The 112,979-nt window shown below is 66.8% G+C and carries 108 protein-coding genes and 2 pseudogenes (1 of these 110 running past the window's edge); 54 read left to right on the top strand and 56 right to left on the bottom strand.

The window, feature by feature from the left end; all coding sequences use genetic code 11:
• The 3 genes from fabI to ASF32_RS04040 all read right to left on the bottom strand — a co-directional run.
• On the bottom strand, positions 1-800 hold the 5' portion of the coding sequence (gene fabI, locus ASF32_RS04050; protein WP_056423911.1) for an enoyl-ACP reductase FabI. 46 nt of this gene lie to the left of the window's left edge; the window shows 800 of its 846 coding nt (coding positions 1-800); its start codon is at positions 798-800; its stop codon lies off the left edge, out of view.
• Between the two features lie 114 nt (positions 801-914).
• Positions 915-1,856 (bottom strand): DnaJ C-terminal domain-containing protein, encoded by a 942-nt coding sequence (locus ASF32_RS04045; protein ID WP_056423910.1) that lies wholly within the window; start codon positions 1,854-1,856, stop codon positions 915-917.
• A gap of 182 nt (positions 1,857-2,038) precedes the next feature.
• On the bottom strand, positions 2,039-2,482 hold the full coding sequence (locus tag ASF32_RS04040; protein ID WP_056423908.1) for an RT0821/Lpp0805 family surface protein: 444 nt from the start codon (positions 2,480-2,482) through the stop codon (positions 2,039-2,041).
• 261 nt (positions 2,483-2,743) lie between these two features.
• On the opposite strand from ASF32_RS04040, the gene pdxH reads away from it, so the two are divergent.
• The 6 genes from pdxH (at position 2,744) to ASF32_RS04010 (ending at position 6,880) form a co-directional block, all read left to right on the top strand.
• Positions 2,744-3,322, top strand: coding sequence for a pyridoxamine 5'-phosphate oxidase (pdxH, locus tag ASF32_RS04035; protein ID WP_280136537.1), 579 nt, complete (start codon positions 2,744-2,746; stop codon positions 3,320-3,322).
• 210 nt (positions 3,323-3,532) lie between these two features.
• The gene (locus tag ASF32_RS04030; protein WP_056423904.1) at positions 3,533-4,255 is read left to right on the top strand and encodes an SDR family oxidoreductase; all 723 of its coding nucleotides are present in this window, start codon (positions 3,533-3,535) and stop codon (positions 4,253-4,255) included.
• Entirely contained in the window at positions 4,248-5,411 is a 1,164-nt protein-coding gene (locus ASF32_RS04025) for a hypothetical protein (RefSeq protein ID WP_056423903.1), read from the top strand. The genes ASF32_RS04030 and ASF32_RS04025 overlap by 8 nt, the downstream gene beginning before the upstream one ends.
• A gap of 13 nt (positions 5,412-5,424) precedes the next feature.
• Positions 5,425-5,910 carry an NUDIX hydrolase gene (locus ASF32_RS04020; protein WP_056423901.1) on the top strand — a complete coding sequence of 162 codons (486 nt, stop codon included), beginning with the start codon at positions 5,425-5,427 and terminating at the stop codon, positions 5,908-5,910.
• A 143-nt stretch (positions 5,911-6,053) separates the two neighbouring features.
• Positions 6,054-6,458, top strand: coding sequence for a TIGR02301 family protein (locus ASF32_RS04015; RefSeq protein ID WP_244478123.1), 405 nt, complete (start codon positions 6,054-6,056; stop codon positions 6,456-6,458).
• A gap of 167 nt (positions 6,459-6,625) precedes the next feature.
• Positions 6,626-6,880 carry a hypothetical protein gene (locus ASF32_RS04010; RefSeq protein WP_056424475.1) on the top strand — a complete coding sequence of 85 codons (255 nt, stop codon included), beginning with the start codon at positions 6,626-6,628 and terminating at the stop codon, positions 6,878-6,880.
• A 121-nt stretch (positions 6,881-7,001) separates the two neighbouring features.
• Here ASF32_RS04010 and ASF32_RS04005 read toward each other — a convergent pair whose 3' ends face one another.
• The gene (locus ASF32_RS04005; protein ID WP_056423899.1) at positions 7,002-8,336 is read right to left on the bottom strand and encodes a dihydroorotase; all 1,335 of its coding nucleotides are present in this window, start codon (positions 8,334-8,336) and stop codon (positions 7,002-7,004) included.
• Between the two features lie 151 nt (positions 8,337-8,487).
• Here ASF32_RS04005 and ASF32_RS04000 point away from each other — a divergent pair, with 151 nt between their 5' ends.
• From ASF32_RS04000 to ASF32_RS03945, 14 genes and pseudogenes are all read left to right on the top strand, one after another.
• Entirely contained in the window at positions 8,488-9,339 is an 852-nt protein-coding gene (locus tag ASF32_RS04000; RefSeq protein ID WP_056423897.1) for a folate-binding protein YgfZ, read from the top strand.
• A gap of 317 nt (positions 9,340-9,656) precedes the next feature.
• Entirely contained in the window at positions 9,657-10,277 is a 621-nt protein-coding gene (locus tag ASF32_RS03995) for a DNA-3-methyladenine glycosylase I (protein ID WP_056423894.1), read from the top strand.
• Positions 10,278-10,303: 26 nt separating this feature from the next.
• Positions 10,304-10,867 (top strand): HD family hydrolase, encoded by a 564-nt coding sequence (locus ASF32_RS03990; RefSeq protein WP_056423892.1) that lies wholly within the window; start codon positions 10,304-10,306, stop codon positions 10,865-10,867.
• Entirely contained in the window at positions 10,867-11,379 is a 513-nt protein-coding gene (locus ASF32_RS03985; protein WP_056423891.1) for a hypothetical protein, read from the top strand. Before ASF32_RS03990 ends, ASF32_RS03985 begins: the two co-directional genes overlap by 1 nt.
• A gap of 160 nt (positions 11,380-11,539) precedes the next feature.
• Complete coding sequence (locus tag ASF32_RS03980; RefSeq protein WP_056423887.1) at positions 11,540-11,824, top strand: exodeoxyribonuclease VII small subunit; 285 nt, start codon at positions 11,540-11,542, stop codon at positions 11,822-11,824.
• Between the two features lie 205 nt (positions 11,825-12,029).
• A pseudogene (locus ASF32_RS26295) lies at positions 12,030-12,289 on the top strand (1-deoxy-D-xylulose-5-phosphate synthase N-terminal domain-containing protein); the annotation flags it as partial.
• 1 nt (position 12,290) lies between these two features.
• Positions 12,291-13,295: pseudogene (locus ASF32_RS26290) on the top strand (1-deoxy-D-xylulose-5-phosphate synthase N-terminal domain-containing protein); the annotation flags it as partial.
• Position 13,296: 1 nt separating this feature from the next.
• On the top strand, positions 13,297-14,112 hold an 816-nt coding region (locus ASF32_RS26285; RefSeq protein ID WP_280136535.1), incomplete at its 5' end, for a transketolase C-terminal domain-containing protein.
• A gap of 152 nt (positions 14,113-14,264) precedes the next feature.
• Positions 14,265-15,305 carry a hopanoid-associated sugar epimerase gene (hpnA, locus tag ASF32_RS03970; RefSeq protein WP_056423885.1) on the top strand — a complete coding sequence of 347 codons (1,041 nt, stop codon included), beginning with the start codon at positions 14,265-14,267 and terminating at the stop codon, positions 15,303-15,305.
• Complete coding sequence (gene hpnC, locus ASF32_RS03965; protein ID WP_056423884.1) at positions 15,302-16,216, top strand: squalene synthase HpnC; 915 nt, start codon at positions 15,302-15,304, stop codon at positions 16,214-16,216. The genes hpnA and hpnC overlap by 4 nt, the downstream gene beginning before the upstream one ends.
• Complete coding sequence (gene hpnD, locus ASF32_RS03960; protein ID WP_056423882.1) at positions 16,213-17,067, top strand: presqualene diphosphate synthase HpnD; 855 nt, start codon at positions 16,213-16,215, stop codon at positions 17,065-17,067. Before hpnC ends, hpnD begins: the two co-directional genes overlap by 4 nt.
• On the top strand, positions 17,067-18,383 hold the full coding sequence (gene hpnE, locus ASF32_RS03955; RefSeq protein WP_082490359.1) for a hydroxysqualene dehydroxylase HpnE: 1,317 nt from the start codon (positions 17,067-17,069) through the stop codon (positions 18,381-18,383). Before hpnD ends, hpnE begins: the two co-directional genes overlap by 1 nt.
• 37 nt (positions 18,384-18,420) lie before the next feature.
• Positions 18,421-20,418 (top strand): squalene--hopene cyclase, encoded by a 1,998-nt coding sequence (shc, locus tag ASF32_RS03950; protein WP_056424472.1) that lies wholly within the window; start codon positions 18,421-18,423, stop codon positions 20,416-20,418.
• A gap of 155 nt (positions 20,419-20,573) precedes the next feature.
• Positions 20,574-21,281: a phosphorylase gene (locus tag ASF32_RS03945; RefSeq protein WP_056423878.1), complete on the top strand. Its 708-nt coding sequence runs from the start codon at positions 20,574-20,576 to the stop codon at positions 21,279-21,281.
• Between the two features lie 98 nt (positions 21,282-21,379).
• Here the strand turns inward: ASF32_RS03945 and hpnH are convergent, their stop codons facing one another.
• On the bottom strand, positions 21,380-22,543 hold the full coding sequence (gene hpnH / locus ASF32_RS03940; RefSeq protein ID WP_018044393.1) for an adenosyl-hopene transferase HpnH: 1,164 nt from the start codon (positions 22,541-22,543) through the stop codon (positions 21,380-21,382).
• A 763-nt stretch (positions 22,544-23,306) separates the two neighbouring features.
• On the opposite strand from hpnH, the gene ASF32_RS03935 reads away from it, so the two are divergent.
• Positions 23,307-25,973: an MMPL family transporter gene (locus tag ASF32_RS03935; RefSeq protein WP_056423876.1), complete on the top strand. Its 2,667-nt coding sequence runs from the start codon at positions 23,307-23,309 to the stop codon at positions 25,971-25,973.
• Between the two features lie 104 nt (positions 25,974-26,077).
• Here ASF32_RS03935 and hpnK read toward each other — a convergent pair whose 3' ends face one another.
• The 5 genes from hpnK to ASF32_RS03910 form a co-directional block, all read right to left on the bottom strand.
• On the bottom strand, positions 26,078-26,932 hold the full coding sequence (hpnK, locus tag ASF32_RS03930; RefSeq protein ID WP_056423874.1) for a hopanoid biosynthesis-associated protein HpnK: 855 nt from the start codon (positions 26,930-26,932) through the stop codon (positions 26,078-26,080).
• 474 nt (positions 26,933-27,406) lie between these two features.
• A complete protein-coding gene (gene hpnJ / locus ASF32_RS03925) occupies positions 27,407-28,843 on the bottom strand; it encodes a hopanoid biosynthesis associated radical SAM protein HpnJ (RefSeq protein WP_056423872.1) in 1,437 nt (478 codons plus the stop codon).
• A 57-nt stretch (positions 28,844-28,900) separates the two neighbouring features.
• Positions 28,901-30,115, bottom strand: a complete 1,215-nt coding sequence (hpnI, locus tag ASF32_RS03920) for a bacteriohopanetetrol glucosamine biosynthesis glycosyltransferase HpnI (protein WP_056423871.1) — start codon at positions 30,113-30,115, stop codon at positions 28,901-28,903.
• A 106-nt stretch (positions 30,116-30,221) separates the two neighbouring features.
• Positions 30,222-30,845 carry an ABC transporter substrate-binding protein gene (locus tag ASF32_RS03915; RefSeq protein ID WP_056423869.1) on the bottom strand — a complete coding sequence of 208 codons (624 nt, stop codon included), beginning with the start codon at positions 30,843-30,845 and terminating at the stop codon, positions 30,222-30,224.
• On the bottom strand, positions 30,836-31,987 hold the full coding sequence (locus ASF32_RS03910; protein WP_056423867.1) for a TIGR00374 family protein: 1,152 nt from the start codon (positions 31,985-31,987) through the stop codon (positions 30,836-30,838). The genes ASF32_RS03915 and ASF32_RS03910 overlap by 10 nt, the downstream gene beginning before the upstream one ends.
• A 211-nt stretch (positions 31,988-32,198) precedes the next feature.
• Between ASF32_RS03910 and ASF32_RS03905 the strand changes: the two genes are divergently transcribed.
• Both ASF32_RS03905 and ASF32_RS03900 read left to right on the top strand, forming a co-directional pair.
• Positions 32,199-33,380, top strand: coding sequence for a hypothetical protein (locus tag ASF32_RS03905; protein ID WP_056424469.1), 1,182 nt, complete (start codon positions 32,199-32,201; stop codon positions 33,378-33,380).
• Positions 33,381-33,489: 109 nt separating this feature from the next.
• On the top strand, positions 33,490-34,389 hold the full coding sequence (locus ASF32_RS03900; protein ID WP_244478136.1) for a MipA/OmpV family protein: 900 nt from the start codon (positions 33,490-33,492) through the stop codon (positions 34,387-34,389).
• A 43-nt stretch (positions 34,390-34,432) separates the two neighbouring features.
• Here ASF32_RS03900 and ASF32_RS03895 read toward each other — a convergent pair whose 3' ends face one another.
• The 9 genes from ASF32_RS03895 to ASF32_RS03855 form a co-directional block, all read right to left on the bottom strand.
• Positions 34,433-34,666 carry a hypothetical protein gene (locus tag ASF32_RS03895; RefSeq protein WP_056423865.1) on the bottom strand — a complete coding sequence of 78 codons (234 nt, stop codon included), beginning with the start codon at positions 34,664-34,666 and terminating at the stop codon, positions 34,433-34,435.
• Between the two features lie 73 nt (positions 34,667-34,739).
• Entirely contained in the window at positions 34,740-35,351 is a 612-nt protein-coding gene (locus tag ASF32_RS03890) for a glutathione S-transferase family protein (protein ID WP_056423863.1), read from the bottom strand.
• Between the two features lie 124 nt (positions 35,352-35,475).
• Positions 35,476-36,660: a hypothetical protein gene (locus ASF32_RS03885; protein ID WP_056423861.1), complete on the bottom strand. Its 1,185-nt coding sequence runs from the start codon at positions 36,658-36,660 to the stop codon at positions 35,476-35,478.
• Between the two features lie 159 nt (positions 36,661-36,819).
• On the bottom strand, positions 36,820-37,029 hold the full coding sequence (locus ASF32_RS03880; protein ID WP_056423859.1) for a hypothetical protein: 210 nt from the start codon (positions 37,027-37,029) through the stop codon (positions 36,820-36,822).
• Positions 37,030-37,139: 110 nt separating this feature from the next.
• Positions 37,140-37,574 (bottom strand): response regulator, encoded by a 435-nt coding sequence (locus ASF32_RS03875; RefSeq protein WP_056423856.1) that lies wholly within the window; start codon positions 37,572-37,574, stop codon positions 37,140-37,142.
• Between the two features lie 238 nt (positions 37,575-37,812).
• Positions 37,813-38,712, bottom strand: a complete 900-nt coding sequence (locus ASF32_RS03870) for a dienelactone hydrolase family protein (RefSeq protein WP_056423855.1) — start codon at positions 38,710-38,712, stop codon at positions 37,813-37,815.
• Between the two features lie 69 nt (positions 38,713-38,781).
• A complete protein-coding gene (locus ASF32_RS03865) occupies positions 38,782-39,243 on the bottom strand; it encodes a hypothetical protein (RefSeq protein WP_056423853.1) in 462 nt (153 codons plus the stop codon).
• Between the two features lie 155 nt (positions 39,244-39,398).
• A complete protein-coding gene (locus tag ASF32_RS03860) occupies positions 39,399-39,833 on the bottom strand; it encodes a DUF192 domain-containing protein (protein WP_056424462.1) in 435 nt (144 codons plus the stop codon).
• A 63-nt stretch (positions 39,834-39,896) separates the two neighbouring features.
• On the bottom strand, positions 39,897-40,472 hold the full coding sequence (locus ASF32_RS03855; protein ID WP_244478141.1) for a cold-shock protein: 576 nt from the start codon (positions 40,470-40,472) through the stop codon (positions 39,897-39,899).
• Positions 40,473-40,955: 483 nt separating this feature from the next.
• Between ASF32_RS03855 and ASF32_RS03850 the strand changes: the two genes are divergently transcribed.
• Complete coding sequence (locus ASF32_RS03850) at positions 40,956-41,996, top strand: heparan-alpha-glucosaminide N-acetyltransferase (RefSeq protein ID WP_056423852.1); 1,041 nt, start codon at positions 40,956-40,958, stop codon at positions 41,994-41,996.
• A 78-nt stretch (positions 41,997-42,074) separates the two neighbouring features.
• Here ASF32_RS03850 and efp read toward each other — a convergent pair whose 3' ends face one another.
• Positions 42,075-42,641 carry an elongation factor P gene (efp, locus tag ASF32_RS03845; RefSeq protein WP_056423850.1) on the bottom strand — a complete coding sequence of 189 codons (567 nt, stop codon included), beginning with the start codon at positions 42,639-42,641 and terminating at the stop codon, positions 42,075-42,077.
• Between the two features lie 160 nt (positions 42,642-42,801).
• On the opposite strand from efp, the gene epmA reads away from it, so the two are divergent.
• Genes epmA through ASF32_RS03830 form a run of 3 tightly spaced genes read left to right on the top strand, consistent with a single transcriptional unit; the run spans position 42,802 to position 45,817 of the window.
• Positions 42,802-43,875, top strand: a complete 1,074-nt coding sequence (gene epmA, locus ASF32_RS03840; RefSeq protein WP_056423848.1) for an EF-P lysine aminoacylase EpmA — start codon at positions 42,802-42,804, stop codon at positions 43,873-43,875.
• Positions 43,876-43,895: 20 nt separating this feature from the next.
• A complete protein-coding gene (locus tag ASF32_RS03835) occupies positions 43,896-44,957 on the top strand; it encodes a lysine-2,3-aminomutase-like protein (RefSeq protein WP_056424457.1) in 1,062 nt (353 codons plus the stop codon).
• Between the two features lie 47 nt (positions 44,958-45,004).
• Positions 45,005-45,817, top strand: coding sequence for a YdcF family protein (locus ASF32_RS03830; protein ID WP_056423845.1), 813 nt, complete (start codon positions 45,005-45,007; stop codon positions 45,815-45,817).
• Positions 45,818-45,838: 21 nt separating this feature from the next.
• Here ASF32_RS03830 and ASF32_RS03825 read toward each other — a convergent pair whose 3' ends face one another.
• The 5 genes from ASF32_RS03825 to ASF32_RS03805 all read right to left on the bottom strand — a co-directional run bounded on the left by ASF32_RS03825 (position 45,839) and on the right by ASF32_RS03805 (position 49,939).
• A complete protein-coding gene (locus ASF32_RS03825) occupies positions 45,839-46,135 on the bottom strand; it encodes a DUF3253 domain-containing protein (protein WP_056423843.1) in 297 nt (98 codons plus the stop codon).
• Positions 46,132-46,869, bottom strand: coding sequence for a DUF599 domain-containing protein (locus tag ASF32_RS03820; RefSeq protein ID WP_056423841.1), 738 nt, complete (start codon positions 46,867-46,869; stop codon positions 46,132-46,134). The genes ASF32_RS03825 and ASF32_RS03820 overlap by 4 nt, the downstream gene beginning before the upstream one ends.
• A gap of 169 nt (positions 46,870-47,038) precedes the next feature.
• Positions 47,039-47,320, bottom strand: coding sequence for an acylphosphatase (locus tag ASF32_RS03815; protein ID WP_056423839.1), 282 nt, complete (start codon positions 47,318-47,320; stop codon positions 47,039-47,041).
• A 37-nt stretch (positions 47,321-47,357) separates the two neighbouring features.
• Positions 47,358-47,789 (bottom strand): gamma-glutamylcyclotransferase family protein, encoded by a 432-nt coding sequence (locus tag ASF32_RS03810; RefSeq protein WP_056423837.1) that lies wholly within the window; start codon positions 47,787-47,789, stop codon positions 47,358-47,360.
• 197 nt (positions 47,790-47,986) lie between these two features.
• A complete protein-coding gene (locus ASF32_RS03805) occupies positions 47,987-49,939 on the bottom strand; it encodes an acetyl/propionyl/methylcrotonyl-CoA carboxylase subunit alpha (RefSeq protein ID WP_244478140.1) in 1,953 nt (650 codons plus the stop codon).
• Here ASF32_RS03805 and ASF32_RS26280 point away from each other — a divergent pair.
• Entirely contained in the window at positions 49,868-50,365 is a 498-nt protein-coding gene (locus ASF32_RS26280) for a hypothetical protein (protein WP_244478142.1), read from the top strand. The two genes, ASF32_RS03805 and ASF32_RS26280, sit on opposite strands and share 72 nt — an antisense overlap.
• Before the next feature lie 427 nt (positions 50,366-50,792).
• Here ASF32_RS26280 and ASF32_RS03800 read toward each other — a convergent pair whose 3' ends face one another.
• A complete protein-coding gene (locus ASF32_RS03800) occupies positions 50,793-51,245 on the bottom strand; it encodes a hypothetical protein (RefSeq protein WP_056423833.1) in 453 nt (150 codons plus the stop codon).
• A gap of 204 nt (positions 51,246-51,449) precedes the next feature.
• Complete coding sequence (locus ASF32_RS03795; RefSeq protein WP_056423831.1) at positions 51,450-52,133, bottom strand: L,D-transpeptidase; 684 nt, start codon at positions 52,131-52,133, stop codon at positions 51,450-51,452.
• A gap of 184 nt (positions 52,134-52,317) precedes the next feature.
• On the opposite strand from ASF32_RS03795, the gene ASF32_RS03790 reads away from it, so the two are divergent.
• A complete protein-coding gene (locus ASF32_RS03790) occupies positions 52,318-53,253 on the top strand; it encodes a histone deacetylase family protein (protein WP_200919041.1) in 936 nt (311 codons plus the stop codon).
• 7 nt (positions 53,254-53,260) lie between these two features.
• Here the strand turns inward: ASF32_RS03790 and ribB are convergent, their stop codons facing one another.
• From ribB to ASF32_RS03775, 3 genes are all read right to left on the bottom strand, one after another.
• Complete coding sequence (gene ribB / locus ASF32_RS03785; protein WP_056423828.1) at positions 53,261-54,337, bottom strand: 3,4-dihydroxy-2-butanone-4-phosphate synthase; 1,077 nt, start codon at positions 54,335-54,337, stop codon at positions 53,261-53,263.
• Between the two features lie 48 nt (positions 54,338-54,385).
• Complete coding sequence (gene aroC, locus ASF32_RS03780) at positions 54,386-55,489, bottom strand: chorismate synthase (RefSeq protein WP_056423825.1); 1,104 nt, start codon at positions 55,487-55,489, stop codon at positions 54,386-54,388.
• A gap of 167 nt (positions 55,490-55,656) precedes the next feature.
• Entirely contained in the window at positions 55,657-56,796 is a 1,140-nt protein-coding gene (locus ASF32_RS03775; RefSeq protein ID WP_200919039.1) for an anhydro-N-acetylmuramic acid kinase, read from the bottom strand.
• 123 nt (positions 56,797-56,919) lie between these two features.
• Here ASF32_RS03775 and tyrS point away from each other — a divergent pair, with 123 nt between their 5' ends.
• On the top strand, positions 56,920-58,209 hold the full coding sequence (gene tyrS / locus ASF32_RS03770) for a tyrosine--tRNA ligase (protein ID WP_056423823.1): 1,290 nt from the start codon (positions 56,920-56,922) through the stop codon (positions 58,207-58,209).
• A gap of 392 nt (positions 58,210-58,601) precedes the next feature.
• Here the strand turns inward: tyrS and ASF32_RS03765 are convergent, their stop codons facing one another.
• Positions 58,602-62,057 (bottom strand): DUF3971 domain-containing protein, encoded by a 3,456-nt coding sequence (locus tag ASF32_RS03765; RefSeq protein ID WP_056423822.1) that lies wholly within the window; start codon positions 62,055-62,057, stop codon positions 58,602-58,604.
• Positions 62,058-62,226: 169 nt separating this feature from the next.
• Here ASF32_RS03765 and ASF32_RS03760 point away from each other — a divergent pair, with 169 nt between their 5' ends.
• Entirely contained in the window at positions 62,227-62,694 is a 468-nt protein-coding gene (locus ASF32_RS03760) for a peroxiredoxin (protein ID WP_056423820.1), read from the top strand.
• 104 nt (positions 62,695-62,798) lie between these two features.
• The gene (locus ASF32_RS03755) at positions 62,799-64,070 is read left to right on the top strand and encodes a M23 family metallopeptidase (RefSeq protein ID WP_056423818.1); all 1,272 of its coding nucleotides are present in this window, start codon (positions 62,799-62,801) and stop codon (positions 64,068-64,070) included.
• Positions 64,071-64,097: 27 nt separating this feature from the next.
• On the opposite strand, the gene prfB is transcribed toward ASF32_RS03755, so the two are convergent.
• Positions 64,098-65,226, bottom strand: a protein-coding gene (gene prfB, locus ASF32_RS03750) for a peptide chain release factor 2 (RefSeq protein ID WP_156467674.1) whose coding sequence is annotated in 2 segments (ribosomal slippage) — positions 64,098-65,156 and positions 65,158-65,226 — 1,128 coding nt in all. Because the reading frame shifts where the segments join, the coding sequence is not laid out codon by codon here.
• Between the two features lie 129 nt (positions 65,227-65,355).
• Between prfB and ASF32_RS03745 the strand changes: the two genes are divergently transcribed.
• Positions 65,356-65,781 (top strand): DUF2809 domain-containing protein, encoded by a 426-nt coding sequence (locus ASF32_RS03745; RefSeq protein WP_082470502.1) that lies wholly within the window; start codon positions 65,356-65,358, stop codon positions 65,779-65,781.
• 3 nt (positions 65,782-65,784) lie between these two features.
• Here ASF32_RS03745 and ASF32_RS03740 read toward each other — a convergent pair whose 3' ends face one another.
• Positions 65,785-66,105 (bottom strand): hypothetical protein, encoded by a 321-nt coding sequence (locus ASF32_RS03740; protein ID WP_244478135.1) that lies wholly within the window; start codon positions 66,103-66,105, stop codon positions 65,785-65,787.
• Positions 66,106-66,328: 223 nt separating this feature from the next.
• On the opposite strand from ASF32_RS03740, the gene ASF32_RS03735 reads away from it, so the two are divergent.
• Positions 66,329-66,622: a hypothetical protein gene (locus tag ASF32_RS03735; protein WP_056423812.1), complete on the top strand. Its 294-nt coding sequence runs from the start codon at positions 66,329-66,331 to the stop codon at positions 66,620-66,622.
• Between the two features lie 104 nt (positions 66,623-66,726).
• Here the strand turns inward: ASF32_RS03735 and ASF32_RS03730 are convergent, their stop codons facing one another.
• From ASF32_RS03730 to ASF32_RS03720, 3 genes are all read right to left on the bottom strand, one after another.
• Positions 66,727-66,939 carry a hypothetical protein gene (locus ASF32_RS03730; protein ID WP_056423810.1) on the bottom strand — a complete coding sequence of 71 codons (213 nt, stop codon included), beginning with the start codon at positions 66,937-66,939 and terminating at the stop codon, positions 66,727-66,729.
• Positions 66,940-67,066: 127 nt separating this feature from the next.
• A complete protein-coding gene (locus ASF32_RS03725; RefSeq protein ID WP_056423809.1) occupies positions 67,067-68,284 on the bottom strand; it encodes an LL-diaminopimelate aminotransferase in 1,218 nt (405 codons plus the stop codon).
• 107 nt (positions 68,285-68,391) lie between these two features.
• Positions 68,392-68,763: a hypothetical protein gene (locus tag ASF32_RS03720; protein ID WP_056423807.1), complete on the bottom strand. Its 372-nt coding sequence runs from the start codon at positions 68,761-68,763 to the stop codon at positions 68,392-68,394.
• 114 nt (positions 68,764-68,877) lie between these two features.
• Between ASF32_RS03720 and phaC the strand changes: the two genes are divergently transcribed.
• On the top strand, positions 68,878-70,680 hold the full coding sequence (phaC, locus tag ASF32_RS03715; RefSeq protein WP_056423804.1) for a class I poly(R)-hydroxyalkanoic acid synthase: 1,803 nt from the start codon (positions 68,878-68,880) through the stop codon (positions 70,678-70,680).
• A gap of 247 nt (positions 70,681-70,927) precedes the next feature.
• Here phaC and ASF32_RS03710 read toward each other — a convergent pair whose 3' ends face one another.
• Entirely contained in the window at positions 70,928-72,244 is a 1,317-nt protein-coding gene (locus tag ASF32_RS03710; RefSeq protein ID WP_156467673.1) for an outer membrane protein transport protein, read from the bottom strand.
• A 396-nt stretch (positions 72,245-72,640) separates the two neighbouring features.
• On the opposite strand from ASF32_RS03710, the gene ASF32_RS03705 reads away from it, so the two are divergent.
• The 3 genes from ASF32_RS03705 to bioB all read left to right on the top strand — a co-directional run bounded on the left by ASF32_RS03705 (position 72,641) and on the right by bioB (position 75,738).
• Positions 72,641-73,525: a fumarylacetoacetate hydrolase family protein gene (locus ASF32_RS03705; RefSeq protein WP_056423802.1), complete on the top strand. Its 885-nt coding sequence runs from the start codon at positions 72,641-72,643 to the stop codon at positions 73,523-73,525.
• Positions 73,526-73,634: 109 nt separating this feature from the next.
• A complete protein-coding gene (locus ASF32_RS03700) occupies positions 73,635-74,627 on the top strand; it encodes a DUF808 domain-containing protein (RefSeq protein ID WP_056423800.1) in 993 nt (330 codons plus the stop codon).
• A 91-nt stretch (positions 74,628-74,718) separates the two neighbouring features.
• Positions 74,719-75,738 (top strand): biotin synthase BioB, encoded by a 1,020-nt coding sequence (gene bioB / locus ASF32_RS03695; RefSeq protein ID WP_056423798.1) that lies wholly within the window; start codon positions 74,719-74,721, stop codon positions 75,736-75,738.
• Positions 75,739-75,740: 2 nt separating this feature from the next.
• On the opposite strand, the gene ASF32_RS03690 is transcribed toward bioB, so the two are convergent.
• The 4 genes from ASF32_RS03690 to mnmA form a co-directional block, all read right to left on the bottom strand.
• Positions 75,741-77,204 carry a HAMP domain-containing sensor histidine kinase gene (locus tag ASF32_RS03690; RefSeq protein ID WP_056424442.1) on the bottom strand — a complete coding sequence of 488 codons (1,464 nt, stop codon included), beginning with the start codon at positions 77,202-77,204 and terminating at the stop codon, positions 75,741-75,743.
• A gap of 217 nt (positions 77,205-77,421) precedes the next feature.
• A complete protein-coding gene (locus tag ASF32_RS03685) occupies positions 77,422-78,204 on the bottom strand; it encodes a VTT domain-containing protein (RefSeq protein ID WP_056423796.1) in 783 nt (260 codons plus the stop codon).
• A 22-nt stretch (positions 78,205-78,226) separates the two neighbouring features.
• The gene (locus ASF32_RS03680; protein ID WP_056423795.1) at positions 78,227-78,877 is read right to left on the bottom strand and encodes a class I SAM-dependent methyltransferase; all 651 of its coding nucleotides are present in this window, start codon (positions 78,875-78,877) and stop codon (positions 78,227-78,229) included.
• Positions 78,878-78,932: 55 nt separating this feature from the next.
• Entirely contained in the window at positions 78,933-80,090 is a 1,158-nt protein-coding gene (gene mnmA, locus ASF32_RS03675; protein WP_056423793.1) for a tRNA 2-thiouridine(34) synthase MnmA, read from the bottom strand.
• Positions 80,091-80,356: 266 nt separating this feature from the next.
• Between mnmA and ASF32_RS03665 the strand changes: the two genes are divergently transcribed.
• From ASF32_RS03665 to ASF32_RS03620, 10 genes are all read left to right on the top strand, one after another.
• Complete coding sequence (locus tag ASF32_RS03665) at positions 80,357-81,988, top strand: flagellar hook-length control protein FliK (protein ID WP_244483589.1); 1,632 nt, start codon at positions 80,357-80,359, stop codon at positions 81,986-81,988.
• A gap of 10 nt (positions 81,989-81,998) precedes the next feature.
• Positions 81,999-82,679: a flagellar hook capping FlgD N-terminal domain-containing protein gene (locus ASF32_RS03660; RefSeq protein ID WP_056423787.1), complete on the top strand. Its 681-nt coding sequence runs from the start codon at positions 81,999-82,001 to the stop codon at positions 82,677-82,679.
• A 104-nt stretch (positions 82,680-82,783) separates the two neighbouring features.
• Positions 82,784-83,059 (top strand): DUF1153 domain-containing protein, encoded by a 276-nt coding sequence (locus ASF32_RS03655; RefSeq protein ID WP_018044452.1) that lies wholly within the window; start codon positions 82,784-82,786, stop codon positions 83,057-83,059.
• 249 nt (positions 83,060-83,308) lie between these two features.
• Positions 83,309-84,922, top strand: coding sequence for a flagellar basal-body MS-ring/collar protein FliF (gene fliF / locus ASF32_RS03650; RefSeq protein WP_056424440.1), 1,614 nt, complete (start codon positions 83,309-83,311; stop codon positions 84,920-84,922).
• Positions 84,923-84,977: 55 nt separating this feature from the next.
• Positions 84,978-86,027 carry a flagellar motor switch protein FliG gene (fliG, locus tag ASF32_RS03645; RefSeq protein ID WP_056423785.1) on the top strand — a complete coding sequence of 350 codons (1,050 nt, stop codon included), beginning with the start codon at positions 84,978-84,980 and terminating at the stop codon, positions 86,025-86,027.
• Positions 86,024-86,617 carry a FliH/SctL family protein gene (locus ASF32_RS03640; RefSeq protein WP_056423783.1) on the top strand — a complete coding sequence of 198 codons (594 nt, stop codon included), beginning with the start codon at positions 86,024-86,026 and terminating at the stop codon, positions 86,615-86,617. Before fliG ends, ASF32_RS03640 begins: the two co-directional genes overlap by 4 nt.
• A gap of 45 nt (positions 86,618-86,662) precedes the next feature.
• Positions 86,663-87,007: a flagellar motor switch protein FliN gene (fliN, locus tag ASF32_RS03635; RefSeq protein WP_056423780.1), complete on the top strand. Its 345-nt coding sequence runs from the start codon at positions 86,663-86,665 to the stop codon at positions 87,005-87,007.
• Between the two features lie 52 nt (positions 87,008-87,059).
• The gene (locus tag ASF32_RS03630; RefSeq protein ID WP_056423778.1) at positions 87,060-88,424 is read left to right on the top strand and encodes a sigma-54 dependent transcriptional regulator; all 1,365 of its coding nucleotides are present in this window, start codon (positions 87,060-87,062) and stop codon (positions 88,422-88,424) included.
• Between the two features lie 145 nt (positions 88,425-88,569).
• A complete protein-coding gene (locus tag ASF32_RS03625) occupies positions 88,570-88,869 on the top strand; it encodes a (2Fe-2S) ferredoxin domain-containing protein (protein WP_244478134.1) in 300 nt (99 codons plus the stop codon).
• Positions 88,870-89,013: 144 nt separating this feature from the next.
• Positions 89,014-90,090 (top strand): lysylphosphatidylglycerol synthase domain-containing protein, encoded by a 1,077-nt coding sequence (locus tag ASF32_RS03620; RefSeq protein WP_082470517.1) that lies wholly within the window; start codon positions 89,014-89,016, stop codon positions 90,088-90,090.
• A gap of 7 nt (positions 90,091-90,097) precedes the next feature.
• On the opposite strand, the gene ASF32_RS03615 is transcribed toward ASF32_RS03620, so the two are convergent.
• The 10 genes from ASF32_RS03615 to ASF32_RS03570 all read right to left on the bottom strand — a co-directional run bounded on the left by ASF32_RS03615 (position 90,098) and on the right by ASF32_RS03570 (position 99,699).
• Positions 90,098-90,904, bottom strand: coding sequence for an SDR family oxidoreductase (locus tag ASF32_RS03615; protein ID WP_056423775.1), 807 nt, complete (start codon positions 90,902-90,904; stop codon positions 90,098-90,100).
• A 143-nt stretch (positions 90,905-91,047) separates the two neighbouring features.
• Positions 91,048-91,437, bottom strand: a complete 390-nt coding sequence (locus ASF32_RS03610; RefSeq protein WP_056423773.1) for a glyoxalase superfamily protein — start codon at positions 91,435-91,437, stop codon at positions 91,048-91,050.
• A gap of 13 nt (positions 91,438-91,450) precedes the next feature.
• Positions 91,451-92,104 (bottom strand): guanylate kinase, encoded by a 654-nt coding sequence (gene gmk, locus ASF32_RS03605; protein WP_056423771.1) that lies wholly within the window; start codon positions 92,102-92,104, stop codon positions 91,451-91,453.
• A gap of 11 nt (positions 92,105-92,115) precedes the next feature.
• A complete protein-coding gene (locus tag ASF32_RS03600) occupies positions 92,116-92,994 on the bottom strand; it encodes a YicC/YloC family endoribonuclease (protein WP_056423768.1) in 879 nt (292 codons plus the stop codon).
• A 158-nt stretch (positions 92,995-93,152) separates the two neighbouring features.
• Positions 93,153-94,529 carry an endolytic transglycosylase MltG gene (gene mltG, locus ASF32_RS03595; protein WP_056424433.1) on the bottom strand — a complete coding sequence of 459 codons (1,377 nt, stop codon included), beginning with the start codon at positions 94,527-94,529 and terminating at the stop codon, positions 93,153-93,155.
• Between the two features lie 627 nt (positions 94,530-95,156).
• Positions 95,157-96,416 (bottom strand): beta-ketoacyl-ACP synthase II, encoded by a 1,260-nt coding sequence (fabF, locus tag ASF32_RS03590; RefSeq protein WP_056424431.1) that lies wholly within the window; start codon positions 96,414-96,416, stop codon positions 95,157-95,159.
• A 93-nt stretch (positions 96,417-96,509) separates the two neighbouring features.
• Positions 96,510-96,746, bottom strand: coding sequence for an acyl carrier protein (locus ASF32_RS03585; RefSeq protein WP_018044468.1), 237 nt, complete (start codon positions 96,744-96,746; stop codon positions 96,510-96,512).
• Positions 96,747-97,038: 292 nt separating this feature from the next.
• Positions 97,039-97,779, bottom strand: coding sequence for a 3-oxoacyl-[acyl-carrier-protein] reductase (fabG, locus tag ASF32_RS03580; RefSeq protein ID WP_056423767.1), 741 nt, complete (start codon positions 97,777-97,779; stop codon positions 97,039-97,041).
• A 14-nt stretch (positions 97,780-97,793) separates the two neighbouring features.
• Entirely contained in the window at positions 97,794-98,735 is a 942-nt protein-coding gene (gene fabD, locus ASF32_RS03575) for an ACP S-malonyltransferase (RefSeq protein WP_056423765.1), read from the bottom strand.
• Between the two features lie 241 nt (positions 98,736-98,976).
• The gene (locus ASF32_RS03570; protein ID WP_056423763.1) at positions 98,977-99,699 is read right to left on the bottom strand and encodes a carbonic anhydrase; all 723 of its coding nucleotides are present in this window, start codon (positions 99,697-99,699) and stop codon (positions 98,977-98,979) included.
• A gap of 255 nt (positions 99,700-99,954) precedes the next feature.
• Between ASF32_RS03570 and rpoZ the strand changes: the two genes are divergently transcribed.
• The 4 genes from rpoZ (at position 99,955) to ASF32_RS03550 (ending at position 104,528) form a co-directional block, all read left to right on the top strand.
• On the top strand, positions 99,955-100,365 hold the full coding sequence (gene rpoZ / locus ASF32_RS03565; RefSeq protein WP_019904660.1) for a DNA-directed RNA polymerase subunit omega: 411 nt from the start codon (positions 99,955-99,957) through the stop codon (positions 100,363-100,365).
• A 179-nt stretch (positions 100,366-100,544) separates the two neighbouring features.
• Positions 100,545-102,782 (top strand): bifunctional (p)ppGpp synthetase/guanosine-3',5'-bis(diphosphate) 3'-pyrophosphohydrolase, encoded by a 2,238-nt coding sequence (locus ASF32_RS03560; protein ID WP_056423761.1) that lies wholly within the window; start codon positions 100,545-100,547, stop codon positions 102,780-102,782.
• A gap of 104 nt (positions 102,783-102,886) precedes the next feature.
• Complete coding sequence (gene pyrE / locus ASF32_RS03555; RefSeq protein WP_056423759.1) at positions 102,887-103,477, top strand: orotate phosphoribosyltransferase; 591 nt, start codon at positions 102,887-102,889, stop codon at positions 103,475-103,477.
• Positions 103,478-103,829: 352 nt separating this feature from the next.
• A complete protein-coding gene (locus ASF32_RS03550) occupies positions 103,830-104,528 on the top strand; it encodes an NYN domain-containing protein (protein ID WP_056423758.1) in 699 nt (232 codons plus the stop codon).
• Between the two features lie 79 nt (positions 104,529-104,607).
• Here ASF32_RS03550 and ASF32_RS03545 read toward each other — a convergent pair whose 3' ends face one another.
• Positions 104,608-105,231, bottom strand: coding sequence for a prephenate dehydrogenase/arogenate dehydrogenase family protein (locus ASF32_RS03545; protein ID WP_056423756.1), 624 nt, complete (start codon positions 105,229-105,231; stop codon positions 104,608-104,610).
• Between the two features lie 213 nt (positions 105,232-105,444).
• On the opposite strand from ASF32_RS03545, the gene ASF32_RS25090 reads away from it, so the two are divergent.
• Positions 105,445-105,618, top strand: coding sequence for a hypothetical protein (locus tag ASF32_RS25090; protein ID WP_156467672.1), 174 nt, complete (start codon positions 105,445-105,447; stop codon positions 105,616-105,618).
• Between the two features lie 223 nt (positions 105,619-105,841).
• On the opposite strand, the gene smpB is transcribed toward ASF32_RS25090, so the two are convergent.
• Together smpB and dapA are read right to left on the bottom strand one after the other, a co-directional pair.
• Positions 105,842-106,315 (bottom strand): SsrA-binding protein SmpB, encoded by a 474-nt coding sequence (gene smpB / locus ASF32_RS03540; protein ID WP_018044478.1) that lies wholly within the window; start codon positions 106,313-106,315, stop codon positions 105,842-105,844.
• Between the two features lie 136 nt (positions 106,316-106,451).
• Complete coding sequence (gene dapA, locus ASF32_RS03535; protein ID WP_056424428.1) at positions 106,452-107,351, bottom strand: 4-hydroxy-tetrahydrodipicolinate synthase; 900 nt, start codon at positions 107,349-107,351, stop codon at positions 106,452-106,454.
• A 185-nt stretch (positions 107,352-107,536) separates the two neighbouring features.
• Between dapA and ASF32_RS03530 the strand changes: the two genes are divergently transcribed.
• Positions 107,537-109,843 (top strand): lytic transglycosylase domain-containing protein, encoded by a 2,307-nt coding sequence (locus ASF32_RS03530; RefSeq protein WP_056423753.1) that lies wholly within the window; start codon positions 107,537-107,539, stop codon positions 109,841-109,843.
• Between the two features lie 28 nt (positions 109,844-109,871).
• Here the strand turns inward: ASF32_RS03530 and ASF32_RS03525 are convergent, their stop codons facing one another.
• Both ASF32_RS03525 and ASF32_RS03520 read right to left on the bottom strand, forming a co-directional pair.
• Positions 109,872-110,255 (bottom strand): hypothetical protein, encoded by a 384-nt coding sequence (locus ASF32_RS03525; protein ID WP_056423751.1) that lies wholly within the window; start codon positions 110,253-110,255, stop codon positions 109,872-109,874.
• A 12-nt stretch (positions 110,256-110,267) separates the two neighbouring features.
• A complete protein-coding gene (locus tag ASF32_RS03520) occupies positions 110,268-112,277 on the bottom strand; it encodes a BON domain-containing protein (protein WP_244483588.1) in 2,010 nt (669 codons plus the stop codon).
• Between the last annotated feature and the right edge of the window lie 702 nt (positions 112,278-112,979).

Raw genomic sequence — 112,979 nt, 5'->3', positions numbered from 1 at the left:
ATGCCGACGACGTGGTAGCCGGCATCCACATGGAGGATCTCGCCCGTCATGCCGCGCGACATGTCGGAGATGAGATAGGACGCGGTCTCGCCGACCTCCTCGATGGTCACCGTGCGCCGCAGGGGCGCGTTGTATTCGTTCCACTTGAGGATGTAGCGGAAGTCGCCGATGCCGGAGGCGGCGAGCGTCTTGATCGGCCCCGCCGAAATGGCGTTGACGCGGATCTTCGAGGGGCCGAGATCGGCCGCGAGATAGCGCACGGAGGCTTCCAGCGCCGCCTTGGCGACGCCCATGACGTTGTAATGCGGCATCCACTTCTCGGCGCCGTAATAGGTCAGGGTCAGGAGCGAGCCACCATTGGGCATCAGCTTCTCGGCCCGCTGAGCCACCGCCGTGAACGAGTAGCAGGAGATCATCAGCGACTTGGTGAAGTTCGCCTCCGAGGTCTCGACATAGCGGCCGGTCAGCTCATCCTTGTCGGAGAAGGCGATGCAATGGACGACGAAGTCGATCCCCTGCGGGAAGAGACGGCCGGCTTCAGCGAAGACGGCATCGATGGAGGCGCCGTCGGTGACGTCGCAATGCCCCACCACATGGGCATCGAGCTCGCGCGCCAGCGGCTCGACCCGCTTTTTCAGGGCATCTCCCTGGTAGCTGAAGGCGAGCTTGGCGCCATGCGCATGGGCGCTCTTGGCGATGCCCCAGGCGATGGACCGGTTGTTGGCGACACCGAGCACCAGACCGCATTTCCCGGCGAGCAGGCCGCCGACGTGATCGTGTACCGGGTTCGTATCCGCCATGGGTCACCTGAGCGAGAGGCCGTCGCGCGCCGGAGCGGACCCGTCCGGACCTGGGGGGAAGCGCTCGCGCCGAGGCATCCTTAGCGGAGGTGCGCCGGTGACGGAAGTCCGGGCCTACGCCTGTCCAGTGCCGGTGCGGGCCGCTCGACGCGCATTGGCATAGGCGATGAGGTTCTCGTCCTCGCTCGCGGGCAGCGAGATCGCCGTGGTGGCGAACAGATCGCCGCGGGTGCCATCCTTCTTCGGCAGGCCCTTGCCCTTCAGGCGGAAGGTCCGGCCCGAACTCGTCATGGCCGGAACACGCATCTCGACCGCGCCGGTGAGGGTGGGCACGCGGATCGGGCCGCCGAGGATCGCATCCTCGAGGGCGAGGTCGACGGAGGTGCGCAGATCCGCCCCCTCCACGGTGAAGCGCGGATGCGGCAGGATGCGGATGGTCAGGAGGGCGTCGCCTGGCGAGGAGCGTGGCCCGCCCGGGTTGCCGAGGCCACGCAGGCGGATGGTCTGCCCGTCCACGACGCCTTTGGGGATCACCACGTCCACGTCGCGTGAGCCGAGGGAGATGCGCAGCTTCTCCTCGCTCGCCACCTGTTCGAGGGTCACGGAGAGTTCGGCGGCGAGATCTTCGCCTTTCATCGGTCCCCTCGCGCCCGGACCGCCACCGGCACCGCCCCGGAACGTGTCGCCGAACAGGTGCGAGAAGATATCCTCGCCGATCCCGCCGCCACCGGCCCGGCTGCGCGCGGCGCTCTCGAAGTCGAAGCCCGCGGAGCGGGCGCCGCCCGGGCCACCACCGAAGCCGCCGAACCCATCGAAGCCGGATGGCGCACGAGGCCTGCCGTCGGAGTCGATCTCGCCACGATCGAACTGGGCGCGCTTGGTCGCGTCGCCGAGGATCTCGTAGGCGCTGTTAGCCTCCGAGAAACGGTCCTTGGCCTTGGCATCGTTCTTGTTGGTGTCGGGGTGGTAGGCCTTGGCGAGCTTGCGATAGGCCTTCTTGATGTCGGCCTCGCTGGCGCCCTTGGCCACACCCAGCACGTCGTAGGGATTGCGCATCGTCTGTTATCGGTCTCGGTGCCGCACGGGGCCGGGCTCATGCCCGCTCCCTGTCGAAATCTTCCGCTATGTGGAATGGCTGTTGCTTCTTTGCAACGGTCGTTCGACAGGATTCGACGGTTCGATCCAGGCGTCAACCCATGGGTCCGCCGGACGATCCCTGGCGGCGGACGATCTTGCCCCTACCCTTTCGCTTTCGCCATGCGGACGCGGGTCAATTCCCACTCTCCCCCTGAAGGCTTGCACCCGGTGCCGCGAACGAAGCGGCTGCGGACAGGGGCGATGACCGAGGCGAGGAAGTCGCGGCAGATCAGCTCGTTGGCCACATAGGGAAGTCCCGTTGGGCTGATCGATCCGCGCAGGGACGAATCCGGGTTGTCCCATTTGACCGGACGGCCGTTGCCCTGTGGATCGAGGGCCACCGCCAGAGCCGCATGGGCCCGGCGCCAATCCTCGTCGCTCATCTCGTTGCCGAAGCTCTTCGGGCGCTTGTCGATGCTTCCCGTGACCAGGGGCTCCGGGACAGTCACTTCCGGTTCCGCCTTGCTCTCACTTTGGAAAGTGAGGATCGGAATGCCGCAGCCGGCGAGCGACAAGGCCACCGCCACGCCCCCCGACATCAGCATGGCGGTGCATCGGACGCGGGCGAAGCAGGGTGCGGCGCCGTCACGGGTGACGGCGGGTAGGGCTTTACTCTCGCTCCGACGCATTACACCTGTTCTCACGACGTGACTTGAACGACGACAAATCGTGTCCCACGTCGGTGCCCCCGACCCGGATCTCACTCACAGGATTACGCCTTGGATCGGTTAAGGATCGATGAGCCGGCCCCGTCCGGCATTGTCTCACCCCCCTCGTCCCCCCTCGGGGCCGCTGGAGACTTCACACTGTCCACAGACCCCTGGGCATTGTTTGCCACTTGGATGGGCGAGGCCGAACGCGCGGAGCCCGAGGATCCCAACGCCATGGCCCTCGCCACGGCCGGCTCCGACGGGCTGCCGGACGTACGGATGGTGCTGCTGAAGGGCGTCGATGAGCGCGGCTTCGTCTTCTATACCAATGTCGACTCGGCCAAGGGCGAAGAGCTGGCGCAGAACCCGCAGGCCGCCCTGGTCCTGCATTGGAAGAGTCTGCGCCGCCAAGTGCGCGCGCGGGGCCCGGTGAGCCACGTGTCGCTCGAGGAGGCGGATGCCTATTTCGCGAGCCGCCGCCGCGAGAGCCGACTTGGCGCCCATGCCAGCCGCCAGTCACGCCCCCTCACGGACCGTGCTACTCTGGAAGCGGAGGTTGCCGCCCTGTCGGCCCGCTACGAGGACCAGCCGGTCCCGCGCCCGGAGAACTGGAGCGGGTTCCGCATCGCCCCGGTCTCGATCGAGTTCTGGCAGGACGGCCCCTACCGCCTCCATGACCGCGTCCGCTTCACCAGGGACGGCAGCGGCTGGAATGGGGCGAGACTCTATCCTTAAGGGCTGGAGTTCCGCCGCCAGACAGGTTCCCTCGCGGCAAGAGTTTCCTGGAGCGATTCCAGTCTTGCTGCGACGCGGGATCGACCCTGGATTTCCCGGCCGCCGCGGCTTAGACCTTGGCATGGCACGGCGGGATGATCTCGGCTGTCCACCGCCTCCGAATCCTGAGGAACGGCTTTGGCCATATCGAGCAATGAACGCCGCCGCGTCATGCTGCTGACGGGCGCAAGCCGCGGAATCGGCCACGCCACGGTCAAGCGGTTTTCCGCGGCCGGATGGCGGGTGATCACCTGTTCGCGTCACGCCTTCCCGGAGAATTGTCCGTGGGAGATGGGGCCGGAGGATCACCTCCAGGTCGATCTCTCCGACCCGGAGGATACGATGCGCGGCGTCGCCGAAGTGGCCGGACGCTTGGCGGATGAGGGCGGCCTGCTCCATGCCCTGGTCAACAATGCCGGCATCTCGCCCAAGGGCGCCAATGGCGAGCGCCTCGGCGCCATCGCCACGGAATTCGGCGACTGGCGCAAGGTCTTCCAAGTCAACGTCTTCGCCCCTCTGCTCCTGGCGCGCGGCCTCTGCCAGGAACTCACCCGCGCCAAGGGTTCCATCGTCAACGTCACCTCGATCGCGGGCTCGCGCGTCCATCCGTTCGCCGGTGCGGCCTACGGCACGTCGAAGGCGGCGCTCGCCGGCCTGACCCGCGAGATGGCCAGCGATTTCGGGCCCCTCGGTGTGCGGGTGAACGCGATCTCGCCCGGCGAGATCGACACGGCGATCCTGTCGCCCGGCACCGACAAGATCGTGGCCGGCATCCCGCAGCGGCGCCTCGGCACGCCCGACGAGGTGGCCAAGGCGATCTACTTCCTCTGCACGGAGGCCTCGTCCTACGTGAACGGCGCCGAGTTGCACATCAACGGCGGCCAGCATGTCTGAACGAGGTGCGCGCTCGGCGCTCCTCGCGGTTTCCCTTCTCGTCGCTTCGTCCCTGAGCCCGCAACCGGTCCGAGCCGACCCGGTGGTGACGATCCTCGACCTGCCGTTCAGGGCGCGTGCCATGCGCGGCCCCGGCAGCGAGGTGTCCCTTGCGGTGGCGACCTCCGGCCTCCTTCCGCTCGCCCGTCCCAAGGGATTGAAGGGCGAGGTGGTGGAGGATGTGCCGCTGGCCGTCCTGTGGGGCGACGAGGGCGGTGCGGCGCTGACCCTCGCCGACGGCAAGGTCGCCACAACCCTGCTCGGTGTCGAGGCCATCGACGGCCTCATCGCTTCCGAGACGCCGCGCGGCGCCATTCCCGGCACCCGGCGCGCGACCCTCGGTGCGGTCAGTGCCTACCTGTCCGATTCCGTCCGTCCCAATGCCAGCGAGCCCGAACGCGCGGCCACGCTCACCATCCGCGAGCGCCAGCCGGTGGGAATGAGCGCCGACCCGAAGCCCGTGCCCATCGTGACCACCGCCGTCGCCGCCGGGGCCGGGGCGGCCTTCGCCCTGCGCCGACCGATTGCCGCCCTCGTCGATGGTCGGCCGGTCGTCGTCGCGGTGACGGCGCAAAGCGGCGGATCGGCTTTGGCCGTCGTGGGCAAGACGACAACCGACGCGAACAAGCCCCCGGCGGAAGCCGACAAGGCCTGGACCGTCCTTGCCCGAAGTCCCGTCCAAGAGCCGGGAGCAGGCGGGCAGGCGCTGACCCTCGCGGCAATCGGCGACGTGTCGAAAGCCGGACAGCCCCGTATCGTCGCCGTGGCGGCTCCGGACGGGGCCGGTATCCTCCAGCTTTGGGCCTATGAGGGTGGAGTCCTTCGCCTGATCGGAGAGGCACCAGGCTACACCACCCTGGCCCCAGGCGAGGGCGGGGCCGATCTGTCGGCCCTTGTCGATGCCGATGGGGATGGCGTCCCGGAACTCGCTGTGCCGGTGGCGGATCGGAGCGGCCTGGCGATCCTGTCGTTGAAGGACGGCATCCGCGAGGTGAAGCGCGTTCCCCTGCCCGGCCTTGCCGCCTTTGGCGTTGCCGCCATCGGCCAAGGCACCCGCACGCGCCTGCTCGTCGGCCTTGCCGACGGCCGGGTCGCGCTCATCTCTCCGCAACCGTGAATCGGCGAGCCTCATGAGCGATACAGCGAGCGAGGACGGCTCAGAGGGGCGACTTTTCCCGACACGTCCCTTTGTCGGCGCGTCCATCGCCGTCATCCGCGACGGACGGGTCTTGCTGGCCGCCAGGGCCAACGAGCCCCTTCGCGGAGTCTGGACGCTTCCCGGCGGGCTGGTGGAGCCCGGTGAGACCCTGGCGCAGGCCGCTCTGCGCGAACTGAACGAGGAGGTCGGAGTCTCGGCCGTGGTCGTCCGCTCCCTGACCCCCACGGAAATCATCCTGAAGGGCGAGGACGGACGCGTGCGCCATCATTACGTCGTCCATCCCCATGCCGCCCTCTGGGCAGGCGGCGAGCCGGCTCCCGGCCCCGAAGCTCTCGGCGTGCGCTGGGCTCTTCCCGAGGAACTCGCGGATCTCGCCACCACGCCGGGATTGCGGGACACGGTGGACGAGGCCTTTGCGCAGGTCGCAGGCTTCGGTGGCCAACCGGAATCACGATGAGGCCGACGCGCGCCTCGTCCTGGCCGGGAAACGGTGTAAGCCTGACGGACGAGGTTCGGGGCGACGGAGGACGGGGCGTGGCTGTGTCGTGGGTGAGGCGATGCCTGTCGCCTGTGCTGCTGTTCGCCGCCCTCGCGGTGGGCATGCCCGATCTCGCTTCGGCTCAGCAGCGCGCCAACCCAGGGCGACCCGCGCAGAAGGCCCCCGAGAAGGACAAGGAGCCCCCTGCCCCCGCCGAGCCGCCGCCCGCTCCCTACGACCGGGACCTGATGCGGCTCTCCGAGATCATCGGCTCCCTCTCCTTCCTGCGCGGCCTCTGCGCGGCACCGGACGCCGCCGAATGGCCCACCCGGATGAAGGCGTTAATGGAGGCCGAGGGAGTGACGCCCGGCCGGCGGGACCGTCTCGCCGGGGCGTATAACCGAGGGTATCGCGGTTACTCCCTCACCTACCGGGCCTGCACGCCTTCGGCGACCGAGGCTGCGTCCCGCTATGTCGCTGAAGGGGAACGGCTTTCGCACGCCCTGGCCAGCCGTTTCGGAGGATGAGGCGGAGATGTTGCGCTTGGGATACAGCGCGCAAGGCTGAAGGAAATTCGTCGTATTCGACCGCCGGCGTTAACCGCTTCGCAATTCTTGGCTTCCCGACGCGCGAAGCTCAGCCTATGTTTCGGTCATCCGCCGAGCCATTCTTCGGCGCAACCGATGTTATCGCCATGCAGATCGACACCGCCCCCGCGCCCTTCGAGGCCGATCTCGACGACAAGCGCGTAGCCCTCGGCTACGTCTCGGAAGCGTTCGCGGAAGGCTGTCTCGACGGTCTCGACGGTGATTGCATGGCGCAGGCGGCCCTCTTCGCCGCGTTCCAGGAATTGGTCATGACCTATGGCGAGGATGCCACGGCGCGCTATGCCGAGGGTTTTCCCGAGCGCATCCGCGGCGGCGCCTTCACCACCGCTCCGCAGCATTGAGACACGCTACGGGGCCGCACCCGGCCCATTGACGATGAGCCTATGATCAAAAACGAGCCGCTCGGGCATGTCCGGGCGGCTCGATGCGTTTATGGGCCGGGTCGGCCTTGGAGCGTGGGCCTCACCTCGTCGGCAGGGCCTCGTCGAACACCACTGCTTCGCCGCTCGAAGGCCCGACGAGCTCGCCCTGCCACATCACCCGCTTTCCCCGCACGATCGTGCCCACCGGCCAGCCGGTGACGGTGACGCCGTCATAAGGGGTCCAGCCGCATTTGGACGCGATCCATGGGTTGCGGATGGTCTCGCGGCGCTTGAGGTCCACCACCGTCACGTCGGCATCGTAGCCCGCCGAGAGCCGGCCCTTGCGGCTGATGCCGAACAGGCGCTTCGGACCGGCGCTGGTCATGTCGACGAAGCGGGCGAGGGACAGCCGTCCGTTGGCGACATGGTCGAGCATGATCGGGACCAGCGTCTGGACGCCGGTCATGCCGGAGGGGGAATCCGGGTAGGGCTTGGCCTTCTCCTCCAGCAGGTGCGGCGCGTGGTCCGAGCCGAGGATGTCGGCGACGCCCTGCGCCAGCCCGCGCCAGATCCCGTCGCGGTGAGCAGCGTCACGCACCGGCGGGTTCATCTGCACCAGGGTGCCGAGACGGGCATAGGCCTCGGTCCCGTCGAGGGTGAGATGGTGCGGCGTCACCTCGACGCTGGCCACGTCCTTATGGTCGGCAAGATACACCATCTCCTCCGCCGTGGAGATGTGCAGGATGTGGATGCGGGCACCCGTCTCCCGCGCGATCCGCACCAGACGCTGCGTCGCCTTCAGCGCGGCCCCGGGCGAGCGCCAGACCGGGTGGGAGGACGGATCGCCCGGCACCCGCAGGCCCTTGCGCTCGCGCAGCATGGGCTCGTCCTCGGCGTGGAAGGCGGCCCGGCGCCGGGTGCGCTTCAGGATCTCCGCGACGCCGGCATCGTCCTCGACCAGGAGCGCGCCGGTGGAGGAGCCGACGAAGACCTTGATCCCCGCCGCGCCCGGCAGGCGCTCTAGGGTGGCGACCTCATGGGCGTTCTCGTGGGTGCCGCCGACCCAGAAGGCGAAGTCGCAATGCATGCGGTGGTGCCCGCGCGCCACCTTGTCGGCGAGGGTCTCGGCGCTGGTGGTCAGCGGGCTGGTATTGGGCATCTCGAACACGGCGGTCACGCCGCCCATCACCGCCGCGCGGGAGCCCGATTCGAGATCTTCCTTATGGTCGAGGCCGGGTTCGCGGAAATGGACCTGGGTGTCGATGACACCCGGCAGCAGGTGCAGGCCTGTGCAATCCTGGCGCTCGCCCTCGGCCCGGGACAGGTCGCCGATGGCGGCAACGCGCCCGTTCCTGATGCCGAGATCGGCAGCGTGCTCGCCGTCGTGATTGACGATCGTGCCGCCGGTGAGGAGGAGATCGAAGGGCTGGTCCATCGGGGTCGCTCCTGAACGGCGTTGAGACGCGGGTGGCGGCGGCTTATGTCAGCCTCGTGCGGCGCGCAACGTCGTACCTCGCGGATGGGCTCGCGGCGCAGCTTCACGTTGGCGCGCCGAGGACTTCGCGGGAGAATGTCGAGGAGTTGTCATGCCGATTGCCCTGCTGCCGGACCGCGCCGTCATCGTCATCGCGGGCGAGGAGGCCGCGAGTTTTCTCCAGGGCGTGGTGACCTGCAATATCGAGACCCTCGAACCGGGTGAGGCGCGGCTCGGCGGGCTGCTGACCCCGCAGGGCAAGATCCTGTTCGATTTCCTGATCTGGCGCTCCGGCGACGGCTTCCGCCTGGATTGCCCGGCCGATCAGGCCCCGGCGCTCGCCAAGCGCCTCACGCTCTACCGCCTGCGCGCCAAGGTGACGATCGCCGTCGACCCGACCCTGGGGCTCGCCGCCGCCTGGGGCGGGGCGGAGGCCGCCGCCGCCACCGAGCGCCTCCGCGAAGGGCGTCTACCGGCGTTGGGCGAGCGCCTCGTCTTCGCCGAGGGCGCGTTCTCGGCCGATGCCACCGAGGCGGATTACCACGCCCACCGCATCGCCCTCGGCATTCCCGAGGGCGGACGCGACTTCACCTATGGCGATGCCTTCCCGCACGAGGCGCTGATGGACCAACTCGGCGGTGTCGATTTCAAGAAGGGTTGCTATGTCGGCCAGGAAGTCGTGTCACGCATGCAGCATCGCGGCACGGCCCGCACCCGCATCGTTCCGGTGATCTCCCGCGACGGGGAGGCCGTGACCTCCGGCGCGGAGGTGACTGCGGGAGCGCGGGGGCTCGGCACGATCGGGAGCGTGTCGGGAGCGCGCGGCCTCGCCATGCTCCGTCTCGACCGCCTCGCCGATGCGGTCGCCGCCGGTGAGCCGGTGCGCGCCGGTGCGGCGATCCTCGGCGTCGAGAAACCCTCCTTCGCCACCTTCGCCTTCCCGGAGGTGGCGCCGGCCGGGTGATCGGTGGCGACAACGACACCCGGTGAGCGCACCTCTCCCCGCTTGCGGGGAGAGGACCGAAGGCACCCCGTCGTGCCTTCGGTGAGTGGAGGCGAAGCCGGAGCGACGGTGAGGGGGCGATTTCGGAAGAGGCTCCTTGGACCGAGCCCCCGCACCTTCGGCTGCCGCCTCGCCGCGCCGACGACGGGGTCGTCGCGGCCCTCTCCCGGCGTGCGGGGAGAGGGGATGCGCACTTGATCGGTCCTGACGACGACCCTGCCTCCCTGCGTTCTCAGCCCATCTGGCGTTCTTGATCCGTTCCGATTACGCTCGATCCCATGTCCGACGATTCCACAGGCCTGATCCATCATTCCGACGGCTGCCCGCGCTGCTGGTGGGCCGGGCTCGACCCGGTCTACGTCGCTTATCACGACACCGAATGGGGCGTGCCCGAGCGTGACGGCCGGGCCTTGTACGAGAAACTGATCCTCGACGGGTTCCAGGCCGGCCTGTCCTGGATCACCATCCTGCGACGGCGCGAGGGCTTCCGCCGGGCCTTCGCCGGGTTCGAGCCGGAGGCCATCGCACGGTTCACGCAGGCCGATGTCGAGCGGCTGATGCAGGATACCGGGATCATCCGGAACCGCGCCAAGATCGTCGGGACCATCGCGGGCGCCCGCGCCTTTCTCGCCATCGAGGAGCGCGGCCCCGGCTTCTCGCGCTTCCTGTGGGACTTCGTCGAGGGCAGGCCGATCCAGGGCCGGGCGACGGACCGGGCCGGCATCGCCACCGAGACAGAGGTCTCGCGTACCATCTCCCGCGCCCTTAAGACGGAAGGGTTCAGCTTCTGCGGCCCCACCATCGTGCATGCCTTCATGCAGGCGGTGGGCATGGTGAACGACCATCTGATGGGCTGCCATCGACAGGCTCCCTGCGCCGCCATGGGGGTGGATCGGTGAGCACCGCCCCCCGCGCCTGGCAGCGGATGTTGTCGGGCCGGCGCCTCGATCTCCTCGACCCCTCGCCGCAGGATATCGAGATCGCCGACATCGCCCACGGTCTCGCCCGCGTCGCCCGCTGGAACGGCCAGACCGCCGGACCGCACGCGTTTTCCGTGGCCCAGCACGCCTTGCTGGTCGAGGCTCTCGGGGCGGATCTGGCGCCCGGCCGGAGCCGGATGCAGCGTCTCGAATTCCTGCTGCACGACGCCCCGGAATACGTGATCGGTGACATCATCTCGCCGTTCAAGGCGGCGATCGGCCCGTCCTACAAGAGCGTGGAGTTGCGCCTGATGGCGGCGATCCGCCGGCGCTTCGGCTTGGCGGAACCCACGGAGGAAGAGGTTCGCCTCGTCAAGCGTGCCGATGCGGTCGCGGCCTATCTCGAGGCCACACGCCTTGCCGGCTTTTCCGAGGAGGAAGCCGGTACCATCTTCGGCCACCCCGACGAAACGGGGCCTGAGGCGCTGGCCTTGGTCGAGCCGTGGCCCATCGCCGAGGCGCAATCCCGGTTCCTCGCTCGTTTTCAGTCTCTTAGCCACGATTTCTGATGTCGGACATTCACGTCTGCCCTCTGTCGCAACTGCCCCAGACCCTCGAACGCATCGGGGCGAACCATCTGATGACGCTGATGAAGGTCGGTACCGCGATCGACCGGCCCGACAGTATTGCCGACGGGCGCCATTGCGTGGTCGAAGTCAGTGACATCGTCGCTCCCCTCGACGGGCATGTCCTTCCGGGCGAGGTTCATGTGCGTCGAATCCTCGATTTTGCCGCTTCATGGGATCGGGAGCGTCCGCTGCTGATCCACTGCTATGCCGGGATCAGCCGCTCCACGGCAGCGGCCTATATCGCCGCCTGCGCTCTGTCCCCGGAACGGGACGAGGCCGAGATCGCCCTTGCTCTGCGCGCCGCATCGCCGTCGGCGACGCCCAACGCCCTGTTCGTGGACATCGCCGACCGGCTACTGGCGCGCGAGGGACGGATGTCGGCCGCCATCGCTGGGATCGGGCGGGGCGCGGATGCGTTCGAGGGAACCCCGTTCGTTCTCACGTTGGGGTGAAGAACAGGCCTCGGCCCAGCTTAGAATTGTGCCGAATCGAGTGTGGCCGAAACGACGCCACCCTTGACGAACTGCACGCCGATAGAGCAGCTGACGCCCCCTTGGGCTTGTCGGGCGGGCGGGCGCAGGCTTAGACCGGCACGATGAGGGGTACCCTGGGATGACCACAGCCCGATCCGCCGTGGCGGCGACAACCGATTCGAATGCGTCCGGTGAGGGGCTCGATCTGCCGTTCGAGAAGGCGCTCGAACAGCTCGAGGAGATCGTACGTCGGCTCGAGAAGGGCGATGTGCCCCTGGACGAGTCGGTTACGATCTACGAGCGCGGCGAGGCCCTGAAGCGGCATTGCGAAGGCCTGCTGCGGAAGGCCGAGGCGCGGATCCAGACGATCACGCTGGGGCCCGATGGGCGCGCGGCGGGGGTCGCTCCCCTCGATGTCGGCTGAGCCCAGGAGGTCGTGATGATCTGTGGCTCTTTCGAAAATATTCATCTGCCGCAACAAGTTGCGCGCTTATCTTCCCTCCGGACGTGAGGTTGATTCGGTGTCACGGATAGAAACCTCGATCCTCGACGGGCTTGACGAGACGTCTGCTCTTCGCGCGCTTCCCGAGAGCCAGCTTCAGGCGGTGGCGGACGCTGTGNTGTCACGGATAGAAACCTCGATCCTCGACGGGCTTGACGAGACGTCTGCTCTTCGCGCGCTTCCCGAGAGCCAGCTTCAGGCGGTGGCGGACGCTGTGCGTCTGGAGATGATCGACGCGGTGTCGGTGACGGGCGGTCACCTCGGGTCGGGGCTCGGCGTGGTCGAGCTGACGGTGGCGCTGCATCACGTGTTCGACACGCCCGACGACCGGATCGTGTGGGATGTCGGGCACCAGGCCTACCCGCACAAGATCCTGACGGGGCGGCGNACGGTGGCGCTGCATCACGTGTTCGACACGCCCGACGACCGGATCGTGTGGGATGTCGGGCACCAGGCCTACCCGCACAAGATCCTGACGGGGCGGCGCGACCGGATCCGGACGCTGCGCCAGCCGGGCGGGCTGTCGGGCTTCACCAAGCGGTCGGAGAGYGTCTACGACCCGTTCGGGGCGGCGCATTCCTCGACCTCGATCTCGGCGGCGCTYGGCATGGCGGTGGGCCGCGATCTCGACGAGTCGACGGCCAAGGCCAAGGGCCAGCCCGCTCCGAAGCGCCGCAACATGGTGGCGGTGATCGGCGACGGTTCGATGTCGGCGGGCATGGCCTACGAGGCGATGAACAATGCCGGCGCGCTGCATTCGCGCCTCATCGTGATCCTGAACGACAACGACATGTCGATCGCCCCGCCGGTGGGGGCGATGTCGGCCTATTTCGCCAGGCTCGCTTCGGGCGGGACCTATCGCGGCCTGCGCGAGACGGCCAAGCAGCTCGGCAAGCTGCTGCCGAAGGCGATCTACCAGCGTGCGGCGGCGGCGGAGGAATACGCCCGTTCCCTGGTGGTGGGCGGCGGCACGATGTTCGAGGAGATGGGCTTCCACTATGTCGGCCCGGTCGACGGGCACAACCTCGACCATCTCCTGCCGATCCTGAAGAACGTGCGCGATTCGGACCAGGGCCCGATCCTGCTCCATGTCGTSACCCAGAAGGGCAAGGGCTACGCCCCGGCCGAGGCGTCGGCCGACCGCTACCACGGGGTGGTGAAGTTCGACGTSCTGTCGGGCGTCCAGGCCAAGGCCAAGCCGAACGCGCCGGCCTATACCCGCGTCTTCGGTGAGAGCCTGATCAAGGCGGCGGATGCCGACGACAAGGTGGTGGCGATCACCGCGGCGATGCCGGGCGGCACCGGGATCGACCTGTTCGGCAAGGCGCATCCGGACCGGACCTTCGATGTGGGCATCGCCGAGCAGCATGCGGTGACGTTCGCCGGCGGTCTGNGGCGGCACCGGGATCGACCTGTTCGGCAAGGCGCATCCGGACCGGACCTTCGATGTGGGCATCGCCGAGCAGCATGCGGTGACGTTCGCCGGCGGTCTGGCGACGGAGGGCTACAAGCCGTTCGTGGCGATCTACTCGACCTTCCTGCAGCGGGCCTACGATCAGGTCGTGCACGACGTGGCKYTGCAGAACCTGCCCGTGCGGTTCTGCCTCGACCGGGCGGGGCTGGTGGGTGCGGACGGGGCGACTCATGCGGGCGCGTTCGATCTCGCTTATCTCTGTTGCCTGCCGAACATGACGGTGATGGCGGCCTCCGACGAGGCCGAGCTGGTCCACATGGTGGCGACCCAGCATGCCCATGACAGCGGCCCSATCGCGCTGCGCTATCCGCGCGGCGAGGGGGTCGGTGTCGACCTGCCCGAGCGCGGCGTGCCGCTGCCGATCGGCAAGGGCCGGATCGTGCGGCGTCCCGAGGGCRCACGGGTGGCGCTGYTGAGCCTGGGCACGCGTCTGGGCGAAGCCTTGAAGGCGGCCGACCTKCTCGAGACGCTGGCGGCGAGCCACGAGGTTCTGATCACCCTGGAAGAGGGCTCGGTCGGCGGTTTCGGGGCTATGGTGCTGCATCTCCTGTCGGAGAAGGGCGCGCTGGACACGGGCCGGGTGCGGGTGCGGACGCTGACGCTGCCGGACACCTACCAGGACCACAACAGCCCCGACACCATGTATGCCGAGGCCGGCCTCGACGCCGACAGCATCGTCCGCACCGTTCAGGCCACCCTGCCCGAGCAGAAGGCCGGACGTCTGCGTCTCGCCTGACCTCCGGCCCCTGGCGTGTGGCCGCGCACGGAAGTCTCCGTGTGTGGCCGCGCTGCGCTTGTTCGCCTCGCCTATCGATGAGAAAAGACCGGGCATAATGCCGGTTCGCACCGGCGCGTCTTCCTGTGCAATCCCCTGACCCTACGAGAGAAATGACAGAGGCCACCTCCTCCGGCAGGTTCGACGAGAACCGTTACGAAGCCGGCCCGGTTCTCATCACCGGAGCGAGTGGGTTCCTCGGTGCCGCCCTCGTGGACGTGTTCCGCAAGGCCGGCTTCTCCGTGCGGATCATGGTGCGGGCCTCCTCCCCGCGCACCAACCTCGTCTGGAACGACGTCGAGATCGTCGAGGGCGACATGCGCGATCGCGCGTCGGTCGCCGCCGCTCTCGCTGGCCAGCGCTACCTCGTCCACGCCGCCGCCGATTACCGGCTCTGGGCGCCAGACCCGGAAGAGATCGTCCGCACCAACCGCGACGGCGCCATCATCCTCATGGAGGAGGCGCTGAGGGCGGGGATCGAGCGGATCGTCTACACATCCAGCGTCGCCACCATCAAGCCGCATGACGACGGCACGCCCGCCGACGAAACGCGTCCTCTCACCCCCGGCACGGCCATTGGCGCCTACAAGCGCAGCAAGGTCGTCTCCGAGCGCGTGGTCGAGGAGATGGCGGCGCGTAACGGCCTGCCCGTGGTCATCGTAAACCCGTCGACGCCCATCGGCCCCCGCGACGTCAAGCCGACCCCCACCGGGCGGATCATCGTCGAGGCGGCCCTCGGGCGGATGCCCGCCTTCGTCGATACCGGCCTCAACCTCGCCCATGTGGACGACGTCGCCCACGGCCATCTCCTGGCCCTGCGCCATGGCCGCACCGGCGAGCGCTACATTCTGGGCGGCGAGAACGTGCTTCTGTCGCAGATGCTCGCCGACATCGCCGGCATGGTCGGCCGCAAGGCGCCGACCATCAACCTGCCGCGCGCCGTGGTCTATCCTATTGCGTTCATCTCCGAACAGATGGCCCGGATCACCGGCAAGACGCCCTTCGCGACCATCGACGGCATCAAGATGTCCCGCTACCGCATGTTCTTCACCGATGCCAAGGCACGGGCCGAACTCGGCTATTCCGCGCGGCCCTACCGCGAGGGGCTGTCGGACGCCCTCGGCTGGTTCCGCCAATCGGGATATCTGAAGTGACCGCAACCCTCGACAGCGCGACGGACGCGCGTTCGGGCAAGGGGCACAAGGACGAGAACTTTCCCGTCGCCTCCCACCTGATCCACCCGAAGAATCGCGGCGCGATCCTGGCTTTCTACGATTTCGTGCGTGCGGGCGACGACGTCGCCGACCACGCCGAGCTGTCGCCCGAGCGCAAGGTCGAGCTTCTCGACAACCTCGCCGACGCGCTGACCGGCAAGGGGCCCTCCGACCGTGAGGCTGAGCCGCTGAAGCGGGAACTCGCCGCGCGCGGCCTTCCGGCGACGCACGCCCTCGAACTCCTCGACGCCTTCCGCCTCGACGCGCGGAAGAACCGGTATGAGGATTGGGACGACCTCATCGCCTATTGCCGTCTCTCGGCCATGCCCGTGGGCCGCTTCGTCCTCGACATTCATGGCGAGGACCCGGCCGTGGTCTGGGGACCGTCGGACGCGATCTGCGCCGCGCTCCAGATCATCAACCACCTGCAGGATTGCGCGAAGGATTATCGCCGCAACGACCGGGTCTACCTGCCGCGGGACGTGCTGGAGCGCCACGGCGTCTCCGTGGACGCGCTCGCCGCCGACGAGGCCTCCCCTGCCCTGCGCGCGGTCATCCGTGAACTCGCCGAGCGGACCATGCTCCTCCTCGACGAGGGCGCGGTACTGCCCGACCTGATCGACGACCTGCGCCTGAGCCTCGAGATCGCGGCGATCCACCGCCTCGCCGTGGTGCTCACGAAGGGGCTGCTCACGCGCGACCCGCTTTCCGAGAAGGTCCATCACGGCAAGGCGGGCTTTGCCCTGACGGCTCTGGGCGGAATCGCCTCGACCCTGGCGCGGCGTCCGTTCCGCTCGCGCATCCTGCGCCGACACTCCACGCGCGTCGCGAGTCAGGGAGCGCAGTCATGAGCGCCACCGCATCACCCGCCCAGGAACCCGCGATGGCGCAGGACGCCGCCCTGCCGGCCGCCGGGTCTTCGTTCTACACCGCCATGCGGCTGCTGCCGAAGGATCGCCGGGAGGCGATGTACGCGGTCTACGCCTTCTGCCGTTCGGTGGACGACGTCGCCGACGATGGTGGGCCGGCGCCCGTCCGCGCGGCCGAACTCGACCGCTGGCGCGCCGATATCGATGCCCTTTATGCCGGAAACCCGGCTCCGCGCGTGCGCGACCTCGTGGTACCCATCCGCCGCTACGGATTGCTCCGCGAGGATTTCCAGGCGGTCATCGACGGCATGGCGATGGATGCGTTCGAGGATATCGTCGCCCCCGACGAGGCCACCCTCGATCTCTATTGCGACCGGGTCGCCAGCGCGGTCGGGCGGCTGTCCGTGCGCATCTTCGGCCTGCCCGAGGCCGATGGCATCCGCCTCGCCCATCACGAGGGCCGCGCGCTGCAGCTCACCAACATCCTGCGCGACATCGACGAGGATGCGGAGCGCGGCCGTCTTTACCTGCCGCGCGAGAAGCTCGCCGCCATCGGCCTTACCGATCCGACGCCCGAGGCCGCCATCGCTCATCCGCGCATCGGCGAGGTCTGCATCGCCGTGGCGAGGGAGGCGGAAGCCCATTACCGCGACACCTGGACGATCATCGACCGTAATCCGCGCAAGGAGACGAAGGCCCCTCGCCTAATGGCGGCGGCCTACCGGCTCTATCTCGACGCGGTGCTGAAGCGCGGCTGGGTCAGGCCCCGCGTGCGCGTGAAGCCCTCGAAGCTGGCCCTGCTCGGCGTCGCGCTGCGCCACGGGATTGTATGATGACGCAAATGCAGACCGGAACGGTCCATGTCGTCGGTGCAGGGCTTGCGGGCCTGTCCGCGGCGGTGTCCCTCGCCGAGCACGGTCGGCGCGTGGTCGTCCATGAAGCGGCCAAGCAGGCGGGCGGGCGCTGCCGCTCCTACTATGACTCGACGCTCGGCCTGACCATCGACAACGGCAACCACCTGTTGCTGTCGGGCAACCGTTCGTCCCTCGACTTCCTGAAGCTGGTGGGCGCCCCCGCCGATGCCCTGACCGGGCCGGAGGAGGCCGAATTCCCCTTCGCCGATCTGAAGACAGGTGAGCGCTGGACCCTTCGGCCGAATGCCGGGCGGGTGCCGTGGTGGGTGCTCCAGGCGTCGCGGCGGGTGCCGGGCAGCCGGGCGATGGATTATCTCGCGCCTCTGAGCATCCTCCGGGCCGCCTCGGGCAAGGCGCCGGGCCGTGCGGGCACGATCGGCGAGCGCATGGAATGTTCCGGGCCGCTCTACGAGCGCCTCTGGCATCCGGTGCTGCTCGCCGCCCTGAACACCGATCCGCAGGAAAGCGATGTCGGGCTCGCCGCCACGATCCTGCGCGAAACCCTGGGCGCGGGCGGCGCCGCTTGTCGGCCCCTCATCGCCGTCGGCGGCCTTTCGGTCGCCTTCGTCGATCCCGCCTTGTCGTATCTGGCCAAGCACGGCGCCGAGATGCGCTTCGGTCGTCGCCTGCGCGGCCTCGGCGCCGATGCGGGTCGGGTCGATACCCTCTTGTTCAACGACGAATCGGTGACGCTCGGTCCCGATGATTCGGTGGTGCTGGCCCTGCCGCCCTGGGTCGCGACCGACCTGATCCCAGGACTTTCGGCTCCGCAATCCTACCGCTCCATCGTCAATGCTCATTTCGCGATCCTTCCTCCACAGGGCTCGCCGTTATTGCTCGGTGTGGTGAACGGTTTGACGGAATGGCTATTCGCCTATCCGGATCGACTGTCGGTCACCATCAGCGGTGCCGATCGCCTGCTGGATATGCCGCGGGAAGACTTGGCGAAGCAGATCTGGGCCGAGATCTCGACTTTGACCGGACTTGCACCGGAACTGCCAAGCTGGCAGATCGTCAAGGAGAAACGGGCGACCTTCGCGGCGACGCCCGAAGAGGCCGCGCGGCGCGCGAGTGCCGTGACGGCCCACGACAATCTCGTCCTGGCGGGCGACTGGACCGCGACCGGCCTGCCATCGACGATAGAGGGAGCGATCCGTTCGGGAACGACGGCCGCGCAAGCGCTCCTTAAAGGCGCGCCTGCGCGCCGTGAAGCTGTGACGCGCGGCGCGGCGTGAGGAAGGGGCCGCATCAGGCGGCACTGAGGCGAGGATGATGCGAGAGGCATTCAAGAAGGTCGAGACGCTCCAGCGTCCCAAGACCCAGGAGATTTCCCTGGACGACGTCGAGCATGGAGTCATGCGGGCGACGCAGGCCCTGACGAATCTCGTCCATGTGGACGGGCATCTCTGTTTCGAACTCGAAGCGGATGCGACGATCCCCTCCGAATACATCATGTTCCACCAGTTCCGGGCGACGACCATTCCGCCCGAACTGCTGGCCAAGATTGGCAATTACCTGCGCCGGACGCAAGGAAAGCATGGCGGGTGGTCGCTGGTCCATGACGGGCCGTTCGACATGAGCGCCAGTGTGAAAGCCTATTACGCACTGAAATTCGTCGGCGACTCGATCGAGGCGCCCCACATGCGTCGCGCCCGCGAGGCGATCCTGTCGCGTGGCGGTGCCGCCAATTCCAACGTGTTCACCCGGTTCCTGCTGGCTCTGTTCGGCGAGGTGCCCTGGCGCGCCGTGCCGGTGATGCCCGTCGAGATCATGCATCTGCCGAAGTGGTTTCCCTTCCACCTCGACAAGATCTCCTATTGGGCACGCTGCGTGATCGTGCCCCTGCTGGTGCTGCAGGCGAAGAAGCCCCTTGCCAAGAACCCGCTCGGCCTCGGCATTCCCGAACTGTTCGTGACGCCGCCGGAGCATGTACGCTCCTGGCCGGGCAGCCCGCATGCGACCTGGCCCTGGACGCCGATCTTCGGCGCCATCGACCGGCTGCTGCAGGTCACGCAGGATTACTTCCCGAAGAAGCGCCGCCAGCGCGGCATCGACAAGGCCGTGGCCTGGACGAGCGAGCGCCTCAACGGCGAGGACGGCCTCGGCGCCATCTTCCCGGCCATGGTCAACACCGTGCTCATGTACGAAGTGCTCGGCTATCCGGCCGATCACCCGCAGGTGCTGATCGCCTGCGAGGCGGTCGAGAAGCTGGTCGTCGTCAAGGAGCACGAGGCCTATGTCCAGCCCTGCCTCTCGCCGGTCTGGGATACGGCCTTGGCCGGTCACGCCCTGCTCGAAGCCGGCGGCTCCGATGCCGAGCACCAGGCCCGGCGCGGGCTCGATTGGCTGCGTCCGCTCCAAGTGCTCGACATCAAGGGCGACTGGGCGGCCGGCCGTCCCAATGTCCGCCCCGGCGGCTGGGCGTTCCAATACGCCAACCCGCATTTCCCCGATCTCGACGACACCGCCGTGGTAGTGATGGCGATGGACCGGGCGATGCGCCAGCACGGTCTCGTCGCCGACGTACCGGATTATGCCGTCTCCATCGCCCGTGCGCGGGAATGGGTCGAGGGCCTGCAATCGAGCGACGGCGGCTGGGCGGCGTTCGACGCCGACAACAACCATCATTACCTCAACAACATCCCGTTCTCGGATCACGGCGCCCTCCTCGACCCGCCGACCGCCGACGTCACGGCCCGCGTCGTCTCGATGCTGTCGCAGCTCGGCGAGACCCGGGAGACCTCGAAGGCGCTCGATCGCGGCGTGAAATACCTCCTCGACGATCAGGAGGAGGATGGCTCCTGGTACGGGCGCTGGGGGATGAACTTCATCTATGGCACCTGGTCGGTGCTCTGCGCGCTCAACGCCGCCGGCGTCGATTCGGCCTCGCCGGAGATCCGCAAGTCGGTGTCCTGGTTGATCCGCATCCAGAACCCCGATGGCGGCTGGGGCGAGGATGCCTCGTCGTACAAGATCGACCCGGCCTTCGAGCCCGGTTATTCCACCGCGTCCCAGACCGCCTGGGCTCTCCTCGCCCTGATGGCGGCGGGCGAGGCCGACGATCCGGCGGTGACGCGCGGCATCAACTACCTGACACGGACGCAGGGCGCGGACGGGTTCTGGTCGGAGGAGCGCTATACGGCGACCGGGTTCCCGCGGGTGTTCTACCTGCGCTACCATGGCTACCCGAAATTCTTCCCGCTCTGGGCCATGGCGCGCTACCGCAACCTCAAGCGTAGCAACACGCGGTCTGTCGCCTACGGGATGTAGGCTCTCCTCGCCCCTCTCCCCTCTGTGGGAGAGAGTGCCTGCGGAGCATGCGGGAGGGGGGCCTCTCCGGAAACGTCGCTCCCCTCTCCCGACCCTCGCTGACGCGAGGGCCACCCTCCCCCGCAGAGGGGGAGGGAGTGCTGGCTGGAAATCCCATGCTCCCCATCCTCGTCGTCACCGGACTCTCCAAGGAGGCTCGGCTTGCCGCCGGTCCCGGAATCGAGGCCGTGGGAGCGGGTGGATCTCCGGAGCGCCTTCGTGCGCTGCTCGCCCTTCGCCGGGAGCCCGGATGTCGTGCCGCGATCAGCTTCGGCATCGCAGGAGGGCTCGATCCGTCACTGGTCCCCGGCGACGTGGTGATCGCCACCGGCATCGCCGATGAAACGGGACGCCGCGAGACCGACGCCGCCCTGCGCGACGCGATTCACTCCGCCCTGTCGAGAGCCGACCTGACGACGCACTCGGCGGACCTCGCCGGGGTCGACGCAGCGGTCGTGAGCGTGACCGCGAAGGCCGAACTGCATGCCCGTACCGGAGCGGCGGCGGTCGATATGGAATCCCATGTGGCGGCGGATTTCGCGGCTCGCCACGGCATTCCGTTCGCCGCGATCCGCGTGGTCTGTGACCCGGCCGAGCGCGCTCTGCCCGCCTTCGTCACGACGGCACTGAAGCCGAACGGCGACCCTGACATCATCGCCGTTCTCACCGCCCTCGGTCGGAACCCGACCCATCTGCCGGCTCTGATCCGTCTGGCCAGGGATTCTGGAAGAGCCTTCGCCGCTCTGGCTCGCTGCCGTCCTGGCCTCGTGCCGGACTTCGATGACCCCGGCGCACGACGCTCTGCCGGTGATGCCGCACGGTAGCTGCCCGCCGTATTCAATCGATACGACTAACGAAAAGCCCCGCGATGCTGCTGCATCGCGGGGCTTTTTATTGACGCGTGAACGGCTTCCGCGTGGCGTCAGGCCGCCGTGCGGTTGCGGGCCTCACGCTTGGTGTCGACGCCCGAAGCTTTGATCTCGGACAGCTTCTGCGCCACGTTGCGCGAGAACACGAACTCGGCCGGGCGCTGGTTCTCGAGGCTGACCTCGGGAGCCATCTCGCCCTCGGTCTTGATCCCACGGATGGCGTGGATCAGTGGCTTCCAGGGCTTCTTCACGGAATCGACCACCGAGGAGGCCTCATATCCGGAATGGACCATGCAATCGGCGCACTTCTCGTAATTGCCGGTGCCGTAGGAATCCCAGTCCGTCTCCTCCATCAGCTCCTTGAAGGTGGCGGCGTAGCCCTCGCCGAGCAGGTAGCAGGGCTTCTGCCAGCCGAACACGGTGCGGGTCGGGTTGCCCCACGGGGTGCAATGGTAGGTCTGGTTACCGGCCAGGAAGTCGAGGAACAGGCCCGACTGCTGGAAGGTCCAGTTCTGGCGGCCCTTCTCCTTGCCGTGCCGGAACACGCCGCGGAACAGGTCCTTCGTGGCCTTGCGGTTCAGGAAGTGCTGCTGGTCGGGCGCACGCTCGTAGGCATAGCCGGGCGAGACGGTGATGCCGTCGATGCCGAGCTTCGTCACGGTGTCGAAGAAGTCGGCGATCTTGTCGGCCGAGGAATTGTTGAAGAAGGTGCAGTTGATGGTGACGCGGAAGCCCATCTCCTTCGCCTTGGCGATGGCGGAGACAGCCTTGTCGTAGACGCCACGCTGGCACACCGACTGGTCGTGCATCTCCTTGTCGCCATCGAGATGGATCGACCAGGTGAAGTACGGGCTGGGCTTGTAGTCCTTGATCTTCTTCTCGAGCAGCAGCGCGTTCGTGCAGACGATCGCGAATTTCTTCTGCGCGATGATGCCCTCGACGATCTGCGGCAGGTCCTTGTGGAGCAGCGGCTCGCCACCGGCGATCACGACCATGGGTGCGCCGCACTCGCGCACGGATTCCAGGGCGTCGGCCACGGGCAGGCGCTTGTTCAGGATCTCGTCCGGGTAATCGATTTTTCCACAGCCGGCGCAGGCGAGATTGCAGCGGAACAGCGGCTCCATCATCATCACGAGCGGGTAGCGCTTGCGACCGGTGAGGTGCTGCTTAAGAATGTAGCCGCCAATCTTCGCGACGTAACGGAGGGGAATACCCAAGACGCGGCTCCTTATTTTTGGCCCCGATATGATCGGGTGCATTACCGTGAAAAGCGGCGGAATTCCAGCGAACTAGGTTAGAACCACGGTCGATGGGGACGCCTTGGTGGGCGGACGGGACGTGTTTGAGCGATCCTGGGACAATCCAGCCACAGGTAGAGCGTGCCAGCCACAGGTAGAGCGTGGCACATTGGTCCAAGATGACGTCCGCCGCGCCATGATGACGGACCTTATCCCAAAGCACGGTGCTTTTTCCTAGTCGGTCAGGGTATGCCTGAACTGCGCCGGGCCGTGATCACGTCATCGGCATCACTCTGCCATGCGGCGCCCCGGGCATGTCCGAGCTGGGGTTTCGCCTTGCGCCGCAGCGAAGCTCATCCGCAGTGCGCGGACGCACCTCATCCCTTGAACCGCGCCCGATAACCCTGTCTCGTTGCATTTCTACCTGCGGATGACTACGGAAACGGTCGACCGCGAGGTGCTCCCACTGGTATGAGCGCGGTCGAGATTGGATATCTCGTCGGCACGACCCATCTGCGAGAAGCGGCGCGTCGCGGCGGTTCTCAAAGGAATTTCTGTCACGATCCTTGTCAGGAGCCTTTGGCAGGGACTCGTGGCCAGGGACTCGTGGATCGCGCCGACAGATGGTAACCGACATCCGGACCAAGACCGGTTCCACGTCGAACGTACCGGCCGTCCCACGCATCCGCGGGGACCGGCGGACTCATTCGGGCGACCGCGTCGCTAGGCAGGCAGGATACTTGTGATCGAACGTCTCGTCGCGTTTTCCGTCCACAGGCGTTGGCTCGTCATCACTCTCGTGGCGATTCTCACCATCGGAAGCGCAGCGCTCGGCGCGCATCTGTTCCGGATCAACACCGATGTCGAGCGTCTGATCGATAAGGACGTGCCCTGGCGGCAGGACGAGATCAATTACGAGAAGGCGTTCCCCCAACGGACCGGAACGCTCGTGGCGGTGATCGACGGCAAGACGCCCGAGGTTGCCGAGGAGGCGGCCGCCTCCCTCGCCAAGGCGCTGCTCGACCATCCCGAACAGATCGAGACGGTGTACCGCCCGGATGGCGGGCCCTTCTACGACAAGAACGGCTTCCTGCTGATGCCGCAGGAGGAGCTGACCAAGACCATGGAGCAACTCGTCCAGCAGCAGGGGCTCCTCGGTCCGCTCGCGGCCGACCCGACCCTGCGCGGCGTCATGCGGGTGCTCGGCCTCGGGGCCAAGGGCATCAAGAGCGGCGATGCCAAGCTCGAAGACCTGGACGGTCCGATGACGCGGATCGACGAGGTCCTGCGTAAGGTGCTGGCCGGCGAGCCCGCACGTCTGTCCTGGCAATTGCTCCTCTCCGGCGGCAAGGCCCAGAGTACCGAGCTGCGCAAGTTCATCATGATCCAGCCGAAGCTGGATTATGCCGCGCTCCAGCCCGGCGCGGATGCGACGAAGCTCATCCGTGGCCTTGCCACCGACCTGAAGATCAACACCCTCGGCGGCCTCGATGCGGCCGACAATCCGCGCATGCGCCTCACCGGCCCGGTGGCCGTGGCGGATGACGAGTTCGCCACGCTCTCGGACGACGCGCTCCTCAATAACGGCGTCACCGTCGCGGCGATCGTGCTGTTCCTGTGGCTGGCCCTGCGCTCGCCGTCCCTGGTCACGGCGGTGATCATCACCACCTTCGCGGGTCTCATCGTCACCACCGCCCTCGGCCTCCTCATGGTGGGCGAGCTGAACCCAATCTCGGTGGCGTTCACGGCCCTGTTCGTGGGGTTGGGGATCGATTTCGGCATCCAGTTCGCCGTACGCTACAGGGCCGACCGGTTCGAGCAGCCCGACCTGTCGAGCGCGATCCGCGCCGCAGCGCGCGGGGTCGGCTGGTCTCTGAGCCTCGCTGCCATCTCGCTCCTGGCGGGCTTCTTCGCCTTCCTGCCAACCGCCTTCCGTGGCGTGTCCGAGCTCGGTCTCATCGCCGGCGTCGGCATGATCGTGGCGTATCTGTTCTCGCTGACCCTGCTCCCCGCCCTCATCGCCGTCTTCAAGCCCAAGGGTGAAGCGCGGGCGGTGGAGACGACCTGGCTGTCGGGCGTCGATCCCTGGATCATCCGGAACCGCAAGCTGGTGCTCATCATCGTCGGCGTGATCACGGTGGCGGGCATCCCGCTCCTGTTCAAGCTGCCGTTCGACTCGAACCCGATGCACCTGCGCAGCACCAAGGTCGAATCGATCTCGACCTATCTCGACCTGATCAAGGATCCCGAGACGAGCCCGAACCTCATCGACGTGATCGCGCCTTCGGTCGCGGCAGTGCCCGAACTCGCCGCCAAGCTGAAGGCCCTCCCCTCCGTCGCGAAGGTCATCGATATCGATACCTTCGTGCCGCCGGACCAGGACCAGAAGCTCGCGACCATCGCGGAGACGGCCGAGCTCCTCGGACCGATCCTCAATCCCGTCCGCAAGCCGCCGCCGCCGACTGATGCAGATACGGTCAAGGCGTTGAAGGAGGCTGCCGCTGCCCTGAAGGGGATCGCGACGGGCAATGCCGGTGGCGCGAAGGCCGCGGGCTCCCTGTCCGGCACTCTCGACGCACTCTCGACCGCGACCCCGCAGATTCGGGAGGCGGCGAACGTCGCCGTCACCACCGACCTGAAGACCCTGCTGGTCCGCCTTCGGAGCCTGCTGGCTCCAGAGAAGGTCACCCTCGACAACATCCCGCCGAAGCTGAAGGCCGAGTGGATCGCCTCGGACGGTCGGGCGCGGATCGAGGTGCATCCGAGCGGGGATGCCAACGACAACGTGGTTCTGCGCCGCTTCGCCAAGGAGGTGCAGTCGGTCGCACCCCACGCCACCGGTGCTCCCGTCGCCACGACCTCGTCGAGCTACACCATCCTCGGCGCCTTCGTTCAGGCGGCGCTGACGGCCCTGGTGGCCATCTTCATCATTCTGTCGGTGGCGCTGCGTAAGCCCTGGGACGTGGCGATGACGCTCGGTCCGCTGGTGCTGGCGACCTTGTGGACGCTGATGGCGCTGCACGTGGTCGGCATGCCGCTGAACTTCGCCAACATCATCGCCCTGCCGCTTATGTTGGCGGTGGGTGTCGCCTTCCACATCTACTACGTCATCGCCTGGAGGGCGGGCGTCACCGACATGCTGGCCTCCAGCCTGACGCGTGCGATCTTCTTCTCGGCGCTCACCACCGGCACGGCCTTCGGTTCGCTCGTCCTGTCGAGCCATCCCGGCACGGCCAGCATGGGCAAGCTCCTGGCCCTGTCGCTGTTCTTCACCCTTGTCGCCGCCTTCTTCGTGGTTCCCGCCTTCCTCGGTCCCCCGCCGGAGCAGCCTGACCCGAACCGTCCCGAAGGCGACGAGGTCATGGCCGGCGTGAAAGCCCCGAGGCCGGAGCCGGTCTCGGCCAAATAGGCCGGGACTGCCGATCCTCGGATTTCTCCAGTTCGCCAATGAAAAGGCCGCCGTCGCGTCAAGCGACGGCGGCCTTTTTCGTGTCCGTTCCTGCGATCGGACGGCTACAGGAAATCCGAGAAGCCGCCTCTGTCCGCGCCGACCTGCCTGATCGCGTCGATTGCCTCCGGCGAGATCAGGGCGTCGCGCTCTGCCGCATAGGCGTAGCCCGGCGCCTCGCCGGGGAAGCCGCCGCGCGTGGCGGGATGGGTATAGAGCTCGGTCAACCCATCCGGCAGGTGCCCCAGGAGCCCCGCCACACGCTGCGGAGTCATCGCGCCGGACCATGCCAAGCCCAGGGTACGGTCGGGGATCAGCAGGCCGGCCTGGCGGGCGCGAACCGCGAGGAGCCCGGCCCAGGGGGCGATATCGAGGGCGGGCTTCGGGGTCGCGCTGGGCTCGGCGGCGCGTAGCACGGCGCGGGGCTCGCGCGGCACCCGGATCGCCCGCAAGCCGTATCCCCGGCCGATGGCCAGGACGCGCCCGGCGATGAGCGGATGCACATGGAAATGCTTGTGGGCGTTGACGTGGTCGAGGGGTAGGCCAGTGGCTCTGTAAGCTTCGAACTGCGCTGTGATTTCCGCTGAAAGCTGCCGCCGTGCCGAAGGTTTCACCGCGAGGTCGAGGCCGAGGCGACCCATGTCGCGTCGGATCAGCCCGTCCGCATCCACGAGGTCGGGCAGTTCGGCCGGGGGAAGCGTCGGCCAGGCCTCGACCATGACGAGGTGCAGTCCGACGCGAAGGGAGGGAAGGCGCCGGGCGCGGGCCACCGCGTCGGCCGCCGCCGGTGCCGAGACCATCAGGCTGGCAGCGGTGAGGATGCCCTCGCGATGGGCCTGCTCGACAGCCTCGTTCACTTCCCGGCTCAGGCCGAAATCGTCGGCGGTCACGATCAGGCGTTTCCTGGCGGCCTTGGTCATGCTCGATGGTCCTCGTCGTTCGGGTGGTCGGGCGATACGCCGGCGAAAGCATCGCGGCCGTGGTCCAGAGTCGCGCCGCCTTTCCCGCCCGAGAGGGCTTGAAGGAGGCGCAGGTTCACGAGCTCAGGGGTGCTCTTCGGCATCCGGTCGGAACAACGTATCCCTCCCGCCGCCGGCCAGCCTCCGTCGCAGTGGGAACGGGCGAACGCCTGTGGCCTGCAGAGCCCGATCCAGACTGCCCGAAGGTCGGAACCGGAGAACGTTCGAGGCTGCCCAAACAGCAGAAAGGCGAACCCTTTCGTCGTTGACCGCGCCCGTACGAGCGCCGCGCCAAGGATCTAGAGCAGGCGGAGTGGGGTCGGAACCGGCTTTCCGAGCCCTGACCACCACCCGGCGGGCGCCCGAACAAGAACGGCCGGGCGATGAGCCCGGCCGCTGGTAGTGACGTGCGATGAAGGTTGGGCGACCTGAGGATCAGGCGGCTTTTGACGTGCCGGTCTGACGCTCCTTGAGGAAGCGGTAGAATTCCACACCCTCGCGCAGGCGGCGCTTCATCATGTCGGGCGAGCGCACCATCTCGGAGACGATGGAGGCGATCTTCGGGGCGCGGAAGTAGAACTTCCGGTAGAATTCCTCGACCGCCGCGAAGATCTCGGAATGCGACAGGTGCGGGTAGTGCAGCGGGGCGATCTGCACGCCGTTCTCGTCGACGAGCTCGGCATTCTCCACGTCGAGCCAGCCGTTCTCTACGGCCTGCTTGTAGAGGAAGGTGCCCGGGTAAGGGGCGGCCAGCGACGCCTGGATCGTGTGCGGGTTGATGCGCTTGGCGAAGGCGATCGTCTCCTGGATCGTCTCGCGGGTTTCGCCCGGCAGGCCGACGATGAAGGTGCCGTGGATGGCGATGCCGAGGTCGTGGCAATCCTTGGTGAACTTCTCGGCCACCTCGACGCGCATGCCCTTCTTGATGTTGTTCAAGATCTTCTGGTTGCCGGACTCGTAGCCGACGAGGAGCAGGCGAAGGCCGTTCTCCTTGAGCACCTTCAGGGTCTCGCGCGGCACGTTCGCCTTGGCATTGCACGACCAGGTCACGCCGAGCTTGCCGAGTTCGCGGGCGATCTCCTCGGCGCGCGGGAGATTGTCGGTGAAGGTGTCGTCGTCGAAGAAGAACTCCTTCGTCTGCGGAAACTCCTTCAGGCAGTACTTGATCTCTTCGATCACATGCGCGACCGAACGGGTGCGGTAGGTGTGGCCACCCACGGTCTGCGGCCAGAGGCAGAAGGTGCAGCGGCTCTTGCAGCCACGGCCCGAATAGAACGAGATGTAGGGGTGCTTGAGGTACCCGATGAAGTACTTCTCCATCTGGAGGTCGCGCTTGTAGACCGAGGTGACGAAGGGCAGCTGGTCCATGTCCGTCATGATTTCGCGGTCCTCGTTATGGACCACGACTCCATTGGCGTCCCGGTAGGACAGGCCCTTGATCTCGGACATCGGCGTGCCGTCGGCGACTTCCTTGACGGTGAAGTCGAACTCGTTGCGGGCACAGAAATCGATACACGGGGCCTGGGCCATGGCGCCGGCCGCGTCGACCGCGACCTTGGCGCCGATGAGCCCGGCGATGAGCTTGGGGTTAGCGGCCTTGAGCGCCTCGACGGTCTTTACGTCGGACTTGAAGGACGGCACCGAGGTATGCAGCACCACGAGGTCGAAATCGTTGGCCTGGGCCACGATCTCGGCGAGCTTGATGTTGTGCGGGGGGGCGTCGATCAGCTTCGAGTTCGGCACGAGGGCGGCCGGCTGGGCGAGCCAGGTCGGGTACCAGAACGACTTGATCTCGCGCTTGGCTTGGTAGCGAGAGCCCGCTCCGCCATCGAAACCGTCGAAGGTGGGGGCCTGGAGGAAGAGCGTGCGCATGGGGTTCAAGGCCTCAGCGAGGGACGGGAATGGGGCGGGTTCAGAGCGAAGCGAGAGTCAGAGCGGGGACGCGCCGGCATCGTGGCCGAGGCTGCGCTCCGGGATCAGCGTACCGTCCGCAACCACCCGATAATCGTGACCTTTCCATGTCACCGCCCCCGACACGAAGCTCCAGGAGAAGTTCATGAAGGAGAGGATGTCGCGAATCGGCAACAGCCAGTAGGGGTGCGGAGCGAGACCGAAGGCGCGCTCCAGGCGGACGCAGAGGATGATGCGGCAGGCGAGCGCCAGGGCCGCCACCACGAGTCCGCTCGTGTCGGCTCCCGGAATCAGGGCGCCGATGAGCGCCAGCGGGAAGGCATGGGTGACGATGGAGCCGGCATACCCGGCCGGATCGACGTTGCGGATGGTCCGGTTCCAGCGCAACTCGTGCTTCCACAGGCCGGCGAGATCGGTGTCGACGCAGGTATGCCCGATCGTGAAGGTCGGGATCGCCACGAGACCGCCCTTGGCGCGCAGGGCTTCGCCCACCGCGTAATCGTCGGCGAGATCGTCGCGGAAGGCCTCGAAGCCCCCCATCTCGGCGAGCGCCTTGGTGGTGAAGGCGATGGTGGAGCCGAAGCAGGGCTTGGCCAGGCCGAGCGAGGTGCCCATCACGACATTGGGCAGGAACTGGACGTCGATGGCGAGCGCCGAGAGATGAGCCCAGACGCCGCGATTCGCCGGTACGCCATGGTAGAGGCAGGTGACGCCGTTGACGCCCGGTTGTCCGAGCTCGGCAACGATCCGCTGCAGATAATCGGGCTTGGCCACCATGTCGCTGTCGGCGAGCACGATCACCTCGTGGGCGATCAGCGCCGACATGTTGATGAGGTTGGAGACCTTGCGATTCGAGCCGTGCTGGCGCGCATCGATGACGAGGTCGAGCTTGAGGTCGGGATAGGTTTCGGCGAGGCGGCGCACGACAGCGATCGCCGGATCGGTGGCGTTCTGCACGCCGAAGACGACCTGCATCGGGCCGGCGTAGTCCTGGCGGCAGAAGGTCTCGAGGTTCTCGTAGAGATTGGGCTCCATGCCGCAGAGCGGCTTCAGGATGGTCACCGATGGGCGTGCGGCGTTCGCCGCCAGGACGGGAACGGGGCGGCGTGCGTAGCGGCTCGCCAGGAAGGCAGCCGTCAGCCCGTAGACACAGCCGGCCAGGGCCATGAACTGGAACAGGAGCGAGAGCCAGCTCAGGTTCGCCGAAGGCAGATCCGTCAAGGTGAGGTCCATGATGGGCGAAGCTCGGTCACGGTTTGGTTGAAGGTGCCGCAAGGTCTGGAAGGCGACACGGGCGGGTTCGTCCGGCCAGGCCCGACGAGGGGCGTCTGGCCTGCGTCTAAGGCTTTGGTTTGGCGGCGAGCATCGCCGTGGTCCGATCACGAAGGAATTTCAGCAGGCTTTCCGCCCCGCCCGCCTTCAGCGGATCGGCGAAGCTGCCGCGCATGGCGGCGATCTCGCTGACATTGCCGTTGAGATAGACGTCCTGGATGCGGTTGCTCGAACCCACGAGGTAGTCGACCTGCGAGGCGTCGCCCTCCGAATTGGCGACCTCGGTCTGGACCACGCGGTTCTGGCCGCGCGCTTCACTCTCGGGCTTGATGTCGAACTTGCCGCCGGCGGCCTGCGACAGGCGGGTGGCATAGGTCGCGGTGAAATACTGTTTGAAGGCTTCCGTCAGCGCGCCCTGCTGCTCGGGGGTGAAGCCTTTCCATTTCGCGCCCACGGCGACCCGCGCCATGGTGGCGAAATCCATGCTCTGGTCGAGCACCGGGCCGATGACCAGGGCCCTGCTCTTCACGTCGGCTTCGGGCGCCTTGAGGGCGCCCTCGAAGCTGGAATAGAGGCCGCGTACGGTCTGCACCGCCGCATCCTCCGCCGCACGGGAGGGCCCGACCGACAGGAGGGGCGCTGCGAGAAGGGTCGAGGCCACCAGCCCCGATGCGAATCTGCTCACGCGCATTTCCGCAGCGTCTCCATCTCGCTCTCCATCGAGCGCGACACGATGTGGTTTCCCGCGGAATTGGCGGGTACCCGCGACATGGGCATGGAATCCAGGCTCACCGCCCGGGCAATGTCGCCTCCGACTTTCGGCGCGTTCTGCTCCACCGACCTCTGGTCCCGAAACGTCCGGTCTTCCACGTCCGGTGCGACCGTCTTGCCTTCCATGATGTGCCACGCGACGAGGCCGGGCACACCGACCATGAGATCGGCCAGACGCTTCACCAGGGAGAGCGCGAGGGCGGCCTCGGCGGGGATGTCGAAGATCGCGCAGAGGGCGATGAGGCCGCCTTCCTGGGCACCGAGCGCCCCCGGCACGGCGAAGGCGGCACCGCGAACCGCCTGGGCCAGACTTTCGATGACGATGGCCTCGGCGACCGTCACCGGATAACCCATGAAATGCAGCGCCACATAAACTTCGGCGGCGCCGATGATCCAGCCGATCATGTGCACGCCCATGGCGCCCACGACCCGCTTGGGCGAGGAATAAAGTCGGCGCAGGCTATCGAACAGAACATCGACCGCGCCGAGCGCGCGCCATTCACGGGCGGCGGCAAAGCGGCTCAGCAGGGCCTGGATGATGCGGTGCCCGCTGCGGCGCTGGATCAGGAAGAAGGCGCCGAGAGCCGGGGCCGCGATGGCGAGGCCGCCGGCGACGGTGCGCACCACGGGGCCATCGCCATGCAGCCAGGCGAGCAGGGCGACGCCGCCGACCGTGAAGAGGAACTGGGTGACCGCCTGGGTCATCAGGTCCACGAACATGCTGGCGCCGGCGAGCCCTCCGGAGAGGCCGCGCTGCGTCAACAGCCGCGCTCCGACGAAGTCGCCGCCGACGGTGGCCACGGGGAGGAGCGTGTTGATGCCCTCCCGCACGAAACGCAGCGAAATGCAGTTCCACAGGCTCGGACGGTCGTCCCGCGGGAAAACCGTGAACCAGCCGAGACCGGCCCAGCCGACGGCGACGGCGCGGGCCAGCACGACGATGGCAGCGCCCCAACCGGCGCTCACCACTGCCGCGGCGACGTCATCGAGACCCGATGACAAGAACAGTCCTGCAACTGTGCAGAGGCCGACGATGAGGGCCAATGTCGTCAGACGCTTCATGATCCCCCTTCGACCGTCGGCGCGGACGATTTTTTAGAGAATTTCACCGACGACCCGGACGAAAAGCCTTCCGGAAAACGTTGGCCTCATCGGAAGTTGCAGCTTTGGATTTCGTTGTCTATCACCCGATAGACACAGTGCGAGCCAAAGCGGCGCTGAGGCTTCTGCCTCGAAGAAACAGCCGCGCAAAGGCACGACCAAGGGACGAATGATGGACCGCGAAGCTTTCACCACGGCTCAGGATGCCGTGCTCGCCGACGCGCAGATCGATACCTACGACGCCAATTCGGCAGCCTATCGCGGGACGCCAGCCCCGAAATCGCCGGTCATGGCATGGAACGAGTGGGACCCTCTGGAAGAGGTGATCGTCGGCAGCCTCGACGGTGCGACTATTCCGTCCCACCACCTCACGGTGATCTTCAACCTGCCGCGCGCAGCGCAGCCGTTCTACCGGTTCGCCGCTGGCTTCCGGTATCCGAAGTTCATGAAGAAGCTCGCCCAGGCCGAGCTCGATAACTTCATCTCGATTCTCGCCGGCGAGGGCGTGAAGGTGCGTCGGCCCGACACGGTGGATTTCTCGCGCAAGTACAACGCCCCGCGCTGGTCCTCCCGTGGCTTCTGCGTCGCCTGCCCGCGCGACCCCTACCTGGTCATCGGCGACGAGATCATCGAGAGCCCGATGTGCTGGCGGTCGCGCTATTTCGAGGGCGACGCTTACCGTTCGCTGTTCAAGGAATATTTTCGTAACGGTGCGCGCTGGACCTCGGCGCCTCGGCCGCAGCTGACGGACGAACTCTACAATTACGATTACCGCGTGCCGAACCTGAAGGCCGGCGAGCCGATGCAGTTCACCGTGAACGAGTTCGAGCCGGTCTTCGACGCGGCCGATTTCGTCCGCTGCGGCCGCGACCTCTTCGTCACCCGCTCCAACGTGACGAACCTGATGGGGATCGAGTGGCTGCGCCGCCACCTCGGCTCGGGCTTCCGCGTCCATGAGATCGAGAGCCGTTGCCCGCAGCCGATGCATATCGACTCGTCCTTCATGCCCCTGGCCCCGGGCAAGGTGCTGGTGAACCCGGACTATATCGACGTCGAGAAGCTGCCCGCCGTGCTCAAGAAGTGGGACGTGCTCATCGCGCCCCGCCCCGACCCGGTCGAGGGCTTCATGAGCAAGATTTCGATGTGCTCGCCCTGGACGTCGATCAATGTGCTGGCCATCGACGAAAAGAAGATCGTCGTCGATGCAAGCCAGCCGACCTTGATCAAGGCACTGAAGGATTGGGGCTTCGATCCGATCCCGGCGCCGTTCCTGTCCTATGGGCCCTTCGGTGGCTCGTTCCACTGCGCTACCCTCGACGTGCGTCGCCGCGGTGCGTTGAAGTCCTACTTCTAATCTGAGAATCGCTTCGGCGCGCTTGTCGCGCCGAAGCGATTTTTTGTCGGTGCCAACATAGGTCTATCGTCGCGTCGGCTTTGTCGTGATGCGTTAGGGAATTGTGTCTATGACCTCCGTCATGGACACGATGCTTCTCAACCCATCCTCGCGCCCTGCCCAAAGGACGAGCCTTGCCGCCATGCCGGCGCTGGCCCTCGCGGGCTCGCTCATCGCGGCGAGCGGCGCCGGAGCCGCGGACCTCATGGAGTTGCAGAGGCCGCCGACGTTCCTCGCCTTGGACCAGAATCTCTGGGTCGTGACAGTGACGGCGACGGTGCAGGCGACGCCGAGTTTTCCGGGGTCTAACGAGTATACCGCCATCGGCTACCCATCGATCAGCATCGCCAAGGCCGGTACGCCACGCCGGTTCTCGTCGCCGGATGACGGGATCAGCTTCTCGCTCTACGATTCGCCGCTCTTCAATGCCGGGCTGACGGCGGAGTACGTGCCCGGCCGCTATTACGGCGACAACCGACGGGACCTGTTCGGTCTTCGCGATGCCCAGTTCGCCATCGAGCCGGGTGTCTTCGTCGAGTATTACCCCACGCAATGGCTGCGCGCCCGGGCCGAACTGCGCCATGGGATCTTCGGGCATCACGGCTTCGTCGGCTCGCTCGGCGCCGACGTGATCCAGCCCTTCGACCGCTGGCAGGTCTCGGTGGGCCCGCGCTTCAACTTTGGCGATGCCAGCTTCGCCAGGCGCTATTTCGGCGTCAAACCGTTCGAGGCAGCGCTCAACGGGACGCTGACGCCGTTCCAGCCCGACAGCTACGTCACCGTTGGCGGATTGGGAGCTGTGACCTATACGTTCGACGAGCGGTGGGCCGCCACTGGGTACGTTGGCTATAACCGGATCGTCGGCTCATCCGCCGAGAGCCCGTTGGTGCGCCGCCAGTTCGGATCGCAGAACCAATACACCTTTGGCATGAAGGTGAATTACAGTTTCACCACGCAGCCCTGGTTCTAGAGACCAAGGCCTGAGGTAGCGGGCGCCTGTCCGAGCCGCCGTTTCACCCGACGATATGGGCTTGGCCACCCCCGTTCGGGACGGCCTGCGCGACGAGCGCCCGCCGCCACGTGAATCCGGCGAGGGCGAGAGCGAGCCCGTATTGCAGCATTCCGTTCTCGGCGAGATCCGCCGGCGCGATTTGTGTCTGGATCGCCCAGCGCGTCAGGGCATTGAGCAGGATCAGCCCCGCGCAGAAAACCGCGGCGGTGATCAAGGCAGCAACGAAATCGGGCATGGCGCGACCTCCGGAGAACCGGAGGCGAACTTTGCAAGGCGCGCGCCAGTCTGGCGGCTGAAGCGGTGCCGGTTCAGGCCGCCGGTGGTTTCGTCACCACCATCGCGGGATGTTCGGCAAAGCCCGCGAACCACGCCGCCAAATCCCTATGGTCCCGCGTCCAGCCGAGTTCGGCAAAGCGCAGGTCGAGATATCCGAGGGCGCAGCCCAGGCTGATCGTTCCGATATCGACCCGGCCGAGGAGGCGTTCCGCCCCTGCGTCGAGGGACGCGAGCGAGCTCCGGATCTTGGCCTCCTGACCGTCCACCCAGGTGCTGGAGCGTTCGGAGGCGTCGCGTGCCGTGAGTTCGTAGCGGATCAGCAGGGCCGCATCGAGAATGCCGTCGGCGATGGATTGGTCGTTGAGCGCCGTCCATCTTGCGGGACCGGCCGAGGGGAACAGTCCTCCCCCGGCTTGGGAGTCGAGATACTCGCAGATGACCCTGCTGTCGGCCAATGCGTGGCCCTCGTCGTCTAGCAGGGTCGGAACCTGTGCCAGCGGATGATGGGTCAGGATGGTGCCGTCGCGCTTCACCGGATGGGCCGCGCTCGGTAGCAGCTCGATACGGTCGACGATGCCCAGCACGTGGGCACAGGCCATGACCTTCCGCGCGAAGGGAGAGAAGTGCGAGTGGAACAGCTTCATCGTGACCTGTAGAGCTCGTTGCGCAAGCACAAGACCGTGCCGGCCTGCTGTTTGCGAAAAGCTACCGGGATGACAAGCCCCGGTGCCCCGCGCCTGAACCCTGACTCATCTCGGGTGTGATGGATCAGGGACGTCGCACCGGCTTGGGCTTGGGTTGCGTGGCCGCCGCAGGCGTCGGAGCCGGCGCATGCGCGGCCGCCGGAGCAGCACGGGGCGTCTCCACGACCAGACGCTTCACCGGCCAGCCGTCGCTCCAGCGTTCCATGTCGCTGAGCCGCGGATTGGCCTTGAGGGTGGTGGCGTCGCCGCCGAACGCCGCTGCGGCGGCCAGATCGAACGTCTTCCAATAGGCGAGGTAATCGAGGCTATCTGCCCGGGAATTATTCAGTTGCGCGAGCAGTGTCGTCTGTTCGCCGGTCAGCGACATGTCGGCCGACCATTTGAACGGTGTCGGCGGCTGCTTCGGATCCTTCGGCGGCTCCGGTGGAAGCTTGATGGCTCCGCCGTCATAGGCCGTGTCCACGGCACCCGGCGAGGTCAAGGTCGCCGTCAGCGAGGGAAAGCCGTGGTCGTCGGAGAGCGCGCGGATGAAGAGTTTGCGCTCGGGCGCGACACCGCTCGCCTCACGCAGGAGCCGCTTGGCGGCGAGATCCGCCGCGCGGGCATCGCGGTCGCCGATGACGGTGATGACGAGTGTCTCGGATGGGATCTTCGACAGGTCGCGCAGCACGACGCCCCTGGATTTGGCGTCGCTGGCGATCCCCCCCGGCATAATGGCGAAGACGAGGCGCGGTACGGGCAAGCCGGTGCTGTCGGCATCGGCGGCGAGGTTGGCGGCGATCGGAGCCCCCGCGAGGTGGCCGATCAGGGCGACTCGCTTCGGATCCGGTTTGGCGTCGGGATCGGATTCGAGTTCCGCGAGGGCGGCCTTCACGAGTTTCTCGGCATTGCCCGTGGCGTCAGCCGGCCGCGTCCGGTTGACCTCCTGGAAGCGCGGAAACAGCACGAGATATCCGGCGCGGGCGAGGTGATCGATCCAGGCCCCGTAGGGCTGCGGGTTCGGGGCCCCCCAGGCGTGGAGGAACACCACGACGGGCCGTCCCTCCGTAGGCGCGGCACCAGCTGAGTAGAAGACGAAGGTCGCGGCACTCGGCCGTCCCAGCGCCCGCTTCACGATCGAGAGGGAGCGGTTTCCCACACCGCCGGGGCCGTCGGCAGGCTGGTTGGGGGGCGTCGCGGCGAAGGCCGGTTCGCATAACGGCGCAGCGACCAGCAAAGCGCCGAGAACGAGGCAGGCTTTCAAACGCATGACGGGCTCGTCAGATCGATCCGGAAGGGTCCGTTCGACATATCAGGTTTTAGGACATCGATGGGGAGGCGATCCAAGTCTTGCGCCAAGTCTCAGCGGCCGTGCGTCATTCGGGCCGCACCGATCACGTCGTCCCGATCGCGGCAGGGGCGAACGATGCTAGCGCCCGGCCTCGGTTTCATTGCGCCTTTCATCGATCAGCGCCGCCAGACGAAGCAGTTCGTCGGGCGCGGAACGATCGATCATATCACCGTAAAGGAAGCGTAGATCCTCGCCGACTTTCTGCATCATCCGCGCCTCCGAGAAGACCGTATAGGAATGCCCGGGGCGGCTGATATTGGCCATATTGGTATTGGCGGCGCTGGTCATTGGAAACCCATGGCCCGTCACTGATCGACGGGGGACTGAACCAACCAACGGTTGGAGCCCGTCAAGTTTCCCTATGATCTATGATATTTTTAGAACGGCCCGGTGGCACGTCAGGGAGCGGTACCACCGATCACGTCTATGCCCGCGCCTTGCGCGGGAGCACGGCCCGCCGCTTCCTCGACCCAAGCGAGGATGTCGGATGCCCGCCACGGTTTCGGGATGAAAGTCGCGGAAATCCGCAGGTCACTGGGCTGGTCGCCCGCATCACCGGATGTGAGCAGCACGCGTACCCGCGGCCAGGTGACTCCGATGATCCGCGCGAGTTCGAAGCCGCCGATGGGGCCAGGGGTTCGCACATCGGAGAAGACGACGCTCACAGCGCCGTCCTTCTCGTTCAGGATGGCGAGGGCACGTTCGGCGGTTTCCGCCTCGATGACGCTGAACCCGGTCTCTTCGAGGAGTGCGGCCGCGAGGTAGCGCTCATCCGGCTCGTCCTCGACGACGAGGATGATGGGTCTCTCGCCTGATGGATTCGCAGCACTCATGGGTCCGGAACGCTCTTCAGGCTTGACAGCCGCTCTAGCCGTTATCCCAGCAACGCTATGTAGTCCTACCCGTCAATGTGTCGAACCGGCGCTCGGATCATAATTTCCGACATGCATCCATCCCTGAAATCATGATCAGAGCGGCGGTTTCTCCATTGTAACAGAGGGAACGCTCCTGTGGGAGGTGCCTCAACTCGCCGATTCGGCCTGTTTTCGCGCCGGTCGATGAGGGTACGATTTAGCCGGCCCCGTGGCTTTTAAGGAACGCCAGAGCGCGTGCCCAGCCCTGCTCCGCACTGTCCTTGCGATAGCTCGGCCGGTAATCGGCATGGAACCCGTGCGGTGCGTCGGGGAAGACGACGAGCTCGACACTCCGCCCCGCAGCGTTCGCCCGGTCGCGGGCCTCCTCGACGCTGGCGATGGGAATGCCGGTATCCGCGCCGCCATAGAGTGCCAGAAGCGGTGCGCGGATGTCCGCTGCGACGTCCCCTGCCGTTTTCGGCTGCAGGCTCGTACGGTCGCCGCCGAGTGGGCCGTACCAGGCCACCGCGGCTTTCAGATCGCGCCGATGCGCCGCGTAGAGCCATGCCCCGCGACCGCCCCGGCACCATCCCATCGTGCCGATCCGCTCGGGATCGGCCTTCGAATCAGCAACGGCCCAGGACGCTGCCGCATCGAGATCCGCGATCCACTCGGTATCGGGCGTCTTCAGGATGACGTCGCGAACGATCGCCTTCACATCCGTCATAGTCGAGAGATCGCCCTGCCTTGCGTAGAGCTCGGGCGCCACGGCGCAATAGCCGGCCTTGGCCAGGCGGCGGCACACGTCCTTGATATATTCGTGAACCCCGAAAATCTCTTCGATGACGAGGACGAGGGGAAACGGGCCTGCTCCCTCGGGCATCGCCCGATAACCCGGCATCGGCCCGTCGGTCGCGGGGATTTTCACCTCGCCGGCGACGAGACCATTGGAATCGGTCGTAACGGCCTGAGCCTGCGCATTCGCCTCGGCCAGACTGAACCCGGCGATCAGGCTCGTCATCACGAAGCCCCGGCGCGACAGGGGTGGAACGACGAGCCCATCGAGGCCGCCCAGTGCCTTGCTCCGATCGTCCTTGTCCGTCACGCCCTCGTCCATGGAATGATCTCCTGCACGGCGCCCTTCGGCGCCCTCAAGAAATCTAGGGCGCCGCGGTGGGAGGTCATGTCAAGACAGGGCGGCGCGCGCCGTATCTGTCTCTTCCTTCCGCCCCGTAACGTTGCGGTGGGGAACGGGCCGGCCCTCGGATGCGGTGGGTCTCCGCCGAGCGATGGATTTCGGACGCACCAGTTTCGCCAGTTTCGTGAAGCCTTCGGTGCCGCCCTGTCCGCCCTGCCCCATCCTGAGGCCAAAACCGGTGACGAAGGATTGCGACAACGCCTCGTCGCGCTCGACGTTGAAGAGATCGGCAGCCGCCTGAAACGCGTCGCGGAACGGACGCAGCGAACACCAGCTCTTCTCCGCCAGATGCAGAGGCCATTCCCACAGGCCGGACTCGGAGCGCCGGCCCAAGCTCTCGCGGGCGATGAAATAACCGGTCCCGCAATGTTCGAGACCGTCCGCGATCACGCGCCAATCGGCATTCTCGAACAGGATCGTTTCATCGCCGGAAGCTTGAACGTCGAGCATCGCGTTCCCCTGTCATCGTCGAGGAACCCGCTGTCTCAGGTTCGCTCGCCTTTGGAACAATATGGGAACATTGGTCAGAAACGAGGCGGCCGTCAAGATGCTCGTTCACGCTGTGTTCGTGGGGTGGTGCCGCGACGATCCTCGTTTCGCTCTGGTCAGCGCGATGGGAACATCGTGTGGTCGACTTGGTCGCCCGCCTTGATTCCGAGCTTAGCCGTGACACCGGCATTGAGTTCGAGAACGGCGACCACTGGCTCTCCCGACGGAATGACCTTGGTCGAAAGCGGCTCGGTATTGGTCGCGATCCGAGCAATGCTTCCATCCGGGCGGATGAACAGCATGTCGAGGGGCAGGTAGGTGTTCTTCATCCACATCGCGACGCGCTCGACTTTCTGGAAGTCGAAGAGCATCCCGTGCTCAGGCGCCATCGCGCGGCGGAACATCAGGCCGCGCGAGCGCGATTCGTCGTCGCGCATCACCTCGACGGAGAAGCTGTGCCTGCCGCTCTTGCCCGTGATCGCAAGGGGCTCCTGCGCGGCCGAATCCTGAGCATTGGCGAGGCCGAGACCAGCGAGAATCGTGATCAGGATCAGGAACGCGCGTAAGGGCGCGGACCAGCGAACGTCTTGGATTGGTGTCACGTGGTCATTCCGTCAATGGGAGGCGGGCAGCGCGCCGTCCAGAAGCCGGACCTCGGCTGCCATCTTGCCCTTCGAACCGTCGCCGTAGCGCACGAGAACGGTTTCGCCGGGCTTCAGTTCGGCGATGCCGTAGCGACGCAACGTCTCCATATGGACGAAGATGTCGGGGGAGCCGTCCCCCCGGCTCAGGAAGCCGAAACCGCGCAACCGGTTGAACCACTTCACCACGGCCGTCTCGAGCCCGCTCGTCGCCGTGACGCTCACATGGGTGCGGGGCATCGGGAGTTCGGATGGGTGGATCGCCGTCGACTGATCGAGGGATATCACCCGGAAGGCCTGCCATCCGCGTGGCCGCTCGGTGGCTTCCACCACGATGCGCGCGCCCTCGCTGGCGGCCGAGAATCCGTCGCGGCGCAGGCACGTGATGTGAACCAAGACGTCGGCCGAGCCGTCATCGGGAAGGATGAAGCCGAAGCCCTTCGACACATCGAACCATTTGATGCGCCCCGAAACCTCGATGAGGTCGAGGGGGCGCTGCACCTCTCCGTCGCCGAGGTCGGTGCCACGTCCACCGGTCGATTCACCCATCGCGCGCTGGCCGTGCGAGCCTGATTCGAAATCGTCGGACATGTAAGCAACCCACACCGAATCACGCGACGCGATCCGCACCATAGATTAACAAAGTCATGACTCGGCGGAAGCCCGTTTGGCGGACATCGACTGCGGCGATTGAGACATTCTTCATCATATTGGCATGAGAGCAACAAGGAACCGGGCAACCGGCGGCGCGGCGCCTTTCTCGCCCGCAACGGTGACACAGCGGCATCCGCCGAAAAGTCCGGATACGGCCTATCCGCCCGCGACCCGCCGCCTCTCGTTCGGGAGTTGAACGGTTTTCGACGCTTCACGCGGAGCGCCGGTCACACTGGGCGATGCTGGGCCCTTGCATCCGCCTCGCCACCGGCGATAGCCAACGCGCATGACTCAGATCGTATCGTCCGAGATCGGACGCTCGCCTCGCGCGGGCTCGTCGCGCCACTCCGAACGGTTCAAGCCGGCGAGGCCGTTCGCATGAGTGCCTCCACGGCGAGACCTGTCGCTGCGTCCTCCGCATCGCCGGCCTCGAAAGAACTCGGTGGAACGCCGCGGCGGTTCGATAGTCTCGATGTCGCGCGGGGCGGCGCCCTGCTGGCGATGGCCGCCTACCACACTACCTGGGACCTCGGGCACCTCGCGCTCACGCCCGAGAACTACGCTCTGGCCCCGTTGGGCAAGTTCGCGGCGCACCTCATCGCGGGTACGTTCCTCGTTTTGGTCGGGATCGGCCTCGTCCTGATGAACCGGGATGGCCTCCGGCCCCGCGCGTTCCTCCTGCGTCTCGCGCGGATCGGCATCGCCGCCCTCCTCATCACGGCCGCGACGGTCTACGCGTTTCCGGACAGCTTCATCTTCTTCGGCATCCTGCATTGCATCGCCGTGTCGAGCGTGCTCGCCGTGCCGTTCCTGCGGGTGTCGCCGGCCGTCGCACTGGTGGTGGGGATCGTCGTTCTGGCGACGCCGGCCGTGATGGCGAACCCGGATTATCACCTCCCGGTCTTCGACGACCCGATCCTGAGCTTCCTCGGCCTCGGCATGGTTCCGCCGCGGACCAACGATTACGTGCCGCTGTTTCCCTGGTTCGGCCTGGTTCTCCTGGGGCTGGCAGCAGCGCGGCTCGGTCTGCCGGCTTTCCTGCGCACGAAATGGGCGACGTGGCGGCCGGGATCGCTCGCCTCGCGCGGGCTGGCTTTGGCCGGGCGCCACAGCTTCGCCGTGTATCTCGTGCATCAGCCGGTGCTGCTCGCCCTGCTCACAGGCGTCGTGACGGTGACGGGCCCTCATCCGAAGGCCGGTCTCGCGGCGTTCCGTCAGGATTACCGGGTCCAGTGCGAGACGACCGGAGGTTCCGCGCAGACATGCCGGGTGGCGGCGCGCTGTGTCGCCGATGCCCTCCAGCGAGAGAATCTCTGGGCGATCACGGGGCGGGGATTCAGCGTCGAAGAGCGGGCGAAGGCCCAGGCTCTGTCTCAGTCCTGTTACGACGCTGCCGAAGGGCCGGCGCCGTCGCCCTGAGGCGGATCAGGCCGGCATCGGTCTCCCGCGGGAGATCGATGCCCGAGCCTCGAAGTCCGAGCCTCGAACCGGCGGGTCTCAATCCTTGGCGCGTTCCACGTAGGAACCGTCTTCCGTCAGGATGACCACACGGGTGCCGACCGCCACATGCGGCGGGACGGCGGTGCGCACTCCGTTCGACAGGATCGCCGGCTTGTAGGAAGACGAGGCCGTCTGCCCCTTCATCGCCGGTTCGGTCTCGGTGATCTCGAGGGTGACGCGCTGCGGCAGTTCGACCGTGAGCGGCACGTCGTTGTGCAGGGCCAGCATCACCTTCATGCCCTCCTGAAGGTAGGGCGCCGCGCTGCCGATCACGTCCTTGGGAACCGCGACCTGATCGTAGTTCTCAGGGTTCATGAAGTGGTAGCCCTCGCCATCCTCGTACAGGAAGGTGTGCTCGCGATCCTCCACGAAGGCACGCTCTACCGACTCTGTGGTGCGGTAGCGCTCGGACACCTTCACCCCATCGGTGATGCGGCGCATGTCGAGCTGCGTGACGGGGGTGCCCTTGCCGGGATGGATGTTCTCCACCGTCAAGATGACGTAGAGCTTGCCGTCCTTGTCGACGACGTTGCCCTTGCGGAGCGTAGAGGCGATCACCTTCACGGGGTCAGATCCTGTTCGAGACAATATATGCGACGCCCCGGCGTGGATTCGGCCCACGGGAGCGACATCTGTGCCCCGCCACTATCCTATCCTGCGTCGCGTTGCCAGCAGCCCGGCGCCTGTGCCCGCAATTGGTGCGCCGGCTAGGGGGAGAACCGGCGTGAGCGGCTCACCGTCTCCGTGGTGGGCGCCGCATCGGCATGCCGATCGCCGCCCGGCCCTGCTCGCGCGAAACCGTATCGTCGCGGCCCTGCGCGGGCATTTCGCGGCCCGCGACTTCGTCGAGGTCGAAGCCGCCGCCCTCCAGGTCTCGCCGGGCAACGAGGCGCATCTCTCGGCCTTCGCCACCTCCGCCATCGGCCATGACGGTGCCGCCTCCCCGCTCTATCTCCACACCTCGCCGGAATTCGCGTGCAAGAAGCTGTTGGCCGCGGGTGAGACACGGCTGTTCAGCGTGGCGCGGGTCTTCCGCAACCGTGAGCGCGGTTCCCTGCACCATCCGGAATTCACCATGCTGGAATGGTACCGGGCGGGGCAGGATTACGAGGTGCTGATGCGTGACTGCGCCGACATTCTGGCCTTGGCGGCCGACGAGGCTAAGACGCGCTCCCTCCGCTTTCGGGGAAGGGAATCCGATCCCTTCGCGGATTTCGAGCGTCTCACGCTCGCCGAGGCGTTCGAGCGGCATACCGGAATCGACCTCCTGGCGACGATCGAGCCCGGCGGGGGCACCGACAGGGACGGCCTCGCTGCCGGCGTGGTCGCATGCGGCCTGCGGGTGGCGGCCGACGATTCCTGGGCCGACTTGTTCAGCCGCGTCCTCGTCGCCCTGATCGAGCCGAAGCTCGGCGACGGACGGCCGACCCTGCTCTACGAGTATCCCGTGAGCGAGGCGGCCCTGGCCCGTCCCAGCGCCCGCGACCCCCGCGTAGCGGAGAGGTTCGAGCTCTACGCATGCGGCGTGGAACTCGCCAACGCCTTCGGCGAACTCACCGACCCGCACGAGCAGCGGCGGCGCTTCGAGATCGAGATGGTGGAGAAGGCGCGCATCTACGGCGAGACCTACCCGATCGACGAGGATTTCCTCTCGGCACTAGCCATCATGCCGGAGGCGAGCGGCATCGCGCTGGGCCTCGACAGGCTGGTCATGCTCGCGGTGGGCGCGCCCCGCATCGACGACGTGATCTGGACTCCGGTTGCGGAGACAGCGGTGGGAATGGGGGAGGGAGCGTGAACAGGCCACTTCCCCGTCCCCTGCCCCGCTCCCTTCGCAACCCCGCGCAGCTCGTCGAAGCCGGGCTCGTCGCTCCGTCCGATCTTTCCGCGCTCGAAGCGGTGGCGGCGCGATACGCGGTCTCGGTGACGCCCGACATGGCCGAACTGATCGACCCGACCGATCCCGCCGATCCCATCGCCCGCCAGTTCCTGCCCCGCGCGGAGGAACTGGAGACACGTCCGGAGGAAGATTCGGACCCGATCGGCGATGCGGCGCATTCGCCGCTTCCGGGCCTCGTCCACCGCTATCCCGACCGGGTGCTGCTGAAGCCCCTGCATATCTGCCCGGTCTATTGCCGCTTCTGCTTCCGCCGCGAGATGGTGGGGCCGGACGGGCTCGGCACCCTGAGCGAGGACGAACTCGCCGCCGCTTTCGCCTACATCGCCGACCGGCCCGACATCTGGGAGGTGATCCTCACCGGCGGCGACCCGTTCGCGCTCTCGGCCCGCCGGCTCGGGCAGATCGCCGAGGCCCTTGGCCTCATCCCGCACGTCAAGGTCCTGCGCATCCATACCCGTGTGCCGGTGGTCGAGCCCGCCCGCGTGGACGACGATCTCGTCGTTGCCCTGAAGCGCTTCGGCGGTGCGGTCTATGTCGCGCTCCACGCCAATCATCCGCGCGAATTCACGCCGGCCGCGAAAGGCGCCATCGCCCGTCTCGTCGATGCCGGCATCCCGATGGTGAGCCAGTCGGTGCTGCTCGCCGGGGTCAACGACGACCCGGAGACCCTCGCGAGCCTGATGCGAAGCTTCGTCGAGAACCGGGTGAAGCCCTACTATCTTCATCATGGCGATCTCGCGCCCGGCACCGGGCACCTGCGCACCGGATTGGCGGCGGGTCGCAACCTCATGGGACGCCTGCGCGGGCGCCTGTCCGGCCTCGCCCAACCGCTCTACGTGCTCGATATTCCCGGCGGCCACGGCAAGGTGCCGGTGGGACCGTCCTATCTCGCAAGCGACAGGTCCGGCTGGCGGGTCACCGACCCTCAGGGGCTGGAACATCCCTACCCGCCGGATGCGGACAGGCCGGACCGAGACTGACCCGCGCGCGGACGCGCCCGACTGAGACGAGGCTTCAGGGTCCAGACATGTTCTTTCCGCTCTCGAAACTGATCTATTTCGTCATCACGCCCTCGAACTTCTTCATCCTGATCGGGCTCCTCGGCTGCGTCCTGATGTTCGGCGGCTGGACGCCGCGCCTCGGGCGCGGTCTGGCCCTCCTCGGCTTCGCCGGGCTCTTCCTCGGCGGTCTCCTGCCCCTCTCTGCCTGGATCACCCTGCCCCTCGAAAACCGTTTCCCGCGCTTCGCGGATGACGGCGCACCGATCAAGGGCGTGATCGTGCTCGGTGGCGCCGTGGAAACCCAGACGACGCTGGCGCGCGGCCAGCTCTCGGTGAACGATGCCGGCGAGCGCCAGATCGCCTTTGCGGATCTCGCGCGCCGCTACCCGGAGGCACGGCTGCTTTTCTCCGGGGGCAGCGGCTTGCTCGGCACCGATGGAACGTCGGAGGCCGAGATCGTCAGCCGCTTCGCCGACACGCTCGGGCTGCCGCGCACGCGGCTGATCCTGGAAGACCGCTCGCGCAACACCCACGAGAACGCGCGTTTCTCGGCCGATCTCGTCAAGCCGGTGGCGGGTGAACGCTGGCTGCTCGTCACCTCCGCCTGGCACATGCCGCGCGCCATCGGCTGCTTTCGCCAGGCCGGTTTCGACGTGACGGCCTATCCGGTCGATTACCGCACGGTGGGATGGAGCGACGCGTGGAAGCTGAAGAGCTTCGCCTCCGACGGGCTGCTGGTCCTCGACCTCGTGGTCAAGGAATGGATCGGCTTGGTCGTCTACCGGCTCGCCGGCTATACCGACGCGATGCTGCCGGCGCCGCGGACGAAGGCCGACTGATCTTTTCGCGTCGACGAGGGTTCAGGCTTCGCCGGTAGCCGGGACGGGCATTCCGAGACGATAGATCCCGCGAAAATCGTCGGGGTCGGCGACGGGTTTCCCTTTGCGCATGATGGCGATGTGGCCCTCCTTGGTAAGGCGCACGGCCATGCGGCGAATCGGCTGCATCAGCGGGCTCCAGCCGTCCGGATGCGGCCCGCCGAGGTGGCGCGCCACCTCCGATGGGCAGACGGTCTTGCCTTCTCCCCGCTCTGAAACGAGGCGGAGGATCGATTCGCCGATCTCCTCCTCGCTCACGGATCTGCGCTCTGTGCTCATGACTCGGTGTCCTGCAGGGTGGCCTCGTCGTCCTCGTTGAGGAGGATGGCGCGGATATCGGAGGTGAATTGCCGTCGCCACATGACACAGATGACGCCCGTGGTGGCGAGGATGAGAAACCAGGCGTTCACGAACCAGCCGAGATAGGCCAGCGCGAACAGGAAGGCACGCTGTCCCTTTGCGAAATGGGTCCCGGCGGCGATGTTCATGGCGGCGGCCCGGCGGGCGGCGCGGTCCATGTCGCGTTGCGCGGCGCCAGCGCCCTTGGGCGGCACCGCGCCGATGAGGATCGCACCGTAATTGAACAGACGGTAGGCCCAGGCGAATTTGAAGAACGCATAGACGAAGACGACGGCGAGGCCCGCCACCTTGACCTCCCAGGTGACGCGCGTGGCGATGGCGCCGAAGGGCAGCGCGCCGAACAGGGTCAGCACATCGTCACCGGAGCGGGACAGGGTCAGCACCCCGCCGAGCGCGATGAGGGACGTGGAGGCGAAGAAAGCCGTCCCGTTCTGGAGGGAGGCGTTGATCGTGGTGTCGACCACCCGGTTGTCGCGGACGATGAGCTGCCGCGACCATTCTTCCCGCTGGCGGTTCATGATCTGGCTCAGGCTCGTACGCCGCCCGCGCATCCGCGCCACCGCTATCCCATAGCCAGCCCAGGCGGCGACGAAATAGAGAAGGCCAGCAATGTCGAGCGGCGAGAAATCCGCGAAGGTGAACGGCTGCTTCATGGGTTCTGATCGCTTCCCGGCCTATGGCCGACCGGAACCCGGTCTCACCGGTCCGGCGCCGTTCCGCCTGCGGCGCGGACCATAGGCCATCGGCCCGATCCGCGGGAAACGAATCTCTGACGGTGAAGGATAAGAGAAACCCGTTATCGTGCCCGTCGGCACGGAGAGATCACGTTCGCAGGATGCGAAATCCCGCATTGGGGGGATTGGCGGAGTCCACCGCCTCCACCGAGGACACGACGGCACCGGCGGGCCCCAGCTTGCACGCATCGAGCATGGCGGCGACCGCATCGGCGGGACCGCTGAAGGTCGCTTCCACACCGCCATCCGAACGGTTGCGAACATGGCCGTCGAGGCCGCGACGTTCCGCTTCACGCGAGGTCCAGTACCGGTAGCCGACACCTTGCACCCGGCCACGGATGACGACATCGACGGTTCTGATCGTAGCCAAGAATAAACCTCCTCGCATCCAACCCTGTCTGCGATCCTCAGCCGCGTCCTGCCCGCAGCCAGCGGCGCATCTCGGCGAGGTAAGGCGCCGGGAAAGCGGCGGCTTCGGCCGCGGCCAGCACCGGTTGCAGGTAGTCCGGTCGCGGAACCCCCGGAACAGCGCTGCAGCCGAGATAGATCAAGGCCCGTTTCACGCCGGTCGATGTGGTCACCGGCTGGTAGGCTTTGGTGTAGAGCCGCCCGGCGACGCCCTCGTAGCGGTCGAGGGCCGGCACGTCGGCCAAGGCCAGATCCCAGAGGACGCCCCAGACGGTGGATGTCGGGTCGCGCACCACTGAGGCATAGCCCTCTCGCATGATGATGAAGCGGTGCCGGTTCAGGCGGGCGGTGCCGAGGGAGGTCGAGCCGGGGCAGCGCATGGCCATCGCGGCGGCATCCATGTTGGCACCGTAGGAGAAATACAGGGGCATGGATCGGCTGGCCGGAAGGGGATGACGAGCGCCTGCCGGGCCCGATTCGACGGTCGGACCCGTCCAGGAGGGCCCATTCGCGGGGTCCCGGTGAACGAGGGGGCTGTCGATCCCCTCGCTTCGAGATTGCGTCTGGCGTTCAGCGAGGGTGCGGGGCGGCCGTGATCGGCTACCCCGCACCTTTAATCGCTATGCGATCAGGCGAATTCCATGATGACCGCGTCGACTGCGAGGCTGTCACCTTCCTTCGCTTCGATCTTGGAGATGGTGGCGTCGCGCTCGGCGCGGAGCACGTTCTCCATCTTCATCGCCTCGACGATGGCGAGGGGTTCACCGTTCTTCACTTCCTGGCCTTCCTTCACCAGGATCGCCTTCACCAGGCCGGGCATCGGGCAGAGCACCTGCTTGCCGGACCCGGCATTCTCCTTGATCGGCATCAAGGCGGCGAGTTCGGCTTCGCGCTGGGTGAAGACCCGCGCCTCGGCCGCCGCGCCCGCATGCTGGAGCGCGACGCCGTTGAGAAGGGCGCGCACCTGGATGGCCACGCGGGTGCCGTTGATCTCTCCCGACCAGACCGGCTCACCCGGACGCCAGTCGCTCTCCACCGTCCAGGTCCGGCCGTCTTCGGCGGTGACGACGAGATGCTCGCCGAGATCGTCCACCGTGACCGGGTAGGATTGGCCGGCCAGGATCACGATGCGGTCGCGCTCGAAATGGAGCAGGGCCGGGTCGCGCATCTGGCCCGAGATGCCGCGCTTGCGGGTGTTGAGCTTGTGGTCGATGGCGGCGGCAGCCGCCGCCATGCGTTGGGCGACCTCGCCCTCGGGCTCGGGGGCGACGAAGCCTTCTGGGAACTCCTCGGCGATGAAGCCGGTGGAAATGTTGCCCGAGCGCCAGCGCGGATGCGCCATGAGGGCCGACAGGAACGGGATGTTGTGGCGGATGCCGTCGATGGCGAAGGCGTCCAGTGCCTGGCCCTGCGATTCGATGGCCTCGGCGCGAGTCGGCGCCCAGGTCACCAGCTTGGCGATCATCGGATCGTAGTGGATCGCGATCTCGCCGCCCTCCTCCACGCCGGTATCGTTACGCACGATGGCATTGCCGAACGGGCCCTCCTCCGGCGGCTGGTAGGTGGTGAGGCGGCCAATGGAGGGCAGGAAGTTGCGGGTCGGGTCCTCGGCGTAGACGCGGCTCTCCACGGCCCAGCCGTTGAGCTTCACCTGGTCCTGGCTCAGTGGCAGCGCCTCGCCATAGGCCGAACGGATCATCAACTCGACGAGATCGAGGCCGGTGATCATCTCGGTGACGGGATGCTCGACCTGGAGACGGGTGTTCATCTCGAGGAAATAGAACGACTTGTCCTGGCCGGCGACGAACTCGACGGTACCGGCCGAATCGTAGGAGACGGCCTTGGCCAAGGCCACGGCCTGCTCGCCCATCTTCTTCCGGGTCGCCTCGTCGAGGAGCGGCGACGGCGCCTCCTCGATGACTTTCTGGTTGCGGCGCTGGATCGAGCATTCACGCTCGCCGAGATAGATGACGTTGCCGTGCTTGTCGCCGATCACCTGGATCTCGATGTGGCGCGGATCGGTGATGAACTTCTCCACGAACACACGGTCGTCGCCGAAGGACGAGGCGGCCTCGGACTTGGCGCGGGCGAAACCCTCCGCGACCTCGTCCGACGAATAGGCGATGCGCATGCCCTTGCCGCCACCGCCGGCGGAAGCCTTGATCATCACCGGATAGCCGATCTCGTCCGCGATGGTGACGGCGTGTTCGGGGCTTTCGATGACGCCGAGGAAGCCCGGCACGGTGGAGACGTTGGCAGCCGAGGCCGCCTTCTTCGATTCGATCTTGTCGCCCATGGCGGCGATGGCGCCGGGATTGGGGCCGATGAAGACGATGCCGGCCTCGGCCAGCGCGCGCGGGAATGCCTCACGCTCGGACAGGAAGCCATAACCGGGGTGGACCGCCTGGGCGCCCGTCTGTTTGCAGGCCTCGATGATCTTGTCGATGATCAGGTAGGACTGCGCGGCCGGAGCGGGGCCGATATGCACCGCCTCGTCCGCCATCGCCACATGAACCGCGTCCCGGTCGGCATCGGAATAGACGGCGACCGTCTTGATACCCATCCTGCGAGCGGTCTTGATGATGCGGCACGCAATCTCGCCGCGGTTCGCAATCAGGATTTTCTCGAACATCTGTCCAGGCACTCGGGTGAAGCGGGAAAGGTCACGAGCGCCGTCGCGCTCAAGCTCGTTCCCGTTAAAGCAGTTGTGCGGCTTCGCAAAGCTGGACCAATGAAGGATTGTTCATACGCTGCGCCAAACCGGCTGTGTATTCAAAATCATGGTCGCTGGTATCCACGGGGCGGTGTAGCGATTGCGCCCTTCTTCCTTGGCCCGGTAAAGCGCATCAGCGGCCTGCCGGACCAGGAAGAGGAAGCCCGCCTCGTCACAATTTCCGACGTCGAGGGACAGGCCGATGCTGACCGTGACGCATTGCCCGTCGCCGAGGCCCGGATGAGGAAGCGCGGGTTGCTCCCCTTTTCCGCATGCCCACCCCGATCCATCTGACAGAGGATCGGCCGACGTTGATGTCAGCTGTCGTATCGAGCCGATGACGTGGCAGGCAGTGAATCCGGTGTGACCGACACCAGGGTGTCTTCAGCCTTTTCGGTCAACGATTTATCGACGTTGTTCAATTACTGCAGAAAGTGTTCGGTGAACTACATCCGCATATAGTGAGTGGTGTAGTAAATAATTATTATAAAAATATCTGCGATTACTTGTTATTTTATTGGCATAATGGCGTGATACCAATGGTATTGCGCCGTAATTTCAATTTATGTGTGTTGATTGTCGTAGATCCGAATTTTTGCGATTGTTGGAAAATCTGAAGTTTTGAACCAAGACCGGTCGTGGTTGAGTGTGTCTCCAAGCCCCGTCTATTCGCCATTGTTCGCTGGCCAGTCCGGCGAACGCGATCCGAACTCGCTCGGATTCAGGCCGCGTCCAGCAGCTCGACCGGCGATACCGAGGTCGCTTCCTCGACATGCAGACGACGGTGGGCGGAGCCGATGGCGAAGGCGACGAGGATCTCGTGGCTCGTCTCGGCCTCGCGAACGATCTCGAAAGCGATGCGGGCGGCAAGTGGTGTAGGGCCGGCATCGCTGCGCAGGGAGCCGACGAGCCAGCGGGCGATCTCGACATCGACGTAGCCGGTGGGACGCTCGCCCCAGACGGCGAAATTCACCACCGCGGCGCTCACGAGATCGGCATACGACACGTCGCTCTGCGGCACGGCCCGGTCGAGGGCGATGAGCATGTCGGCCTCGTCCGCATGCGAGATGCCGTCCGGGAGGATATCGCGACCGAGGACCTGAACGTCGGCGGCGGTGATGCGGCCGGCGGCGACGACACGGTTACAGAAGAGCTGAAGCGAATGGTTGATCATTGGTTGGTGCCTCCCCGGCTTTATTTGCGCCGGTCTGTGTTTCTGCATGTCGATGACTATGCAGGAGGCACCCGTTCAAGAAGTTAACGGCCAAATCTGAATCAACGTTCAGGTTAAAGGCTGCTCACGAATGAGCCTTTCCGAATCGTATCTTTGGAGCCCGGCTCCGCCGCCTCGGCGACGGAGCCGGTTCCCATCTTCGCCTCAGCGCACCACCACCTTCGCGCCGATCGGAACGCGCTCGTAGAGATCGACCACGTCCGCGTTGAGCATGCGGATGCAGCCGGACGACACGGCCTGGCCGATCTTCTCCGGCTCGTTGGTGCCGTGGATGCGGAACAGCGTGTCCTTCTTGCCCTCAGCGAGGTAGAGCGCGCGGGCCCCGATGGGGCTGGTGGGGCCGCCCTCGAGGCGCTTGGGCAGTTCCGGGCGGCGGGCGATCATCTCGGGCGGCGGGTTCCAATCCGGCCATTCGCCCTTGCGGTCGACATTGGCGGTCCCGGCCCAGGCCATGCCGGCATGGCCCACGGCCACGGGATAGCGCACGGCCTTGCCGTCCGGCAGCACGTAATAGAGCCGGCGCTCCTTCGTCACGACGATGACGGTGCCCGCGGGCTCGTTCGTCTTGTAGTCGACGGTGGTGCGGGCGATCTTGGGATCGACATTGCCCTGCGGCGCCTGTTTCAGCCATTCCTTGTCACGGGCCTCACCGGTCAGCGCCGGGGGCTGGGCCAGGGCCGTATGCGCGGTGGGCGGGCTGAGCGGGGCTGTCGCCGTCTGCGTGTTGCAGGCGCCGAGAGCGAGGGCGGACAGGATCGTCGCGGCGCCGAGCGAGCGATGCAGGACGCCGTGACGGGATGGGATGGGCGACCGGGTCGTGGGCGACATGTGAGAGTGAGCCTGTCTCGAAGCCGGGGGGCTTCGAAGAATGTGGTTGATGGATTATGTCGCCATCTAACTCGCAGACTGATCGGCGCGTAATCTCGCTACCCTGAACCGTGGCGCATTTGCATCGTATGTTGTGCGTAAAGCACAGTCGGGTCGGGTGGAACGACGAGGATCGTTCGGAGGGATGAGCGTGACGACCCTGTACGTAAGCCACCCCTCCGCGCTGGATCACCAGATGCCAGAGGGGCACCCGGAACGATCGGACCGGATCCGCGCCGTGGAGGCGGCCCTGGAGAAGGAACGGTTCTCCGGTCTGCTGCGCGAATCGGCGCCCCGCGCGGAGACGGAGACGGTCGCCCTCGCCCATCCCGTTCCCTATGTGGAGGCGATCATCGCGGCCTCCCCGCGATCCGGCTATGTCCAGATCGATTCGGATACGCTGATGTCGCCCGGCACCCTCGACGCGGCCCTTCGCGGTGTCGGCGGCGCCGTCCATGCGGTGGATGCGGTGATGAGCGGGGCCTGTTCGAACGCCTTCGTCGCCATGCGGCCGCCGGGCCACCATGCCGAGCGCATGCAGGCGATGGGCTTCTGCCTGTTCAACTCCGCCGCCATTGCCGTCCGTCACGCCCGGGAACGGCACGGAGCCAGCCGGGTCGCCTTGGTGGATTGGGATGTCCACCACGGCAACGGCTCGCAGGACATCTTCTGGGACGATGCGGCGGTGATGTATGCCTCGACCCATGAGATGCCGCTGTTTCCCGGCACGGGCGCGGTGGGTGAGCGTGGCACCCACGACACCATCGTCAACGTGCCGTTACGGGCCGGCGACGACAGCGGGATTTTCCGCGAGAAGTTCGAGAAGGGGGTCCTCGCTCGCCTCTCTGCTTTCGCCCCCGACCTGATCGTGATCTCGGCAGGCTTCGACGCCCACCGCCTCGATCCGCTGGCCAGCGTCGAACTCGACGAGGCCGATTTCGGCTGGGCCACCCGGAAGCTCATGGAGATCGCCGACAAGCATGCCGGCGGCCGGATCGTCTCCGTGCTGGAGGGCGGCTATAGCCTGGACGGTCTCGCCCGCTCGGTCACCGCCCATATGGATGCGCTGATGGGACGGTGAGGATGCCTCACCCTTCCAGCGGCACCTCGCCCAACAGGTCGATGCCGAAGCCCGAGAGGCCGACATAGGAGCGCGACGAGGTCGAGAGGTTGCGGATCGAGACGATGCCGAGGTCACGGAGGATCTGGGCGCCAAGCCCGACCTCGCGCCATTGCCGCACTCGCTGGGCTTCCGCTCCTTCTTCCGCATAGGAGGAGAGCGGCACGCCGGCGGTGCCGTCGCGCAGATAGACGAGGACGCCGCGTCCCTCCTTGGCGAAACGGCGCAGGACGCAGTCGATCGACTTGCCGCCGCCGATCACGTCGGCCACCACGTTGGAGCGATGCAGGCGCACCAGCACATCCTGCCCGTCGCCGATATCGCCCTGAACGAAGGCGAATTGCTGCACCGTCTCGAACGGGGTCGTGTAGGCGAAGCCGGTGAGCTCGCCGAATTCCGATTTCACCGGGAAGGTCCCGACGCGCTCGACCAGCTTCTCGCGCGCCTGCCGGTAGGCGATGAGGTCGGCAACTGACACGCGCTTGAGGTTGTGCAGTTCCGAGAAGGCCGTGATCTGCGGCCCCTTCATCACCGTGCCGTCATCGTTTGCCAGTTCGCAGATGACGCCCACCGGCGGCAGCCCGGCGAGCTTGCAGAGGTCCACCGCCGCCTCCGTGTGACCGGAGCGCATGAGAACGCCGCCATCCTTGGCGATGAGCGGGAAGACGTGGCCGGGGCGGACGAAATCGGATTCGCCCATATTGCCGTTGGCGAGCGCCCGCACCGTGTTGCAGCGCTGCTCGGCGGAGATGCCGGTGGTGAGCCCGTGCTTCACATCCACCGTGACGGTGAAGGCGGTGCCCAGGGGCGCATCGTTGGAGGCCACCATCGGGTCGAGGCGCAGGCGCCGCGCTTCGGCGCGGGTGAGAGGCGCGCAGACGATGCCGCAGGTGTTGCGGACGATGAAGGCCATCTTCTCCGGCGTGCAGAGCGAGGCGGCGACGACGAGGTCGCCCTCGTTCTCGCGATCGTCGTCATCGGTGACGACGATGATCTCGCCGCGGGCATAGGCCTCGATGGCCTGCGTGACGTGGGTATGGGGCACGGGATATCTCTTGGAATTCGCTGGGCGGATGGGTTGCGGCGCGCCGGGTCACCCCCGCGTCCCGACCTGCCCCCGGTGACGCAGATAGTGATCCGCCAGTACGCACGCCATCATCGCCTCGGCGACGGGGACGGCGCGAATACCGACGCAGGGGTCGTGGCGCCCCTTGGTGACGAGATCGACGTCGCGGTTGTTGGTTGTCACGCTCATGCGCGGCGTCAGGATGGAGGAGGTCGGTTTGACCGCGAAGCGGCAGATCAGCGGCTGGCCGGTGGAGATGCCACCGAGCACGCCGCCGGCATGGTTGGCGAGGAAGGTCGGAGCGCCGGCATTGCCCGAGCGCATCTCGTCGGCATTCTCCTCACCGCGCAAAGCCGCCGAGGCGAAGCCGTCGCCGATCTCGACGCCCTTCACCGCGTTGATCGACATCATCGCGGCGGCGAGATCCGCGTCGAGCTTACCGTAGATCGGGGCGCCGAGGCCGGGCGGCACGCCTTCGGCGACGACTTCGATGACGGCGCCGATGGACGAGCCGTCCTTGCGGATGCCGTCGAGATACTCTTCGTAGAATTTGGCCGTCTCGGCATCGGGGCAGAAGAACGGGTTGCGTGCCACCTCGTCCCAATCCCACCGCAACCGGTCGATTGCATGCGGTCCCATCTGCACCAGGGCGGCCCGGATGACGATGTCGGCCGGCAGGACCCGCCGCGCGATGGCCCCGGCCGCCACGCGGGCGGCGGTCTCACGGGCCGAGGAGCGACCGCCCCCGCGATAATCGCGGATGCCGTATTTGGCGTCGTAGGCGTAGTCGGCATGACCCGGCCGATAGCTGTCGCGGATCTCGGAGTAATCCTTCGAGCGCTGGTCGGTGTTCTCGATCTCCAGGGCGATCGGCGTGCCGGTGGTCAGCTGCACGCCGCCGGTGCGGTCGTCAGCGAAGACGCCCGACAGGATGCGGACTTGGTCCGGCTCCCGGCGCTGGGTCGTGAAGCGCGACTGGCCGGGCTTGCGCCGGTCGAGCTCCGCCTGGATGTCCGCCGCCTCGATGGGAATCCCCGGCGGGCACCCGTCCACCACGCAGCCGAGCGCCACCCCGTGGCTCTCGCCGAAGGTGGTCACGCGGAAGAGATGGCCGAAAGTGTTGTGCGACATGGTGGGAGACGCTCTAGCGCGGTATGTGGCTGAGAGCAAAGCGCCGGGCTCATGCCAGAACTCGCTGAGCCTGACTCATCGAGCTCTGCCCGCGCGACGGCGCGGCGGCGGTCATCCGTCGGACCTCGCTGAACCCGACCTATGGGTCGGGTTCAGCGAGACTGGTATCATGCGTCCGGCCGCGCCAGCACCCCGCCGGTCATCGCCTCCCGCACGCCCGTCGTCGACGGGAAGGTGATCGGCAGGCCCTTCAGCGAGCGCACGGCGAGATGCGCGAAGGCCTGGGCTTCGAGATAGGCCGAAGACCAGCCGATGGCGTCCGCCGTCGTGATCTCGGCGCGCAGGTGGTAGTTCAGGAGCCGCACCAGTTCGCCGTTGCGGGCGCCGCCGCCGGCGACGATCCAGCGCGTGGGGATTTCCGGCGCGTGGTCGAGGGCACGGGCAACGGACCGCGCGGTGAAGGCTGTGAGCGTCGCCGCCCCGTCCTCGGTGGACAGCTGGCCGGCGAGCTTGTGCGAGAACCAGTTGCGGTCCAGTGATTTCGGAGGCCTGCGGAAGAAGAACGGGTGAGTCAGGAGCCAGGCGAGGAGCGGCTCGTCCGGCCGTCCCCGCGCCGCCGTGCGCCCGCCATCGTCCAGCGGCCGGCCGGTGCGCTCTCGCATCCAGTCGTCGATAAGCGCGTTGCCGGGCCCGGTATCGAAGGCGATGACGTCGCCGTTGGAGGCGATGAGCGTGGCATTGGCGACCCCGCCGATGTTGAGGATGCCGAGCGCGCCGTCATAGCCCGCCGCCTTGGCGAGCGCCTTGTGGAAGACCGGCACCAGCGGCGCCCCCTGCCCTCCCGCAGCGATATCGGCATGGCGCATGTCCGACACGACCGGGATGCCGAGACGGCGGCTGAGTGCGGCCCCGTCGCCGATCTGCACGCTCATGCGCTGGTCGGGGCGATGGACCACGGTCTGCCCATGGAAGCCGATGACGTCGATATCCGCAGCGCTGAGGCCGTTATCCGCAAGGAAGGCTTCCACCGCCTCCGCATGGGCCGCGGTGACGAACGTCTCCGCCTCCGCGAGGCAGCCGGGCCGGTCCTCGCGCGCGACCACGGCCTCGGAATCGGACAGCGCCCGGCGGAGCAGCTCACGATCCTCGTCGGTATAGCCGCGATAGCCGGTGGGGCCGAGCGGCTCGAGGTAACCGTTATGGCTGCGGACCACCTTCACGTCCTCGCCGTCGGTCTCGATCAGCGCCACATCGACGCCGTCGAGGGAGGTGCCGCTCATCAGGCCGATCGCCCGCATCATGGTCATGCCGTTTACGCCCCGTGCCTTCCGCGGTGAGCCCTGCTAAGAGCCGCGCATCACTTGACCTGCTGCTATCACGCCGGCGTTTCTTCTGTCCCGCGCCGCGACCCGTTGAATCCGGAACCCCGCATGTCCACCGCTACGCCGAACCAGCCTGAGACCTTCGCGCCGAAATCCGACTTCCTGCGGGTTCTGTCCGAGCGCGGCTACATCCACCAGGGATCGGACCTCGCCGGGATCGACGCGGCGGCCCTGGAAGGCCGCCTGACGACCTATGTCGGCTACGATTGCACGGCCGCCTCGCTGCATGTGGGGCATTTGCTGTCGATCATGATGCTGCACTGGCTGCAGAAGACCGGAGGCACGCCGATCACCCTGATGGGCGGCGGCACGACCCGCGTCGGCGACCCGTCCGGGCGGGACGAGTCGCGGAAAATCCTCACGCTGGAGCAGATCGAGGAGAACAAGGCCGGGATCCAGAAGACCTTTTCGCGGTTCCTGACCTTCGGGGGCGGCGGCAACGGCGCGACCATGGTCGACAACGCCGAGTGGCTGACCAAGCTCAACTACATCGAGATGCTGCGCGATATCGGACGCCACTTCTCGGTCAATCGCATGATGTCGATGGACAGCGTGCGGATGCGCCTAGAGCGCGACCAGGAGCTCTCGTTCCTCGAATTCAACTACATGATCTTGCAATCCTACGATTTCGTGGAGCTGAACCGCCGCTACGGCTGCATCCTGCAGATGGGCGGATCGGACCAGTGGGGGAACATCGTCAACGGCATCGATCTCGGCCGCCGCATGGGCACGCCGCAGCTCTACGGCCTGACCTGTCCGCTGCTTACCACGGCGTCCGGCGCGAAGATGGGTAAGACGGCGGCCGGAGCGGTCTGGCTCGATGCCGGGATGTTGAGCCCCTACGATTACTGGCAGTTCTGGCGCAACACCGAGGATGCCGACGTGGCTCGGTTCCTCAAGCTGTTCACCCTGCTGCCGATGGACGAGATCGCCCGGCTTCAGGCGCTTCAGGGCGCCGAGATCAACGAGGCCAAGAAGGTACTGGCCACCGAGGCGACGGCCCTGATGCACGGGCGCGAGGCGGCTGACGCTGCGACCGAGACCGCCCGCAAGACCTTCGTGGAAGGCGCCGTGGCGCAGGACCTGCCGAGCGTCACCGTCGCCCGCTCCGTTTTGGAAGCTGGTCTCGGCGTGCTCTCGGCCTTCGGTCCCGACCACGCCAAGCTCGTCCCCTCCACCAGCGAGGCGCGGCGCCAGATCAAGAGCGGCGGGCTGCGTGTCAACGATATCCAGATTACCGACGAGAAGGCGGTGCTCACGCTGGCCGATCTCGGTCAGGATGGCGTGGTGAAGCTCTCCTTCGGCCGCAAGAAGCACGTGCTTCTCCGGGTCGAGTGAGGCGACGGGGGTAGAACCTCGATCGGGGCTTTCGAAAGTGTGGCGCATCTCCTTCCCCCCTCTGCGGGGGAAGGTGGCCCGCGAAGCGGGTCGGATGAGGGGAGCACGTTGTTCGGAGAGATCGCCCCCTCTCCCGCCGGCTCGGCGGGCACCCTCCCAAGCCGGCGGCGCTACGGCATTCACAGATTTTGCGGGCTGCGCAGCCCTGCCCTCCTCCGCCTTGTGGGGAGGAGTTGGAGGTGGGGTGGTCGGGTGCCCCTCCCGCTGCTGCGGAGGCTGGCGGAGCCACCCCCACTCCTAACCTCTCCCCACAAGGGGGAGAGGGACACGGTCTGCCTAAAAGCAGTTGTATAAATCCCGTAGCCCGCAGAGGGCGGACGTGGCCGGCTACCTCAGCGTTCGGTCTCTCCGGCGGAGGTCGCGCCGGGAAAGCCGTCATTCCCTCCGGCGCTGAACAGACGGCGCAGGATGCCGGGAGCCAGGGCGGAAAGCGGGTTCACACTCACATCCGGCTTGGACAGGCGGCCCGAGACCCGGAAATTCAGGGCGAACAGGCCCTCGTTGTTCCCGCCGCCGAGAAGCTGTCCGAACAGCGGCAGGCGCGAGACGACGTTGTTCAGCCCGTAGAGCGGGACGAAGGTGCCGTTGATGTCGGCGCGTTCCTTGGCGGTGTCGAGATAGCCGCTCATGGTGAAGCCCATGGCGGCGTTGGAGATGGCGGCGTCGGTGAAGTCGACGCGGCTGCCGGTGCGGGTGAAGTTCGCCCGCAGACGGTCGAAGTTCACGTCGTTGCCGGCATTCTGGATGATCTGCTTGCGGCCCTTGGCATCGACGACTTCGCTCGTCGCCGGGCCCTGCGCCATGATGCTCGACAGGGCCGGCTCGTTGCGCAGCATGAAATCGCGGATCTGGACCACGCCGGTCTGCGGCCCGTCTCCGAGGGTGCTGCCGAGGACGAGGCGCCCGCCATACATGCGCTTGTAGATATCGACGAAACGCAGGGTCGCCCCGGCATCGGTGGTCTCGATGTTGATCGAGGGATCGCTGCGGCCCGAGCGGGACACCACGGCAGAGAAGCCGGCTCCGTTGAAGCGGCCCTGCAGGCGGCCCGAGCGGAAATCCTTGCCCTTCATCGAGAGCTTCGCGCTGGCGCCGGTAAGCGCCTCGCCGTTGAAACCGGTGATGATGCCTAAGCTGATATCGGCCTCGATCTCCTTGGACTGGTCCCGGCCGCTTTCTTTGCCGGCCTTGCCCTCCGGTCCTCCGAGCGACTTCATGAAGGGCCGCGCATCGGCCACGGCCCCTTTCACGCCCACCTTGTAGAGGTTGCCGCTGCGGTCGATCTGGATGCGCATGTCGTCGCCGGGCGAGAGCTTGAAGCTCGAAAGGTCGGCCCGGTCGAACTGTCCGTCGCCATTGATCGCCGCCGTGCCGCGCGCGCTGGCGCTGCCGGCATCGAGGACGATGTCGCGCAGGTCCATGGCCCCGCCCGGGCTGACCTCTGTCATGACGAAGCTGACGCGCCCCGGCTTGCCGGCCGGTTTGACGAAGCCCGGAATCAGGCCATCGATGGAGGCTCGGGACAGATCCGCTTCCATGCGGATTGGCGAGCGCGCCGGGCTCCCCTTTCCGATCGCGAGAGTGATCTTTAGCGGGATCGGCCCGGCGAGTTGCGGGGCCACCGGCAGGCCTCGCCTCGCCCGCAGAGCTTCGTCGAGGAGGAGCGTCGCGTTGACCTCGCCCGGTGCGCCCGCCTTCGGTTGGCGCAGGTCGAGGGTGAGCGGTGAGCCGAGGACCCGGCCGTCGCCCTTCAGGGTGAAACCGCCCCGTTCGTAGGTAACGGCGAAGCGGCCGTTCTCCAGCTTCTCCTTACCGAAGGCCTTCTCGACGGCGAGGTCGTTCAGGGTTCCGGTGAGGCTCACGGGAAGGTCCGGCAATTCGGGGATGCGCTTGAGGTTGAGCGGGAAGTCGATGCGCAGATCGGCATTGCCCTTGACCGAAGCCGGGTCGATCTCGACCCCGGTGAGGTTCTTGAACATCTTGGTCTGGAGCAGGGCGACGAGGGCGTCCGCGCCGCCGCCGAGCTTGAGGCCGATCTGGGCGGTGACGGTGTCCGGCGTGATCTTCGGGATCACGAACGAGCCGTCCGTGATGTAGAGCGTCCGGTCGTCCGGCATCTTGATGTCGGCGGTGACGCCGCGGATGTTCGTGGTCAGGCCGGTGATGGTCCCCGTCACACGGCCGCGGCTCAGGGGGGGAGCGCCCTCGCTCACCGCCAGCGTGGCGTTAGAGACGGCGAAATCGATATGGATGGCGCTGTCCGGCATCGGCTCGCCACGCGTCGCGGCGGCAAGCTCACTGCCGCTCATGTCCACGGTGATGTCGACCTTGTCCACGAGGCCGCCCTGGAGGTTGTCCACCAGATATTCGCGGGCGGGCGGAGCGATATGTTCCGGCCACAGGCGCAGGGCCATGCGCCCATCGGTGTGGGCCGCATTGATCTTCAGTGTGAGGCCGCCCTCGTCAGCGCTGGTGTCCACCGTACCGGTGACCCGGCCGGTGGCTCCACCAGCTCCCGCCACGGTGAACTCGTCGATGGACATGCCGCCATCCCGCCCCGTGACATGGGCCGAGAGGGCATCGAGCTTGACCGGCTTGTCGGTCCTGGCGGCGCCGCGCAGGATCGCATCCTTGCCCGCGAGGGCCAGGGTCCAGGCCGTGGGGCCCCCCACCGGGCTCGCGGTCCAGACGCCGGCGAGATGCACCGCGTTGCCGGCTCCGAGATAATCGATGCTGTCGAGGTTCAGGACCCGCTTGGCCTCGTCCCAACTGACCGAGGCGGTCAGGCTCTCGATGGTGACCGGGTTGAAGTCCTTTTCCTCGATGAGGAAATTGCCATCGCTGGTCTTCACCGTCGCTTTCAGGGTTTCGATCCGGCCCTGGTCGAGGCCTACTTCCGCTTTGGCCGAGACCTTCAGGTCGGTCTCGATCGGCAGTTTCGATTGCCCCGAGAGGAGGAGGAGATCGGTGACCGGCAGATCGTCCAGGGTGATGATGCCGTTGCGCTTTCCTTCGCCGCCCTCGTGCAGGTCACCGCCGAAGCGCCATTCCCCGTGAGGGCCGTCGATGCGCAGCTCGAACACGCGGGAGTCCCGCACCGCGTCGCGTCGGAACAGACCGTTCACATGCTCGAAGACACCACGCTGGCGGGCGTCGTCGTCGATCAGCGTCAGGCGCCCATTGGTGATCCGCGCCCGGTCGAGGGCTCCGACCACGCCGGCGGGATCGAGGACGATGCCGAAGATCGAAGCGATGGCGGCCGAGATCGGCGACGAGGTTCCCCGGGCACTATCCACGCTGGGCAGCGTATGAGGCTCCGCCGCGGCATGGGCCGGATCGGAACCGGCAAAGGCGATGGACCCGTCGCGGTGGACCAGGGCCGTCATCTGCAGATCGCGGAACTCGATGGCCCTCGGCTGGACGGCGAGGCGCAGCAGACCCCAGGTATCCAGGCTCACCACCGCCATGGGAGCGCGCAGCACAAGGGCGCCGTCCGGGTTGTGGATGTCGAGGCCGACGACCTGAAGCGCCAGGGAATTCTCGGAATCGAGCTCGACGGTGCTGTCGCGCAGGTCCACCCGCCAGCCGGGGCCGATGCTGCCCGCGATGGCCGAGGCCACGCGTTCGGACATGCCATCGATGCGCAGGGGACCGTTGGTCAGACGCCAGAACGCGCCGGTAACGGCGAGCGTCAGGGCGACCACGAGCACGACCGAGCACCATAGCAGCGGGCGCCGCCGGCGGCGCGACCTGCACCGTCGCAAACCTGTGGCCGTGTCCTGGTTCATCGATCCTTGAGCCGCTGGATCGGACGGGCCGCTCACGCTATCGAGCGGGTGTCCGGGATTCGGGGTTGCCTTGACCCGGCAATCTTTCGGTCCTCAGCCGAGGGGTTACGTGCACCCCCCGATCAACGCCTCTTGTGGCACACTATCAATCGGCCGAAAGGAAGGCATCATGCCTCTCGACACCGGAGATCACGCTCCCGCCTTCACGTTGCCCGGAGCGGGCGGCGCGGAGATCAGTCTCGATGCGCTCTTGGGTCGCAAGGTCGTACTCTATTTCTACCCCAAGGACGATACCAGCGGATGCACCCTAGAGGCGCAGGGGTTCAACGCTCTTGGCGACGCCTTTGCAGAAGCCGGTGCCGTCGTGGTGGGCGTTTCACCCGATTCGGTGAAGAGCCATGACAAGTTCCGGGCCAAATACGACCTGACCTTCCCGCTCGCCTCAGACGAGAGCAAGGCGATGCTCGAAGCCTACGGGGTGTGGGTCGAGAAGAGCATGTACGGCCGTAAATATATGGGCGTCGAGCGCACCACGGTGCTGATCGACGCGCAGGGCCGCATCGCCCGGATCTGGCCGAAGGTGAAGGTTCCCGGCCATGCCGAGGAGGTCCTGGCGGCCGCGCGCGCCCTCGCCTGAAAGCTGTCCCCCTCCGGCATCATGGCTAATCCCCTGACGCGCGATTTTGCGCTTCTTTAACCCTGATCCCCTCCAATGGCGCGAGTTGGATTGGGGTTGCCCGTATGCGCCTGTCGTCACCTATCGCCGGAGGGTTGCGCTTGCCGAAAGCCAGGCGGCGCCTCGTGCCGGCTTTGGCTTGTGGGCTGGCGATCGCCACGCTCTGGGCCGGGGGCGCCACGTGGTACTTGGTGTTCCACGACGAGGTGCTGGCCCGGTTCGTGTCCCAGCAGACCGCCCTCCAATACGGGTACGAGGAGCGGATCGGAGCCCTCAGGCTTCAGCTCGACCGGGCGACGATGGAGCATCTGGCGACGCGTGAGGGCATCGCCGCGCGCATCGCCGATCTCTCGCAACGTCAGGCCGTGCTGGAGAAGCGTCAGGCCCAGCTCGCACTTCTCGCCGGCGAGGCGCAACGCCCAATCATTGCCGCCGACCAGATCGGCGTCGACGATCCAGTCGAGACCGGGGCCCTCGGCTATGCCGGTCCGGTGGCCGATCCCGTTGCCAAGTCGTTTGCTGCGCCATTGCGCAAGTCGGTGCCGAAGCCGTTTCCCACTCCGGATGCACTCGAACTGCGCTCGCGCGACACTGACGGACAGCCCGGCCGCCAATCCCTGCGGAAGAGCGAGCAGGTTCTGGCGGCGCTCGACCAGCGCCTCGATCGACTGGGGGCGGACCAGATCCGAACCCTGGACGGGTTGGGCGTGCGCGCGATCCGTGGGTCCCAGCGCCTGCGCGACATCGTGTTCCGGGCCGGCCTCGACCCGCAGCGTTTCGAGCGCCAGCGCGAGGCGGGGATCGGCGGGCCGCTCGTGCCGCTCTCTGCCGATCCGTTCGGCATCGCGGTCGGACAGGTTCAGCGGGTTCTCGGCGAGGAAGACCGCCTGCGCCGCATCGCATCCGCCCTCCCCGTCCGGCAGCCCCTGACCGGCAAGTACAGCCTGTCGAGCGGTTTCGGACCCCGCCTCGATCCGTTCACGCGCGGGCTCGCCCTGCATACCGGCCTCGACATGAAGGCCGAGTTCGGGGAAAGCGCGCGCGCGACAGCGGCCGGCCGGGTGACGGTCGCAGATTACAGCGGCGGCTACGGCAACATGGTCGAACTCGACCACGGCAACGGGCTCGTCACCCGCTACGCCCATCTCTCGTCGGTCTCGGTCGGGCCCGGAGAATGGGTCGAGGCCGAAGCCGCCATCGGCCGTGTTGGCTCCACCGGACGCTCGACGGGGAGCCACCTGCATTACGAGACGAGAATCGACGGCGAGCCCGTGGACCCGCTGCGTTTCCTGCGCGTCCTCAGCGGATCGGACGCGCAGTTCCTCGCCGCCCGCTAGGAGCGCGCATCTGAAGGCAAGCGAGGATCAGTCGATGTCCTCGACCTCGCCGGCCCCGCCATAGACGCGCTGGGCCAGCGACGCTTCCATGAAGGGATCGAGCGCACCGTCCAGTACCTCGTCGGGATCGGTGGACTGGGTGCCCGTGCGCAGGTCCTTCACCAGCTGATACGGCTGCAGCACGTAGGACCGGATCTGGTGGCCCCAACCGATATCGGTCTTGGCCGCGTTCTCAGCGTTGGCCTTTTCTTCGCGTTTCTTGAGCTCGGCCTCGTACATCCGGGCGCGCAGCATGTTCCAGGCGGTGGCCCGATTCTTGTGCTGGGACCGCTCCTGCTGGCACGCCACCACGATCCCGGTCGGGTTGTGGGTGATGCGCACGGCCGAATCGGTGGTGTTCACGTGCTGGCCACCGGCGCCCGACGAGCGATAGGTGTCGATGCGGCAATCCGATTCCTTGATCTCGATGACGATGCGGTCATCGATCACCGGATAGACCCGGACGCTGGCGAAGCTGGTATGCCGGCGCGCGCTGGAATCGTAAGGCGAGATCCGAACGAGGCGGTGAACGCCGGATTCCGTCTTGAGCCAGCCATAGGCGTTGTGGCCCTTGACCATGAGCGTGGCGCCCTTGATCCCGGCCTCGTCGCCATCCGACCATTCGACGATGTCGACCTTGTACTTCCGGCGCTCGGCCCAGCGGCCGTACATGCGCTGGAGCATGTTCGCCCAGTCCTGGCTCTCGGTGCCACCGGCCCCGGCATGGACCTCGACATAGGTGTCGAGGCCATCGGCTTCGCCGGACAGGAGGGTCTCGATCTGGCGGCGCGCAGCCTCCTTCTCGACGGCGCGAACGCCATTCTCGCCCTCGAGAATGGTGTCCTGGTCGCCTTCCATCTCGCCGAGCTCGATCAGCGTGACGGCATCGTCCAGATCTTGGGCAAGTTTCCTGATCGCAGCCACGGCCTCTTCAAGGGCGCCGCGTTCACGCATGACCTTCTGCGCCGCCTCCGCATCGTTCCAGAGGTCGGGGTTCTCGGAAGCCGCATTCAGCTCCGCGAGTCGTTTCTCGACGGTATCCCAGTCAAAGATGCCTCCTCAGCAGTCCGATCGACTGCTTGGCGGCATCCGAGAGTTGTTCGATCTCGGCGCGCATCTGGTGTTTCGGCTCGTGGTGAAGGTATGGGGCTCGGCGTGTGAGCGCGGGTGATACCGAGACGCCTGCCCGGTGTAAACGGCGGCGCCCGTCTTCCTTATCCGTTACGATCCGAGACGCTGCGAACGCATGGCGCCACACATCGCTTCCAGACCCACCGCCCGCATGCGGACACGCGCGCTCTATCTCGCGGCTGGCCTGGCCATCATCGGCGCGGGATTGACCCTCCGCTTCGTCCCTGTCGGACTGCCCTTGGCAATCGTGAAATACGGCGGCTCGGCCCTATGGGGCGCTATGGTCTATTGCCTGGTCGCGGTGCTGCTGCCGGGCCGGCGCACGAGGGCCATTCTCATCGTTGCCGGGACGATCGCCCTCTTGGTTGAACTCTCCCGCCTCATCCATACGCCAGCGCTCGACGCTTTCAGGCTGACGCTCGCCGGTGCTCTTTTGCTCGGACGGATCTTCTCGCCCTGGAACCTCGTCGCCTATGCGGCGGGCCTCGCCGCGTCGGCCCTCGTGGATCGTCTGGTCAGATCGCGGGCGGATGGGGAATAGAGGTCAGCGCCCGTAGGCGGGGGGCGCGACGCGCGCCGGGGCCAGGACGAATTCGTGCGGCCGCTTGCGTCCGCTCAGCGGACCTTCCGTCGGTGAATCCTCGAAATAGCTGTTGCCGCTGAGGCCGAACCCTCCGCCATTCATGACGCTCGGCACGGGAATCGCGCGCGCATCGTCAGGGACGGGACGGCCCGTCGCCCGGTCCGTCGGCAGGATGTAGGGGCCATGCGAGGCCGTATAGGAGGTCTGGGCGACCGCGCCGGTGGCGACGGACAGGCCGAGGCCGATCAGGCCGGCGGCGGCGAATGTCGAGAGATGCTGCACGGGTCGCTCCGTCGCGGTGTTCACATGCGGCCGCGGCCGCTCTTGCTCTTACCATGACTCAGGAGAGGTTGCCTGTCCGTGTCATTGGCGCGCCAAGCCGCAACTTTTTCACGTCCGCCCTCCGGGCTCGGGATGGGCGTCCGATCCCTGGGGCAACCGAGCCGGACGCGCCGCGTTGACCTCCCAAGCGCGATCTTCAAGCGCATCCAACAAGGAGCCCAACGTGACCGCCATCAAGATTTCTGCCGCCGCTGCCGCAATGGTCGTTGCCCTGTCCGGTGCCGCCTTCGCACAGACCGGCATGCCCGAGAGCCACGGCACCAACGCCGCCGGTTCGAAGTCGGGTGTCGTGGGCAAGGGGGACAGCCTCGAGGCCGGCCCGGCGACCACCGGAACCGCGACCGCACCGGGTGCCCGCACGGCACCGGGCAATGCCATGCCGGCCACTCCCGGTATGACGACCAACGATCCGAGCGCGGCACCGCGCCCCGTGAGCCCGGCGCCGGCCGCCCGCTGAGGCAAGGTTCGACCGGTGTAGGAAAGGGCTGATCGCCCTTTGAAAAGAAAAGGCCGGAGCGATGCTCCGGCCTTTTTCATGAAAGGGTGCTCCGTCCGGGCGGATCAGCCCTTGGAACGAAGCACGACCTGCGGCTCCCGATGAACCGGTTCGCAATTGCTGACGACCGCATTCAGGACGAAGGGCCGGGAATCGCAGACATAGCTCAGGCCCGGCTCGGGCGCGGGAACGGGGTCACGCGCGACGATCGGGTTCGGCGCACAAGCACCGGCCGATCCGGCCAGCAGCAGCGCGACGGTCAGGGTCAATCCGCGCATACGATCCTCGGTGGCAGGCGACATTCCGCGACCCTGCTCACCGGGACGGCATGTGACAAGCACATGAGAGGGTCACCGGCCGCTTTGGCGCGACCTGTCTCCTCCCCGCAACATCGTCTCCGATGCGTCAGCCCGCTTTGGTCAGCGGCACGACGTTGTGCAGCGTGCGGTCGGACGTCTCGAAGAAACGGCGAATATTGCGGGCCGCCTGACGGATGCGCTGCTCGTTCTCGACCAGCGCGATACGGACGTAATTGTCGCCGTGTTCGCCAAAACCGATACCCGGCGCCACCGCGACGTCCGACTTCTCGAGAAGCAGCTTGGAGAATTCCAGGCTGCCGAGGCTCTGATACTTTTCCGGAATCGGCACCCAGGCGAACATCGAGGCCGACGGGCTCGGGATCTTCCAGCCGGTCTTGTCGAACGACTCGATCAGCGCGTCCCGGCGCTTCTTGTAGATCCCGCGCATCTCGACGATGCAATCTTCCGGGCCGTTCAGGGCGGCCGTCGCCGCGACCTGGATCGGCGTGAAGGCGCCGTAATCGAGGTAGGATTTCACGCGTGTCAGCGCCGCGAGTAGGCGCTCGTTGCCGACAGCGAAGCCCATGCGCCAGCCGGCCATGGAGAAGGTTTTCGAGAGCGAGGTGAACTCCACCGTGCAGTCGATCGCGCCCGGCACTTCCAGAACGGAGGGCGGCGGCTCGCCGTCGAAATAGACCTCCGCATAGGCGAGGTCCGACAGGATGATGATTTCGTGGCGCTTGGCGAAGGCGACGAGGTCCCGGTAGAAATCGAGGCTCGCGACGTAGGCCGTGGGGTTCGAGGGGTAGCAGACCACGATCGCCACCGGCTTCGGGATCGAGTGCTGCATGGCCTTCTCGACGGCCGGGAAGAAGGCCGGGGTCGGCTCGGCCGGCACGGAGCGGATCACGCCGCCCGCCATCAGGAAGCCGAAGGCGTGGATCGGGTAGCTCGGATTCGGCACCAGCACGACGTCGCCCGGCGCGGTGATCGCCTGCGCCATGTTGGCGAAGCCCTCCTTCGAGCCGAGCGTCGCCACCACCTGCGTGTCGGGGTTCAGGCTCACGCCGAAGCGGCGCTTGTAATAACTCGCCTGGGCGCGGCGCAGACCGGCGATGCCCTTCGAGGACGAGTAGCGGTCCGTGCGCGGCCTGCCCGCCGTCTCCACCAGCTTGGCGATGACATGACGCGGGGCGTCGAGATCGGGATTGCCCATGCCGAGATCGATGATGTCGGCGCCATTGGCGCGCGCCTGGGCCTTGATCCGGTTGACCTGCTCGAACACGTAGGGGGGCAGGCGCTTGATGCGGTGAAAATCGGTCATGGGCTTCACGGGGTCCGATGCGCGAATCGCATGATTCGCGCGTTCAAAACTGTCATCACTCTGACGTGGTCAGCCTGTCTACCATTTCGGCGGCCCGGAGCCGACCGTTATTGTGCAGGCTGGATCTGGCCGGTGGCGCGGGCGGCGCTCTCGGCGGCGCGGCCCTTGGCCTCGTTACGCCCACGAGCGCCCATCAGATCGTTCTCCAGACTCTTGGTCCCCTCGGCGGTGCGGGCGCTGATGGGTCTGGCGGGTGCTGCGACGCCGACGGGCAGGTAATCGGCGTCGGTCTTGCGAGATTGCACCACGAAGTCGGGCGCCTTCACATCCTTCGGGCCCCCACCGGCGAGCGTATAGGCGCCGCGCATGGCGTTGAGGTCGCCGGAGCATCCTCCTGCGGCGAGAAGTCCGCCGAGGACGAGGGCGAAGCGCGGAGCAAAGCCGCACCGCCTGTGATTCCGTGATGAAGGCTCTGACATAATGACCTGAAACGTAAGCCGCGCCCTGGCGGAAAGTCGAGGTGCCGCGTTAATTTGTCGAGAACGAGGACGGTTCGGCCGGGCCGTCCCACGGAATAGAGGGGAAATCCACGCGTGACGACCGACAGGACGACACCGCTTCCCGATATCGACGCCTTGTCCCGCAACGCGACGTTGCTGATCGAGGAGTTCACCCGGACGGCCGGCGCCTACATGAAGCCGATCAGCCAGGCCGACCCGCTCGACCCCGAACTGGCCAAGCCCCCGGAAGAGGTCAACGACGTCGTCAAGACCCTCGGCACCGTCGCCGAGCGTTGGATGGTCGACCCGCAGAAGTCCCTCGAAGCGCAGAAGAAGCTCAGCGACGCGTTCATCACCCTGTGGGGCTCGACCTGGCATCGCCTCCAGGGCGAGGAAGCCCCGCCCGTGGCTTTGCCCGAGGCGAAGGACAACCGCTTCAAACATGCCGAATGGTCCACCAACCCGATCTTCGACTTCATCAAGCAGAGCTACCTCATCACCTCCCGCTGGGCCGAGGAGCTCGTCGACGAGGCCGATGGGATCGACGAGCATACGCGCCACAAGGCCCAGTTCTACCTCCGGCAGATCGTCGGCGCGCTCTCGCCGTCCAATTTCGTGATGACCAATCCCGAACTGATTCGGCATACGCTGCAGGAGAACGGCGCCAATCTCGTGCGCGGCATGAAGATGCTCGCGGAGGATATCGAAGCTGGCAAAGGTCAGCTGCGCGTCCGCCAGACCGATCCGTCCGGGTTCGAGGTCGGCGTCAACGTCGCCGTGTCCCCCGGCGAGGTGGTGTTCCGCAACGACCTGATGGAACTGATCCAGTATTCGCCGACCACTGAGACGGTGCTGAAGCGCCCGTTCCTGATCGTGCCGCCCTGGATCAACAAGTTCTACATCCTCGATCTCAACCCGTCGAAAAGCCTGATCGGCTGGATGGTGTCGCAGGGCCTCACGGTCTTCTGCATCTCGTGGGTGAACCCCGACGAGCGCCATGCCGACAAGGATTTCGAGAGCTACATGCGCGAGGGCATCGAGGCGGCCATCGACGCGATCGGTGTCGCCACCGGCGAGAGCGAGGTCGCGGCGGCAGGATATTGCGTCGGCGGCACTCTGCTGGCGGTGACCCTGGCCATGCAGGCGGCCACCGGCAACAAGCGGATCAAGAGCGCCACCTTCCTGACGACGCAGGTGGATTTCACACATGCCGGCGATCTGAAGGTCTTCGCCGACGAGGAGCAGATTCGCGGCATCGAAGCCCGCATGAAGAAACGCGGCTACCTCGAAGGCTCCGGCATGGCGGCCGCCTTCAACATGCTGCGCCCGAACGACCTGATCTGGTCCTACGTGGTCAACAACTACGTGAAGGGGCAGACGCCCTCGGCCTTCGACCTCCTCTACTGGAACGCGGACGCCACGCGGATGCCGGCGGCCAACCATTCGTTCTACCTGCGCAATTGCTACCTCGATAACACCCTCGCTCAAGGCCGCATGATCCTCGGGAACGTGCGTCTCGACCTGAAGAAGGTGAAGGTGCCGATCTTCAACCTCGCCACCCGCGAGGATCACATCGCCCCCGCCATCTCGGTGTTCGAAGGGTCGTCGAAGTTCGGCGGGCCGGTCGACTACGTGCTGGCTGGGTCGGGTCACATCGCCGGCGTGGTCAACCCGCCTTCCAAGCCGAAATACGGGTACTGGACCGGCGGGGCGGCCAAAGGACGCCTGGAGGATTGGATCTCGGCGGCGACCGAGCACAAGGGGTCGTGGTGGCCCTATTGGTTCGAATGGCTGGAAAAGCAGGCGCCCGCCCGCGTGCCTGCCCGGATTCCGGGAGAAGGAGGCCTCGCCTCCCTCGGGCCGGCGCCCGGGACCTATGTCCGCATGAAGGCGTGATCGGATCGAATGGCCGAGTCGAGAACGCGACCGTCGGTGGCTCGTGCGGCCGGCTGACAGGTGTTCGACTGCCTTTTTTCGAATTCCCGTCACCTCATTCTGAGGTGACGGAGCGTAGGCTTCGAGGGAGCCCTCCAGTTCGCGCAACGGTGTCTGGAGGGCTCCTTCGGGGCGGCTATCGCTGCACCTCAGGATGAGGTCGAGGGGGAAGATCTCCTCAAAGCCGCGGTGTTCCGGTCGAGGACCCTCAGAACTTCCGCACCAGCGGCGCAGGAGCGATCGGAGCGGCAGGCGTTCCGAAGACGTAGCGGAAGCCCACCGAAACGATGTCCGCGCTGCCGCTGGTATCGGCCGCGAAGGGGATGTCGCGGAAGTTGTAGTCGCGGCCCGGCCCGGCCAGGAGCTTCGAATCGCCCACGAGGAAGAGGTGGGAATAGGCGATGTTCAGGGTCAGCTTCTCGCTCCAGCGATAGCTGCCACCGAGTGAGACGTTGAAGCGGTCGCTGTCGGGCAGCCGCACCGAGCGGTTCGAGAAATCGATGGGCGATTGCTCATAGGCGAGACCGCCCCGGACGGTCAGGGCCGGCGACCAATCGTACTCGCCGCCGACGGAATAGGTGTAGCCGTCCTTGTAGTTCAGGGGCAGCGTGGTCGCGATGCCGCCGGTGGTGCGGCCGACGATGCCGACATCGCCGAGCCTCGACCAATTGTCCCACTCGAAACCGAGATTGACACGGGCGACCGGGCTGACGGCCTGGGTCAGGCCGACGCTCAGCTTTTCCGGGGTGTTGAGGTTGGCGGTCACCTGCTGGCTCAGGAAGGCCGCCGGCCCCGGCAATATGAAGGCGCCCTCGATGTCGTGATGCACGGAGGAGCGATAGCCGACGCCCAAAGCCGTCCCCGCCCAGGGGGTGATGAGTACGCCCGCCGTGAGGCCGACGCCCCAGGATTCTCCCTTGAGCGACGCGTTGGGGGCGATGAGCGGGCTGAACGAGAGCGGGAAGGCTTGGCGAAGGGTCAGGCGGAAATACTCGATGTTCGGCCCGGCGGCGATCGAGAGCCACTCGTTGACCTTGAAGCCGATGGTCGGGTTGAACGAGAGCGAGAAGATTCGGCTCGACCGTCCATAGACTTCACCGGCCCAGTCATCGCGGGGCTTGGTCACGAGGCCAAACGGAGCGCCGGTCTGGATGCCGATCCAGAGCCTGTCGGTGAGCTGATAGGAGGTGGCGCCGGCCGGGATCACGGCTCCCTGGCCGATATCGCCGCTGCCGCCCAGTGGCGCGAATAACGGCGAGGTGCCGTCGGTCGGGGTGATCTTGGAGGAGAGGTTGATGAAGCTGAGATTCTGCTCGCTGACCCAGCCGGGGTTCATAGTGATCGTGGCCGGGTTCCAGAACATCGACGAGACGCCGCCGGAGCCGGACGCCGCACCGGCGAAAGCCTGACCTTCGGCAAGGGTGCTCTGTTCGCGGATACCGAACGCGCCGGCCAGGGCTCCCCCCGCCGTCAGGGTCAGGAGCACGGTAGAAATTCCCGCCAGAGCCGCGTTGCGAATCGTCATGGCCATGTCCTCTTCCCGACCCTTGCTTACGATGCTCGGATTTACCGTAGAGTGATCCCCGGCCCGCATCTTGAGCAGAAGAGTGCCGTTCTTGGTCGGTCTATGCAATCCATGTTAGTTGAGGTGTTAATCGTTTCCTAATCTGAGATTTACTTTGAAGATGCATCTGATGACATCATCGGCTTGTGTCACCGAAAAGCATCGCGGTAGATGGTTCACATCTAAACTGTCGGATTTACGTATCGGCGTTCATGCAAGAAAATGCGTATTCTGGCGGGTTTCCCGAGCAGTGTATGAATTATGCAACATGCGCCTGTCCGGCCTCGACACCTTGCCAGGGACGGTGGTGGGACCGATCTCAGTGCCAGTCCATCGATCGAAGGGGAGTGAGAGCCGATGAAACTGGTGCGTCATGGTGATGTGGGCGACGAGAAGCCGGGTCTGATCGATGCTCAGGGCGGATTGCGGGATCTGTCCGGTGTCCTGCGCGATATTTCCGGTTCCGCCCTCGCGACGACGTCGCTGGAGCGGCTGCGGTCCATTGATCCCGAAACCTTGCCGCTCTTGTCGCCGGAGACACGCCTCGGTCCCTGTGTCGGCGGAACGCGCAACTTCATCGCCATCGGGCTGAACTATACCGATCACGCGGCGGAGATCGGCGCGGATATCCCGGCCGAGCCGATCGTCTTCAACAAGGCGCCGTCCTGCATCTCCGGTCCCAACGACCGGGTCATTCTGCCGAAAGGGTCGGCCAAGACGGATTGGGAGGCGGAGCTCGCCATCGTCATCGGCGCACGTGCATCCTACGTCCATGCCAACGAGGCTTTGTCCTATGTGGCCGGCCTCTGCCTCTGCAACGACGTCTCCGAGCGGGAGTACCAGTTCGATCGCGGCGGGACATGGAGCAAGGGCAAGGGCTGCCCGACTTTCGGCCCCCTCGGGCCCTGGCTGGTGACGCTGGACGAGATCCCCGACCCGGCGGCCCTCGACATCTGGCTCGACGTGAATGGCGAGCGGATGCAGACCGGGTCGACATCGAGGATGATCTTCGACGTCGCCCAGATCGTCGCCTATCTCTCGCATTTCATGATGCTGGAGCCGGGCGACGTGATCACCACGGGAACGCCCCCTGGCGTCGGCATGGCGCGCAAGCCTCCGCGTTTCCTCAAGAGCGGGGACGTGATGACCCTCGGCATCACCGGCCTCGGTGAGCAACGGCAGGAAATCGTCGCCTTCGACGATTGGACCGCGAAGGTCGCGGCCGGCGAACCGACTCATTGAAACGGGGCGGGGATCGAAATCCCCGCTCGCTCGTCTCCTCTGCTAGAGACAGCTTGGCCGGTAACCTGCGTCGCGCGGCCCGGCCCATGGCAGTTGGAAGGACCTAATCTTGAGCATCGGACTGATCGCCCTCCTCGACGACATCGCGGGGCTCGCCAAGGTCGCGGCCGCTTCCCTCGACGACGTCGCCGGGCAAGCCGCCAAGGCCGGTGCGAAGGCGGCGGGGGTCGTCATCGACGACGCCGCCGTGACGCCGCGCTACGTCGTGGGCTTCGCGGCCGAGCGCGAATTGCCGATCGTGGGCAAGATCGCCATCGGTTCGCTGCGCAACAAAATGCTGTTCCTGCTGCCGGCGGCCCTGTTGCTGCAGGCCTTCGCCCCCTGGGCCATCACCCCGCTGCTCATGCTCGGCGGGGCCTACCTCTGCTACGAGGGCACCGAGAAGGTCTACGAGGCGCTGTTCCCGCACAAGGCCCATGCGCATGAGGCCAAGCTCGACGCCGATGCCGGGGACGGCCAGGCTCTGGAAGCGCGCAAGGTCTCCAGCGCGATCAAGACGGATTTCATCCTGTCGGCCGAGATCATGGCGATCTCCCTGGCCTCTCTTCCCGAAGGCAGCATCTGGACGAAGGCGATCGTGCTCGCGGTCGTCGCCATCGGCATCACGGTCTTCGTCTATGGCGGCGTGGCGCTCATCGTGAAGGCGGACGATGCCGGGGTCGCGATGGCGAAGAACAATTCGGAGTCCGTGTTCGGCAGCGCGATCCGCGGCTTCGGCCGTGCCCTGGTCAAGGGCATGCCGGTCTTCCTGCAGCTTCTGGCCATCATCGGTACAGCCGCGATGATCTGGGTCGGCGGCGGCATCCTCGTCCATGGTCTCGAAGGTTACGGCCTGCCCCAGGTCGCCCACGTGATCCACGAAGCCGCTGCCGGCAGCGCGAAGATGGTGCCGCCGGTCGGACCCGTCGTCGAATGGATCGTCACCGCCATCGGCTCCGGCATCGTGGGCCTCGTGGTCGGGGCTGCGCTGATTCCGATCACCAGTTACCTCATCGCCCCCCTCTGGTCGGGCCTGTCGGGATTGCGCGGCAAGACGGCGTGAGGGGGCTATCCTGGCCGGCCTGAAGCCAAATGCATCGGGGCATGCGGCCGGCCCGGCTTGATTTTCCGGCGAAGATTCGCCTCATGGGGCCATGACTGACACCGTGGCCCCCCTCGCCCCCTTCCCCGCCACCGAGATCCCTGCGATCCGGCACGATTGGACCGTGGCGGAGATCCAGACGATCCACGACCTGCCGCTCCTCGACCTCGTGTTCCGGGCGGCACAAGTCCACCGCGCGCACAACGACCCGGCCGATATCCAGCGCGCCGCCCTGCTGTCGATCAAGACCGGCGCCTGTCCGGAGGATTGCGCCTATTGTCCGCAATCGGCGCATCACAAGGGCACCGGCCTGCCGCGTGAGCGCCTGATGGCGGTGGACAAGGTGCTGAAGGAGGCCGCCGCCGCGAAAGCCGCCGGCGCCCATCGTTTCTGCATGGGTGCCGCCTGGCGCCAGCCCAAGGACGGGCCGGAATTCGATGCGGTCCTCTCCATGGTGCGCGGTGTCCGCGGCCTTGGAATGGAAGCCTGCGTCACGCTCGGCATGCTCACCCCGTCCCAGGCGGGCCGCCTCGCCGAGGCCGGGCTGACCTCCTACAACCACAACCTCGATACCGGCCCGGATTTCTACGGCGACATCATCTCGACGCGTACCTACGAGGATCGCCTCAACACCCTTCAGAACGTGCGCGATGCCGGGATCGGCGTTTGCTGCGGCGGCATCGTCGGCATGGGCGAGGGCGTGAAGGACCGTGCTGCGATGCTCCAGGTGCTCGCCAACCACGCTCCCCATCCCGAGAGCGTTCCGATCAACGCCCTGGTGGCCGTCGAGGGGACACCTCTCGAGGACCGTCCGCCCGTGGACCCGCTCGATCTCGTCCGGATGTGCGCCACCGCCCGTATCGTGATGCCGAAGGCGCGTGTGCGTCTCAGCGCCGGCCGCAAGGGGCTCACCCGCGAAGCGCAGATCCTGTGCTTCCTCGCCGGCGCGAACTCGATCTTCTACGGCGAGCGTCTCCTCACCACGGCCAATAACGAGACCGACGCCGATGCGGAACTGCTTCGCGACATCGGCATCACCGTGCCGGGCCTTACCCTGGCGGCGGCGGAATAAGCTCAGAGCGAAGTCGGCGCGCGGTCCGGGATCACGATCCGGAAGCGGGCGCCCTCGCCCTCCTGCTGCGTCTGATCGAGGGTGAGACGTCCGCCCTGAAGCTGGATCAACTCGGCGGCGATCGGCAGGCCGAGCCCCGTCCCCCCCGCGCGCATCGACCCTTCGAAGGGCGCGAACAGGTTAGCCCGCGCCCGTTCGGGAAGCCCGGGTCCGTTATCCGAGACGACGACGGTCAGGTTTCCCGAACCCGGCTTACCGTGGCGGCTGGCCTCGATCTCGATGACCGGATCAGGAGCTCCGGCTTTCTCGGCGCCCATGGCCTGCACGGCGTTGCGCACGATGTTGGTGAGCGCCCGCGAGAACTGGTCCGGATCGATCTCCACCTCGATATCCGGCTCGCATACGACGCGGATCGTCACGCGTGACGCGTCGTCGAGCCTCGCCAGATCGGACAGTTCGGCCAGCAGCGGTGCGAGCTGGATTGTGCGCCGCTGCGGCATTGCCTCGGTCGCCCGACCATAGGCCAAGGTCTCCTCGCAGAAACGGATCGCCCGGCCGAGCGTGGCGAGGAGGCGGGGGGCGATACGCTCCACCGCCGGGTCGGACACCGTCTCAAGACGGTCTCCGAGCAGCTGGGCGGTGGTGAGGAGGTTGCGCAGCTCGTGGTTGATCTTGCTCACCGACAGGCCAAGCTCGGCGAGGCGGCGCTTCTGGCGTAGCTCGCCCGCGAGCGCCGTCTCCATGCGGGCCAGGGCCACCTCAGCGTGGCCGATCTCGTCGGTCCTGCGCGAGGGCGTGATGATGCGGTCGCTCCCCTGGGGATCGTCCGCGAATTCCGTGATGTTGCGGGCGAGGCGCCGAACCGGGCGAACGATGATCCGCTGCAGCATCAGGAAGACGAGGCCGGCCACCGTGGCGGCGATCGCCAGCGACGAGAGCAGCAGGCGATCGGCGAAGTCGATCAGCGCCTCGCGCAGGGGCGCTTCGTCGAGCAGGATCTCCACGAGGTCGAATCCGTCCCGCCCATGGCCAATGACCCGGATCGGACCCTGATTCTCGGAGAAGACGGTCCGCCATGCCCCCCCGATGGAGGTGATCCAGTCATGCGAGCGCAGGTCGACATGGCCGGTGACCTCCGACGGCACGGCGTCCACCGCGAGCAGGCGGCGTGTCCCGTCGCCACGAACCGCGATGGCACTGGCACCGACACCCTTCAGAAGATGCCGGGCCAGTTCATCCGAGACATGCTGATCCGGCGAGGCATCGAGGACGAGAGCGGCGATCTGCGCGGCGGCGATCCGGTCCGACAGCCACATGCGCCGGTAATTCGCGACGGTGGGCACGTAGATTAGGATTTCGACGAGGGCGACGAAGGCGATGGTCACGAGGAACAGCCGGCCCGACAGGCCGAGATGTCGGCCGATCCCCGCCCGAGCCTCCGCTGCGACGGGGACAGGTGTTTCCATGTCGGCGCGTGGCGTCGCGTCCATCACGGGGTCCCGATCATCCCTGCTCCCGGGTTTCTTTGCTCGTCCCGGTTGCTCTGGCGCGGCACCGGGCCAGCACCGGTATTCCGTTCCCTCGGCGTCGAACGACACATGTCGATCTTGTTGTTTGCATGACGGTTACGCTTCGCGCGCGGCCCCGTCGAGTACCCCCGCAATGGGGATCTGGCGTGAGGGGCTAGGACGGACCCGCGCGTCTGCGGGCGAAGCGGCGTCTCAACGCGATGGAGAGGAGCGCGAAGGCGGCGATCCCGCCGAGGCCCGCGGCTGTCTTGACGGTGACCAGCGACCGCAGGGACAGGGCCTCGTCGCACGCGACGGCGCCGCTCTCCAGGCAGGCCGCTTTGGCGGCTTCGTTGGCCGCGATGACGTCCTCGATCGCCGCTCCGGCCGCCGCATAGACGAAGGCGCCGGGGGCCAGGCCAAGAAACGTGGCGAGCACGAAGGTGCGCAGGGATACGCCGAAGGCCGCCGGGGCGAGGTTGGTCATCCAGAACGGAAAGATCGGCAGGAGCCGCAGGACGAGGATGTAGCCGAACGCGTCGTCGCGAAATCCGGCGGCCAGACGTCCGAGGCGCGGTCCGGCGCGGGTGACGAGAAACTCGGACATCGGACCACGGCCGATGGAGAAGACGATGGCCGCCCCGGTCGTCGCCGAGACGAGAGCGATCCCCGCCCCGGTAGTCGTCCCGAACAGAAAGCCCGACAGGATGGTCAGCACCAGCGAGGCGGGCACGGACACGATCACGCAGCCGATATAGACGAGGCAGGCGATCCCGATGGACCGCAACCGGTCCTCGGCCACCGCCTCCATGAGCGCTGCGCGATAGGACAGCAGGCGGTCCAGGCTGAAGAGATGCGGCGCTCCGGAGACGAGCACACCCAGCGACAGGGCCACCAGGGCGAGGACGGGCAGCCACCGCATGGCGCGTCGGAGCGCGCCGCTCGAGTTGCGTGTCATGTCCCCGCTTCGCCGCGCCGGATCAGCCGGCCTTCCGCATCCTCAGGATCTTGAAGAATCCACCGGGAAAGGTCGGTGAGACGCCGATGAACTCGACGCCGTTCCGCTGAGCCCAGGCCTCGATCCGGGTCGATTTGAACGCCGAGGACCAGCCGATCTTGGTGCAGAGCGGCGCCACGATTTCCTCGACCTTGGCCACGGCCCCCTTGGTCTGGCCGAAATGGTTGGCGAGCACGATCTCTCCGCCCGGCCGCACCACCCGGAGGAATTCCGACAAGGCGGCCTCCGGGTCGGGCACCAGGGTGATCAGGAACTGCGCGACCACGGCATCGAAGCTGGCATCGGCATAGCCGAGACGGCACACATCCATCACTTGAAGACCGCGGACATGGGTGAGCCGGCGGCGGAGTACCTTGGCGCGGGCGCGCTTCAGCATGTCTTCGGAGAGATCGACGCCGCAGACGAAACTGCCCGGCGGATAATAGCCAAGGGACAAGCCGGTGCCGACGCCGGCCTCCAGGATGCGCGGCCCGCAGGCGGTGGCGGCCGTCACCGCATCGCGCGCGGCAGGCTCGGTCAGCTTGTCGTAGACGACGTCGTAGACCGGTGCCCAACGGGCATAGGCCTTGCGCATCAGGGCCGTGCTCGGACCGGCCTGCGGCTCGCTCAGCATATCGTCTCTAGATCCTGCGGATGGGAAGGTTTTGGCTCGGGTCTGCGGGTCGGCGTCAGGCGGCTTGCGCCGCTCCGGCTGCCAACGCGTCGATGCGACGAATGGTGCCGCCGCCGAGCACACGCGAGCGTGGGCCGTCATCGGCATAAATGACGCAGGCCTGGCCCGGAGAGACGCCGTCTTCCGGTGTGGCCAGAACGACCTCGGCGGCTGCCCCGTCCCGATCGACCGTCAGATGCGCGGCGCGTGGCTCCCGGGTCGAGCGGACCCGCACGGCCACAGGCATGTCGACGACCCCGCCAGGGGGCATGCCGCCGAGCCAGTTCAAGTCGTCGAGCCGGATGCGGCTGGTGGCCAGGGCGGAACGCGGACCCACCACCACGCGGGCGGAACCCGGCTCCAGGCGGATCACGTAGAGCGGCTCTCCGACGGCGAGGCGAAGGCCCTTCCGCTGCCCGATCGTGTAATGGATGATGCCCTCATGCTGGCCGAGCACGCGGCCTTCGAGATCGACGATGTCGCCGGCGCGCGCCGCATCCGGCCGCAGCTTGGCGATGACGTCGGCGTAGCGCCCCTGGGGCACGAAGCAGATGTCCTGGCTGTCGGCCTTCTCGGCAATGGCGAGGCCGAGTTCACGGGCGAGGCGACGGGTCTCGTCCTTCGGCATTTCGCCCAGGGGGAAACGTAGGAAATCGAGCTGCTCGGCTGTGGTGGCGTAAAGGAAGTAGCTCTGGTCGCGGGCCGGATCCAGGGCGCGGTAGAGGCCGCGCCCGCCGGCTTCGAGGGGGCGACTGGCCACGTAATGGCCGGTCGCCAGCACGTCGGCATCGAGGTCGCGGGCGGTGGCCAGAAGATCGCGGAACTTGATCGAGCGGTTGCACTCGACGCAGGGGATCGGCGTCTCGCCGGCCAGATAGCTCTCGGCGAAACGGTCGATCACCGATTCCCGGAAGCGGTCCTCGTAATCGAGGACGTAGTGCGGGATGCCGAGCGTCTCGGCGACCCGGCGCGCATCGTGGATGTCCTGGCCCGCGCAGCAGGCACCCTTGCGATGGACCGCCGCCCCATGGTCGTAGAGCTGCAGCGTGATCCCAACGACATCGTAGCCCTGTTGGCTGAGCAGGCCTGCCACCACGGAGGAATCCACGCCGCCGGACATGGCGACGACGACACGTGTCTCGTGCGGGGCCTTGGGGAGGTCGAGGGAGTTCATCACGTCACGGGTTCGCCGGCAGGCCGCAGCGCCCGCATATGCGAAGTCTATAGCGATCCTGAGGTCGAACTTCCAGGCACGCGCGAGGCGGGGCTCGCATACCGGAGCACTGAACCCGGCAAATCCTGCCGGGACGGGGACGATTTCGCCGGGTCGCGTCGGTAAGATTCAAAAGGCTTGGAAAAATGTTGCTGTTAAATCAACGGGTTGCGGCGTGTGGGCCGTGGCTCGAAGTTTGCGCGGTGGGGGCGAGGAGATGACGCCCCATGGCCACCACGTCGATCAGCGGAGAAAAGGGCGTGCGGTTGGCGAGCGCGGTCGCCGCGCGTCCCGCCATGCCTCTTTCGGCCGCTTCCGATGGCCTCGAACGTTTCAGCATCCCGGTCGAAGGGCCAAGCTCGGGCGCGATACCGGTCTCAAGCGGAGCGGCAGAGCCGAAGGCGGCGATCCGAGACGGTGCAGCAGCCAAACCTGTCGCTGCAGCCAAACCTGTCGCTACGGCGTCGCTGGGTTCGGCGATCGCGCAATCCGCCTTGCCGATCTCGGATCTGGTCCGGTTGGCAAAGGCTACGATCCCGTCGTCACAGCCTTCAACAGACAGTGCCGCAGGACAGATGGCGGATGCGGCCGAGACAGGACTGCCGCGAGCCCGAGAGGACGAGGATCCGGCGACGCCGCCGAGCGAGGCCGGCCTTGGCGGTTTCCCGTGGCTGAGCGAGCAGCAGACCAATGTTGTCGCCAAGCCAGCTCAAATGCCGCAGCAAGGTGGCAAGGCAGGCTTGCCGATCATCGACGGCGCCGAACCTTCGCCCGTGCAGGCTCGTCAGGGGCAGGTCCCGGACGCTCCGCCGGGTCAAGCCTTGCTGCCCATTGCGGGAAACGGTCGTCTGTCCGCCTCCCGGGTTCAGACCGGAAGTGCCTTACCTTCCTCGACCTTGCCTCCCTCGACAATGGTACAGGCGGCCGCGACCGCTCCGGTTCAGGCCATCGTCTCTGAGCCTGCGGAGGCCAACCCGGTCACGACGGCGGATGAGCCGAGCGAGGACGTGGCGGTCCCAGCGGACGGTATGGTGCCCAATGCGACCGGCATGATGACTCTCGCCTTCGCTCCGCCCGAATCCGTCGCGCCTCCGCCCGCGGCGAACGCCCCCGCGATGGCGACACAGGCCGGTGCCGCGCCCCCTCCGAACACTGGCGAAATCGTTTCACACGGCATCGGTGCTGCGAGAGCCCCCGATGGTCGCCTTGCCGCCCTCCCCGCACTCGGAACCGACCGCTCGGCTTCTTCCGAGCGCGAGACCATATCGGTCAAGGCTTTCGATGAGTTCGCTTCCGGTTCGGCAATGGCCTCCGGTGATCTCGCTTCCGCCCCAGCCTCGCCGTTCGGCCCTGCGCCGGCGGCCCCGCTTCCCGCGGCCGCGCTCGATCCCGCCGGCATCCTCCCCCAGGCCCAGGCTGTGCCGGTGCCCCTCGGCGCGGTGGCGATGACCATCGGGCTGCGGTCGTTGGCCGGGTCCAACCGTTTCGAAATCAGCCTCGATCCCAAGGATCTCGGACGGATCGACGTGAATCTCGATATCGACAAGGACAACGGCACGGTCACTGCGCATCTCACGGTCGATCGGCCGGAGACCCTGGCCCTGCTGCAACGCGATGTCGGCAACCTGCAACAGGCCCTGTCACAGGCGGGTTTCGACGCGGGTGAGGTCGGCATCAATCTGTCCTTGCGCAGCGACACCGGCTCCACCGGGGGCAACGGCGCCGAGCGGGATGGCGGGGGCAGCCGTGACGGCCGTTCCGGCAACGGCGGCTCCGACCTGAAAGAACAACGCCTTCCCAACGACGCCGTGCCGCTGCGAATGCTGCGCGGTCTCGGCGGTCTCGACATCCGAATCTGAGGACACTGCCATGACATCGGGCATCACCGGAGCTTCGAGCAGCTCCTCCATCACGAACCCGAATACCGCCACCGGCGCTTCGCAGGAGATCGCCGGTAATTTCCAGCAGTTCCTGACCCTGCTGACGACACAGCTGAAGAACCAGAATCCGATGGACCCGCTGGACACCAACCAGTTCACGCAGCAGCTCGTGCAATATGCCGGCGTCGAGCAACAGCTGAAGTCGAACGACCGGTTGGACTCGATCCTCAACAATGCGAAGGCGTCCAGCGCCGCCGCAGCGACCGGTTTCATCGGTCAGAGCGTGACGGCGGACGGGCGGGTCGCCAACCTGAAGGATGGTTCGGCGGTCTGGACGCTGACCCCGGCGCGGGCCGCCAAACAGGCGACGATGACGATCAGCGATGCCAAGGGCAACGTGGTGGCGACACAGTCGAAGGCGCTGACCGCGGGTGCGCAGACTTTCGCCTGGGACGGTCGATCCACCTCGGGTTTCACCTCCGCAAACGGCAGCTACTCGATCAAGATCGATGCCTTCGACGCCACTGGTGCACAGGTTAGCGTCGATACGCAGGTTGCCGGAAAAGTCGATGGCGTCGATCTCAGCGGTACAGAACCGGTGCTGCTGATTGGCAATTCGCGGCTGCCGATATCGAGCGTTCAGAACATCGGAGCCGGGTTGTCCACATGATCGTGGAAAAAACGAATCAGATGCAATCGATCCGCTTCAACATATCTTAAGCGGGCGCAAGTACCTTCCTGGCTCGACAGGTCAGTCGAGTTGTAGAGCGTATCATGACCGAACCAAGCCGCCCGAGAGTCAAATACGTCATCGGGCCAGATGGCAGTCCGTTGACCATTGCCGATCTTCCGCCGACCACGACCAGACGGTGGGTTATCCGCCGGAAGGCGGAAGTCGTCGCAGCCGTACGTGGCGGACTTCTCAGTCTCGAGGAAGCCTGCCAGCGCTATACCCTCACCACCGAGGAATTCCTGAGCTGGCAGTTCTCCATCGACCAGCACGGTCTCGCCGGATTGCGTACAACCCGCATCCAGCATTACCGCCACTGAGGTCAATGGAGTTCGGCGTCCGCTCCGGATGCCGAGACAATGCCTCGGACCACCGTCGATCCACGAAAGAACCGCGCCCCCTCAAGGGCGCGGTTCTTTCGTTACAGGGACCGCCGCGGCAGGACCGAGCCACACCCTTTTTTCATTCGTTAAGACAATCGTTAACCGAACGCTAACCACGGCCTGGGCAAATTTTGCCGAGTGAGCGCGGCCCTTCCGTCGCTCCGGTTCGGGTGGGTACGTCGCGTCGTGAAGTCGGTTCTCGAACTGGTGACGAAGTTGGGACCGGCACGGCTCGCGGCCATGGCGGCCGTGACGCTGACGTTGATCGGCTTCTTCGCCTTCGTCATCCTGCGCGTCTCGAAGCCCGATATGGGTGTCCTCTTCGCCGACCTGTCGATGCAGGATTCGGGCGCCGTGATCCGCGACCTCGATGCGCGCGGCATCAAATACGAAACACGGGGCGATGCCGGCCAGACCATCATGGCGCCTCGGGCCGACCTGCCGCGCCTGCGGATGGACCTTGCCGGCAAGGGTCTGCCCAGCGCCTCCGGCGTCGGCTACGAGATCTTCGACAAGGGCGATGCGTTCTCGTCGACCAATTTCGTTCAGAACGTCAATCATTTGCGCGCGCTCGAGGGCGAGCTCGCACGCTCGATCCGGGCCATCGGCCGGGTCCAGGCGGCGCGCGTGCACCTCGTCATACCGGAGCGCCGCCTGTTCGAGCGCGACCGCGAATTGCCGAGCGCCGCCATCGTGCTCAAGCTCGTCGGCGACATGGACCCGTCCCAGGTCCGCGCCATCCGTCACCTCGCCGCCTCGGCGGTGGAAGGCCTGAAGCCCGAGCGGATCTCCATCGTCGACGAGCGCGGCCGCCTGCTGGCGGACGGGGCACGGGGTGCTGAGGCCGAGACCGGCGCCGGCATGGAGGAGAAGCAGGTCGGCCTCGAGCGCCGTCTGCGGTCCCAGATCGAAGAGATAGTGGCCGGTATTGTCGGCACGGGTCGCTCGCGGGTGCAGGTCACCGCGGAGCTCGACCGGAACCGCATAGAGAGCCGTTCGGAGACCTTCGATCCAGAGAGCAAAGTCATCCGTTCGACCCAGACCCGCAGCGAAAGCGCGCTCACCGGGGGGACAGAGGGCGCCGTGACGGTCGGCAACGAATTGCCGGGCGCCAACCAGCCGACACCGAATCCCAACTCGAAGGATTCCACGAAGAAGGACGAGGAGACCACGAATTACGAGATCTCCCGCGTCACCAAGACGGTCGTCGAGGAAGGCGGACGTCTGAAGCGCCTGTCCGTGGCGGTCCTCGTCGACGGCGCCTACGTGCCGGGGGCCGATGGCCGGCCCGTCTATCAGCCGCGCCCCGCCAACGACATCGAGCGGATCGCCACCCTGGTCCGCACCGCCATCGGGTACGACAAGGATCGTGGCGATCAGGTCGAAGTGGTCAACCTGCGTTTCGCCGAGACGCCCGCTCCCGTCGAGTTCACCGAGCCGTCGCTGATCCAGTCGTTCCTGGCGCCGTCCAAGGAAGACGTCATGCGGATGGTCGAACTCTCCGTGCTTCTGATCCTGACCGTGATCGTCCTCATGGCCGTGGTCCGTCCCCTTCTACGCCGCGTCCTCGCCTCGGAGCCCGCCCAGGCCATCCTGATGGCGGGTCCGGCACTGGCCGGCGGCGAGCCGGGCCCCGACCAGGTCCTGGTGGCACGCGACAACCCCACCGCCCGCCTCGTCGACTTCGCGCAGCTGAACGGCAAGGTCCAGGCGGAGACCGTCCAACGGGTGGTGGACATGGTCCGCGGCAGTCCGAGCGAGACGGTAGAGGTCCTGCGCAACTGGATCCACGACAGTTGAGCGGGTGGGCGATGGTCTTCGAAACGGCAGCCACAACGGTGAAGAGGAGTGAGGCATGTCCTCGGGGTTGAGCGTCATCCCGGATCAGGAACTCGGCAAGGCGGGCTTGAACGCCATGACCGGCGCCCAGCGCGCGGCTGCGCTCCTCCTGCTCCTCGGCGAGACGGAGGGCGCGCCGATCTGGCAGATGCTCGACGAGGAAGAGGTCAAGATGGTCTCGCACGCCATGGTCCAGCTCGGATCATTGGAGGCGGAGACCGTCGAGAGGCTGATCGTGGATTTCGTCTCGCGGCTCTCCTCGGGCGGCGGCATCACCTCGAACTACGAGCGCACCGAATCGCTGCTTCTCAAGATTTTTCCCACCGAGCAGGTCTCGGCGATCATGGCGGAGATCAAGGGCGCTTCGGGCAAGCGGGTCTGGGCGAGCCTGACGCAGATCGACCCCGAGATCCTCGCCTCGTTCCTGCGCAACGAATACCCGCAGACGGTGTCCGTCGTGCTGTCGAAGGTGCGGCCGGATTACGCCGCCAAGGTCCTGACGATCCTGCCCGAGGATTTCGCCATCGACGTCCTCAACCGCATGCTGCGGATGGAGACCGTGCAGAAGGAAGCCCTGCGCCATATCGAGGAGACGTTGCGCGTCGAGTTCGTCTCGACCATCGCGCAGACCACGCGGCGGGACGCCCATGAATTGATGGCGGACGTGTTCAACGCCTTCGATCGCCAGACCGAGGGCCGGTTCCTCGCGGCCCTGGACCAGGCCAATCGCGGCTCGGCCAAGAAGATCCGCCAGCTCATGTTCACCTTCGAGGATCTGCTGAAGCTCGATGCGGGCAGCGTGCAGACGCTGTTGCGCAAGGTCGACACCGATACCCTGTGCCGCGCGCTCAAGGGCGCCGACGAGCGCGTGCGCAACTTCTTCCTCAAGAACATGTCAACCCGCGCGGCCAAGAACATCAACGACGAGATGGGCTCGCTGGGGCCGATTCGGCTCAAGGACGTCGATGAGGCGCAAGCCAAGATGACCGAGCTCGCCAAGGAACTGGCCGAGAAGGGTGAGATCATGATCGCCAAGTCCAGTGGCGAAGAGGAGCTGGTCTATTGAACGCCCGCCGGTTCCTGTTCGACACCGATTTCCGGCCGCGCGAGGGCGCGACCGTCTCGCCGAAGGAGGCGGCGGCCCTGGCCGAGGCCGTGGCGCAGGCCCATGCGAGGGGTGTCCAGGAAGGGCGCGCCCAGGCCGAGGCCCAGGCCCAGGCTCGCATGGCGGATGCCCTCACCCGCGTCGGCCTCGCCGCCGCCGGCCTCATCGGCCAGGCGGATTCGCGGGACGCGGCCCGCGAGGAGGAGGCCATGGCCTTCGCCGTATCCCTGGCGCGCCGCATCGCGGGCGATGCCCTCGATGCCCATCCGCTGGCGGCGATCGGCGACGCGGCGCGGGCCGCCCTGCAGCACCTGCGCGGCGTGCCGCATCTCGTCGTGCGCGTGAACGACAGGCTGGTGGACGAAGTCGAAGCGCTGGTGAAGAGCCTCGCCCGCGAGCGCGGCTTCGAAGGGCGTCTGATCGTCCTCGGGGAGCCCGACCTCGCCCCCGGCGATGCCCGCATGGAATGGGCCGATGGCGGGGTGGTGCGTGACCGTGCCCGTATCGAGGCCGCCGTGCTCGAAGCCATCGGCCATCCTCTCGAATCCTGATCCGTCGACGACCCCCCCTGTAACGCGCGACTTTGAAAGATCCTGATGGCCGACGATTTCAGCCTGCCGCTTCTCAATGGCGGCGACGCGTCCTTCGACGGGCTCGGCTCCGAATCGATTCGTGAGGCGCCCACCACCCCGAAGAGCGCTGCCGATCTCGAACAGGTCTTCGATGTCCCGGTCATGGTCTCGGCCGTGCTGGGGTCGTCCCGCATGCCCATCGGCGACCTGCTGCGACTGCAGCCCGGCGCGGTGCTGGAACTCGACCGCAAGGTCGGCGAGGCCATCGACATCTTCGTCAACAACCGCCTCGTCGCGCGCGGAGAGGTCGTCCTCGTGGAGGAGCGCCTCGGCGTGACGATGACCGAGATCATCAAGAGCGACCACTGATCCCGCCCGCCGCGCTGCTGCGCGAGGCTCCACCGACACAGGATACTAGACCATGCGGCTCCTCATCATCGGACGCTTGAGCGGCGAACTCGTCACCGCCTCGAAGATCGCCATGAGTCGCGGCGCGGCCGTGACCCATGCGGACGGGGTGGCGCAGGGTCTCGCCGTGCTGCGCGCCAAGGGCGCCGACCTCGTCATGATCGATGTGGGCCAGCCGATCCGCGAACTCGTGACCGCGCTCGCCGACGAGCGCATCCGCACCCCGGTGGTCGCCTGCGGCGTCGCCACCGATGCCAAGGCGGCCGTGGCCGCGATCCAGGCGGGTGCCCGCGAATACATTCCCCTGCCGCCCGATCCGGAATTGATCGCCGCCGTGTTGCAGGCGGTCTCCGAGGACGGACGCGCTTTCGTCTGGCGTGACGCCTCCATGGAGCGGGTGGTGAAGCTCGCCGAGCAGGTCGCACGGTCGGAAGCCTCGGTGCTGATCACCGGCGAGAGCGGCACCGGTAAGGAGGTGCTCGCCCGGCACGTCCATATGAAGTCGACCCGTTCGAGCCGGCCCTTCGTCTCGGTCAACTGCGCCGCGATCCCGGAAGCTCTGCTCGAATCCGAACTGTTCGGCCACGAGAAGGGCGCCTTCACCGGCGCCGTCGCCCGCCGGATCGGCCGGTTCGAGGAAGCCAATGGCGGCACGCTGCTGCTCGACGAAATCTCCGAGATGGATGTCCGCCTGCAATCGAAACTGCTGCGCGCGCTGCAGGAGCGAGTGATCGATCGGGTCGGCGGCACGGCCCCCGTGAAGGTCGATATCCGGGTGCTCGCCACCTCCAACCGCAACCTCATCGACGAGGTCCGCAAGGGCACGTTCCGCGAGGATCTGTTCTACCGCCTCAACGTCGTGCACCTGCGCCTGCCGCCGCTGCGCGAGCGCCCGGCCGACATCCTCGAGCTGGCCTCCCACTTCGCCAAGAAATACGCCGAGGTGAACGGCGTGCCGGTCCGTGTCCTGAGCCGCGAGGCGCAGGCGATCATTCGTGAGAATCCGTGGCGCGGGAACGTGCGCGAACTCGAGAACACCCTCCACAGGGCGGTCCTGCTGGCGACGGGCCCAGAGATCGACGCCGACGCGATCTCCACCCCGGAGGGCGAATCCTTCGCCCGTTCTGCCGGGCCGGTGGAACGCGCCGCCCAGGTCGCCGAGGCCGCCACCCGTGGCCTCGTGGGGCGGACGGTGGCTCAGGTGGAATGCGAGCTGATCCTCGACACGCTCGACCATTGCCTCGGCAACCGTACCCATGCCGCCAAGATTCTCGGCATCTCGATCCGCACCCTGCGCAACAAACTCAATGAATATGTCGATGCCGGCATCAGCGTCGCCGAGCCCGGCAGTGTCCGGGCCGTGGCGGCCTACGGCTGAACGGCGCGGAGCCGGCGAGGCGACACGCCCCGTTGCCGCCCCTCCCCCCCATGGTTAGGTGTGGCGGCGGCGGCGCCCACTCCCCTCGGCGCGCCGGATGTGGAACGGGCACCCGGATTTGGCAAAGCACGACAAGGACACAACCGTGCGGACGGCGAAGTCGGGTTATTCCGACATTGTCCTGGTCTGCGCGAAATGCACCAAGCGCGTCGGCCTGAAGAAGGACGAGATCCGGGGGCGGCTCAAGCGGGAGGCGAAAAGGCGCGGCCTCGGCGGGATGACCCGCGTGGTGTCCACGGGCTGCCTCGGCCCCTGCCCGAAGCGGTTCGTGGCGGTGGCGACCTCCTTCAGCCTCTCGCGCAACCGCATCGTGCTGATTGATCCCGAGGGTAATGCCGAGCAGGCCCTCGATACGGTCTATCCGCCCGCCCGCCGGTCCGAATGAAGCGATCTCCGATTTCGGCCCCAATGCCGCTTTAGGGCGGATCCGGGATCAATTTGGGTGGCAGACTTTGCGCCGGATGCGGTGCCCGCCGAGCAGAAGAGGATCGTCGCCCTTGGCGCTCGTCCATTCCACAGAGTTGTACCGGTGACGCGCCGGGTCGTGGCGCCTCCTCCCGCCCGTACGGGCGCCGTGAGGCACGTCCTGCGATACCTGCCCGTCCTGGGGACGGTACTCGGCCTCGTCCTGGCGATCTGGCTGGTGGCGACCCACGATATCGCCTCGGTGACGGATGCCTTCGGGCGGATCGGGATCGTTGGGCTCGCCGGCATCGTGCTGATGCGCGTCGTCATCCTGTCGCTCTGCGGTCTTGCCTGGGAGCGGGTGCTGCACCGGCTCGCTGCCACCGCCGAGGCGGGAGCGTTCCTCATCCTCCGTTTCGTGCGGGACGGGATCAACGTGCTCCTTCCGGTGGCCTCCGTCGGCGGTGACGTCGTCGGCGGGCGCCTCCTCACCTTCTGGGGGGTCCCGGGCAAACTCGCCGCGGCCTCGATCCTGGTGGACATGCTGATCCAAGTCGGCACGCAGGCCCTCTTCGTGCTCATCGGCGTCGCGCTACTGATGCAGATGGAAGGCGAGTCCGCCGCGTCCCTCGCGGCTTGGGCCCTGCGGGCGCTCGGCGTCACCGCCATCGTGCTCACAGCCTTCTTCGTCTTTCAGCGCAGTCCGCTCATCCGGGGTGTCGAGCGCCGCATCGCCGAGCTCGCCCGTCGCTTCCTGCGCGACCAAGAGGAGGCCGTCCCCGGCTCGGCGCCTGCCGATGCGGGCGTGCATGGCGCTCTCGACACGGTCTGGGCCCCGAAGCGCTGGCCCCTGCTACTCCAAGGCGTCGTCCTGCACCTCCTCGCCTGGATGCTCGGTGCCACTGAGATCTGGATCGCGCTGACGTGTATGGGCGTGGGGGGCGTGGGCCTCGCCGAAGTCATCATCATCGAGGCCTTGAGCCAGGCCATTAAATCGGCGGCCTTCCCGGTGCCCAGCGGATTAGGGGTTCAGGAAGGCGGGTTCGTTCTGGTTGGCGGCCTGTTCGGCATCGACCCCGGCACCGCCATCGCCCTGTCGCTTGCCAAGCGCGTGCCGGACGTGGTGCTCGGCCTGCCCTCCCTGATCCTGTGGCAGACCCTCGAGGCCCGCCGCGCCACGATCCTGCCGCCGCGCGGCTGAACCCTTTTCAGGTCGAGATCGTCGCGACCGATCCGCCATCGACGCGCAGATTGGCGCCGGTGACGAAGCTCGCCTGTTCGGAGCAAAGGAAGGCCACGGCCGCCGCCACCTCCTCCGCCCGTCCCCGGCGCTTGGCCACCATGCCGGGGCGCTCCTCGTGGAGGAAGCTCGCGATCGCCTCATCGAAGGAGGTCCCCTTCTCCTCGGCGCGCTTCTTCATCATAGCGTCGGTCATCGGTGTGGCGATGAAGGCAGGGGAGACGGTGTTCACCAGAACGCCTTCCGGCCCGTAGGCCTTGGAGAGACCCTTGGCGAGGCTGAGGATTCCGGCCTTCGCCGCGCAATAGGGCAGTTCCTCGACATAGGGCTGCACCGCGTCTTCGGAGGCGAACAGGACGATCCGCCCCCACCCGGCCTCGCGCATGCTGGGGATGAAAGCGCGTGTCACCCGCACCGCCGCCATCAGGTCGGTCTGGATCGTCTCCAGCCAATCCTCGTCGGTCAGGTCGAGGAAGTCGCCCGTAGCCCCGGTGATGCCGGCGGCATTCACCAGGATGGTCGGGGCCGCACCGAAGGCCTCGCGCGCCTTGATCGCCAGCGCTTCGACATCGGCCCGCTGTGTCAGATCAGCGACCACCGCCACAATGGTACCGAGGCCGGACAGTGCGGTGGCCGCTTTCTCCAAGGCCTCCGCGACCTTATCGCTGAGGATGACCTTTGCTCCCTCCTTCAGGAGCAGCTCGGCCGTGGCGTAGCCGATTCCGGAATCGCCCCCGGTGACGACGGCGACCCGTCCCTCGATCCCGAAATCCATTGCTCGCTCCGCTGGCCGCGTGGGTCCGACCGGGGCGACACGTTCTCCGGCCGGTCATGTGCGGGCCAACCCTGACCGGGCCGGGGGTGTTCCGGGCTGCGCGACTGTGACGGATCGGGCGCGTGTCCGGCCTCCGCGGTGACCTACGGCTCCGCAGGATCTTCGCAGAAACGCAGGGTGTTGCCGAAAGGGTCGGTCACCGTCATCACCAGCCCCCAGGGCAGGCTCTCTATGCACGGCTTGGCATACACATAGTTCTGGGCGCCAAGTTCCGCCTGGAAGGCGTGAATGCCCGCCATCCGCACGAAGGTCGTGGAGCCCGGCGTCGCATCGCCGTGATGGCCGCTCAGATGCAGGATAAGACCGGCGCGCGAAACCTGGGCGTAGAGCGGAAAGTCGGCGCCGAAGCGATGCTCCCAATCGACGCTGAAGCCGAGGAAGTCGACATAGAACTCGCGCGCCTTCGCCTCGTCGAAGATGCGCAGGATCGGGCAGGTCTGGTCGAAGCGGATAGTCCGGTCGGGTGTCGACATCGGGCTCGGCTCCTCAGGCGATCCTGTCGGGCTCGGCCAGAAGCCCGTCGACGAAATCCGACAGGCCGGTGTTGCGGGCGCGCTTGAGGCGCTCGGCGACGAGGATTCCCTGGAGCTTTGCGAAGGCGTCGTTCAGGTCGTCGTTGACGAGGACGTAATCGTACTCGTTCCAGCGCTGGATCTCGACGCGGGAATTGGCGAGGCGCTTCTCGATGGTCTCGGGCGAATCCTCGGCTCGGCGTTCGAGGCGGTGTCGCAACTCGGCGAGGCTCGGCGGTAGTATGAACACCGTCACCACGTCGTCCGCGAGCTTCGCCCTCACCTGCCGCGTGCCCTGGTAATCGATGTCGAAGATCATGTCCCGGCCGGCGCCGAGCACCTTCTCCACCGGGCGGCGCGGCGTGCCGTAGAAATTGCCGTGGACCTCGGCCCATTCGAGCAGGTTGTCGGCGCCGCGCAGGGCGTCGAAGGCCTCACGGTCGATGAAATTGTAGTGCTTGCCGTCGATCTCGGAGGGCCGGCGCTGTCGCGTCGTCACCGAAATCGAGAGATCGAGCCCCCATTTCGGGTCGCTGGCGACCGCGCGGGTCAGCGTGGTCTTCCCCGCTCCCGAAGGCGAGGACAGGATGAGGATGAACCCGCGCCGCCCGATCGTCGTGGCCTGCATGTCCGAAAAACCTACTCGACGTTCTGAACCTGTTCGCGGAATTGCTCCACCACGGCCTTCAAGTCGAGTCCGATCCGCGACAACGCGATGTCTCCGGCCTTCGCGCAGAGGGTATTCGCCTCGCGGCCGAGCTCCTGGGCCAGGAAATCAAGCTTGCGGCCGATGGCGCCGCCCTTGGCCAGCAACTCGCCGACACTGTCGAGATGGGCGCTCAGACGGTCGAGTTCTTCGCGCACGTCGGCTTTCGCGGCGATGAGGACGGCCTCCTGGTGCAGACGGCCGGGATCGAGCCCGCCGGCCTCCATCAAGGCGGCGATGCTCGCGGACAGGCGCGCCTTCACCGCCTCGGGCTGGCGGCCGGGGCAGGCCTCGGCGGCCTGGCGGAGGCGGGACATGGCGACGAGCTGCCCCTCGATGATGGCGCGCAGCTGGCGCCCCTCGGCGCGGCGCGCTTCCACGAGGTCGGCCACGAGCCGGACCACGCCCTCGGCGAGGTCATGGGCGAGGCTGTCCGATTCCGCCGCCGGCTCTTCGTCGGATTCGATGACGCCGCGGATGCCGAGCAATCCGTCGAGGGAGGCCGGGGCGAGCCCTTCCGGACGCGGCACGCGTGCCGTGGCGGCGGCGAGCTCGGCCAGCAGGGTTTCGTTGATCCGCACCCGCGCCTTGGCCTCGGGCCGGGTGAGGTTGAGCGAGAGCTGGCACTGGCCCCGCGTCAGGGTCTTCTGCAGGGCGGTACGGGCAACCTCGCCCACCGCCTCCAGGCCGTTGGGCACGCGCAGGCGCACGTCGAGCCCGCGCCCGTTCACGCTGCGGACCTCCCAGGCCCATTGCACCGGGCCGGTGGTGCCGGTGGTGCTGGCAAAGCCCGTCATGCTGGAGAGGATCATGATGTCTGAACTTTAGTCGGTCGTGCGAACCTCCCTCCCCCTTGCGGGGAGGGATCGAGAGTGGGGGTGGTTGGGCGACCATCAGGCAGCGGAGGCCAGCGGCACCAACCCCACCTCCTATTCCTCCCCACAAGCGGGGGGAAAGCGACGGCAGCGCCCTATTGCGGCTTCAGCGCCGGGACGCTTTTGGCCGAGTTGAGGTCGAAGGTCTTGTTCCGAAGCGGGTCGAGCTTGGTGCCTTCCGACGCGTCGAAGGCTTTCGGGCGCGGGGCCGACGGGTCGGGGGCGCCACCGGCGAAGTTCGTGCCCTCCGGTGCATAGGCGGAGGCCCGGCCCGGCACGCTCGACGGATCGGTCGGAGGATCGGCCTTGTCCACGGGGGCGGCGTCAGTGGGTACCTCCTTGCGGGCGCGCTCCACCTGGCGCCAGCGGGCGACGTTGCGCGAATGGCCTTCCAGGCTGTCCGCGAAGGCGTGGCCGCCGGTGCCGTCGGCGACGAAATAGAGGTCCTTGGTGCGCGACGGGTTGGCGACGGCCTCGAGCGCGGCGCGGCCCGGATTGGCGATCGGCCCCGGCGGCAGGCCTTCGATGACGTAGGTGTTGTAGGGCGTGGCCCGGTCGATCTCCGAGCGCTGGATGCCACGGCCGAGCGTGCCGCGTCCGCCCACCAGACCGTAGACGATGGTGGGGTCCGATTGCAGCTTCATGCGCTTGTTGAGGCGGTTCACGAACACCCCTGCGACGCGGGGGCGCTCGTCGGCCCGGCCAGTCTCCTTCTCGACGATGGAGGCCAGGGTCACCATCTCGGCCGGGGTCTTCACCGGGATCTCGGCCGAGCGGCGCAGCCAGATCTGGTTGAGCACCTCGCGCTGCTTGGCGCGCATCAGGTTGACGATCTGCTGACGGGTGGCGCCGCGCTCGAACTTGTAGGTGTCAGGCAGGAGCGAGCCCTCGGGCGGGATCTCGTTAATGTCGCCGGTGAGGATGTCGTTCTCGTTGAGACGCACCACGATCTGTTCGGAGGTCAGCCCCTCGGGGAAGGTGATGGCGTGCTGCACCTGCCGGCCGGTGGATAGGGTTTCGATGGTGTCGCCGATGCTGGCATGAGCCTTGAACGTGTACTCACCGGCCTTCAGCGCCTTGCCCGAGAAGCGGGAGGCCCATTCGAACAGGGCGGTGTGGCTTATGACGCCCTCCCGGCTCAGAGCCTCGGCGATCTCGGAGGTGCCGCTGCGCGGCGGGATGACCACGACCTTGTCGGCGGCGAGCGGGCCGGGCTCGCGGATCTGCCGGTCGAACAGCGTCACGCCGATCATCGCCGCGATGGCCAGGATGACGGCGGCGGTGAGCAGGCCGCTGATCGTGCTGAGCAACCCGCCGCGCTCTCGCACCGGACGGTCCGGCGGGGGCGGCGCGGCCGTGGGCTTGATCGCCTCGCTGGGGCTGCGCGGGGACGCGCGGTTCAGCTGTGCCGGCTCTTCGGAGGGGACCGGAAACGGCGCCGGGTCCGGATTTTTGCGCTTGCGGAAGAACATGGACATCCTGTTCGGGCCTCGCCTCTCGCCAACCTCTTCTCGGCCCGACGATGCGGTCGTCGTGTTGTCATGTCCGACAGGGGCCATGCGTGCCACGAGTCTCAGGCAATGAGGTGCCGGTGCATGGGTGGACCTCCCGGATGGAGGCCACAGGTTCCGTGCGTCAAACCTGACTACACCCGGGCGGCCGGGTTATACGAGACGGAGTGAACCGGTTTTGTGGCAAAAAGGCGTATTACCGCTCCATCGTCACGGCCCCGCCCCCGTTGCCGACAGCCCTTTGGCGTGAACCTCACGAGGCGTTCGAGGAAGGCCCCCGCCTGCCGCTCGAGCAGGCGATACGAGGCTGGGGCGATCAGGATCTTCGCCGTGAGCAAGATGACGAGGTTAGGGAGCAGGTGGAGCGAGGAGGATGCATCACCGCTGATCTACAGCGCGCGTAATAAAGAAAGCCACCATGCAGAAGTAGACTTTCGCCTATGGGCGACTGGTTTCGGCTTTGCCGTCCGTTTCCGACGAATGTCGCTATCGATGGAAAACAGGACTTTCGGCTGGGGACCCTCGGATCAAGCTGCGTTGGCCCTTACTGGGGCCGCCGTCCATCTCGCCGGTGACAGCATTCTGCTGTCAGACCCGCCGCATCACCAGCGACGCATTCGTCCCGCCAAATCCAAAAGAATTCGACAGCACGACATCCACCTGCTTGCGCTTGGCTTCATGCGGCACGAGGTCGATGGCCGTTTCCACCGACGGTGTGTCGAGGTTCAGCGTCGGCGGCATCACGCCGTCGCGGATGGTGAGGATCGAGAAGATCGCCTCGATGGCGCCAGCCGCGCCCAAGAGATGCCCCACCGCCGATTTGGTGGAGGACATGGCGGCCTTGGCCGCGTTGTCGCCGAGCAGGCGCTCGACGGCCTTGAGTTCGAGCTCGTCGCCCATCGGCGTCGAGGTGCCGTGCGCGTTGATGTAGTCGATGTCGCCAGCCGAGATGCCGGCGCGTTTCACGGCGGCGCTCATGCAGCGGAAGGCGCCGTCGCCGTCCGGGGCCGGCGACGTGATGTGGTAGGCGTCGCCCGTGAGGCCGTAGCCGACCACCTCGGCATAGATCCGAGCGCCGCGCGCCTTGGCGTGCTCGTATTCCTCCAACACCACCACGCCGGCGCCTTCGCCCATGACGAAGCCGTCGCGGTCCTTGTCATAGGGGCGCGAAGCCTTGGTTGGCTGGTCGTTGAAACCTGTGGAGAGGGCGCGGCAGGCGGCGAAGCCCGCGAGCGCGAGGCGGTTCACCGGAGATTCGGCACCACCCGCCACCATGACGTCGGCATCGCCGAACTGAATCAGCCGGGCCGCGTCGCCGATAGCATGGGCGCCGGTGGAACATGCGGTGACCACCGCGTGATTCGGCCCCTTGAGCCCGTGCGCGATCGAAACCTGGCCCGAGGCGAGGTTGATGATGCGGCCGGGAATGAAGAACGGCGAGATCCGCCGCGGGCCCTTGTCGTGCAGGGTCACGGAGGCGTCGTAGATGCCGCCGATCCCGCCGATGCCGGAGCCGATCATCACGCCGGTGGCGCATTGATCTTCGTGGGACTTCGGATGCCATCCGGCATCGTCGAGCGCCTGGCCGGCGGCGGCCATGGCGTAGACGATGAACGGATCGACCTTGCGCTGCTCCTTCGCCTCCATCCACCGGTCGGGATTGAAGGTGCCGTCGCTGCCATCTCCGAACGGGACCGAACAGGCGATGCGGCAGGCGAGATCGGACACGTCGAAGGCTGTCACCTGCGACGCTCCGCTATCTCCCGCGATCAACCGGCTCCAGGTGGTCTCGACGTCGCTTCCCAGCGGCGTCACCATGCCTAAGCCCGTCACCACAACCCGACGCATCGCGTTATCCCGAACCGGTCCCGTCATCATCATTCCAAACGGCGCACGGGGCGATCGAGCCCCGCTTGTCGATGCGCCTTTTGCCCCTCGCGCTTAGGCGGAGTTCTTCTCGAGGAACTTCACGGCGTCGCCGACCGTCTGAATGGTCTCGGCGGCATCGTCGGGGATCTCGACGTTGAACTCTTCCTCGAACGCCATCACGAGCTCGACGGTGTCGAGGCTGTCGGCGCCGAGATCATCGATGAAGTTTGCGCCCTCGACTACCTTTTCCGGCTCAACGCCGAGGTGCTCGACAACGATCTTCTTCACGCGCTCAGCGATATCGCTCATCGTTCTTGGTCCTTAGCTATTCGATCGTGATGGTGAAGGCGCCGTGGCCGCCATCCCGCTTGTGAGGATTTTGAAGGCGGCCGGTGTCCGATCGCGCGTGGCCTTGAGAACCCGCAACACGCAGAACCGTCAACCCCCCTCGCACGGCAGCCGGGGTGGTAGCACAGGGTTTTCGTGCTGGCGAGGGGCGGTTCACAAACCGTTCATCGCTGTGGCTTTTTCGAGCGAAGGAACACTTATTTTTCGTGTGCAGTGCAGCAAAGCGATCTGCGTCAAGGCAATAAAAGACGCCTCAATACATCGCCATGCCGCCATTCACGTGCAAGGTCTGGCCGGTGACGTAGCCGGCCTCGGCGGAGGCGAGATAGACGGCTGCCGCGCCGATCTCGTCCCCGGTGCCCAGGCGGTTCATGGGCACGCGGGTGAGAATTCCCTCACGTTGCTTCTCGTTGAGCACATCCGTCATCGGCGAGGTGATGAAGCCCGGCGCGATGCAGTTGACGGTGAGGTTGCGGGTGGCGACCTCGGCGGCCAGGGCCTTGGTCATGCCGACGAGGCCGGCCTTGGCGGCGGCATAGTTCACCTGGCCGGGATTGCCGGTGGCGCCCACGACGGACCCCACATTGATGATACGGCCGTTCCGCCGCTTCATCATGCCTTTCACCGCCGCCCGAGAGAGCCGGAACGCCGCGGTGAGGTTCACGGCGATCACCGCATCCCACTCGTCGTCCTTCATCCGCAGCATGAGGTTGTCGCGGGTGATGCCGGCATTGTTGACGAGGATGTCGAGGCCGCCCATCGCGGCCTCGGCCGCCGGCACCAGGGCCTCGACGGCATCCTTGTCCGACAGGTTGCCGGGCACGAGGTGGACGCGCTCGCCGCCGAGTTCGGCGGACAGGGCTTCCAGCGCCTCGGGGCGGGTGCCGGAAATGGCGACGATGGCACCCTGCGCGTGGAGCGCCTTGGCGATGGCGCCGCCGAGGCCGCCGGTCGCGCCGGTGACGAGGGCCTTGCGGCCGGTCAGGTCGAACATGGGCAATCCTGTTGTCAGCTGAGCGTCGGGAAGGCGGCGACGTCGTCGGGCGTGCCGACGGGAGTCGCGGTGGAGCCGGAAGCGATCCGCTTGACGAGGCCGGTGAGCACCTTGCCACTGCCGATCTCGTAGAACTGGTCGATGCCGGCGGCCGCCATGGCCTCGACGCATTCGCGCCAGCGCACGGTGCCGGTCACCTGCGCGACGAGGGCCTGCCGGATGGCGGCGGGCTCGACGACCGGCGAGGCCAGCACGTTGGAATAGACCGGGACCAGAGGTGCCTTCATGGCTACGCGGGTCAGGGCATCCTGCATGGCCTCGGCGGCCGGCGACATCATCGAGCAATGGAACGGGGCGGAGACGTTGAGCATCACCGCACGCTTGATGCCGCGCGCCTGGGCAATCGCCACCGCGCGCTCCACCGCGGCCTTCCCGCCCGAGAGCACCACCTGCCCGGCGCCGTTGTCGTTGGCGACGTCGCAGACATCTCCTTCGGCGGCTTCCGAGGCGATGGACAGGGCCAGCTCGGCATCGGCGCCGATCAGGGCGGCCATGGCCCCCGCCCCCGGTGCGACCGCGCCCTGCATCGCCTCGCCGCGAATGCGCAGGAGCCGGGCGGTATCGGAGATCGTGAACGTTCCGGCGGCGGCGAGCGCCGTGTATTCGCCGAGCGAGTGGCCGGCTACCGCCGCCACGTCGCGAACGAGATCGAGGCCGCGTGTCGCCTGGAGCACGCGCACGACCGCGAGGCTCGCCGCCATCAGGGCGGGCTGCGCGTTGGCGGTGAGGGTCAGTTCCTCCGTCGGTCCCTCGAACATCAGCGTCGAGAGGGACTGGCCCAAGGCCTCGTCCACCTCATCGAAGACGGCTTTCGCCTGGGGGAAGGATTCCGCCAGGGCCCGGCCCATGCCGACGGCCTGGCTGCCCTGGCCGGGAAAGATGAATGCGCGCGCCATGTTCGTCGAAATCCTTTGCCACGTCGTCGCACGGGAAAGGGCGGCGCAGTCGCACCGTGTGCTGCAAGTGTCAACACGAGCTGAGACGAAGCGACGGACGAATACCGGTCTCGACCGATATCGAGACCACGATGTCGATGAGAATGCCGCGCTTGTTCTCTGGCTCGGCCACCGCCGGACGCCCATCACCGAAATGCAGGCGTCCGGTGGTCGGCGTACGGCGGCTGCCGATAGGTCCGTCTCAGGCCTCGTTGAAGAAATCCACCGTGCCGGTGTCGAGGCTGTAGGATGCCCCGACGATGCGCAGCTTGCCCGCCTTCAACGGGTCGAGCAGCGCCGGCTCCGAGGCGGTGCGCATGCGGTTCACCACGCGGTCGACATTGGCGCGTACGCAATTCTCCAGGAAATCGCCGGGCTTGCCGCGCACCGAGAGCACCGCCGGAACGATCGGTTCGATCATCCGGCCGATGGAGCCCGGATAGACGGTGTTGTTCTCGACCACATCCGCAGCGGCCTGCACAGCGCCGCAACGGCTATGCCCCATGACCAGGATGAGCGGCACGCCGAGCTGGGAGACGGCGTATTCCACCGATCCGAGGGCGGCGGTGTCGGCGGTGTTGCCGGCATTGCGGACGATGAAGAGTTCGCCGAGACCCCGCCCGAACAGGATCTCCGGGGAGACGCGGGAATCGGAACAGCTCACCAGCACGCAGAACGGGGTCTGGCCGAGGGCGATCTCGATCCGGCGCTCACGCCCTTGCACCGCGCGGACGGGGCTGTCGGTCTTGTAGAGCCGGTTGCCCTCCTTCATCAGCTCCAGCGCCTGATCGGCCGTCAGGTCCGTCCTCTTGGTGGACGGGCTGGCCGCCAGACCGAGATTCGGCATGGCGGTGGCGGCGAAGGCCGCTGCGCCGAGATGGCAGGCACAGCTGAACAGGCCGCGGCGGCTGAGCGTCTTCGTCATGAGGTTTGGGCCCTCTTCAATTCCCATGCGAAGGCTCGCACGAGCTTAACCGTGCCACGCATAACCGGGGGGCAGGGCGCTGTCGCCCGGGCGATAAGCAGCGGCCTCGGGCGGGAATGGAACGCCGGTCCCGAACGTGCTGCCCGTGGAGGCGTCGGGGGCAATATGCCGGTCGCGCTTGTTGCGCCACGCGAGGCGGTGTAAGAGGCGCGTTCAATCATACTATTCCCGGTCCTATGGAAGGAGCCTCTGCGCATGGCTCGCGTCACCGTTGAAGACTGCATCGACAAGGTCGAGAACCGCTTCGAGCTCGTCCTGCTCGCGAGCCACCGTGCCCGCCTGTTGGCCGCCGGGGCGCCGCTGACGATCGACCGCGACCGCGACAAGAACCCCGTCTGCGCCCTGCGCGAAATCGGCGACGAAACCATCACCGCCGACGACCTCAAGGAACAGCTGATCCATTCGATGCAGAAATACGTCGAGGTGGATGAGCCCGAGGCCGAGACGGTGCCGCTGCTGTCGAGCTCGCCGGCCGCCGCCGCCGTCGCACCGCAATCCTCCAGCGATGACGGCGCCGTCCAGTTCGACCGGATGAGCGAAGAAGATCTTCTGCGCGGTCTCGAGAACCTCGCTCCTCCGACCGAGACGGACGAAGAGGCCGAGTGATCGGACGACGCGTTTATTACTGACGATCCCGCGAAGACCCGGCCCAGCGCCGGGTTTTTCGTTTTTCGGGGCGAGAAACCGGTGTCATGCGGCGCCATGGGTCTGGCGTGCCCGGCCGCGATGCGGGACAACATGAGACAGAGGCGGGCAGTGACGATGTGTGAAGGGTGTTGCGGCGGATGATGCGCCAGTACGAGCTCGTCGAGCGGGTGAGGCGTTACAACCCCGCCACCAACGAGGCCCTTCTCAACCGCGCCTATGTCTATGCCATGCGGGCTCATGGGACGCAGAAGCGGGCCTCGGGCGATCCGTTCTTCGCCCATCCGCTGGAAGTTGCCGCGATCCTCACCGATCTCCGGCTCGACGACGCCACCATCGTCGCCGCCGTGCTGCACGATACGGTCGAGGACACGGCAGCCACCCTCGACGAGATCAGCGAGATCTTCAGCCCCGAGATCGGCGCCCTGGTGGATGGGCTGACCAAGCTCAAGCGCCTCGACCTCGTCTCGAAACGTGCGGCGCAGGGGGAGAACTTCCGCAAGCTGCTGTTGGCCGTCGCGGCGGATGTGCGCGTGCTGCTGGTCAAGCTCGCCGACCGCCTGCACAACATGCGCACGCTTCATCACATGAAGCCGGAGAAGCGTGAGCGGATCGCCCAGGAGACGCTGGATATCTACGCGCCGCTGGCCGGACGCATGGGTATGCAGGAACTGCGCGAAGAGCTCGAAGACCTCGCGCTGCGCAACCTCAAGCCCGAGATCTACGCGACGATCACCCAGCGGCTCGCCGACCTCGCCGTGAAATCCGAACGGCTGGTCGAGAGTATCGAACGGGACCTGACCGCCAAGCTCGCGGCCCAGGGCATCAACGCCGTCGTCACCGGACGGCAGAAGCGGCCCTTCTCCATTTCCGCCAAGATGGAGCGTAAATCCGTCGCCTTCGAGCAGCTCTCGGACATCTTCGGCTTCCGCATCATCGTGGAATCCCTGTCCGAATGTTACGGGGCGCTGGGTGTCGTGCACACCACCTGGCCGATGGTGCCGGGTCGTTACAAGGACTACATCTCCACCCCGAAACAGAACGATTACCGCTCGATCCACACCACCGTGATCGGGCCGAAGAGCCAGCGCGTCGAGCTGCAGATCCGCACCGCGGCCATGGACGAGATCGCCGAATACGGCATCGCCGCGCATGCCCATTACAAGGAATCCGGCGGAAAAGACGAGATCGGCGGCGTCCATCCGCGCCTCGCCACGGAAAGCGGCGCCTATCAATGGCTGCGGCGGACCATCGAGCTCCTGGCCGAGGGCGACAGCCCGGAGGAATTCCTCGAACACACCAAGCTCGAACTGTTTCAGGACCAGGTGTTCTGCTTCACGCCGAAGGGGCGCCTCATCGCTTTGCCACGCGGCGCGACGCCGATCGATTTCGCCTATGCGGTCCATACCGACGTGGGCAACACGGCGGTGGGGGCCAAGATCAACGGCCGCATGGCGCCGCTGCTGATCGAGCTCGTCAACGGCGACGAGGTCGAGATCGCCCGGGCCGATGGACAATCGCCTCCGGCCGCCTGGGAATCCCTCGTGGTCACCGGCAAGGCCCGCGCCGCGATCCGGCGCGCGACCCGCTCGGCCGTGCGCCGCCAATATGCCGGCCTCGGCCGCCAGATCCTCGATCGTGCCTTCGAGCGGGCGGCCAAGAACTTCTCCGAGGACAAGCTGCGCGGGGCGCTTCCTCGCCTCGCCCGGCAGAGCACCGAAGACGTGTTCGCGGCGGTGGGCCGGGGCGAGATGTTCTCGGGCGACGTGGTCCGCGCGGTCTATCCCGACCACAAGGACGAGCGCCGGACGGCGCCTGCAGCCCTGCAGCAGCCGATGGACGGGGGCGCCGGTCGCCTCAGCCTCGCCAAGGGGCAGGCCATGCGGCTCACCTTCCCCGAGGGCACCGCCGATATGGGCCGGCCGGATGCCATCCCGATCCGCGGCCTCGACAACGACCTGCCGGTGAGCTTCGCGCCGAATGGCGGCGCGGTGCCGGGAGACCGCATCGTCGGTATCCTCACCCCCGGTGTCGGGGTCACGATCTATCCGATCCAGTCGGCGGCGCTCGCGGATTTCGACAACGAACCGGCACGCTGGCTCGATGTGCGCTGGGATGTCGAGGCGGGGGGGAGCGAACGTTTTCCCGCGCGCCTCGCCCTGCAATCGATCAACGAGCCCGGTGTTCTGGCCCAGATCGCGCAGGTCATCGCCGACCACGACGGCAATATCGACAATGTCTCGATGAAGCGACGCACCCAGGACTTCACCGAGATCGTGATCGATCTTTCGGTCTGGGACCTGAAGCACCTCAACGCCATCGTCGCCGAGCTGCGCGGTAAGCGCACTGTGAGCAGGGTCGACCGCGTCAACGGCTGAGCGTCCGTACCCCTCTGGGCGCGTCGTCGGCGCGCGCCTTGCGCCAGGTGGCCCGCGCTGCCACAAACGCGGCCCTCACTCGCTATCCAAGGAACACGTTTCTCATGACGCCAGACGCGGTGCTCGCGGAATTCCGCGATGCAGGGGCTCTGCTCGAAGGACATTTCGTGCTCAGTTCCGGGCTCCATTCCGGCGTCTTCCTGCAGAAGATGGCGATCTTCTCCGATCCGGTCCGGACCGAGCGCCTGTGCAAGGCCCTGGCGGAGGTCATCGTCGCCCGCTTCGGCCCGATCGACATCGTCGTGTCCCCGGCGATCGGCGGGATCGTTCCGGGATACGAGACGGCGCGTCATCTCGGAGCACGCGCCATCTTCGTCGAACGTGATCCCGGCGGGCCCTTCAGCCTTCGTCGCGGCTTCAGCATTCCGGCCGGCCAACGCGCCGTGATCGTCGAGGATATCGTGACGACGGGGCTTTCCGCCCGCGAATGCCTCGCATCGCTCCAAAGCGAGCCCGGGGAGGTCATCGGCGCGGCCTGCCTCATCGACCGTTCGGGCGGGCGCGGCGAAATCGGCCTGCCGCTCGTTACCCTGGTCACTCTCGACATTCCGGCTTATGCTGCCGATGCCTTGCCGCCGGAACTTGCCGCGCTGCCTGCCGTCAAGCCGGGTAGCCGGGTGATGCCTCCCGCCTAATCTTAAGCAAGGCTAAAACTGAATGTGGTCGATGAACTGATGCGCAATTGGGCGCAACAGTTGTAGACCGTCAAATATTCTCGGCAGAACCTGGTTTTATCCTCAATTTCAGGTGATTGTATACCAATCGTGGTTGACAGGTATGTCAATCCGACAATAACAAAGGAGAGGCTTGGCCGTTGCCTGTGGTATTCGACCGGTTCTTAGAATTTATTATTAATTCTAACGTTCTGTCCGTTATCAACCTTGGGTTGTCAAGGCATCGGGCGGCGAATGATCAGTCAAATGTGACGAATTATTAGGACTGCAACATCTTACGTCTGAAAATTCTGATGAGAAAATGGATCTTTCAATGAGCGCACAACAGCGCAGTGCTCTGTTTATCGACGGAGCGAATCTTTACGCGGCAACGAAGGCGCTTGGCTTCGATATCGATTATCGCCGTCTGCTTAAGGAATTTCAAGCTCGCGACAATTTGATCCGGGCTTTTTACTACACAGCCATGGTCGAAGACCAGGAATATTCATCGATCCGCCCGCTGATCGATTGGCTCGATTATAACGGTTATCGGGTTGTGACCAAACCGGCTAAGGAATTCACCGATTCCGCCGGTCGTCGCAAGATCAAAGGCAATATGGACATCGAACTCGCCATCGATGCCCTCGAACTCGCGCCCCGCATCGATCATATGGTCCTGTTCTCGGGCGATGGCGATTTTCGCTCCCTGGTGGAGGCGATGCAGCGCCGCGGGGTCCGGGTCACCGTCGTCTCGACGATCCAGACACAGCCGGCCATGATCGCCGACGACCTTCGCCGACAGGCCGACGAGTTCGTCGACCTCGTCCACCTCATTCCCCGCGTCGGTCGCGATCCGGGCGAGCGCGGCGTCCGGACCCAGGGTGAGGGCCTGGCCCGCAATCCTCGGGACGTGCCGCGGGAGGCTCCACGGGACATGACGCGCGACGTGGCCGAGCGGCCGGTCGCCCGCGCCAATCCCGGACTGGAGACCCGCTACGGTATCCGTCAGGGCGACGACGTCAGCGAGCAGTAGACGTTCACTCGACCGGGGGAAGTCTGCGTCTCGCCTCCCTCCCCCCGGTATGCGGATGGCCGAAGCCGCGATTGCCGGTTCACCCCATGGCGTTGGAGCGAGGCTCCGAGAGTTCACGCTCCAGCCGTGATGCATGCGCGAAGAACCGGCGGCGCACATCCGCCGCGTAGGGGTTCGCGCGCTCGATCGCGTCGAAGATTTCCGGGGCATCGTTCCTGATCATGCCCACCGCCTGCATTAGCAGGTCGAAGCTCTTCGTCGTCATCCGGGTCGGGAGCGGCTCCATCTCGACAAAGACCTTGGCGATGAGATGCGTCAGGCCCTGAACCGAGGCGGCTGCCCGGTCATGTGCCTCGGGATCCGTGAGGATGACATCGAGGCCGAGATGCTTCCGTAGGAAGGCCGCGGCGCGCAGGCCTCCCCGCCCCCGGATCGGACATACGGCGATCTTCAGCCCCTTCAGGCCGGAGCGCGCGCTTTGCGGGCCGAAGAGCGGATGCGTGGCGACGATCCCGACGTGATCGGGCAACCCTTCCGCCATGATCCGCGCGGCGACCATCTTCACCGAGGCGACATCGAGGACGAGTGCGCCCGGCCGCAGGTGAGGTCCGATGGCGGAGACCACCTCGGCGAGCTTGGAGACTGGAGCAGCCAGCACGACCACGGGACAGTAAGCCACTTCGGCGAGCGAGCCGAGCCGCACCCCGGCTTTCCTCGCCCCTTTCTGCGTACTGGATTCACATATCTGGTCGCCGGCCGTTCTCCCTTCCCAAGCGGGTTCGACATGAGGCGCGCCGGGCTCCCTCTCTTGCAAGGAGAGGGCTGGAGTGAGGTGTGGTCCACCTCCGAAAAGGTCACACACCTCACCCTGTCCCTCTCCTTCCAGGGGTGTGGACCCGCGCATCCCGCGAGATGTGTGAACGCCGTTGCCTTCCAGGAGAAGGGACCCGTGCTGCCCGCGAGATGCCTGAATATCGTCGGCGTGCGGCAGGGTGGGATCGTAGGCGCGCAACGCGAAATACCGCCCGAGATGTTGGGCGATCAGCTGGCCGAACGCGCCGAATCCGATGATCCCGACGGTGATGCGTGATGGAGGGGACGTAACCAAAGACACGGAACTGACCTCTATGGAGCCGAGGGGCCAGCGGTGCTTGGAAGAGGGTCAACCGCCGACGACCGGGGCGGTTGAGACGTGACAGAGCACCTCGCCACTAAGGGAGCGGCGCGTAATACAATCCGGAAAGGATCGGGTTCGTCGTCATGGGCGGTGTCTTGGCAGGACGGGCATCGCCCGTCAACGGAGCGTTCGCCGATCAGCCCTTGTCGCGCATGATCCGGGCACGGTCGCGCTCCCAGTCCCGCTCCTTGGCGCTCTCGCGCTTGTCGTGGAGCTTCTTGCCCCGGCCGAGGCCGAGTTCGATCTTCGCGCGGCCCTGCTCGTTGAAGTAGATCTTCAGCGGCACCACCGTGTAGCCCTCGCGCTTCGTGGCGCCGATGAGCTTGTTGATCTGTTTGCGGTGGAGCAACAGCCGGCGCGGACGCTTGGTCTCGTGGTTGAAGCGGTTGGCTTCGAGATATTCCGGGATGTAGGCGTTGAACAGGAACAGCTCGTCACCCGACGGACCGGCATAGGCCTCGCCGATGGCCGCCTTGCCCTTGCGCAGAGATTTGACCTCCGTCCCGGTCAGGGCGATGCCCGCCTCGAGGACGTCGGAGATTTCGTAATGAAAGCGGGCGGCGCGGTTGTCGGCGACGACGCGGCGGGTGTCTTGCGGTTTGGGAGCCATCACATCGTCGGTTCTGGTGCATCGGCCTATCCGAGCCGATGCCCCTTGTCTGGAAGGAAGCTGATGCCGTCGCCGGCCGCGCGACGCGGCCGATCGACACTCATATGGTTCGCCGGGGTTTCGCCTGCGAGGGGGCTCAGCCGTCGATCAGGCCGGCATGGCGCAGGGCGGAATCGACGATTGCCTTCGTGGCATCGCTGACCGTGAGGAGCGGGAGGCGCACCTCGTCGCTCATATGGCCCAGCCGCGAGAGACCGTATTTCACCGGTGACGGGTTCGATTCCGCGAACAGCCCCACATGCAGCGGCAACAATTGGTCCTGGATCCGCAGGGCCGTGGCGTAATCGCCGGACAGGGTCGCTTCCTGAAGCTTGGCGCAGAGGCGCGGCGCCACGTTGGAGACCACCGAGATGCAGCCGACGCCGCCCTGAGCATTGAATCCGAGCGCCGTCGCATCTTCGCCCGAAAGCTGGATGAAGTCTTCACCCATGGCTTGGCGTTGCAGGCTGACACGGTCGAGCTTGGCCGTGGCGTCCTTCACGCCGGCGATGTTCTTGAGCTCATACAGCCGCGCCATGGTTTCGACGCTCATGTCGACCACGGAACGTGGGGGAATATTGTAGATGATGATCGGAATACCGATGGCGTCGTTGACGGCCTTGAAATGCGCGTAGAGCCCGGCCTGCGTCGGCTTGTTGTAGTAGGGCGTCACGACGAGCACTGCGTCGGCACCGGCCTTCTCCGCGTTGACGGCCCGGTCGACGGCCTCGGCCGTGGAGTTCGAGCCCGCGCCCGCGATGACCGGTACCCGGCCGGCGGTCTCGGCGATGCAGGCAGCCACGACACGGTCGTGCTCGTCATGGCTCAGGGTAGGCGTCTCGCCGGTGGTGCCTACGGGCACGAGGCCATGGATGCCCTGCTCGATCTGCCAGTTCACAAATTTGCGAAAGGCGTCCTCGTCGAAGGCGCCATCGCGAAACGGAGTGGCGAGCGCGGTCATGGCGCCCCTGAGGCGCTGTGTCGTGGTGTCGGTCATCCTGGCGTTCCCGGCCGTCGATTTTTCGGTGGGCCGGTGTGCCGGCCGCATCACCGCTCTCGCGGACGGGCAGACATAGGGCCTTGCCGGCACGCGCGCAAACGCTCTGTCGGCGCGGTTAATGACTTCTTAATGCCCTCCGGGACAGCTTAGGCATGTCCGCATCTGACGGGACTTGAAGAACCATGGCGTTCTGGACACGCTCGCATCGTGCCGCCCTCCCCGTTTCCCTCGCCCTTGCCTTGGCGGGGACGACGATGCTGGTCGTGCCGAACACGATCTTCCCGGCCGCCGCGGCCCAGGGGGAGGATGTCACCACCCGCCCGTCGAGCGACGCCGTCGCCCCCTCCGTCATGGTGCCGGACAGCAAGGCCGCGGAGACCGAGGCAGTCGCCGCCGATGCGCTGAAGCTGGATGACCGCAGCGCCGAGACCGTGGCGAGCAAGGCCCTGCCCGCCGCCGCCAAGGCCTATGCCTCCGCCGATCCGGAAGCGCCGATCGCCTTCCCGCTTCCCGACGCCGCCATGACGCCGGCCGCGCCCGTACCGGAAGTGCCCGACCCCGCCCGCGCCGCGCAGGTCGCGCCGGATGTCGACCTCCCCGCTCTGCGCCAGGCCATCGACGCCTATCGGCGCGGCAAGGTCTCCGAAGGCGACCGCCTGCGCGACGGCTTCACCGATCCGGCGGCCCTCGCTCTGCTCGAATGGGTGGCGATCCGCGCCGGCTCCGGCATCGGCTTCGAGCGCACTGTCTCCTTCACCCGGACGAACCCGGAATGGCCGGCGGGTCCGCTCCTCCGCCGCCGCGCCGAGGAGGCACTTCTCACCGAGCGCAAGAACCCGGCGACCGTGCGCGCCTTCTTCGCCGGAACACGTCCGTCGAGCGCTCCCGGCAAGTTCGCCCTCGCGCTCGCCTTCCGGGCCGATTCCCTCGACGAGGACGCCGCCTCCCTGGTCCGCGACCTGTGGCGCTCGGAAACCTTCGGGCGCGCCCTCGAGACCAAGGTGATGGATGCCTTTCCGAGTGTCCTCACCCGCGTCGATCACCGCTTCCGCATGGAGCGCGCCCTCCTGAAGGAGGATTACGAGACGGCCGGGCGGGCCGCCTCCTATGCCGGCGGCGGCTACGCCAGTCTGGTCCGCGCCCGCCGTGCCGTGGAAGACAAGAGTTCGTCGGCCGCCTCCGCGCTGAACGCCGTGCCGCCGTCGCTCCGCAGCGATCCGTCCTACATCCTGTCGCGGGCGCAATACCTGCGCCGGGCCGACAAGGCGGTGGAAGCCGCCGCGATCCTCGCCACCGCCCCCACCAACGGCGATGTCCTGGTGGATGGCGACGAATGGTGGGTCGAGCGCCGGATCGTCGCCCGCAAGCTCATCGACATCGGCAATCCGAGCCTCGCCTACGAGGTCGCCGCCGGCCATAGCGGTCGCACCGTGGAGAAGCGGATCGAGGCCGAGTTCCATGCCGGCTGGATCGCCCTGCGCTTCCTCGACGATCCGGCCAAGGCCACCAACCATTTCGCCAAGGCCGCGACCATTGCCGAGACGCCGATCTCGCTGGCCCGCGTGGCCTATTGGCAGGGCCGCGCCGCCGAGGCGGCCGGCGAAGCCGGGCTGGCCAAGACCTTCTACGAGCGCGCCGCGCTTCAGCCCATCGCCTATTACGGGCAGCTCGCGCGGGCGAAGCTCGGGCAGGCGAGCCTGCCGCTCCGCGTCGTCCCCGATCTCGAACCCGCGGCCGCGGCCGCGTTCGACAACCGCCTGACCACGCGGGCGCTGCGGATGCTGGAGGCGGCTTCGCTGAAGGATCTGGCTTTGCCGCTCTACATCGACACGGCGAATCGCCTGACCAACCCGGCCGAGCTCAGCGCGCTGGGCAACCTCGCCGTGGAGGTGCGGAATTCGCGAGCCCTCGTGGCGGTGGGCAAGCTCGCGGTGCAGCGTGGGCTGCCCCTCGATGCCCATGCCTACCCGACCATCGGCATTCCCGAGTACGAGGCCTCCGCCGCCGTTCCCCTGGTGGAGAAGGCCATGGTCTTCGCCATCGCCCGCCAGGAAAGCCAGTTCGATCCTCGCGCCCAATCGAGCGTCGGCGCCCGTGGGTTGATGCAGATGATGCCGGCCACCGCCCAGCGCACGGCGCGACGGGTCAGCGCCTCCTACGACCAGGACCGCCTCACCAGCGATCCCGCCTACAATGCCCGCCTCGGCCAGGCCCATCTCGGGGAGCTGATGGAGGATTGGCGTGGCTCCTACATCCTCGCCTTCGCCTCCTACAATGCCGGTGGCGGCAACGTGAAGAAGTGGATCGACGCCTATGGCGATCCGCGCCGGACCGGCGTCGATCCCATCGACTGGGTCGAGCGCATCCCCTTCACCGAGACCCGCAACTACGTCCAGCGCGTGATGGAGAATTTGCAGGTCTACCGCAGCCGGTTGGAAGGCAAGAGCGCGCTGCTGATCGAAGGAGACCTTCAGCGCGGGGCGCGGTGAGCGGAGGGGTTATCCTCTCCCGGCCACCTCATCGCGAAACTTTCCCTCGAAGCTTCTGCTCGGCACTGTCAGCCCGTCTCGGTGATGGAGCGAGGCGGTCGGGGGAGCGGCCGACACCGTCGAGGCCCGACACCCTCGGCGATGGACGCGCCAGCCTCGCCAGTGCTCCGGTTCCGGCGCCAACGATATAGGCCGTCAGGTTCAGCGCCGCGCTCTCCACCCAGAAGCCCGGGCGGCCCGGTACGATCCCGCTGAAAGCGAGCCCAGCGAGCGCAACGGCCCCAAATCCGAGTCCGAGCCCGATGGCGGTCGAAAGCCGGTCGCGTGGCGGTCCGAAGTGCCATCCGATGGCGGTGCCCAGCGCGAAGCTGGCGGCCAGCGCGGGCCAGAGAATCGTCAACAGCAGAAGCATCGGGACGATCTCTCAGGAGCGCAGGGCGAGGCCGACGCCCTGCCCGGTGGCATTGGCGCGACCGGCGGGAGCGGCGACGATCCTGTCCGCCGGGATGCCGGCTTGGAGCAGATACTCGACGATCACAAGCGCTCGCTGTCGAGCCATGTCGGGTTCCGGCTCCGCCGGTTTCGCCTCCTTCGAGGCTTCCGTCTTGGCATCCTTCTCCTTCGCCGCCTTGTCCCCGTTGGCCTTGTCCTTGCCGTCCTTCGCCGAAGCCGGTTTGGGATCGGCGGGCTTCACCGGGGGCTTGTCGGTCTTCGCGACCGCCGGTTTCGAGGCCTTGTCGGCGTCCCGAGCCTTCCCCGAATCGACGGAAGAAGTGTTCTCCACTCCCGCATCGAGGGCGGGTTTCGGTGCGCCCGCGGCACCCGCCGGGTCAACATGCCCCGTCACCTCGATGCGCAGGCCGGTGCAGGCTTTCGCAGCTGAAGCCACCGCGTCGAGGGTCGGATAGAACTCCGCCTTCAGGGTGACGCTGCCGGGGGCGAAGAGCAGGCGGCGCCCCTCGATCGCGCGGTCGAACGAGCCCCGGCAGGCCTTATCCTCCATGGTCTCGCTGGCTGACGGCTTGACCTCGGCCTGCCCCTGCCAACCGGCCGGCATCCGCCGGGAGAGGTCCATTTCGAAGCGTCCGGCACTCTCGCGGTAGAGGCTATTCCCGGAGAGCGCGAGAGTCCTGTCCGAGATCCGGATTTCGCCCGTGGCGAGCAGGGACAGCGCGCTGATGCCGGCCTCGATCGCGCCGGTGAGATTGGCCGGCGCGCCCTCGGCGATGCGAATTTTGTCCACGATGCGTTCGCGGAAGAAGCGCGGTCGCAGCGTCGCCAGGATACGGTCGCGCGTGGCGCCGTCGGGAAGGTGTCCGGTCAGGGTCACCGCGTCGCTCTCGCGGCGGACCATGAAGCGATAGGGGGAGAGCGGCATGGCGGCGAGATCGACAGGCCCGGCCCTGGTGCCGGACGGTCGCCCGTCGCGCAAAAGCGCGTCGATTTCGCCGATGGCCTGCCCGTCGAGGGCGGTCCCCGAGACCGACACGCGCGAATCGGCAAAGGTCACGCTGCCATCCTGCATCAGGGACGAGACCCGAAACGCGAAGCGGCCGAGCGTGGTCGGATCGATCCCATCCGCAAGACCACGGGCGGTCTGCATTCGGTCGTCCACCGTGGCGCCATCGGCGGCGTCGTCGGCCACGGCGCGGATCTCCTCGCGTGCCGTCTCCGACACGACATTGCCCGAAAGGACGAGGTTGCCGCCGCGCTCGCGAGTCACCGCAAACCGGAAATCGGGGGTCGCTGCCGGCCGGATGTCGACCTTGCCCATGGTGAAGCCGGTCGGGGGATGGGCCAAGGCCTGCCTAACGGCCTCGTAATCGGCCACCGTCGATGCCTCGCCGCTCAGCGACACCGTGGTGTCGGCGATGGTGGCGCTGGCGCCCGGAGCCAGCGGCTTCAGCTGTTCGAGCGCGAAGGCAGAGGCGGTGGAAAAGTCCGGCGGTGCCCCGCGCGCGGCTTTCGCCTGATCGACGATCCTGGTCTCGGAGGGAAGCTCCGGGGCGAGCTTCGCGGCAAGGGCACTCGGACCGATCTCGACAGGCCGGTTGCCGGTCAGTTCGATCCGTTCCGGGCTGGTGCGTGTCGCCGTCCAGACGAAGGGCGAGGCATCCTCGACGATCCCGATACGCCCGACCACGCGGCGCAGGCCAGGCAGGCGCTTGAGCCTGTCGAGGGCCGCGACGCGCCCGGCCTCGTCGGGCGCCTCCCCGGTGGCGATGAGGTCACGGCCGCGTACCGTCAGGCGCAGCCAGGGCTCCAACCCCGTCTCGGCCGTCGCACGCACGACAGCCCCGGCGTTGTCTTCGAGCCGCCGCTCCGCGCGGCTGGCGAGGAACGGCGTCGCAACGCCGACGATGAGCGCCAGTCCGGGCAGGCCGACGGCCCAGCCGAATTTCTGGAGCAAGGGGTAGGACGGGAGGGCGGGCAATGCGAACCTCGGGGATCGGCCGCCACCAGACACCCGCTTCGCGGCATCTTGAAGACGTCGCAGGCTCATTCCCATCGATCGCCGCCTCTTTCCTCGTTCACATGCCTTCACCCCCGCGCGCGACAGCGCCGGGGGCATGGCCCAGAAGAAGCCCCAAAAGGGGGACGCGGGACGCCGCGGAACCCATTGAGCGCTATAATAGTGTGCCGGTCCCCCGGCGTCCCGTCAGGCTCCGGCGTTCCCGCCGGGGCCTGTTTTGCGTCGCGGTGTCTCCAGCGGTCCTCGCGTTGCGTCGCGCCTGAGGTGGTCGTGTTGCATCCCAGCCCGGCTGTTCGAACGGACTTTGCCCCGCACGCCCTCTCGTATTGGAGGGGCCGCAAACCTCATCATGGCAGCCCAGAACGGGNCGTCGCGGTGTCTCCAGCGGTCCTCGCGTTGCGTCGCGCCTGAGGTGGTCGTGTTGCATCCCAGCCCGGCTGTTCGAACGGACTTTGCCCCGCACGCCCTCTCGTATTGGAGGGGCCGCAAACCTCGTCATGGCAGCCCAGAACGGGGTCGGTGCCGGGGCATTTAACTCCCGACCTACCGCGCCCCCATCCGAGCCCCCAGACTATCGAGCCGCCGCCCGGGGCGATGGTGACCGACACCACCGACGCAGGCACCGCCCCGCCGCCCCTTTCGGCCCACCCGGTCGGTCACCGG

This window comes from Methylobacterium sp. Leaf91 (assembly GCF_001422815.1).
Classification (GTDB): domain Bacteria; phylum Pseudomonadota; class Alphaproteobacteria; order Rhizobiales; family Beijerinckiaceae; genus Methylobacterium.
Note: the sequence above shows the minus strand (reverse complement) of the source record. Positions and strands in the feature narration are given on the sequence as shown.

What these genes read in the sequence shown, in the direction of transcription:
- ASF32_RS04045 (WP_056423910.1), bottom strand. Translation starts at nt 1,856, where the DNA reads ATGCGCAATCCCTACGACGTGCTGGGTGTGGCCAAGGGCGCCAGCGAG.
- ASF32_RS04040 (WP_056423908.1), bottom strand. Translation starts at nt 2,482, where the DNA reads ATGCTGATGTCGGGGGGCGTGGCGGTGGCCTTGTCGCTCGCCGGCTGC.
- ASF32_RS04030 (WP_056423904.1), top strand. Translation starts at nt 3,533, where the DNA reads ATGCTGCTGACGGGCGCAAGCCGCGGAATCGGCCACGCCACGGTCAAG.
- ASF32_RS04025 (WP_056423903.1), top strand. Translation starts at nt 4,248, where the DNA reads ATGTCTGAACGAGGTGCGCGCTCGGCGCTCCTCGCGGTTTCCCTTCTC.
- ASF32_RS04020 (WP_056423901.1), top strand. Translation starts at nt 5,425, where the DNA reads ATGAGCGATACAGCGAGCGAGGACGGCTCAGAGGGGCGACTTTTCCCG.
- ASF32_RS04015 (WP_244478123.1), top strand. Translation starts at nt 6,054, where the DNA reads ATGCCCGATCTCGCTTCGGCTCAGCAGCGCGCCAACCCAGGGCGACCC.
- ASF32_RS04010 (WP_056424475.1), top strand. Translation starts at nt 6,626, where the DNA reads ATGCAGATCGACACCGCCCCCGCGCCCTTCGAGGCCGATCTCGACGAC.
- ASF32_RS04005 (WP_056423899.1), bottom strand. Translation starts at nt 8,336, where the DNA reads ATGGACCAGCCCTTCGATCTCCTCCTCACCGGCGGCACGATCGTCAAT.
- ASF32_RS04000 (WP_056423897.1), top strand. Translation starts at nt 8,488, where the DNA reads ATGCCGATTGCCCTGCTGCCGGACCGCGCCGTCATCGTCATCGCGGGC.
- ASF32_RS03995 (WP_056423894.1), top strand. Translation starts at nt 9,657, where the DNA reads ATGTCCGACGATTCCACAGGCCTGATCCATCATTCCGACGGCTGCCCG.
- ASF32_RS03990 (WP_056423892.1), top strand. Translation starts at nt 10,304, where the DNA reads ATGTTGTCGGGCCGGCGCCTCGATCTCCTCGACCCCTCGCCGCAGGAT.
- ASF32_RS03985 (WP_056423891.1), top strand. Translation starts at nt 10,867, where the DNA reads ATGTCGGACATTCACGTCTGCCCTCTGTCGCAACTGCCCCAGACCCTC.
- ASF32_RS03980 (WP_056423887.1), top strand. Translation starts at nt 11,540, where the DNA reads ATGACCACAGCCCGATCCGCCGTGGCGGCGACAACCGATTCGAATGCG.
- hpnA (WP_056423885.1), top strand. Translation starts at nt 14,265, where the DNA reads ATGACAGAGGCCACCTCCTCCGGCAGGTTCGACGAGAACCGTTACGAA.
- hpnD (WP_056423882.1), top strand. Translation starts at nt 16,213, where the DNA reads ATGAGCGCCACCGCATCACCCGCCCAGGAACCCGCGATGGCGCAGGAC.
- hpnE (WP_082490359.1), top strand. Translation starts at nt 17,067, where the DNA reads ATGACGCAAATGCAGACCGGAACGGTCCATGTCGTCGGTGCAGGGCTT.
- shc (WP_056424472.1), top strand. Translation starts at nt 18,421, where the DNA reads ATGCGAGAGGCATTCAAGAAGGTCGAGACGCTCCAGCGTCCCAAGACC.
- ASF32_RS03945 (WP_056423878.1), top strand. Translation starts at nt 20,574, where the DNA reads ATGCTCCCCATCCTCGTCGTCACCGGACTCTCCAAGGAGGCTCGGCTT.
- hpnK (WP_056423874.1), bottom strand. Translation starts at nt 26,932, where the DNA reads ATGACCAAGGCCGCCAGGAAACGCCTGATCGTGACCGCCGACGATTTC.
- hpnJ (WP_056423872.1), bottom strand. Translation starts at nt 28,843, where the DNA reads ATGCGCACGCTCTTCCTCCAGGCCCCCACCTTCGACGGTTTCGATGGC.
- hpnI (WP_056423871.1), bottom strand. Translation starts at nt 30,115, where the DNA reads ATGGACCTCACCTTGACGGATCTGCCTTCGGCGAACCTGAGCTGGCTC.
- ASF32_RS03915 (WP_056423869.1), bottom strand. Translation starts at nt 30,845, where the DNA reads ATGCGCGTGAGCAGATTCGCATCGGGGCTGGTGGCCTCGACCCTTCTC.
- ASF32_RS03910 (WP_056423867.1), bottom strand. Translation starts at nt 31,987, where the DNA reads ATGAAGCGTCTGACGACATTGGCCCTCATCGTCGGCCTCTGCACAGTT.
- ASF32_RS03905 (WP_056424469.1), top strand. Translation starts at nt 32,199, where the DNA reads ATGGACCGCGAAGCTTTCACCACGGCTCAGGATGCCGTGCTCGCCGAC.
- ASF32_RS03900 (WP_244478136.1), top strand. Translation starts at nt 33,490, where the DNA reads ATGACCTCCGTCATGGACACGATGCTTCTCAACCCATCCTCGCGCCCT.
- ASF32_RS03895 (WP_056423865.1), bottom strand. Translation starts at nt 34,666, where the DNA reads ATGCCCGATTTCGTTGCTGCCTTGATCACCGCCGCGGTTTTCTGCGCG.
- ASF32_RS03890 (WP_056423863.1), bottom strand. Translation starts at nt 35,351, where the DNA reads ATGAAGCTGTTCCACTCGCACTTCTCTCCCTTCGCGCGGAAGGTCATG.
- ASF32_RS03885 (WP_056423861.1), bottom strand. Translation starts at nt 36,660, where the DNA reads ATGCGTTTGAAAGCCTGCCTCGTTCTCGGCGCTTTGCTGGTCGCTGCG.
- ASF32_RS03880 (WP_056423859.1), bottom strand. Translation starts at nt 37,029, where the DNA reads ATGACCAGCGCCGCCAATACCAATATGGCCAATATCAGCCGCCCCGGG.
- ASF32_RS03875 (WP_056423856.1), bottom strand. Translation starts at nt 37,574, where the DNA reads ATGAGTGCTGCGAATCCATCAGGCGAGAGACCCATCATCCTCGTCGTC.
- ASF32_RS03870 (WP_056423855.1), bottom strand. Translation starts at nt 38,712, where the DNA reads ATGGACGAGGGCGTGACGGACAAGGACGATCGGAGCAAGGCACTGGGC.
- ASF32_RS03865 (WP_056423853.1), bottom strand. Translation starts at nt 39,243, where the DNA reads ATGCTCGACGTTCAAGCTTCCGGCGATGAAACGATCCTGTTCGAGAAT.
- ASF32_RS03855 (WP_244478141.1), bottom strand. Translation starts at nt 40,472, where the DNA reads ATGGGTGAATCGACCGGTGGACGTGGCACCGACCTCGGCGACGGAGAG.
- ASF32_RS03850 (WP_056423852.1), top strand. Translation starts at nt 40,956, where the DNA reads ATGAGTGCCTCCACGGCGAGACCTGTCGCTGCGTCCTCCGCATCGCCG.
- ASF32_RS03830 (WP_056423845.1), top strand. Translation starts at nt 45,005, where the DNA reads ATGTTCTTTCCGCTCTCGAAACTGATCTATTTCGTCATCACGCCCTCG.
- ASF32_RS03825 (WP_056423843.1), bottom strand. Translation starts at nt 46,135, where the DNA reads ATGAGCACAGAGCGCAGATCCGTGAGCGAGGAGGAGATCGGCGAATCG.
- ASF32_RS03820 (WP_056423841.1), bottom strand. Translation starts at nt 46,869, where the DNA reads ATGAAGCAGCCGTTCACCTTCGCGGATTTCTCGCCGCTCGACATTGCT.
- ASF32_RS03810 (WP_056423837.1), bottom strand. Translation starts at nt 47,789, where the DNA reads ATGCCCCTGTATTTCTCCTACGGTGCCAACATGGATGCCGCCGCGATG.
- ASF32_RS26280 (WP_244478142.1), top strand. Translation starts at nt 49,868, where the DNA reads ATGAACCGCGTCCCGGTCGGCATCGGAATAGACGGCGACCGTCTTGAT.
- ASF32_RS03800 (WP_056423833.1), bottom strand. Translation starts at nt 51,245, where the DNA reads ATGATCAACCATTCGCTTCAGCTCTTCTGTAACCGTGTCGTCGCCGCC.
- ASF32_RS03795 (WP_056423831.1), bottom strand. Translation starts at nt 52,133, where the DNA reads ATGTCGCCCACGACCCGGTCGCCCATCCCATCCCGTCACGGCGTCCTG.
- ASF32_RS03790 (WP_200919041.1), top strand. Translation starts at nt 52,318, where the DNA reads ATGAGCGTGACGACCCTGTACGTAAGCCACCCCTCCGCGCTGGATCAC.
- aroC (WP_056423825.1), bottom strand. Translation starts at nt 55,489, where the DNA reads ATGTCGCACAACACTTTCGGCCATCTCTTCCGCGTGACCACCTTCGGC.
- ASF32_RS03775 (WP_200919039.1), bottom strand. Translation starts at nt 56,796, where the DNA reads ATGACCATGATGCGGGCGATCGGCCTGATGAGCGGCACCTCCCTCGAC.
- tyrS (WP_056423823.1), top strand. Translation starts at nt 56,920, where the DNA reads ATGTCCACCGCTACGCCGAACCAGCCTGAGACCTTCGCGCCGAAATCC.
- ASF32_RS03765 (WP_056423822.1), bottom strand. Translation starts at nt 62,057, where the DNA reads ATGAACCAGGACACGGCCACAGGTTTGCGACGGTGCAGGTCGCGCCGC.
- ASF32_RS03760 (WP_056423820.1), top strand. Translation starts at nt 62,227, where the DNA reads ATGCCTCTCGACACCGGAGATCACGCTCCCGCCTTCACGTTGCCCGGA.
- ASF32_RS03755 (WP_056423818.1), top strand. Translation starts at nt 62,799, where the DNA reads ATGCGCCTGTCGTCACCTATCGCCGGAGGGTTGCGCTTGCCGAAAGCC.
- ASF32_RS03745 (WP_082470502.1), top strand. Translation starts at nt 65,356, where the DNA reads ATGGCGCCACACATCGCTTCCAGACCCACCGCCCGCATGCGGACACGC.
- ASF32_RS03730 (WP_056423810.1), bottom strand. Translation starts at nt 66,939, where the DNA reads ATGCGCGGATTGACCCTGACCGTCGCGCTGCTGCTGGCCGGATCGGCC.
- ASF32_RS03725 (WP_056423809.1), bottom strand. Translation starts at nt 68,284, where the DNA reads ATGACCGATTTTCACCGCATCAAGCGCCTGCCCCCCTACGTGTTCGAG.
- ASF32_RS03720 (WP_056423807.1), bottom strand. Translation starts at nt 68,763, where the DNA reads ATGTCAGAGCCTTCATCACGGAATCACAGGCGGTGCGGCTTTGCTCCG.
- ASF32_RS03710 (WP_156467673.1), bottom strand. Translation starts at nt 72,244, where the DNA reads ATGACGATTCGCAACGCGGCTCTGGCGGGAATTTCTACCGTGCTCCTG.
- ASF32_RS03705 (WP_056423802.1), top strand. Translation starts at nt 72,641, where the DNA reads ATGAAACTGGTGCGTCATGGTGATGTGGGCGACGAGAAGCCGGGTCTG.
- bioB (WP_056423798.1), top strand. Translation starts at nt 74,719, where the DNA reads ATGACTGACACCGTGGCCCCCCTCGCCCCCTTCCCCGCCACCGAGATC.
- ASF32_RS03690 (WP_056424442.1), bottom strand. Translation starts at nt 77,204, where the DNA reads ATGGAAACACCTGTCCCCGTCGCAGCGGAGGCTCGGGCGGGGATCGGC.
- ASF32_RS03685 (WP_056423796.1), bottom strand. Translation starts at nt 78,204, where the DNA reads ATGACACGCAACTCGAGCGGCGCGCTCCGACGCGCCATGCGGTGGCTG.
- ASF32_RS03680 (WP_056423795.1), bottom strand. Translation starts at nt 78,877, where the DNA reads ATGCTGAGCGAGCCGCAGGCCGGTCCGAGCACGGCCCTGATGCGCAAG.
- mnmA (WP_056423793.1), bottom strand. Translation starts at nt 80,090, where the DNA reads ATGAACTCCCTCGACCTCCCCAAGGCCCCGCACGAGACACGTGTCGTC.
- ASF32_RS03665 (WP_244483589.1), top strand. Translation starts at nt 80,357, where the DNA reads ATGGCCACCACGTCGATCAGCGGAGAAAAGGGCGTGCGGTTGGCGAGC.
- ASF32_RS03660 (WP_056423787.1), top strand. Translation starts at nt 81,999, where the DNA reads ATGACATCGGGCATCACCGGAGCTTCGAGCAGCTCCTCCATCACGAAC.
- ASF32_RS03655 (WP_018044452.1), top strand. Translation starts at nt 82,784, where the DNA reads ATGACCGAACCAAGCCGCCCGAGAGTCAAATACGTCATCGGGCCAGAT.
- fliG (WP_056423785.1), top strand. Translation starts at nt 84,978, where the DNA reads ATGTCCTCGGGGTTGAGCGTCATCCCGGATCAGGAACTCGGCAAGGCG.
- fliN (WP_056423780.1), top strand. Translation starts at nt 86,663, where the DNA reads ATGGCCGACGATTTCAGCCTGCCGCTTCTCAATGGCGGCGACGCGTCC.
- ASF32_RS03630 (WP_056423778.1), top strand. Translation starts at nt 87,060, where the DNA reads ATGCGGCTCCTCATCATCGGACGCTTGAGCGGCGAACTCGTCACCGCC.
- ASF32_RS03615 (WP_056423775.1), bottom strand. Translation starts at nt 90,904, where the DNA reads ATGGATTTCGGGATCGAGGGACGGGTCGCCGTCGTCACCGGGGGCGAT.
- ASF32_RS03610 (WP_056423773.1), bottom strand. Translation starts at nt 91,437, where the DNA reads ATGTCGACACCCGACCGGACTATCCGCTTCGACCAGACCTGCCCGATC.
- gmk (WP_056423771.1), bottom strand. Translation starts at nt 92,104, where the DNA reads ATGCAGGCCACGACGATCGGGCGGCGCGGGTTCATCCTCATCCTGTCC.
- ASF32_RS03600 (WP_056423768.1), bottom strand. Translation starts at nt 92,994, where the DNA reads ATGATCCTCTCCAGCATGACGGGCTTTGCCAGCACCACCGGCACCACC.
- mltG (WP_056424433.1), bottom strand. Translation starts at nt 94,529, where the DNA reads ATGTTCTTCCGCAAGCGCAAAAATCCGGACCCGGCGCCGTTTCCGGTC.
- fabF (WP_056424431.1), bottom strand. Translation starts at nt 96,416, where the DNA reads ATGCGTCGGGTTGTGGTGACGGGCTTAGGCATGGTGACGCCGCTGGGA.
- ASF32_RS03585 (WP_018044468.1), bottom strand. Translation starts at nt 96,746, where the DNA reads ATGAGCGATATCGCTGAGCGCGTGAAGAAGATCGTTGTCGAGCACCTC.
- fabG (WP_056423767.1), bottom strand. Translation starts at nt 97,779, where the DNA reads ATGTTCGACCTGACCGGCCGCAAGGCCCTCGTCACCGGCGCGACCGGC.
- fabD (WP_056423765.1), bottom strand. Translation starts at nt 98,735, where the DNA reads ATGGCGCGCGCATTCATCTTTCCCGGCCAGGGCAGCCAGGCCGTCGGC.
- ASF32_RS03570 (WP_056423763.1), bottom strand. Translation starts at nt 99,699, where the DNA reads ATGACGAAGACGCTCAGCCGCCGCGGCCTGTTCAGCTGTGCCTGCCAT.
- rpoZ (WP_019904660.1), top strand. Translation starts at nt 99,955, where the DNA reads ATGGCTCGCGTCACCGTTGAAGACTGCATCGACAAGGTCGAGAACCGC.
- ASF32_RS03560 (WP_056423761.1), top strand. Translation starts at nt 100,545, where the DNA reads ATGATGCGCCAGTACGAGCTCGTCGAGCGGGTGAGGCGTTACAACCCC.
- pyrE (WP_056423759.1), top strand. Translation starts at nt 102,887, where the DNA reads ATGACGCCAGACGCGGTGCTCGCGGAATTCCGCGATGCAGGGGCTCTG.
- ASF32_RS03550 (WP_056423758.1), top strand. Translation starts at nt 103,830, where the DNA reads ATGAGCGCACAACAGCGCAGTGCTCTGTTTATCGACGGAGCGAATCTT.
- smpB (WP_018044478.1), bottom strand. Translation starts at nt 106,315, where the DNA reads ATGGCTCCCAAACCGCAAGACACCCGCCGCGTCGTCGCCGACAACCGC.
- dapA (WP_056424428.1), bottom strand. Translation starts at nt 107,351, where the DNA reads ATGACCGACACCACGACACAGCGCCTCAGGGGCGCCATGACCGCGCTC.
- ASF32_RS03530 (WP_056423753.1), top strand. Translation starts at nt 107,537, where the DNA reads ATGGCGTTCTGGACACGCTCGCATCGTGCCGCCCTCCCCGTTTCCCTC.
- ASF32_RS03525 (WP_056423751.1), bottom strand. Translation starts at nt 110,255, where the DNA reads ATGCTTCTGCTGTTGACGATTCTCTGGCCCGCGCTGGCCGCCAGCTTC.